Annotated in this window: 108 protein-coding genes, 5 tRNA genes, 2 rRNA genes and 1 pseudogene (2 of these 116 only partly in view); 30 read left to right on the forward strand and 86 right to left on the reverse strand. The window is 51.1% G+C overall.

The genetic code is table 11. From position 1 onward, the window contains the following. On the reverse strand, window positions 1-1,308 hold the 5' portion of the coding sequence (locus Kalk_RS05915) for a CHASE domain-containing protein (RefSeq protein ID WP_158643331.1). The gene continues 969 nt to the left of window position 1, outside the view; 1,308 of the gene's 2,277 nt are visible here — the first part of the coding sequence; it begins with the start codon at window positions 1,306-1,308; its stop codon lies off the left edge, out of view. 198 nt (window positions 1,309-1,506) lie between these two features. Here Kalk_RS05915 and Kalk_RS05920 point away from each other — a divergent pair, with 198 nt between their 5' ends. Next, window positions 1,507-2,220 carry an outer membrane protein OmpK gene (locus Kalk_RS05920; protein WP_101893322.1) on the forward strand — a complete coding sequence of 238 codons (714 nt, stop codon included), beginning with the start codon at window positions 1,507-1,509 and terminating at the stop codon, window positions 2,218-2,220. 10 nt (window positions 2,221-2,230) lie between these two features. On the opposite strand, the gene Kalk_RS05925 is transcribed toward Kalk_RS05920, so the two are convergent. The 5 genes from Kalk_RS05925 to Kalk_RS05945 all read right to left on the reverse strand — a co-directional run bounded on the left by Kalk_RS05925 (window position 2,231) and on the right by Kalk_RS05945 (window position 10,674). Next, window positions 2,231-5,134 carry a hybrid sensor histidine kinase/response regulator gene (locus Kalk_RS05925; protein WP_158643332.1) on the reverse strand — a complete coding sequence of 968 codons (2,904 nt, stop codon included), beginning with the start codon at window positions 5,132-5,134 and terminating at the stop codon, window positions 2,231-2,233. Window positions 5,135-5,301: 167 nt separating this feature from the next. Further along, window positions 5,302-6,615 (reverse strand): guanine deaminase, encoded by a 1,314-nt coding sequence (gene guaD, locus Kalk_RS05930; protein ID WP_101893324.1) that lies wholly within the window; start codon window positions 6,613-6,615, stop codon window positions 5,302-5,304. Between the two features lie 128 nt (window positions 6,616-6,743). Then, window positions 6,744-8,393 carry an electron transfer flavoprotein-ubiquinone oxidoreductase gene (locus Kalk_RS05935; protein WP_101893325.1) on the reverse strand — a complete coding sequence of 550 codons (1,650 nt, stop codon included), beginning with the start codon at window positions 8,391-8,393 and terminating at the stop codon, window positions 6,744-6,746. A gap of 162 nt (window positions 8,394-8,555) precedes the next feature. Further along, a complete protein-coding gene (locus Kalk_RS05940; RefSeq protein ID WP_158643333.1) occupies window positions 8,556-9,995 on the reverse strand; it encodes a helix-turn-helix transcriptional regulator in 1,440 nt (479 codons plus the stop codon). A 142-nt stretch (window positions 9,996-10,137) separates the two neighbouring features. Continuing rightward, window positions 10,138-10,674, reverse strand: a complete 537-nt coding sequence (locus Kalk_RS05945) for a hypothetical protein (RefSeq protein ID WP_158643334.1) — start codon at window positions 10,672-10,674, stop codon at window positions 10,138-10,140. A gap of 212 nt (window positions 10,675-10,886) precedes the next feature. Here Kalk_RS05945 and Kalk_RS05950 point away from each other — a divergent pair, with 212 nt between their 5' ends. Beyond that, entirely contained in the window at window positions 10,887-11,351 is a 465-nt protein-coding gene (locus Kalk_RS05950; RefSeq protein ID WP_101893328.1) for an EVE domain-containing protein, read from the forward strand. A gap of 20 nt (window positions 11,352-11,371) precedes the next feature. Here the strand turns inward: Kalk_RS05950 and def are convergent, their stop codons facing one another. The 3 genes from def to Kalk_RS05965 form a co-directional block, all read right to left on the reverse strand. Continuing rightward, complete coding sequence (gene def, locus Kalk_RS05955; protein ID WP_199768019.1) at window positions 11,372-11,911, reverse strand: peptide deformylase; 540 nt, start codon at window positions 11,909-11,911, stop codon at window positions 11,372-11,374. Then, window positions 11,908-13,137, reverse strand: a complete 1,230-nt coding sequence (locus tag Kalk_RS05960) for an NAD(P)/FAD-dependent oxidoreductase (protein WP_158643335.1) — start codon at window positions 13,135-13,137, stop codon at window positions 11,908-11,910. The genes def and Kalk_RS05960 overlap by 4 nt, the downstream gene beginning before the upstream one ends. 115 nt (window positions 13,138-13,252) lie before the next feature. Continuing rightward, window positions 13,253-14,587, reverse strand: coding sequence for a dihydroorotase (locus tag Kalk_RS05965; RefSeq protein WP_101893330.1), 1,335 nt, complete (start codon window positions 14,585-14,587; stop codon window positions 13,253-13,255). A gap of 106 nt (window positions 14,588-14,693) precedes the next feature. On the opposite strand from Kalk_RS05965, the gene Kalk_RS05970 reads away from it, so the two are divergent. The 5 genes from Kalk_RS05970 (at window position 14,694) to Kalk_RS05990 (ending at window position 20,887) form a co-directional block, all read left to right on the forward strand. Then, complete coding sequence (locus tag Kalk_RS05970) at window positions 14,694-15,545, forward strand: 6-pyruvoyl trahydropterin synthase family protein (protein WP_101893331.1); 852 nt, start codon at window positions 14,694-14,696, stop codon at window positions 15,543-15,545. Window positions 15,546-15,624: 79 nt separating this feature from the next. Further along, window positions 15,625-17,541, forward strand: coding sequence for a threonine--tRNA ligase (gene thrS, locus Kalk_RS05975; protein ID WP_101893332.1), 1,917 nt, complete (start codon window positions 15,625-15,627; stop codon window positions 17,539-17,541). Window positions 17,542-17,639: 98 nt separating this feature from the next. Continuing rightward, complete coding sequence (gene cysS, locus Kalk_RS05980; RefSeq protein ID WP_101893333.1) at window positions 17,640-19,037, forward strand: cysteine--tRNA ligase; 1,398 nt, start codon at window positions 17,640-17,642, stop codon at window positions 19,035-19,037. Between the two features lie 78 nt (window positions 19,038-19,115). Further along, window positions 19,116-19,946 carry a PhnD/SsuA/transferrin family substrate-binding protein gene (locus Kalk_RS05985; RefSeq protein ID WP_101893334.1) on the forward strand — a complete coding sequence of 277 codons (831 nt, stop codon included), beginning with the start codon at window positions 19,116-19,118 and terminating at the stop codon, window positions 19,944-19,946. Next, a complete protein-coding gene (locus Kalk_RS05990) occupies window positions 19,943-20,887 on the forward strand; it encodes an ABC transporter substrate-binding protein (RefSeq protein ID WP_158643336.1) in 945 nt (314 codons plus the stop codon). The genes Kalk_RS05985 and Kalk_RS05990 overlap by 4 nt, the downstream gene beginning before the upstream one ends. Window positions 20,888-21,007: 120 nt before the next feature. Here Kalk_RS05990 and Kalk_RS05995 read toward each other — a convergent pair whose 3' ends face one another. Both Kalk_RS05995 and Kalk_RS06000 read right to left on the reverse strand, forming a co-directional pair. Continuing rightward, complete coding sequence (locus Kalk_RS05995) at window positions 21,008-22,990, reverse strand: TonB-dependent receptor plug domain-containing protein (protein WP_101893336.1); 1,983 nt, start codon at window positions 22,988-22,990, stop codon at window positions 21,008-21,010. Between the two features lie 15 nt (window positions 22,991-23,005). Continuing rightward, a complete protein-coding gene (locus Kalk_RS06000) occupies window positions 23,006-24,133 on the reverse strand; it encodes a DUF917 domain-containing protein (RefSeq protein WP_101893337.1) in 1,128 nt (375 codons plus the stop codon). Between the two features lie 506 nt (window positions 24,134-24,639). Here Kalk_RS06000 and Kalk_RS06005 point away from each other — a divergent pair. From Kalk_RS06005 to Kalk_RS06020, 4 genes are all read left to right on the forward strand, one after another. Then, complete coding sequence (locus Kalk_RS06005; RefSeq protein WP_101893338.1) at window positions 24,640-26,568, forward strand: sensor histidine kinase; 1,929 nt, start codon at window positions 24,640-24,642, stop codon at window positions 26,566-26,568. Between the two features lie 103 nt (window positions 26,569-26,671). Further along, window positions 26,672-27,067, forward strand: coding sequence for a response regulator (locus Kalk_RS06010; protein WP_101893339.1), 396 nt, complete (start codon window positions 26,672-26,674; stop codon window positions 27,065-27,067). Further along, on the forward strand, window positions 27,064-28,539 hold the full coding sequence (locus tag Kalk_RS06015) for a GGDEF domain-containing response regulator (protein ID WP_101893340.1): 1,476 nt from the start codon (window positions 27,064-27,066) through the stop codon (window positions 28,537-28,539). The genes Kalk_RS06010 and Kalk_RS06015 overlap by 4 nt, the downstream gene beginning before the upstream one ends. Before the next feature lie 84 nt (window positions 28,540-28,623). Continuing rightward, window positions 28,624-30,351, forward strand: coding sequence for a carboxylesterase/lipase family protein (locus Kalk_RS06020; RefSeq protein ID WP_101893341.1), 1,728 nt, complete (start codon window positions 28,624-28,626; stop codon window positions 30,349-30,351). 73 nt (window positions 30,352-30,424) lie between these two features. Here the strand turns inward: Kalk_RS06020 and folE2 are convergent, their stop codons facing one another. After that, window positions 30,425-31,357, reverse strand: a complete 933-nt coding sequence (gene folE2, locus Kalk_RS06025; RefSeq protein ID WP_324774893.1) for a GTP cyclohydrolase FolE2 — start codon at window positions 31,355-31,357, stop codon at window positions 30,425-30,427. A 389-nt stretch (window positions 31,358-31,746) separates the two neighbouring features. Between folE2 and Kalk_RS06030 the strand changes: the two genes are divergently transcribed. The 5 genes from Kalk_RS06030 to dbpA all read left to right on the forward strand — a co-directional run bounded on the left by Kalk_RS06030 (window position 31,747) and on the right by dbpA (window position 37,386). Continuing rightward, entirely contained in the window at window positions 31,747-32,493 is a 747-nt protein-coding gene (locus Kalk_RS06030) for a BPSS1780 family membrane protein (RefSeq protein WP_101893342.1), read from the forward strand. Window positions 32,494-32,582: 89 nt separating this feature from the next. Further along, complete coding sequence (locus tag Kalk_RS06035; RefSeq protein ID WP_101893343.1) at window positions 32,583-33,224, forward strand: transglycosylase SLT domain-containing protein; 642 nt, start codon at window positions 32,583-32,585, stop codon at window positions 33,222-33,224. A gap of 179 nt (window positions 33,225-33,403) precedes the next feature. Next, window positions 33,404-33,994 carry a LemA family protein gene (locus Kalk_RS06040; protein WP_101893344.1) on the forward strand — a complete coding sequence of 197 codons (591 nt, stop codon included), beginning with the start codon at window positions 33,404-33,406 and terminating at the stop codon, window positions 33,992-33,994. 4 nt (window positions 33,995-33,998) lie between these two features. Continuing rightward, window positions 33,999-35,888 (forward strand): M48 family metallopeptidase, encoded by a 1,890-nt coding sequence (locus Kalk_RS06045; RefSeq protein ID WP_101893345.1) that lies wholly within the window; start codon window positions 33,999-34,001, stop codon window positions 35,886-35,888. A 112-nt stretch (window positions 35,889-36,000) separates the two neighbouring features. After that, window positions 36,001-37,386: an ATP-dependent RNA helicase DbpA gene (dbpA, locus tag Kalk_RS06050; protein WP_101893346.1), complete on the forward strand. Its 1,386-nt coding sequence runs from the start codon at window positions 36,001-36,003 to the stop codon at window positions 37,384-37,386. 7 nt (window positions 37,387-37,393) lie between these two features. Here the strand turns inward: dbpA and Kalk_RS06055 are convergent, their stop codons facing one another. Further along, entirely contained in the window at window positions 37,394-38,731 is a 1,338-nt protein-coding gene (locus Kalk_RS06055; protein ID WP_101893347.1) for a DEAD/DEAH box helicase, read from the reverse strand. Between the two features lie 186 nt (window positions 38,732-38,917). Here Kalk_RS06055 and Kalk_RS06060 point away from each other — a divergent pair, with 186 nt between their 5' ends. Next, entirely contained in the window at window positions 38,918-39,301 is a 384-nt protein-coding gene (locus Kalk_RS06060; protein ID WP_101893348.1) for a hypothetical protein, read from the forward strand. 50 nt (window positions 39,302-39,351) lie between these two features. Here the strand turns inward: Kalk_RS06060 and Kalk_RS06065 are convergent, their stop codons facing one another. After that, on the reverse strand, window positions 39,352-40,071 hold the full coding sequence (locus tag Kalk_RS06065) for a hypothetical protein (protein ID WP_101893349.1): 720 nt from the start codon (window positions 40,069-40,071) through the stop codon (window positions 39,352-39,354). 251 nt (window positions 40,072-40,322) lie between these two features. After that, window positions 40,323-41,450, reverse strand: a complete 1,128-nt coding sequence (locus tag Kalk_RS06070; protein ID WP_233716824.1) for a GNAT family N-acetyltransferase — start codon at window positions 41,448-41,450, stop codon at window positions 40,323-40,325. A gap of 205 nt (window positions 41,451-41,655) precedes the next feature. Here Kalk_RS06070 and Kalk_RS06075 point away from each other — a divergent pair, with 205 nt between their 5' ends. From Kalk_RS06075 to rhlB, 3 genes are all read left to right on the forward strand, one after another. Next, window positions 41,656-41,967: a hypothetical protein gene (locus Kalk_RS06075; protein ID WP_101893351.1), complete on the forward strand. Its 312-nt coding sequence runs from the start codon at window positions 41,656-41,658 to the stop codon at window positions 41,965-41,967. A gap of 59 nt (window positions 41,968-42,026) precedes the next feature. Next, a complete protein-coding gene (locus tag Kalk_RS06080; RefSeq protein ID WP_101893352.1) occupies window positions 42,027-42,629 on the forward strand; it encodes a DUF938 domain-containing protein in 603 nt (200 codons plus the stop codon). A gap of 122 nt (window positions 42,630-42,751) precedes the next feature. After that, window positions 42,752-44,050 (forward strand): ATP-dependent RNA helicase RhlB, encoded by a 1,299-nt coding sequence (gene rhlB, locus Kalk_RS06085; RefSeq protein ID WP_101893353.1) that lies wholly within the window; start codon window positions 42,752-42,754, stop codon window positions 44,048-44,050. Window positions 44,051-44,102: 52 nt separating this feature from the next. On the opposite strand, the gene Kalk_RS06090 is transcribed toward rhlB, so the two are convergent. The 4 genes from Kalk_RS06090 to Kalk_RS06105 form a co-directional block, all read right to left on the reverse strand. Beyond that, the gene (locus Kalk_RS06090; protein ID WP_101893354.1) at window positions 44,103-44,966 is read right to left on the reverse strand and encodes a methyltransferase domain-containing protein; all 864 of its coding nucleotides are present in this window, start codon (window positions 44,964-44,966) and stop codon (window positions 44,103-44,105) included. 72 nt (window positions 44,967-45,038) lie between these two features. Continuing rightward, window positions 45,039-45,374, reverse strand: coding sequence for an ArsR/SmtB family transcription factor (locus tag Kalk_RS06095; RefSeq protein ID WP_101893355.1), 336 nt, complete (start codon window positions 45,372-45,374; stop codon window positions 45,039-45,041). Window positions 45,375-45,519: 145 nt separating this feature from the next. After that, complete coding sequence (locus Kalk_RS06100; protein ID WP_101893356.1) at window positions 45,520-45,975, reverse strand: MarR family winged helix-turn-helix transcriptional regulator; 456 nt, start codon at window positions 45,973-45,975, stop codon at window positions 45,520-45,522. Between the two features lie 23 nt (window positions 45,976-45,998). Beyond that, complete coding sequence (locus Kalk_RS06105; protein ID WP_101896230.1) at window positions 45,999-46,907, reverse strand: acyltransferase; 909 nt, start codon at window positions 46,905-46,907, stop codon at window positions 45,999-46,001. A gap of 554 nt (window positions 46,908-47,461) precedes the next feature. On the opposite strand from Kalk_RS06105, the gene Kalk_RS06110 reads away from it, so the two are divergent. Then, complete coding sequence (locus Kalk_RS06110; protein WP_101893357.1) at window positions 47,462-48,892, forward strand: hypothetical protein; 1,431 nt, start codon at window positions 47,462-47,464, stop codon at window positions 48,890-48,892. A 199-nt stretch (window positions 48,893-49,091) separates the two neighbouring features. Here the strand turns inward: Kalk_RS06110 and Kalk_RS06115 are convergent, their stop codons facing one another. The 8 genes from Kalk_RS06115 to bioB all read right to left on the reverse strand — a co-directional run bounded on the left by Kalk_RS06115 (window position 49,092) and on the right by bioB (window position 57,297). After that, entirely contained in the window at window positions 49,092-50,894 is a 1,803-nt protein-coding gene (locus Kalk_RS06115) for an acyl-CoA dehydrogenase C-terminal domain-containing protein (RefSeq protein WP_101893358.1), read from the reverse strand. 401 nt (window positions 50,895-51,295) lie between these two features. Beyond that, window positions 51,296-52,273, reverse strand: a complete 978-nt coding sequence (locus tag Kalk_RS06120; RefSeq protein ID WP_101893359.1) for a putative metalloprotease CJM1_0395 family protein — start codon at window positions 52,271-52,273, stop codon at window positions 51,296-51,298. An 11-nt stretch (window positions 52,274-52,284) separates the two neighbouring features. Beyond that, window positions 52,285-52,524 carry a hypothetical protein gene (locus tag Kalk_RS06125; protein ID WP_101893360.1) on the reverse strand — a complete coding sequence of 80 codons (240 nt, stop codon included), beginning with the start codon at window positions 52,522-52,524 and terminating at the stop codon, window positions 52,285-52,287. 165 nt (window positions 52,525-52,689) lie between these two features. Then, window positions 52,690-53,400: a dethiobiotin synthase gene (gene bioD / locus Kalk_RS06130; protein ID WP_233716826.1), complete on the reverse strand. Its 711-nt coding sequence runs from the start codon at window positions 53,398-53,400 to the stop codon at window positions 52,690-52,692. Between the two features lie 12 nt (window positions 53,401-53,412). Beyond that, window positions 53,413-54,201 (reverse strand): malonyl-ACP O-methyltransferase BioC, encoded by a 789-nt coding sequence (bioC, locus tag Kalk_RS06135; protein ID WP_101893361.1) that lies wholly within the window; start codon window positions 54,199-54,201, stop codon window positions 53,413-53,415. Further along, the gene (bioH, locus tag Kalk_RS06140; protein WP_101893362.1) at window positions 54,198-55,001 is read right to left on the reverse strand and encodes a pimeloyl-ACP methyl ester esterase BioH; all 804 of its coding nucleotides are present in this window, start codon (window positions 54,999-55,001) and stop codon (window positions 54,198-54,200) included. The genes bioC and bioH overlap by 4 nt, the downstream gene beginning before the upstream one ends. Window positions 55,002-55,026: 25 nt before the next feature. Continuing rightward, window positions 55,027-56,175 (reverse strand): 8-amino-7-oxononanoate synthase, encoded by a 1,149-nt coding sequence (gene bioF, locus Kalk_RS06145; protein ID WP_101893363.1) that lies wholly within the window; start codon window positions 56,173-56,175, stop codon window positions 55,027-55,029. A 9-nt stretch (window positions 56,176-56,184) separates the two neighbouring features. Next, the gene (gene bioB / locus Kalk_RS06150) at window positions 56,185-57,297 is read right to left on the reverse strand and encodes a biotin synthase BioB (RefSeq protein WP_101893364.1); all 1,113 of its coding nucleotides are present in this window, start codon (window positions 57,295-57,297) and stop codon (window positions 56,185-56,187) included. Between the two features lie 171 nt (window positions 57,298-57,468). On the opposite strand from bioB, the gene Kalk_RS06155 reads away from it, so the two are divergent. Both Kalk_RS06155 and Kalk_RS06160 read left to right on the forward strand, forming a co-directional pair. Further along, window positions 57,469-58,167, forward strand: a complete 699-nt coding sequence (locus tag Kalk_RS06155) for a ComF family protein (protein ID WP_101893365.1) — start codon at window positions 57,469-57,471, stop codon at window positions 58,165-58,167. 49 nt (window positions 58,168-58,216) lie between these two features. Then, the gene (locus Kalk_RS06160; RefSeq protein ID WP_101893366.1) at window positions 58,217-59,209 is read left to right on the forward strand and encodes a serine/threonine protein kinase; all 993 of its coding nucleotides are present in this window, start codon (window positions 58,217-58,219) and stop codon (window positions 59,207-59,209) included. A 99-nt stretch (window positions 59,210-59,308) separates the two neighbouring features. Here Kalk_RS06160 and Kalk_RS06165 read toward each other — a convergent pair whose 3' ends face one another. Further along, window positions 59,309-60,304 carry a ketopantoate reductase family protein gene (locus Kalk_RS06165; RefSeq protein WP_158643337.1) on the reverse strand — a complete coding sequence of 332 codons (996 nt, stop codon included), beginning with the start codon at window positions 60,302-60,304 and terminating at the stop codon, window positions 59,309-59,311. A gap of 194 nt (window positions 60,305-60,498) precedes the next feature. Between Kalk_RS06165 and Kalk_RS06170 the strand changes: the two genes are divergently transcribed. Beyond that, window positions 60,499-60,939 (forward strand): YkgJ family cysteine cluster protein, encoded by a 441-nt coding sequence (locus Kalk_RS06170; protein WP_101893368.1) that lies wholly within the window; start codon window positions 60,499-60,501, stop codon window positions 60,937-60,939. Window positions 60,940-61,035: 96 nt separating this feature from the next. On the opposite strand, the gene gspD is transcribed toward Kalk_RS06170, so the two are convergent. The 5 genes from gspD to Kalk_RS06195 all read right to left on the reverse strand — a co-directional run bounded on the left by gspD (window position 61,036) and on the right by Kalk_RS06195 (window position 66,994). Further along, on the reverse strand, window positions 61,036-63,102 hold the full coding sequence (gene gspD / locus Kalk_RS06175) for a type II secretion system secretin GspD (protein ID WP_158643338.1): 2,067 nt from the start codon (window positions 63,100-63,102) through the stop codon (window positions 61,036-61,038). 28 nt (window positions 63,103-63,130) lie between these two features. Next, on the reverse strand, window positions 63,131-64,093 hold the full coding sequence (locus Kalk_RS06180; RefSeq protein ID WP_158643339.1) for a type II secretion system protein N: 963 nt from the start codon (window positions 64,091-64,093) through the stop codon (window positions 63,131-63,133). Window positions 64,094-64,218: 125 nt separating this feature from the next. Next, on the reverse strand, window positions 64,219-64,968 hold the full coding sequence (gene gspN / locus Kalk_RS06185; RefSeq protein ID WP_101893371.1) for a type II secretion system protein N: 750 nt from the start codon (window positions 64,966-64,968) through the stop codon (window positions 64,219-64,221). Window positions 64,969-65,090: 122 nt separating this feature from the next. Then, window positions 65,091-65,579, reverse strand: a complete 489-nt coding sequence (ssb, locus tag Kalk_RS06190) for a single-stranded DNA-binding protein (RefSeq protein ID WP_101893372.1) — start codon at window positions 65,577-65,579, stop codon at window positions 65,091-65,093. 35 nt (window positions 65,580-65,614) lie between these two features. Next, window positions 65,615-66,994, reverse strand: coding sequence for an MFS transporter (locus Kalk_RS06195; protein WP_101893373.1), 1,380 nt, complete (start codon window positions 66,992-66,994; stop codon window positions 65,615-65,617). 187 nt (window positions 66,995-67,181) lie between these two features. On the opposite strand from Kalk_RS06195, the gene uvrA reads away from it, so the two are divergent. Continuing rightward, window positions 67,182-70,010, forward strand: coding sequence for an excinuclease ABC subunit UvrA (gene uvrA, locus Kalk_RS06200; protein WP_101893374.1), 2,829 nt, complete (start codon window positions 67,182-67,184; stop codon window positions 70,008-70,010). A gap of 111 nt (window positions 70,011-70,121) precedes the next feature. Continuing rightward, window positions 70,122-71,540 carry a DUF4397 domain-containing protein gene (locus Kalk_RS06205; protein WP_101893375.1) on the forward strand — a complete coding sequence of 473 codons (1,419 nt, stop codon included), beginning with the start codon at window positions 70,122-70,124 and terminating at the stop codon, window positions 71,538-71,540. 374 nt (window positions 71,541-71,914) lie between these two features. Here the strand turns inward: Kalk_RS06205 and Kalk_RS06210 are convergent. From Kalk_RS06210 to Kalk_RS06460, 51 genes and pseudogenes are all read right to left on the reverse strand, one after another. Continuing rightward, window positions 71,915-72,058, reverse strand: a pseudogene (locus Kalk_RS06210) (IS3 family transposase); the annotation flags it as partial. Between the two features lie 149 nt (window positions 72,059-72,207). Continuing rightward, window positions 72,208-72,600, reverse strand: a complete 393-nt coding sequence (gene rplQ / locus Kalk_RS06215) for a 50S ribosomal protein L17 (protein ID WP_101893376.1) — start codon at window positions 72,598-72,600, stop codon at window positions 72,208-72,210. Between the two features lie 48 nt (window positions 72,601-72,648). Beyond that, a complete protein-coding gene (locus Kalk_RS06220) occupies window positions 72,649-73,653 on the reverse strand; it encodes a DNA-directed RNA polymerase subunit alpha (RefSeq protein WP_101893377.1) in 1,005 nt (334 codons plus the stop codon). A 32-nt stretch (window positions 73,654-73,685) separates the two neighbouring features. Continuing rightward, window positions 73,686-74,306, reverse strand: a complete 621-nt coding sequence (gene rpsD / locus Kalk_RS06225; protein ID WP_101893378.1) for a 30S ribosomal protein S4 — start codon at window positions 74,304-74,306, stop codon at window positions 73,686-73,688. A 14-nt stretch (window positions 74,307-74,320) separates the two neighbouring features. Beyond that, on the reverse strand, window positions 74,321-74,716 hold the full coding sequence (rpsK, locus tag Kalk_RS06230; protein ID WP_101893379.1) for a 30S ribosomal protein S11: 396 nt from the start codon (window positions 74,714-74,716) through the stop codon (window positions 74,321-74,323). Window positions 74,717-74,741: 25 nt separating this feature from the next. After that, the gene (gene rpsM / locus Kalk_RS06235; RefSeq protein ID WP_101893380.1) at window positions 74,742-75,098 is read right to left on the reverse strand and encodes a 30S ribosomal protein S13; all 357 of its coding nucleotides are present in this window, start codon (window positions 75,096-75,098) and stop codon (window positions 74,742-74,744) included. A 123-nt stretch (window positions 75,099-75,221) separates the two neighbouring features. Beyond that, complete coding sequence (gene rpmJ, locus Kalk_RS06240) at window positions 75,222-75,338, reverse strand: 50S ribosomal protein L36 (RefSeq protein ID WP_101893381.1); 117 nt, start codon at window positions 75,336-75,338, stop codon at window positions 75,222-75,224. Between the two features lie 30 nt (window positions 75,339-75,368). Then, complete coding sequence (gene secY / locus Kalk_RS06245) at window positions 75,369-76,682, reverse strand: preprotein translocase subunit SecY (RefSeq protein WP_324774898.1); 1,314 nt, start codon at window positions 76,680-76,682, stop codon at window positions 75,369-75,371. Window positions 76,683-76,710: 28 nt separating this feature from the next. Then, window positions 76,711-77,145 (reverse strand): 50S ribosomal protein L15, encoded by a 435-nt coding sequence (gene rplO, locus Kalk_RS06250; protein ID WP_101893383.1) that lies wholly within the window; start codon window positions 77,143-77,145, stop codon window positions 76,711-76,713. Between the two features lie 4 nt (window positions 77,146-77,149). Continuing rightward, the gene (gene rpmD, locus Kalk_RS06255; protein WP_101893384.1) at window positions 77,150-77,332 is read right to left on the reverse strand and encodes a 50S ribosomal protein L30; all 183 of its coding nucleotides are present in this window, start codon (window positions 77,330-77,332) and stop codon (window positions 77,150-77,152) included. A 5-nt stretch (window positions 77,333-77,337) separates the two neighbouring features. Further along, on the reverse strand, window positions 77,338-77,838 hold the full coding sequence (rpsE, locus tag Kalk_RS06260; protein ID WP_101893385.1) for a 30S ribosomal protein S5: 501 nt from the start codon (window positions 77,836-77,838) through the stop codon (window positions 77,338-77,340). A gap of 11 nt (window positions 77,839-77,849) precedes the next feature. Continuing rightward, window positions 77,850-78,197, reverse strand: coding sequence for a 50S ribosomal protein L18 (rplR, locus tag Kalk_RS06265; RefSeq protein WP_101896232.1), 348 nt, complete (start codon window positions 78,195-78,197; stop codon window positions 77,850-77,852). 20 nt (window positions 78,198-78,217) lie between these two features. Further along, on the reverse strand, window positions 78,218-78,751 hold the full coding sequence (gene rplF, locus Kalk_RS06270; protein WP_101893386.1) for a 50S ribosomal protein L6: 534 nt from the start codon (window positions 78,749-78,751) through the stop codon (window positions 78,218-78,220). A gap of 13 nt (window positions 78,752-78,764) precedes the next feature. Further along, on the reverse strand, window positions 78,765-79,157 hold the full coding sequence (rpsH, locus tag Kalk_RS06275) for a 30S ribosomal protein S8 (RefSeq protein WP_101893387.1): 393 nt from the start codon (window positions 79,155-79,157) through the stop codon (window positions 78,765-78,767). Between the two features lie 24 nt (window positions 79,158-79,181). Then, on the reverse strand, window positions 79,182-79,487 hold the full coding sequence (gene rpsN, locus Kalk_RS06280) for a 30S ribosomal protein S14 (protein WP_101893388.1): 306 nt from the start codon (window positions 79,485-79,487) through the stop codon (window positions 79,182-79,184). Between the two features lie 10 nt (window positions 79,488-79,497). Continuing rightward, window positions 79,498-80,037: a 50S ribosomal protein L5 gene (gene rplE, locus Kalk_RS06285; RefSeq protein WP_101893389.1), complete on the reverse strand. Its 540-nt coding sequence runs from the start codon at window positions 80,035-80,037 to the stop codon at window positions 79,498-79,500. A 26-nt stretch (window positions 80,038-80,063) separates the two neighbouring features. Next, on the reverse strand, window positions 80,064-80,384 hold the full coding sequence (gene rplX / locus Kalk_RS06290) for a 50S ribosomal protein L24 (RefSeq protein ID WP_101893390.1): 321 nt from the start codon (window positions 80,382-80,384) through the stop codon (window positions 80,064-80,066). Window positions 80,385-80,402: 18 nt separating this feature from the next. Beyond that, on the reverse strand, window positions 80,403-80,771 hold the full coding sequence (gene rplN / locus Kalk_RS06295) for a 50S ribosomal protein L14 (RefSeq protein WP_101893391.1): 369 nt from the start codon (window positions 80,769-80,771) through the stop codon (window positions 80,403-80,405). Window positions 80,772-80,813: 42 nt separating this feature from the next. Then, complete coding sequence (gene rpsQ, locus Kalk_RS06300) at window positions 80,814-81,083, reverse strand: 30S ribosomal protein S17 (protein ID WP_101893392.1); 270 nt, start codon at window positions 81,081-81,083, stop codon at window positions 80,814-80,816. 2 nt (window positions 81,084-81,085) lie between these two features. Continuing rightward, entirely contained in the window at window positions 81,086-81,280 is a 195-nt protein-coding gene (gene rpmC, locus Kalk_RS06305; RefSeq protein ID WP_101893393.1) for a 50S ribosomal protein L29, read from the reverse strand. Continuing rightward, a complete protein-coding gene (gene rplP, locus Kalk_RS06310) occupies window positions 81,280-81,693 on the reverse strand; it encodes a 50S ribosomal protein L16 (RefSeq protein ID WP_101893394.1) in 414 nt (137 codons plus the stop codon). The genes rpmC and rplP overlap by 1 nt, the downstream gene beginning before the upstream one ends. Window positions 81,694-81,704: 11 nt before the next feature. After that, window positions 81,705-82,394 (reverse strand): 30S ribosomal protein S3, encoded by a 690-nt coding sequence (rpsC, locus tag Kalk_RS06315; RefSeq protein WP_101893395.1) that lies wholly within the window; start codon window positions 82,392-82,394, stop codon window positions 81,705-81,707. A 12-nt stretch (window positions 82,395-82,406) separates the two neighbouring features. Continuing rightward, the gene (gene rplV, locus Kalk_RS06320) at window positions 82,407-82,739 is read right to left on the reverse strand and encodes a 50S ribosomal protein L22 (protein ID WP_101893396.1); all 333 of its coding nucleotides are present in this window, start codon (window positions 82,737-82,739) and stop codon (window positions 82,407-82,409) included. Between the two features lie 11 nt (window positions 82,740-82,750). Continuing rightward, window positions 82,751-83,026 (reverse strand): 30S ribosomal protein S19, encoded by a 276-nt coding sequence (gene rpsS, locus Kalk_RS06325; protein ID WP_101893397.1) that lies wholly within the window; start codon window positions 83,024-83,026, stop codon window positions 82,751-82,753. 22 nt (window positions 83,027-83,048) lie between these two features. Next, a complete protein-coding gene (gene rplB, locus Kalk_RS06330) occupies window positions 83,049-83,879 on the reverse strand; it encodes a 50S ribosomal protein L2 (protein WP_101893398.1) in 831 nt (276 codons plus the stop codon). A 16-nt stretch (window positions 83,880-83,895) separates the two neighbouring features. Beyond that, window positions 83,896-84,192, reverse strand: a complete 297-nt coding sequence (gene rplW, locus Kalk_RS06335; RefSeq protein ID WP_101893399.1) for a 50S ribosomal protein L23 — start codon at window positions 84,190-84,192, stop codon at window positions 83,896-83,898. Beyond that, window positions 84,189-84,791, reverse strand: a complete 603-nt coding sequence (rplD, locus tag Kalk_RS06340) for a 50S ribosomal protein L4 (RefSeq protein ID WP_101893400.1) — start codon at window positions 84,789-84,791, stop codon at window positions 84,189-84,191. The genes rplW and rplD overlap by 4 nt, the downstream gene beginning before the upstream one ends. A gap of 18 nt (window positions 84,792-84,809) precedes the next feature. Further along, entirely contained in the window at window positions 84,810-85,448 is a 639-nt protein-coding gene (gene rplC, locus Kalk_RS06345) for a 50S ribosomal protein L3 (protein ID WP_101893401.1), read from the reverse strand. 38 nt (window positions 85,449-85,486) lie between these two features. After that, entirely contained in the window at window positions 85,487-85,798 is a 312-nt protein-coding gene (gene rpsJ, locus Kalk_RS06350) for a 30S ribosomal protein S10 (RefSeq protein ID WP_101893402.1), read from the reverse strand. A 186-nt stretch (window positions 85,799-85,984) separates the two neighbouring features. Next, entirely contained in the window at window positions 85,985-87,175 is a 1,191-nt protein-coding gene (gene tuf, locus Kalk_RS06355) for an elongation factor Tu (RefSeq protein WP_101893403.1), read from the reverse strand. A 34-nt stretch (window positions 87,176-87,209) separates the two neighbouring features. Then, window positions 87,210-89,303, reverse strand: a complete 2,094-nt coding sequence (gene fusA, locus Kalk_RS06360; protein WP_101893404.1) for an elongation factor G — start codon at window positions 89,301-89,303, stop codon at window positions 87,210-87,212. Between the two features lie 44 nt (window positions 89,304-89,347). Further along, the gene (rpsG, locus tag Kalk_RS06365; RefSeq protein ID WP_101893405.1) at window positions 89,348-89,818 is read right to left on the reverse strand and encodes a 30S ribosomal protein S7; all 471 of its coding nucleotides are present in this window, start codon (window positions 89,816-89,818) and stop codon (window positions 89,348-89,350) included. A gap of 104 nt (window positions 89,819-89,922) precedes the next feature. After that, window positions 89,923-90,297: a 30S ribosomal protein S12 gene (gene rpsL / locus Kalk_RS06370; protein ID WP_101893406.1), complete on the reverse strand. Its 375-nt coding sequence runs from the start codon at window positions 90,295-90,297 to the stop codon at window positions 89,923-89,925. A gap of 177 nt (window positions 90,298-90,474) precedes the next feature. Further along, the gene (gene rpoC / locus Kalk_RS06375; RefSeq protein WP_101893407.1) at window positions 90,475-94,683 is read right to left on the reverse strand and encodes a DNA-directed RNA polymerase subunit beta'; all 4,209 of its coding nucleotides are present in this window, start codon (window positions 94,681-94,683) and stop codon (window positions 90,475-90,477) included. A gap of 61 nt (window positions 94,684-94,744) precedes the next feature. Further along, window positions 94,745-98,821 carry a DNA-directed RNA polymerase subunit beta gene (rpoB, locus tag Kalk_RS06380; RefSeq protein ID WP_101893408.1) on the reverse strand — a complete coding sequence of 1,359 codons (4,077 nt, stop codon included), beginning with the start codon at window positions 98,819-98,821 and terminating at the stop codon, window positions 94,745-94,747. A 269-nt stretch (window positions 98,822-99,090) separates the two neighbouring features. Next, window positions 99,091-99,462, reverse strand: coding sequence for a 50S ribosomal protein L7/L12 (gene rplL, locus Kalk_RS06385; protein WP_101893409.1), 372 nt, complete (start codon window positions 99,460-99,462; stop codon window positions 99,091-99,093). 44 nt (window positions 99,463-99,506) lie between these two features. Continuing rightward, on the reverse strand, window positions 99,507-100,031 hold the full coding sequence (gene rplJ, locus Kalk_RS06390; protein WP_101893410.1) for a 50S ribosomal protein L10: 525 nt from the start codon (window positions 100,029-100,031) through the stop codon (window positions 99,507-99,509). Between the two features lie 210 nt (window positions 100,032-100,241). Beyond that, window positions 100,242-100,937 (reverse strand): 50S ribosomal protein L1, encoded by a 696-nt coding sequence (gene rplA / locus Kalk_RS06395; protein ID WP_101893411.1) that lies wholly within the window; start codon window positions 100,935-100,937, stop codon window positions 100,242-100,244. Window position 100,938: 1 nt separating this feature from the next. Continuing rightward, window positions 100,939-101,376, reverse strand: a complete 438-nt coding sequence (gene rplK, locus Kalk_RS06400) for a 50S ribosomal protein L11 (RefSeq protein WP_101893412.1) — start codon at window positions 101,374-101,376, stop codon at window positions 100,939-100,941. 93 nt (window positions 101,377-101,469) lie between these two features. Continuing rightward, on the reverse strand, window positions 101,470-102,003 hold the full coding sequence (gene nusG, locus Kalk_RS06405; protein ID WP_101893413.1) for a transcription termination/antitermination protein NusG: 534 nt from the start codon (window positions 102,001-102,003) through the stop codon (window positions 101,470-101,472). Window positions 102,004-102,020: 17 nt separating this feature from the next. After that, window positions 102,021-102,392: a preprotein translocase subunit SecE gene (gene secE, locus Kalk_RS06410; RefSeq protein WP_101893414.1), complete on the reverse strand. Its 372-nt coding sequence runs from the start codon at window positions 102,390-102,392 to the stop codon at window positions 102,021-102,023. Between the two features lie 59 nt (window positions 102,393-102,451). Beyond that, a tRNA-Trp gene (locus Kalk_RS06415) sits at window positions 102,452-102,527 on the reverse strand. 68 nt (window positions 102,528-102,595) lie between these two features. Then, entirely contained in the window at window positions 102,596-103,786 is a 1,191-nt protein-coding gene (tuf, locus tag Kalk_RS06420) for an elongation factor Tu (protein ID WP_101893403.1), read from the reverse strand. 82 nt (window positions 103,787-103,868) lie between these two features. Beyond that, a tRNA-Thr gene (locus tag Kalk_RS06425) sits at window positions 103,869-103,944 on the reverse strand. Between the two features lie 16 nt (window positions 103,945-103,960). Then, window positions 103,961-104,034 (reverse strand) — tRNA-Gly (locus Kalk_RS06430). A gap of 64 nt (window positions 104,035-104,098) precedes the next feature. Beyond that, window positions 104,099-104,183: transfer RNA gene (locus tag Kalk_RS06435), tRNA-Tyr, on the reverse strand. Window positions 104,184-104,224: 41 nt separating this feature from the next. After that, window positions 104,225-104,300, reverse strand: a tRNA-Thr gene (locus Kalk_RS06440). A 36-nt stretch (window positions 104,301-104,336) separates the two neighbouring features. Then, window positions 104,337-104,855 (reverse strand): SPOR domain-containing protein, encoded by a 519-nt coding sequence (locus tag Kalk_RS06445; protein ID WP_158643340.1) that lies wholly within the window; start codon window positions 104,853-104,855, stop codon window positions 104,337-104,339. A 255-nt stretch (window positions 104,856-105,110) separates the two neighbouring features. Continuing rightward, the gene (locus Kalk_RS06450) at window positions 105,111-105,857 is read right to left on the reverse strand and encodes a type III pantothenate kinase (RefSeq protein ID WP_101893416.1); all 747 of its coding nucleotides are present in this window, start codon (window positions 105,855-105,857) and stop codon (window positions 105,111-105,113) included. Then, window positions 105,854-106,855: a bifunctional biotin--[acetyl-CoA-carboxylase] ligase/biotin operon repressor BirA gene (birA, locus tag Kalk_RS06455; RefSeq protein WP_233716830.1), complete on the reverse strand. Its 1,002-nt coding sequence runs from the start codon at window positions 106,853-106,855 to the stop codon at window positions 105,854-105,856. Before birA ends, Kalk_RS06450 begins: the two co-directional genes overlap by 4 nt. Next, window positions 106,827-107,159, reverse strand: coding sequence for an ArsR/SmtB family transcription factor (locus tag Kalk_RS06460; RefSeq protein ID WP_101893417.1), 333 nt, complete (start codon window positions 107,157-107,159; stop codon window positions 106,827-106,829). Before Kalk_RS06460 ends, birA begins: the two co-directional genes overlap by 29 nt. 129 nt (window positions 107,160-107,288) lie before the next feature. On the opposite strand from Kalk_RS06460, the gene Kalk_RS06465 reads away from it, so the two are divergent. From Kalk_RS06465 to Kalk_RS06480, 4 genes are read left to right on the forward strand one after another with little or no spacing between them, the layout of a single operon-like run. Beyond that, the gene (locus Kalk_RS06465) at window positions 107,289-109,835 is read left to right on the forward strand and encodes an efflux RND transporter permease subunit (protein WP_101893418.1); all 2,547 of its coding nucleotides are present in this window, start codon (window positions 107,289-107,291) and stop codon (window positions 109,833-109,835) included. Further along, the gene (locus Kalk_RS06470; protein ID WP_101893419.1) at window positions 109,832-110,638 is read left to right on the forward strand and encodes an outer membrane lipoprotein-sorting protein; all 807 of its coding nucleotides are present in this window, start codon (window positions 109,832-109,834) and stop codon (window positions 110,636-110,638) included. Before Kalk_RS06465 ends, Kalk_RS06470 begins: the two co-directional genes overlap by 4 nt. A gap of 3 nt (window positions 110,639-110,641) precedes the next feature. Continuing rightward, window positions 110,642-111,979, forward strand: a complete 1,338-nt coding sequence (locus Kalk_RS06475; protein ID WP_101893420.1) for a hypothetical protein — start codon at window positions 110,642-110,644, stop codon at window positions 111,977-111,979. Between the two features lie 8 nt (window positions 111,980-111,987). Continuing rightward, on the forward strand, window positions 111,988-112,188 hold the full coding sequence (locus tag Kalk_RS06480; protein ID WP_101893421.1) for a YgaP family membrane protein: 201 nt from the start codon (window positions 111,988-111,990) through the stop codon (window positions 112,186-112,188). A 76-nt stretch (window positions 112,189-112,264) separates the two neighbouring features. On the opposite strand, the gene rrf is transcribed toward Kalk_RS06480, so the two are convergent. Together rrf and Kalk_RS06490 are read right to left on the reverse strand one after the other, a co-directional pair. Then, window positions 112,265-112,379: ribosomal RNA gene (gene rrf / locus Kalk_RS06485) — 5S ribosomal RNA — on the reverse strand. Between the two features lie 179 nt (window positions 112,380-112,558). Continuing rightward, window positions 112,559-114,829, reverse strand: a 23S ribosomal RNA gene (locus Kalk_RS06490); it runs 611 nt beyond the window's last position.

Below are 114,829 nucleotides of genomic sequence, written 5' to 3' on the forward strand. Positions count from 1 at the left end.
ATGCAGCAATACTGGATTATCAGAATCGGTGACATCAACCAAGCGAAGTGACTCGGCCACCCCATCCCCGGATATAGCACGCTTTAACAAGTCATCCACCCTAAACAAAACCTGAATTACTCCGTCATATTTCTGGCTATCTGGCGCTTTCACTGGCGCCGACAGAATATAGGAAAGCTCGGACTTTTTATGCTGAACGAGTGACACAGGAACACTGGCTTGCACTGAACCGGTTCTCAGCAATCGGGATGCATCACCCCGGTGCGGCAACGCCAACACGTCCAACCCAAGCACTTGCTCATTACCCTCTAGGGGGTAGACATATGTGATAGGAAGATACTCTGCACGATCCCTGCTAACAACCAAGCGTCGGTCAATATCGGGCTCACGAATTTCAAACCCTGCGACACCCGTTTCTCTGACTGCGCTGACAAAGCTCGTTCGATCATCCCCCATGACTAAAGGCAGCCATTGCACAGCAAGAATCGCGGGATGCTGTTCTACAAGAGGGGAAAAGAATGTGTTGAACCCAGCTGAAGACACGTGATCACTGGCCGAAAAAAAGCTCGTCGCAGCGTTCAGAATGACACGCACCTCATTAATATTGAGAGCAAGAACCGCCTCGAATTGATGACCAATTTCTGCGATTTGAGTGCGCCTATTTGCTTGCTCAGCTGATCTCACAAAAATAAACGAGGCGATTACCAACATTAAAAATATGATTGGCAAGGCAACGGATTGCCATATCCGGCTGCTTGACGTTGGGCTCCAGGTCAACACCCTTACAACAAACGGAGCAATCACCAGCGCCCCGACAGAGTCACCTACCCACCAAACAATCCAGTTATTAAACCATCCAGCCCAAGGAACAATGCCGAACAGCCCAAGCATAACGGAGCCATTAATAGAGTTTATTAAACAACTGGCCGGGCCGACAATTAATAAGAATTGGAGAACTTGGACTCCGTTGGTTAACTGGCTGGGCAATAGATTCAAACGTAATAGCATATGGCTGGCGATAGCTGCCTGCGCCAACGCCCCACAAGAGACAACGGAAGCAAAAGCTATTTGTTGCAGATCGATGGGGATTCCCTGACTCAACGATACGTTAAGGTTAGCAATAAGCGCCCCAAGCCACACACCTGGATAGACCGCCCGCCCGAAGACCACCACAAACCCTAACGCAATACCAGCTGACGGCCACACTGGTGTTGCAAAATCTGGAGGAATTGCGAGCAGCTCAGTCCCTAGAGCAAATCCCCAATACAGAAGCACTAACAATATGTTTCGACTGATGTTTCTGCTCACTACCTGAAGCCGCTCTCTATTTGATCCAACCAAGACCCAACGCCTGATCCTACACTAAGAATAGCAGTGGAATTACTACTCAACCCCCAAAAAACCCGTAAAACCTGTTCACATACAAGACCAGCTATAACCGGTAGAACTTAGCAAACATAACCGTTATGAGCTATACAGGAAAGAATATTCATAAAGGAGCTACCCATGCCAGCCAGGACACAGATGATAGTAGCAGCCAGCGCCCTCCTACTATCCATTTCCGCAGAGGCCAAGCAACTCTGGAGTACGTTCAGTTTGACTTACCTCTATGGTGAACACTATGAGCTGGGAGCAGATACCAGGGAGGTGCTTACCGTAGAACACGCCAGCACCCACAACTGGGGAGACAATTTCTTTTTTCTTGACCATACAACGGCTGACGACAACACCATTAGCAATTATTTTGAACTGTCCCCCCGCTTGAGCCTGAGCTATCTAAGTGGCTCCAGCCTCTCCACTGGAGTTGCGAAAGATTTTTACCTGGCGAGCACTCTGGAAGGAGGCAACTTCAACAACTATCTTTTGGGTTTGGGAACCAAGCTAGACGTACCCGGCTTTCAGTTTGTGAATATCAACCTCTACCACGTCAATAACGATCTATGGGATGATGATCAACAGATCACTATCAACTGGGCAGCTCCATTCTCCATTGGCAGAGGCGTTTTCCTCTATGACGGTTTTATTGACTATTCGACTGCATCCGACACCAACGCTAAAGAAATGAACTTTACATCTCAACTAAAATGGGACATCGCCTCATTACTGAGTGCAGAATCCCCATTCTATCTAGGTATTGAATACGCGTACTGGATCAACAAATACGGCGTCGACGGTGTGGATGAGAACAATGCCAATCTGTTATTGAAATGGCATTTTTAGGTGTAACCCCTTAGCCATTGCTGGCTTTTAGCGATTCATAACCGAGATAGCCTGCTAATGCACGCTGCAATGTCTCATAACCCACCGGTTTGGATAGGTGTTCATTCATACCTGCGGCAATGGCTTTCTCTTTGTGCTCCCGCAGAACATGCGCGGTGAGTGCAATGATGGGGACAGGTGGTAAATTCTTGCGCTGTTCATAACGCCTGATTTGAGATGCCGCACTGTATCCATCCAGTACCGGCATTTCACAATCCATCAACACCAAATCAAAATGGCACTCTGCTTGAGTCATCATATCCACCGCCTGCTGGCCATTTTCAGCATATTGAAGGTTCAAACCCATTTTCCTCAACAAGCCTGACACGACCATCTGATTGACTTTGTTATCCTCTACAACCAGAACCGTTTTGTCGGTAAACAAACTGGCTTTGGCATCCATGCGCTCTATGTCCGGCAGATAGCTAACACTGGAAAGCTGTAATAGAACCTGATGCAACATTCGGGGAGCGAATGGCTTCTGTAGACACAGCACATGCTCGGTGCATGGCGGCATACTGTAACGCCGCACTGATTCCATTGTAGTGACCACAACAAATTTTGGAGAGTTTATCTCCTTGCATCGACTAATGTCGGCAACAGTCTGAAGCGCGTCTTGTTTATGATCCAGGATCACGTATTCCACTGGATGTCCCTGCCGTGTTTCATAGCGCAACATCTCCATTGCTTGCTTGCTGTTAGAAGCCAGCAGCGATGTCATGCCCCATTCCCGCATTTGCTCAGACATTATTTGTGATAGGGACGCCCCCGTATCAATCAACAAAACCTTCTTGTTGTGCAGCGTTGTCAATGACAGTTCATGCGCTTGTATATAGTCACGGCTGGCTGGCTGGCATTCGATATTGAACCAGAATCGGCTGCCCCTGCCTGGCGTACTCACAACACCGATGTCGCCCCCCATTAGCTCCGACAGTTTCTTAGATATACTGAGCCCCAACCCCGTACCACCAAACTGTCGTGTCACACTGAGATCAGCCTGGTTGAACGCTTTAAACAATCTTCTTTGTGCTTTGTGCTCTATACCGATCCCCGTATCAACTACGTCGAATCGAAGATGATACGCACTTTGATCTCGAATCGGCGCTGATGATGACACCCGCAAACTGACATGCCCCTGGTCAGTAAACTTGAAGGCATTAGCCATCAGGTTCAGCAGCACCTGTCGCAACCTGGTTGGATCCGCTTTTATATAGCGAGGTGTACCAGGAGCGAATGAACATAAAAGCTCAAGCCCCTTTGCTTCAGCATTAGCAGAGAAAAAAGCGATGCATTCCTGACAAAGCTGATCGAGATCAACGTCAGCATCTTTAAGCTCAAGATTGCCTTCTGCAATTTTTGCGTAATCCATGATATCGTCAATGATTCCCAACAAAGCCTTGCCAGATTGCGCGATTGTCGATACGTAGTGCGCTTGAATGTCATCCAGCCTGGTATCCCGCATCAGCTCTGACATACCCAAGACTCCATTCAACGGCGTTCGTATTTCATGGCTCATGGTTGCCAGGAATCGACTTTTAGCATCATTCTCTGCCTGAGCCTGCACCAAGTTTTGCCGAACCTTGAGATCATCTACCGCAGCGTGAAACTTAAGCTCTAGAAATCGTTTATGCTCTTCACGCGCCCGTTTTTCATTACTTACTGCGTTTTTTTGTGCCTCCAGTTTAGCGCGACGCTCTTCATTGATACGATCCGCCAGCGCAAACGAGAACAGTATCACCTCTACGGCTGAGGCGACTTGCACAGAGTATTTAATTAACGTCGTGCTTGGTAAAACCCCGAATTTACTCAAGCCTGTTACAAAAACGGATGACAGCAATACTGTCCATGCCAACACAAAAAAACGCGCCGCGCGAACACCAAGATGCATCAGATAAAATCCGCAACAAATAACGATTAAGGCCGTAGGCATGCCAACAACAGAAACCAGTATCGTGCTGGTTCGTGGGCCCAACACAAACGCCAATAAAAACACCAACGTAAAACACAACGCCAATACAGAGAACACGTTGTGGATATAAGGAGTGTTAACGCGGGTATTAAGTAACGAGATAGCAAACAAGGTACCCATCAAGCCAAACACAGATAAGCTGGCGGGAATGGCAATGGTATTAATCCAAGGGTAATCAGCCCAAAGAAACTGGAAGCCTATGCCTTGTACCGATGCCACATAAAAGGAGCACCCGAACGCAGCGCCAATGTAGTACAGATAACTTACATGGCGCACGCTCAAATAGATAAAAAGATTGTACAGCACCATCACTAAAATAATGCCATAGTAAAGCCCTTGCCCCACCATGATCGATTGCTGCTCATCGAAGTAATGGTCGTAATCCCGAAGCTTAATTGGTGCCCCCAATGAGCTAGTGGACTCAATGCGAATATACGCCGTTACAAACTCCCCCGGCTCCAGTAACAACGGCACCATAAAGTTGTTGGCATCGACTGGCCGCTGATTGAAAGGGTAGGCGTCACCCAAATGCCACTCCTGCGCAACCCCCTCATTTTTAATAATATGTATTTCAACCAGATCCAGCAGCGGGTACTGCACTTCTAACAATAATTTCTGTCGGACGCTGCCAACATTGCGAACCGGTAGACGCACCCAGAGGATATCCGAGCTGTATCCAAAGAAAGGGGATTCGCTCTGGCTTTGAAACCAGTCCTGGCGCGGCAACGCCCTAACATCAGACAGATTGAGAATGCCTTGCTTATCGAGATAATATTCGGCAATGGGGCTGGCACTGAGGGAGGTGAATTCATCGGCAACGTTGGCAACGGTGCGCGCAGACAGAACCTGAAACGGAAGGCAAAGAAGCAGCAGCAGGCCAACGCAAGTGCGCCCGCAACAAATCAACCAATTTATATCCCTATGAGTGCTTTCCCTACTTAAGCTGCCTGCCACGTAACGCAAGTGTGCCCTACCAGTCCGTCTGCTTTTTGATTCCATCTTCTTTTTAGAATAGACCAAGTCACTGCCAATATGTCCATATTTGAACTCGAGGGGCGATTTTTAAACACCTATCAGCCGACCTTGCCCCGAAAGTGCACGCAACGGCCAGCAGAAAATGTTTGCTCCACTACCCGATCATCAGCCAATACGTTGAGAACAAAGACTTTTTCCTGAATGGTACGACAGTGCTGCATACGAAAAGCCAGTAACGGCGTAGCCTCAAGATCCAGCACGACAAAATCTGCTTCGTTGCCGACTCGAAAGCTGCCAATGCGGTCCGCCAAGTCTAATGCGACCGCGCCCCCCAAGGTGGCCATATAAAGCGCCTGCATCGGCTCCAGCGTGCCGCCCTGCAACTGTTGGATCTTGTAGGCTTCATCCATGGTTCTGAACAACGAAAAGCTGGTGCCCGCTCCCACGTCGGTGCCCAAGGATACCGTCACTCCAAACTCGTGTAATCTCTTCAGATTTAACAAACCTGACCCCAAAAATAAATTTGAAGTGGGGCAATGAGCCACCGCCGCACCGGACTGAGCGAGCTTGTTACATTCTTCGTCACACAGATGAATACCATGGGCAAAGATGCTGCGCTTACCCACTAACCCTTCACGATAATAAACATCCAGGTAGTTTTGCGACGATGGAAACAATGCCTTAACCCAAGCTACCTCCTCCTCGCTCTCTGCAAGGTGAGTATGAAGGTACAGATCTGGATATTCCTTCAGGAGCTGCCCGGCTTTCTCCAACTGATGCCGAGTGCTGGTAGGCGCAAAACGCGGCGTCACCGCATATTGGAGCCGGTCAACGTTATGCCACCGCTCAATCAACCCAAGGGATTCCTGATAGCCGGTCTCCGCCGAATCACAGAGTTCATCAGGGGCATTTCGATCCATCATCACCTTGCCGGCAATCATTCTAAGCCCCCTATCCTGGGCCTCATGAAAAAACGCATCCACAGATGCGGGATGAACCGTGCCAAACACCAACGCGGTGGTCGTGCCATTGCGCAGTAGCTCTTCCAGAAAAAATGCCGCTACTTTCCGGCCATAGCGAGAATCGGAAAACCTGGCCTCAACCGGAAAGGTGTAATTATTGAGCCACGAAAGCAACTTCTCACCAAAAGCACCGATCATTTCTGTTTGAGGATAATGCACGTGCGTATCTATGAAGCCGGGGAGAATCAGGTGATGAGAATAGTGGTGGAGCGACACCCATGATGGCAAGCGGTGCAACAGCTGCTCAGCAGAACCGACCGCCTTGATGCAACCATTTTCAATCCACAACACGCCATCCTCAAAATACTGCCAAGCCGCATCGCCCACCTTGGCGGGATCATCGACAAAATACAGCAATTGAGCACGGTATGCCTGCGCTGACACCCCCATCCATAACTCCCCTTATACTGCCAACGATATTCCTGTGCGTGTGCAAACCGAATATTTCAACTCACCACTTCATTCATTGTTTGTCAGCGGTGCGTACTGCGTCAAGCATCATTCTTGTTAATTCAGGATCACATGGCTGAATAGTTCGGCCCACCCCCTGCCTCTGGAGGCACCCAAGTAATATTTTGCATGGGATCCTTAATATCACAGGTTTTACAATGAACGCAGTTTTGCGCATTGATTCGAAACACCTGACGTCCGTTTTCCTCCATCACCTCATAGACACCTGCAGGGCAATAGCGTTGGGCTGGCTCTCCATATAACGGTAGGTTATGTTCAAGCGGCAACTGTGCGTCGCTTAGCTTTAAGTGACAAGGTTGCTCTTCAGAGTGATGGGTGTTGGATAAATACACCGATGAAAGCTTATCAAAGGTGATCACCCCATCAGGTTTGGGATAGTGAATCCGCTTGGCTTGATTCAGTCGCTGTAAGCACTCATGGTCGGGCTGCTCGTCTTTTAACGTGAACAGAGACTTGCCTCGCAGAAGGCCATACTCAACAAAACTGAACGCAGCCCCCATCAACATTCCAAAACGATGCATGGCAGGCGCTACATTACGCGCCTGATACAACTCGCGATACAACCATGATGACTTGAATGCTGCCTGATACTCAACAAGGTCGGCCCCATGTTTTCCCTCTGCCAATGCTGCCAGCACCACATCCGCCGCCAACATTCCGCTTTTCATGGCCGTATGATTGCCTTTTATCTTAGGGTAGTTCATAAACCCCGCATCACATCCGATCAACAGCCCACCAGGAAAGCTGAGTTTCGGCACGGCTTGCAGCCCCCCCTTATTGATTGCCCGCGCACCGTAGGCTATGCGCTGGGCACCTTCAAGCAACGGTTTAATCGTTGGGTGTAACTTCCACTGCTGCAATTCATCAAAGGGGCTAAGCCACGGGTTGCTATAGTTGAGATCGGTTATCAAGCCCAACGCAACCTGATTGTTTTCATAGTGATAAAGAAAAGCGCCGCCGCCCGCGCCATGACGGGAAAGTGGCCAGCCGAAGCAGTGCATAACCTTGCCCGGCTGATGCAGCGCAGGATCGATTTGCCAGACCTCTTTGATGCCTATGGCATAGTGCTGAGTGCCGGCATCCTCACACAGATTAAACCGCTGCATTAATTGTTTGCCCAGATGCCCGCGACAGCCTTCGGCAAATAACGTGTACTTGGCAAGCAGATCTATCCCAGCCTGAAAGCCAGCCTTGGGGTTGCCGTCACGATCCAGCCCCATGTCGCCGGTACGAACACCACGCACCGCACCGGTGTCATTGAACAATAGCTCTGCCGCTGTAAAGCCTGCGTATACTTCGACCCCCAACTGCTCTGCCTGCTGCGCCAACCAACGACAGAAAACGCTTAAACTGATTACGTAATTCCCTTCGTTATGAATAACCCTGGACGCCAAAACAGACGGCAAGCGCACACCCCGACGGTCTGATAACAAGTAGTGAACCTCATCTTGCGCAACAGGTATGTGCAGAGGTGCGCCCCGCTCCTGCCAGTCGGGAAACAGCTCATTCAATGCGGTAGGCTGCAGTAATGCACCCGATAACGAGTGAGCCCCAATCTCTGCGGCTTTCTCCACGACACACACCGAAAGTTCCACACCCTGTCTGATGGCACCCTGTTTCAATCTACAAGCCGCAGACAGACCCGCAGGCCCTGCACCAACAATAACAACATCGTATTCGAGGGATTCCCGCTCCATAACGCGCTCCTTATTTATCAATCGCTTCGGTAACAGAAACCAGCGTATCGAATTTCATACTGCGCGCCTTCACCCTTAGGGGTGAAATCGGAGGGGTGATATGTGAAGGATGTACAGGGAAGTATTAAGTCACGCAGGGGAGCACAGCACTACTGAGCACAATCAGTTGGCGTTAATTTTAAGCAGAGCCTGAGTACGGTTTTCCACTCCCATCTTTCCATAAAGATTACGGATATGTACTTTTAGTGTATTCAACGAGATATGTAATTGCTCAGCGATTGCTTTATTCGACAAGCCCTCCCCAATCAGCTGAAGAACAACCTGTTCGCGCCGGGTTAGGGGTTCAATGCTGGGATGATCCTCTTTGGGTACGTTTAATACCCTGCTTTTTAGTGGTCTATGCTCAGGCGCGCCCTGCTCTGAATATTCAGGCGTATTTAGCAATACATCCTGTGGAATTTGTTCCAGCCAATGTAACCGCTTCTGCTGATATCCAGCTTCAAGCAGCATCCAATCACTGTTCAGCAGTCTCAACAACTGTGGCCATAGGCTTTGCTGCAAGCACAGCTCCACCGCGTCATCATAGTTTCCATTAGCCTCCAACCACGCCAGGGCACGAACGCAAAATGCTGTGCGCTGCTGCGCATCCCATTGCGCGACTTGCTGCAGAAGAAAGCGACGAAATAAATCATGGTAGCGATACCAAGTACGATGATTGTCGAGCGCCACTAAAAACAGGTCGCTGGATTCCAACTCAACGATGACTTGCAGGCCATCATTACGTTGACACACCGCATTGCTTAAACCGGCGCAAAACCGTGGCGCCAATGCCGTAAGCAACAGAAACTGTTTTAACGCTTCCGGCTGACTGCTGAACACCTCCTCAAGCAGATAATCCGAAATATGGCGGTCCAGTGCTTGGCTCTTCAATAACTGATCCGCTCGAACAGCATCCTGTTTAAGCGATAAAGCCACTAGCTGCATACCTGCCACCCAGCCTTCGGTTTTCTGCGCCAACGCCATTGCCACAACATTGTTCTGACTCAATGCAGGGTCGTGATCAAAAAACGCCACGGCCTCTTCGTCGTTGAAGCGCAACTCTTCCACGGCCACGTGCAATAACTGGCCGCTGGCTCTGCGCCGGGCCAAACACAGGTCGGGAAGATCTCGGGAGGTTACAACCACACGAATAGATGACGGCAAATGGTCCAGAAAAGTACTGAACAACGACAAAAGTTGAGGGTTTTTAATGAGGTGAAAATCGTCTAACACTAATGAAATTGGGTCATCAGACTGGTTTCGCTCTCCCAATGCATCAAGATCATTCAACAGAGAGATCACAACACTGGCGTAATTGCGACGGGGTGATTCCAGCCAGATGCTGTGAGCTTCATGGCCGATCTGTGGCTCTATCTGCTGAAGGGATTGGATTGCGTATTGCCAGAACACATCCAGCACATCATGCTCGCTGCCCAGGCTCAACCATGCAAAACGATGAGACCGACTGTGTAACCACTGACTAACCAGTGTGGTTTTACCATAGCCTGCCGGTGCCGATACCAGAACCAGCGACCCACCACTGCTTTCATTCAGTCGATTCAATAGCCTGCCCCGCACCACGTTGCCGGTACGTAAAGGGGGCAGATAAAATCGTGTTTTTAATAGCATAATGGGGCAACAGTGTTATTGTCGCCCCATTGTGACAAACTTGATCCGCAACTAGCAAAGGCTTTCGTGATTAAACCTAAGCCTCTTGGGCATGACTTTGTGGCACCTCGGCCTCCTGAGCAGGCTCATCACGATTGACCTTACGCTCCGGCGGATTGAGTTCATCTTCACGGGGAAACTTCAACTTTGCCCAGCTTTGGGCATAGATCACCCACATCAGGCGCAAACGGGAAATTTTCATCTCCTCATTGTTGCCGCTGACTTTCTCGGCACGCAACTGTTTGATTTTCTGTTCAAGCTCGATACGTACTACGTTCAACTTTTGGCGAATGTCTTCACCACCCATACCGGCAAACGTCATAAACGGAATACGGAAATCCTCAGGGAATTCCGACATAGGGGATTTGTTCCACTCCAATATGGCCTGCCAGGGATATTGCGTGTAACGGCCCTGATGACCACAAATTTCATCCAAACAACGCACCACATAGCGAAGCTTTCCTTTCTCCGACTCTGCACTGCGCTCTTTGATTAAGCGAGCTTCACAACCACAAGTACAGAAATTTATTTCTGGCTTGAGCTCATAGATTGGGTTTTCATTCGTGTCGTTCATATTTATTGCGAGTCTTATCAATACAACGATTAATGCTCCGATGTCATAATAACCATTCAAAGCATGCGAGATTTTCTTACGATCCCCAAAAAAGGGATAAAAGTATACAAAAATAGCACCACTGGCCACTCTACTGCCATTTGGCTCTTTTTTGAAGAGAAAGGTACAATCTACCCTGCTTTTCACCTAATTATATTTTGGAACTACAAACAATGTCCTATTGGCTATTTAAATCTGAACCAGACACTTTCGGTATCGATGATCTCAAAGCCCGCGGCAAGAAAGGTGAGCCCTGGGATGGTGTACGTAATTATCAAGCCCGTAACATGTTGAGAGATGACGTAAAAAAAGGCGATCTGATTTTTTTCTATCATTCCAATACTAAAGTGCCGGGCATTGTAGGCGTTGCCGAAGTGATAAAGGATGCCTTTCCTGATCCTACCCAGTTCGACCCCGAAGCCAAATACTATGATCCAAAATCATCACAAGACAATCCGCGCTGGTTTTGCCCGCAAGTGCGCTTCAAATCAAAATTCAAAAGCACCATCAGCCTGGATGAGCTGAAACAGATTCCAGCGCTTCAAGATATGGCGTTGGTACGCAAAGGCAACCGGCTTTCGGTTATGCCAGTGTCAGAAGATCAGTGGCACTTTATAATGGGAATGGTGCAGGAGTAAAGTGTAGAGCGGTAGGACAATCAAGCATTGGCGATTTGCTCGAAATAGACTTTGTCTGTTGTCAGATCTTGCACCGAGGCAACGCGATCAACGAATGTTTTACCAATAAGATGATCGTATTCGTGTAGAAAAATTCGCGCCGGAAAACCAGTGAGTACTTGCTCTTGAGTTACACCGGCACGATCCACAAAGCGTACGCAAACCGATTCCGGCCGAGTCACCTTGCCGCGAATCCCAGGCACACTCAAACACCCTTCCCAGAGCGTTACCTCATTATCGGAGAACGAAACCGGCTCAGGGTTTATCATAAGTAACGGCGCCATGTGTGGTGCGTTCGGATAACGGTTGTTGGGGCGCGACGCGATGATCATCAGTTGCAATGGCACACCGATCTGCGGCGCAGCAATACCTACCCCTCCCCGATGCTCCATCCAATGCTGCATAACCGCTGCTTGCTCCAACGCAGAGCTTAACTGCGTCAGCTCAACCGGCTTGGCGATGGCTCGTAAACGCGGATCGCCCAACTCAACTATCTGAAAGTCTTCCGGATTCAATATCACGAGAACACTTTGCTCTTGGGCAATTTGTTTATTAAGTTAAGCGGATTAAGCGTCGGCAAATAAACACGCCGAGCGCTGCGCTGCAACAGGTCGAGCGAATGCACTAGATCCTTGGCAGTCTTGGGGGGAGCCATTTGCAACAGACCTAACGTGTACACCGCTTCTTTGGCCGCCCCCAACACAGAAGACGACACTGCAAAATCCCTGAACAACATGAATGTGTCCATGTCGCCAAAGGTTACGACCTGCGGTTTATGTGAAGGCTGAAATTGCCGCAAGGCTTTATTCGCCAGCAAGCGCTCAACGTTTTGCGCAGCCGCTTTACCCATATCGATAGCATGGAAAGCCTGCTTGGCCAGTGGCCGCCCCTCCGGACTGGCCGCATCACCGATGATAAATACGTTCTCGCGGGCTTCGCTCTGAAAATACTGGTTTACACTGGCCCACTCATTGGCATCCTGCGTTAGATAACTGCGCTGCAAAAAGCTGTTAGGTGCCGCGCCGGTTGACCATATGGTGATGTCACTTTCAATCGCTCCACCATCCATGAAGCAGATACCTTCATGATCCACCGACTCGACCTTTTTCCCCAAATGGTAGTTCACCCGAAAGCCTTCCGTATGGCTGCGAATTTTACCATCCAGATGACCCGGAGCATTAGGCATCAGGTGGTCGGATGATTCGACAACGTTGAATTCAAACTGGGGGCGGTTGCGATAGGCGCGCATCACTTCGCCGAAGGCTTCCACGCCCTCTATACCACCGCCGACGACGGTGACACGAGTTGTACGATGCGACAGGGAAGCACGGTGCAGTTTACGGGCAATAACCTGACACTGATCCACGCTTTTCATCGGCAGAGCAAACTGATCCGCCCCTTCCACACCGAAAGTGTTGTTGACGCTGCCAGTGGCAACAATGCAGACATCGAAAGGCACCTTCATGCCATTATCGAGCAGCACGGTCGACGAGGTCATCTCCATGGCCCGGTTCATCAGGAAACGATGCCCCAAACGACGCACCAATATATTGCGCGATAGACGCAGTTCGTCCCCTTTCTTTTCACCGGAGATAATTTCATGAATGTTGGGTAGCCACTCAATATGAGGGCTGGGATCTATGACTGATACGTCATAACGGGACGATTTGAGCTGCTGGGCGGCATTCAACCCGGCGAATCCACCACCTACGATCACAATTTTTGGTTTGATGTGCTTTCCAAACATGTTTTTGCTCCGCTGACACCTGCACATTGTCGCGCACAGGTGCCCATCCATTGTTTGCGGTGCGCATTCTATAGCAAGAATGCTTCCTTATAATAGTAAGCACGTCACTGCTCGACTAACGGTTGAATGCAATCCGCTTGCCACGGATATGGGGGTTCACCTCTCCGTTTTCAAACGCTAGCTCTCCGTTTACCAGCGTGGCAAAAATCGAAGACTTGAAGAGATATCCGGCAAACGGTGACCAACCGCACTTGGAGTAGAGCTTCTGCTCATCTACGACGGTGGGTGTATTCAGGTCAACCAGCACCAGATCCGCCCAGTACCCTTCTCGAATGTAGCCCCGTTCGGCGATCTGAAACAGCTCGGCCACGTTGTGGCTGACCTTCTGCACCACCTGCTCCAGACTGAACCGGCCTGCATGATAATGCTCCAACATGGCAATCAAGGCATGCTGAACCAGAGGCAAGCCGGAGGGCGCTTTGAAGTAGGTGTTTTGTTTTTCTTCCCAGGTATGGGGGGCGTGATCGGTAGCCACCACATCGATCAGATCGTTCTTTACCGCATTCAGCAGCGCTTCACGATCTGATGCTTTTTTCACCGCCGGGTTACATTTAATCAGCGAGCCTTTGGTTTCGTAATCTTCTTCGCTGAAAAACAGGTGGTGAACACAGGCTTCTGCCGTGATCTGCTTGGCAGACAGTGGCCCTGCTTGCAGAAGGGACAATTCCTTTTCGGTAGTGAGATGCAGAATATGCAAGCGAGTACCAAAGCGCTTGGCCAGAGACACCGCCAGACTGGATGACTTGTAACACGCCGCTTCCGAACGAATCAGGGGATGGCAGGACATGGGCACATCCTCTCCATATTGTTCGCGATATTTGGCCTCATTTTCGGTGATCATGGGGGTATCTTCGCAATGGGTCACTACGATGACTGGAGCATTGGCAAAAATACCTTCCAATATTTCCGGCTTATCCACCAACATGTTACCGGTGGATGCCCCCATAAAAACCTTGATGCCACAAGCCGCCTGCGGATCGAGGTTTTTGATTTCTTCCAGGTTATCGTTGCTGGCACCCAGGTAGAAAGAAAAGTTAGCCAGGGATTTCTGGGTTGCGCGATCGTATTTATCTTCCAGCGCAGCCCGGTTGATGGTGAGCGGGTTCACATTAGGCATCTCGAAATAGCTGGTGATGCCCCCCGCCACGGCAGCGGCGGATTCGGTGGCGATCTCACCCTTGTGGGTCAAACCTGGCTCCCGAAAATGCACTTGATCATCAATCATCCCCGGCAGCAGATATTTGCCCGTAGCGTCGATCACTCGATCCGCAGCTTCAGCGGATAAGTCTGCGCCGATTTTAGCGATGCGCCCATCCTGTATCAGCACATCCAGCTGCTGAACCTGACCTTCATTGACGACGTGGGCATGGGTAATTAACAGACTGGTCATATGGCATTCCTATACTGTATGGCTTTCATTGCATGACGTTGGCAGCGTATTATAACGGATTCGCAACGCATCCGGTCTACACCACAGGAAAAAGGGGCTCAACTTCATGTCCGCACTGTTCGTCAAGCACCTCACCGTTCTCGATTTCTCCTATGTGCATTTAACCCGAGGCATTTTGGGGGAAAGCTGGATCGTTGATGTGGAACTCTACGGCGAACTGGATCACCAGGGTATGGTGTTCGATTTCGGCCACGTTAAAAAGAAGGTGCGAGATGCTGTGGAATCCCTGTTTGATCATAAACTGGTGCTGCCCAAAGGCTTACCAACACTGCAAACCCGCAGCGTTGATGACGGACTGGAAATCACCTGGCGGGATGCACAGAATCGTCACTATCGTCATTTATCCCCGCTGGAGGCCGTGGAGTGGGTGGACACCGACGAAATCACCGCTGATGCACTAATACCTCTACTGGAAGACGCCGCCATGGCAGCCGTGCCCGACAACGTAAGCCGGGTGGTGATCGAGCTGCGCAGCGAGGAGATCTCCGGCGCGTTCTATCATTACAGTCACGGCCTGAAGAAGCACGACGGCAACTGCCAGCGCATTGCCCATGGCCACCGCTCCCGCGTCAAGATCCTGCGCAACGGCAAGCGCGATCCGCTGCTGGAAAAAGCCTGGGCCTTGAAATGGAAAGACATTTACATCGGTACGGAGGAGGATCTCATGTCCCGCCTCACCGAAGATGGCGTGGATTATTGCCAGTTCGGTTACGATGCGCCCCAGGGCCGCTTTGAATTGACCTTGCCGGAGTCCCAGGTATACCTGATTCCCACCGATTCCACGGTGGAATATCTGGCGGATCACATGGCCGCCTGCCTGAAAAAAGACGACCCCGAGCACCAATTCGAGGTGAAAGCCTACGAAGGGGTGATGAAAGGCGCCATCGCGTTCAAATAACGCCATTTCTTCTATACAATGTGCGGTCCACACTACGTGATTCACGCACCGGTTCGATTTACAGGAAAACACGATCACCATGTCGATTGATATTACCTTGCCTGACGGCAGCGTCCGCAGCTATCCCCATGCGCTTACTGGCCTGGATGTGGCCAATGACATCGGCCCCGGCCTGGCCAAAGCCAGCGTTGCCATGTACCTCAACGACAAACTGGTGGATCTGTCTACCAACCTGACAGAGCCCTGCAATATCGCCTTTCTGACCCGCGACAAAGAGGCTGCTTTAGAGCTGTTGCGCCACGATGCCGCCCACGTCATGGCCCAGGCGGTGAAAGAACTGTTCCCGGAAACCCAGGTGACCATCGGCCCCGCCATCGAGAACGGCTACTACTACGACTTCTTCCGCGAGGAATCCTTCACTCAGGAAGACCTGCACAAGATCGAAACCCGCATGGCCCAGATCGTGGATCAGGATCTGCCCATTGTGCGCGAAGTCTGGGATCGCAACCAGGCCATCGCCTACTTCAAGAAAGAGGGCGAGGAGTTCAAAGCGGAGCTGATTCAGGATCTACCGGAAGACGAAGAGATCTCGGTGTATCGTCAGGGGGATTTCCTCGACCTGTGCCTGGGGCCTCACCTGCCTTCCACCGGCAAACTGGGCAAAGCCTTCAAGATCATGAAAGTGGCCGGTGCCTACTGGCGCGGTGATTCCACTCGCCCACAATTGCAACGGGTCTATGGCACTTGCTGGCGCGACCCGAAAGAACTGAAAAAATACCTGCACATGCTGGAGGAAGCGGAAAAGCGCGACCACCGCAAACTGGGTAAAGAGATGGGCCTGTTCCACCAGCAGGAAGAAGCCGTGGGCAGCATGTTCTGGCACCCCAAAGGCTGGCGCACCCGTAAAGCTCTGGAAAACTACATACGCAGTAAAATGGAGCGTAACGGCTATCAGGAGATCGCCACCCCCCAGATCATGGATCGCAAACTGTGGGAACAGTCCGGCCACTGGGATAAGTACGCCGAAGACATGTTCACCATCTGCACCCACGATCACCGGGACATGGCCATCAAGCCCATGAACTGCCCCGGCCACGTGCAGATTTTCAAACAGGGCCTGAAAAGCTACCGTGACCTGCCCATTCGTTTGGGCGAGTTCACCACCCTGTTCCGCAACGAAGCCCACGGCGCGTTGCACGGTTTGATGCGGGCCCGCTCCTTCAGCCAGGATGACGCCCACATCTTCTGCACCGAAGACCAGATAAACGAAGAAACCGCCGCCTTTATCACCATGCTCAATCAGGTGTACAAGGATTTCGGTTACGAAGACATTCGCATCAAGTTCTCCACCCGCCCGGACAACAAAGCCGGTACCGAGGAGACCTGGGATCGAGCCGAGGCCGCCCTGCAAAACGCCGTGGACAGCCTGGGCCTGACCTGCGAACTGAACCCCGGCGAAGGTGCCTTTTACGGCCCGAAACTGGAATTCGTATTGAAGGACGCCATTGGCCGTGACTGGCAGTGCGGCACCCTGCAGGTGGATTTTGTCTTACCGGAGCGCCTGGATGCCGAATACGTGGGCGAGGATGGTAATCGCCATCGCCCGGTGATGCTGCACCGCGCCATTCTGGGTTCGCTGGAGCGCTTTATGGGCATCCTGATCGAATCCACTGCGGGCCATCTGCCTATGTGGCTGTCACCCCTGCCGGTGGTCATCGCCACCATCACCGACGATGCCCGCGACTGGGCGCTCGAAGTGGCCGACAAGTTGAAAGCCGCAGGCGTGTACTGCGAACTGGATCTGCGCAACGAAAAGATCGGCTACAAAGTGCGTGAGCACAGTAAAGCCAAAGTGCCTCAGATCTGGGTGGTGGGTAAAAACGAAGCGGAAGCCCAACAGGTGGCTGTGCGCACATTAGGCAGCAACGGCAACGAGGTAATGGGCATCAACGAGGCGCTGGAAGCCATCGTAACGGCCACCCGCGCGCCCTTGTAGCACCGTGCAACCCCGATAGCCAACGGCAATCTCTAAGCTGAGCCTGTTTCCTCCGATTCAGGCTCAGTGTTTTTAACAGCAGGCATTAGAACAACATCATGACCATACAACTGTACAACACGCTGAAGCAGCAGAAAGAAACCTTCACCCCCATCAACCCTGATGAGGTGACCATGTACGTGTGTGGCCCCACTGTGTACAACTTTGTGCACATCGGCAATGCCCGACCAGTGGTGATCTTTGACACCCTGTTCCGCCTGCTGCAACGCCACTACCCCAGCGTAAAATACGCCCGCAACATCACCGACGTGGACGACAAAATCAACGCCGCCGCTAAAACCAACGGCGAAACCATCCGCGAACTGAGCGAGCGTTACACCCAGGCCTACCATGAAGATATGGGGCAGCTCAACAACCTGCCGCCCACCCTGGAACCCCGCGCCACCGACAACATCGACGCCATGATCGAACAGATTCAGGCCTTGATCGACCACGGCCACGCCTACGAGTCCGAAGGCCATGTGCTGTTTCAGGTGAGCACAGACAAGCACTACGGCCAGCTCTCTCATCGCAAACTGGATGAAATGATCGCCGGTGCCAGCGAACGGGTGGACGACGCCTCCTATAAAAAGGAAGCGGCGGACTTTGTCCTGTGGAAACCCTCCACCGACGACCTGCCCGGTTGGGACAGCCCCTGGGGCCGCGGCCGCCCCGGCTGGCACATTGAATGCTCTGCCATGATCAACAAGCATCTGGCCAAAACCATCGACATCCACGGCGGCGGCATGGACTTAATCTTTCCCCATCATGAAAACGAAATCGCCCAAGGCACCTGCTGCCACGCCGATGGCGAACAACAGTTCGTGCGCTACTGGATGCACAACGGTTACCTCAACATTGATGGTCAGAAGATGTCGAAATCCCTGGGCAACTTCTTTACCGTGCGGGAACTGCTGGATCTGTGGCCCGGCGAAGTGATTCGCTACGCCCTGTTCACCGCTCACTATCGCAAGCCGCTGGACTGGACCAAAGATCTGCTTTCCAGCGCCAAATCCAGCCTGGATCGGCTCTACGGTGCCCTACGCGATGCCCCGCTGGCGGTGGACACCAGCCTGAGCCACCCCCAACTGGAGGAATTGGAACGCCTCCTGATGGATGACCTTGCCACCCCCCAGGTGTTGGCGGTACTGCACGCCCTGGCCGGTGACATCAACAAGGCCAGCGGCCAAGAGAAGCTGCTGCTGCAACAGGTTCTGCGCAAAGCTGGCAGCTTCATCGGCCTGTTGGATAGGGATGCGGAGGCCTGGTTCAAATGGCAACCGGCCAGCCAGCAGGGAGGCCTCAGCGACGACGCCATTGAAACCCTGATCCAGGAGCGGGTGAACGCCAAGGCAAATAAGAACTTCGCCAGGGCAGATGAAATCCGCACCGAGCTTAAAGATCAGGGCATTACTCTGGAAGACTCAAAAGATGGCACGCGCTGGACCCGGGACTGACCGGCCCAGCCTAGTAGACCTCAGCAAATCCGCTATACTCATTAAAAATCGATCAGCTCAGGGACAGAGAGCAGTACTTTGCCAGCCACCCAGTCAACATCAAAGCCTATCCCCGGAGCAGTACTCATACTGATCCGGCTTAGCGCTGCCCTGCTGTTGTTCTGGGGCTTGGCAGCCCACGCCGACACCATCACGGTCTATCACTACAACCCGGAATCCCAAAGCGACCGCTCCTTGGTGCTGAAAAACACCTTCGACCGCTACTTCCAGGCACATCACAACGTCCAACTGCAACCGGTAGACGATCGCGACACCTTTCAGCAACAGATCAAGCAGGACACTCCAAGCTTATATATCATGTCTGACTGGCATTACCGTCAATTAGCCAGCAACTCACCCCGCCTTGTACCCTATCTGCGGGGGCTAAAAAACGGTCAGGATACCTTTTTCAAATTACTGGTGGGCAAAGGCCCGCTGACATCACAACGGGCCACCATCTCTGTTTCAGGCACCGACGACTACGTCACAACCTTATTGCAGGAAATGCGTTTTACCGGTGCGGGGCTTACCCGCCCGCCCAGGTTATTGACTGTGCCGAAGGACATCGACGCACTGCTGGCCGTAGGCTTTGGTCTGGCAGACGCGGCACTGACCACCGAAAGCAGTTTTGAAAAGCTCTCCCTTCTCTATCGGAACGAATATCAGCAACTGAAAATTCTCGGTCGCAGCACGCCACAAAAGCGGCTAGTGGTGGTATTAATTGATCACCACCAAACTGCAGTTCAACCGGCGCTGGATGCATTGGAACACATGAATCAAACCAAGGAAGGCAGGCTGGGTCTCAACCTGCTAGGGCTGGACGAATGGACTCGACTGACAACCACGCAGCTGAAAGGGGGGCAACCATGATCTCAGTAGTTCGGATATTACTGACTCTAACTGTGCTGCAATTGCTGCAAGGGTGTAACACAGCGCCCCAACCGCGACAGGATCAAGCCCTGCATCCACTGATACTGGTGGTAAACAGCAACAGATCTGTGCCTCGATATCATATTGCAGAAACCGCATTCAGCGAAGAACTGGCCAGTGAGCAAATAATGTCAGTCAATCTAGAGGGCGACGAGCAACCAACAGAAACCCTGCAGGATATTCTGAATCACCAAAAATTCGCTGCTATCTATTGCATTGGCGCTAAAGCGCTAGGCTCTATCGATTATCTGGCACCTGCGGTTCCTGTGATCTACAGCTCCGTACTGAGCTGGCGTCAGTTCCAGCACAAACCTGATTATTACGGCGTGACCAGTGAGGTGGCTCCCTCTGCTCAACTGGCCTGGTTCAAACATTTCTTTCCGGAAACAAAAAACATTGGCGTTCTTTACAGCACAGATAATAGCGCTCTGATTGAGGAAGCCAGTCAACATGCAAACGCCCTATCAATTACCTTGGTCGCTGAGAAAGTTCTCCACCAAACGCCATCCAAAGATCAAATCACCAACCTGCTAAACAGGGTTGATGCACTATGGATACTGCCTGATCCCGTTGTGCTGAACACCGAACGGGATACAGTACATCTGTTCGAAATCGCACACCAACAACGCAAGGCCGTATTCAGCTATAACAGTTTCTTTATGACCCTGGGTGCCACCCTAAGCATCAATGCAGACCTGGCGACCACAGGGCGCCAAGCCGCATTAATCGTGCAATCAGTTAAAGAACGGGGAACAGCAAGGAAAGCGATACAATTTCCAGCAGGTAGCAGCATATCGCTCAACCTCAAGAAAGTTAGCGACAACGGCCTTAGTTTAAACGCAGAAGCATTAAATTCAGTAAGTGAACTGCTTGAGCAATAAGCGCCCATTAAATCAGGAAATCAGCATTGTCGACTTTATGATAAGTTGCCAGATCACTGATCCAGCAACATACGCTAACTTCCTATCAGCCGAAAGTGTACAACCGACAACTCCTAATCACTAATCAAGCGTCAAATTGAACGCCAACATCAAGCTCCGCCCTGCCGAAGGAAAATCAGACATGCCATTGTCGGTCACATCACGGGATGGATTGACAAGATCTTCATCAAATAGATTATAAATAGAACCGGTTACCACCATATGTTGGCTGTCGCTAAACCAAGAAAGCGCCATATCTACCGCCGTCTGCTCAGGCACGGAACTTCGAATATCGCCTGACTCCCGCCCCAAGGAACTTTCATACAAGATCCCAGCGAAGGCTTTCCAGTTTCGAGAAAAACGATGATTCATCATGGCGTTCGCTCGATGCAAAGGCACCTCTGCAACGCGGGCATTTTCCGCTTTGTTTTCTGGATCCTGATAGGTGTAGTTCAGGTTTAAGCTGGAGCCATTCACAAAGCGCACGGCGTATTCCATTTCAACGCCCAGCACTTTTAATTCGCCGGAATTCTCGGAGTAATTAACTGCGCCTGCCCCAGCCGTAGGAATGATAGCGTCATCAATACTGTTGTAAAAACCTGTAATTCGCAGATGACTACGACGCCCAATGACTGAGTTCAGAGTTAACTCCAGGGTATCAATTTCTTCCGGGGTTAAGTCCGGGTTGCCCACTACAGAGTTGTTATTGGTGTTATACAGTTCTCCGAAGGTCGGTGCCCGAAACGCCGAGCCATAAGACGCTACAAGCTGATGCCGATCCATCGCCTGCCACATCACGCTGGCACGTGGATTAAACGTCCCCCCAAAATCGCTGTAGCGATCATAACGAGCACCGGCGATCACCCGTAAATTATCAGCAGGATCCCAGATATCTTGTACAAATGCCGCCACGATATCTCGACTGTGCTCACCGTTCCAATTCATGGTGTCCGACACATCTATCAGCGGACCCGACCCGCCGTTGCTCCACAACTCTACGTCGTACTGGTCCTGGTGTTCAAGCGCCACCCCCAGCAACAATTTATTAGCGTCTGAGAGCGTCTTGCTCCACTGCACCTCAGCACCGATCCGATCATGTTTTATTGGGCTGCGAAGAAAGAGACCGGGCGTATATTCCCAAGTATTATCAAATTCGAAGTGATCAAAATAGAGCTTGCTTATCAATGACGACTGGGGCGAAAGCTCGTAATCATGAGCCGCCTCAAGAAAGTATTCCTGATATAGCTGCTCAGAGCCGTCATTCAATACGCTGAATGCCCCCAAATAGTCTCCTGCTTTTCGTTTAAGGTAGCGCCCCTGAAGACTAAAATCCTGAAACCGCCCTTGGAAGCCAATTTCATAGCGTTGCTGCCAGTAGTCTGTGGTACCGCTACTGCCGAGCGAGTCGAGAGCCATGTCGGATTTCCAACCATCCGTATTGTAGGCATTCAGGTTCAGCGCGTAATCCCAGTTCTGCGACGTTGCGCCTTGCGCCAAGTTCAGCTCAGTGGTATCAAAACTACCAGTAGCCAAATGCACCTGTGAGCCAGCAAGGTCCTCTCCAGATTGGGTAACGATGTTAATTACGGCAACAAACGCATTGGCACCATAGAGTGCAGATCCGGGGCCCCGCACCACTTCAATGACCTGAATGTCTCTCACAGGCATATCGTGCCGACTCAATAACGCCCCACCATTCACCAAATTATTATTTATCGGGTGGCCATTGATCAGAAACAGCACTTTCTCAGAAAAGTCTGTTTTCACCCCTCTTACTTCCAGCGAGGTAACCCCAACATTGATCTGATTGACACCCAACCCAGGCACATGTTTAAGGGCGTCCATCAACGAGCGCGCGCCCATCTGCTGCAGTTGCTCACGGGTGATCACTGTAACGGTCGATCCACTTTTATCCACCCGCTCACGGGTCTTCGTGGCTGCCGTGACGTACTGCTCTGCTTGCAACCACTGAATCTCTTCCTGCAAGGCGGGCAGCTGAGCAGCATGGCCTAGCGGCGCCCCCATCACCAGGGCACCACCTATCATTCTTTTAATTGTGCTCATGTTTTGTCCTGTGCACTATTTGAACAGTGTTTTGGCATCCTCAATGAACCGATATCCACCCAGATTCGGCTGGCCAAACTTTTCCAACAACAACTCGAGATACTTGAAGAACATCAATGGTGTACGAATAGCATCCACTGCCTGCACCCACATCAATGATATCTGCACCGTCTCCCCACTGGCAAACTGACTGCATATCTCAGAGTTAGTCATGGGAGAACCATCTACCCCCATAGAGCAGATCATGTCCGGCCCCATCATAAAGGTGGCTGGCTGTCCGTCAATGTCCACCGTCGCCAACAAGCTCTCGTTAACAAAGTAGAGCGTGACACTCATGCCCGTGTCATCGTTCACCGTAATGGTCCCTACATCAAAACCATCTTCCACCTTGTTCGTCGCTGCCGATACTGTGCCCTTGGACATGATAATAAGATTATCTGAATAATACCCTTCGATGATCGCCTGCACCGCTGACAGAGGGTCAGCAGCAGTCATGGCTGTTCCAATCTCCTTGGCCAGACTCAAACTGCCCGGTACGAAAGCGTCCGGACTGTTGATCTGGGCCCCTGTCACTGGCCAAGTTCCTACCGTCCCAGCGTCCTGTAACTGGGTACTGACCACCTGCCGGACTTGTGCCTCCAGCTGTGTTGCATTGGCAGGATGCAAAGGAAACTGCTCATCCTCCTCACTGACAACCAAGGTTTCATTCACCGGAAACCCCTGTAGAGCATAGGTGCACATACTCATTTGGGGCACCGAACGGCCCGCACCATCACCATCCAGCATGGGAATACTGTATTGTGCACACGCCAACAACGGAATCATTGAGTTCATCGCACCAACTTCTATAGGCAGCACGTACTGAAACTGATCTCCAGTCATTGTCTGCAACCCCGTCAAAGCGTAACCCGGTGAGTTTTTGAAATCCAGATTCGGAGCATCTGGTGCACCTACTCCGCACACCACCAAAAGCTGATCCGAATCCTGCACCTCGCTACTCTCAACGACTTCAACCTCTGTGGCAAACGACATTATGTTATCAATGACCGCATTAGCTGAGGCCACACCGCCACCCCCACCACTGGCAAGAAAACTGGCCCCATTAACAATCACCTGCATGTCTGACTTATTAATTTTATACATACAAACCTCATTACCATTAGTGTCGTTGTTTAGATAGGTTCTAAAAGAGGTTGCTCACATCGCTTTCGTGAAGGATCAGGTTGCGCAGCACGCACGTTGATACGCCTTGATCTGTTAGATATCGGCATAATTGGATCGCTTCCCTGGATTAAAACTGACACGAGAGAGTCCCTTCCCCTCTAAGTGTAGCCAAACACAGCCATCCGTCACGGCCCCCAGGCACTTTCGGCATCGAACACCTACTCCTACAGGCAACAGCACGTTACACTAAAGCCACCGAGTTTGATTCTTCATAACAGGTACCCACACCTTCTGGTACGCAACATAGGCGTGTCAGGATTCTACGGCTATGCTTAGAGTGAGACCGTGACTCTTGAAACTGACTGATATGCGAAGGGATTTGCAATGAGGCTGTGCTTCCCCCTACGACTGCGGAAAGCAGCAACACGTACTGGACTGGTGATCAGATGCGACTACGGCCTGACTAACCCCGTTGAGCCGTGCGTATGACGCATCCGTTTAAAAGAAGCATCCGTAAAAAGCTGGTAACCGTCATGCTGTTGCTGGTGTTGTCCGTGCTGGCTTTGCTCACCTATTGGCAGATCAGTACACAGAAAGATCTGCTGCAGAGTGAACTGCAGAAACAGACTGATCTGATGCTGGAAAACCTCAACAACCGGGCCCTGTTCCAGGCGGACCAGCTAACTCGGCAGACTGAAGAGGAAATAGCGTCCTTTAACCTGTTTGACCTGAGCAGTTCTTTGCTGGAAGTAACCCGCCTCAACCGGGAATTGGACTTTATTATTCTCACAGACGACACGGGGAGGATTGTCATCCATACCGCCGATGCGTCGTTGCAGCAGACCGTATACTCAGACACCCTCTACCAAAATGAGCTTGTGATCTCGATTACGGATGAGCCCCCCATGTTATCTCAGTGGTCCGGGGCGGCGCTGTCCAGGGCTGTGCAGAACGCCAACTCCATTATCTACAGATTACCGGTGGAAGTGGGTAATCGCCAGTGGGGGGAACTGATTATCTCTTACTCCCTGACCAATCTGAAAGCTCAGATCAAAGAATCAGAAGCCGAAAACACGGCGATCATTAACGGTCATACCCTACGCTCTCTGCTGACCGCCACCACCATCCTGCTGATTACCTTTGTCATTATTTCCCGCCTGTCTGAGCGCTTGTCTGCACCCATAGTGAGGCTCACCAGCCTGGCAGAGCGTCTATCCAAGGGGGACTTCTCCGTTGCCAACCAGGTGCAGGTTCAAACCAACGATGAGGTGGGGGTGCTGTCTGCACAGTTTTCAGAGATGGCCGTCAACCTGGAAAAGGCCTACCACGAGCTGGAAGAATACAACCTACTGCTGGAACGCAAGGTCAATGAGCGCACCCAGCAGCTGAATCTGCGCAACGAGGAATTGATCCAGGCGATCAATGAACTGGAAGACAGCCAGCAGCAATTAGTGCATTCAGAAAAGATGGCGGCTTTGGGCCAACTGGTGGCCAGCATAGCCCACGAGGTCAATACGCCACTGGGTGCCATTCAGGCCTCGGCGGGCAACGCCACCAAGTTCTATACGGCGTACGCCAATGATCTGAACAATCTATTTGAGCTGAACAGCCCCCAGGATCAACAGCTCTTTCTATGGGCGCTTCGCAATGCGCGCCCGATGGAATCCCTGACCACCAGGGAAGAACGGGCCGCCAAACGGGCTGCTATTCAGATACTGGACGAAAACGGCATCAAACGGGCCGAGGACATAGCCGAAATGCTGATCGATATGGGTCTGGCGGGGCAAACTGAGGAGTTGTTGCCGCAATTATCCGCCCCTCATCATTTTGAGGTGATCCAGAGCGCCTATCATTTAACCGGTATTATGCGCAGCAATCAGACCATATACAGTGCCACCGCCAGAGCATCCAAAATCGTATTCGCCCTGAAGAGCTTTGCCCGCCAGGACCAGTTTGGCGAGAAGGTTGAGAGCGACCTGAACGAAGGCATCAACACGGTGCTGGTGCTGTATAGCGGGCTGCTCAAACAGGGCTGCGAAGTGGTCAAGGAGTTTGAGCGCCTGCCTTTACTCAGTTGCCACGCCGATGAACTGAATCAGGTCTGGACGAACCTGATCCACAATGCTCTGCAGGCCATGAATTACAAGGGGGTGCTGACCATTAAGACGCGCCTGGATGAGTCCGCCTCCCGCCCCCAGATCATGGTACAGGTTACAGATACCGGCCAGGGTATTCCCCCCGAGTTAAAGAACCGTATTTGGGAATCCTTTTTTACCACCAAGGAATCAGGAGAAGGCAGCGGCCTCGGTTTGGGCATCTGCAAGCGAATTATCGAGAAGCATAATGGCAGAATATTCTTTGAAAGCAGGCAAGGCGAAACCACCTTCACTGTTGTATTGCCATTACAAGCCTAAGTCATTTTTGAATAAATGAAGTTAGGCGTTTACCAAAACAGCTTAAAATGTTTGCTATAGTTAGCAAACGCTTTATTTACCTAAACCTGCAGGAACTTTGGCGTTGAATAAGCCCTACATAATATGTGTTGACGATGATCGCACCATATTGATGAGCCTGAGAGCCCAACTGCGTCACTGGTATCAGGACAAATATGCCATCGAAATCGCCGAAAGCGCCGAAGAGGGCCTGGAGCTGATTCAAGAATTGGTAAAGGATGGTGAAACCATCCGCGCCGTAATCTCTGATTGGCTGATGCCGGGCATGAAAGGCGATGAATTTCTAATCAAAGTTCACCAAGAGTTTCCAGAATTGACCAAAATCATGCTGACAGGCCATGCCGACCCCGAAGCCATTGAACGGACTCAGCAGCAAGCTCATCTGGATTGCTGCATTAATAAACCATGGACACAGGAAGACTTTTTTAAAGCGCTACCGCCCAGCGAGGCCGCCGCATGAAGAAGCCCGTAATAATCTGTGTAGACGATGAAAAAATAGTACTGACGAGCCTGAAGAGTCAGCTATCCCACCAATTTTCCTCAAAGTATCAAGTCGAATTAGCCGAAAGCGCTGAAGAAACCCTTGAACTGATTGATGAACTCATCGAAAGCGGCACCGACATTCCTCTTATTATTGCCGACTACGTTATGCCCGGCATGTACGGCGATGAACTGCTGGTAAGAATCAAAGAGAAGCTACCGGAAACCCTGAGCATCATGCTCACAGGCCAAGCCACTGCCGAAGCGGTGGGTGAGGCGGTCAACCGGGCCGGGCTGTTTCGCTATATCGCCAAACCCTGGCATGAGAGCGATTTTCTCCTCACGGTAAGCACCGCCCTGGACAGCTATACCCAAAAGCGGGAAATACAACGCCGGGATCGCTTTCGCCATGTATTGGCCAAAGTAATATCGTTGGCCCTGAAGCCGGAAACCCTCGATCAACAGCTAGAAACGGCTCTCACCTCATTGCTGTCGATGCCTGAGTTGGCCAGTGGTTGTGCTGCCATTTATCTGCTGGATCAAAACCAAGAGCAACTCGAGCTGCGCACTCAATGGGGACAGGAGTCTGACTTTGCCGCCAGCCAGCCGTTTTCGACCGAGTGCGAACAGCGAGTGGTGCCCAACGGGAGCAAAAGGCCCTGCCGCTTTTATCTGCCCCTGCTCTACCAAGGCACGCCCATGGGTGCGCTGGAAGTAAAAGCACAGTCCAGTGCCAACTGTTGCCAGGAACTGCCCGAGCTATTGGCCTCCTACGCAGAAGCCTTGGCCGGTATCATTCAGCTCAAGCAGTATCATCATGCCCTCGAAAAGCACAACGCTGAACTGGAACACACTGTTCAAAAGCGCACCAAGGATCTGCAGGATGCCTTCGAACAGCAATCCAAGCTCAACAACATCCTGTTGGAGGCCAATCGCAAACTCGATTTTTATGCTTCCATGGACGGCCTCACCTCACTCTACAATCGCCGCTTCTTTCTAAAGCTGGCCAATTCCGAGCTGGAACGAGCACGCCGCTACGCTCATCCCACCACCTTCCTGATGTTGGATCTGGATTATTTCAAAGAGGTTAACGATGAGTTCGGCCATCTGGCTGGCGATCATGTGTTGGAACAGGTCGCCCGCATGCTGGTGGCAGAATCAAGAGAGGCTGATTTGATTGGCCGCCTCGGTGGGGAGGAATTTGCCATACTGTCACCGGAAAGCACCTTACAACAGGCGACACGGCTGGCAGAAAGGATTCGCACCCGTCTTAACAAAGAGATCATCAACTTCGATGGCCACAGCATCAAGCTCACCGTCAGCATTGGCATCGCCGAAGTAGGATCGGAGGAGCCCGATATCCAAGGCGCTATGAGCCGGGCAGACAAAGCACTCTATAAGTCGAAAGGGACCGGTCGTAACACGGTTTCAATCGCAGAAGCTGAAAGCTAAATTACTTTGTTTTTGTCGCAGATAGAGGTAATGTAATTAGGCAACAAGCCTAACAACTACATTATAGCGGCAAGGACAACTCACATGGAACGTATCACTTCTTTTGTGCCCTCAAGGGGCAAAGGGGTCACTCTCAGCGCAATATTTCTCACCTGCCTGCTGGCAGGCTGCAAAGCACCGCAGATCGCTGAAACCGAGTATGGCAAGGTCAAAGGCGCCATCAATACAGAACAACGCACGATCGAATGGCGAGGCATTCCCTACGCTGAACCGCCTGTAGGTGAACTGCGTTGGCAGGCACCACAACCGCCACAGCCTTGGGATAAAACCCAGAACGCGACGCAATTCAGCAAAGCCTGCCCTCAGCTGGGTAGCATGTATGGCCCGGCAGATGATGGCTTCAGCCAGGATCTTTCATTGCAGGACACCTTCGACCTGCCCATCGGCCAGGAGGACTGTCTCTACCTCAACATTCAACGCCCGCTCAACTTGCGCAAGCAGCTGCCGGTGGTGGTGTATCTTCACGGCGGCAGCCATGTGTACGGGGCCGGGGCCCTATACGATGGCAGCCAACTGACGCAACAGGGTGTGGTGTTTGTCACTATTAACTATCGGTTGGGGCTGATCGGCTGGCTTAACCATCCTGCACTGAAAACCGGTGAGAACGATCCGTCAGAATCCGCTAATTTTGGCACCTTGGATATTCTGCAGGCGCTCACCTTCATCAAAAGCAACATTGCAGCATTCGGCGGCAACCCGGACAACATCACGCTGATGGGCCAATCTGCAGGGGCGTCTCATGTTTTCAGCATGATGACATCTCCGCTGGCACATGACCTGTTCCAGCGCGCCGTGATGCTGAGCCCAGGCCTGCTGAACCAAACACCTGACACCGGCCTCGCCTACGCCAACGGACTGCTGGTGGCTTTAGTGATCATGCACAACCTGGCGGAGGATGAGCCAAGTGCCGCCGCGTTCTTGGCTGAACAAGATGCGCAGTGGATCAAAACCTTCCTCTACAGCATGAGTTCAGACACGCTCATTACCGCCACATCGCTGGTGCCTAGCTTACGTATCGCCCCCGCCATATTCCTCGACGGACAGGTGCAACCGGCAGATCCCTATGCTGCCGTGGCCAGCGGACAGTTTAATAACGTTCCGGTGTTGATGGGCATCACCAGTGAAGAAGGCAAACTGTTCACCCAGAACGGCATGCTGGTAGACAGCAAGCAACTGTGGAACCTGATGCAGAGCTTTAACCCCGATGAACCAGCCAGCTCTGCGCAAACGCTGGAAGACATTATCGCGCCCGAACTGCTGCCTGCGGACCGCCCGCAACAAGGTACCTGCGGTGCAGAGGATTATGTCAGCGGCGGCTACGACGATTTCGCCAATCTGTGCGGCGCTCTGGCCCCTACCGCTGTATTCCAGTATCTACAAAACGATGTGTTGCTACCCCTGCTGTCCACCCAGCAGTCGCAGCTTTACGCCTATGAATGGAGCTGGAACCAGCAGCCGTTCCCCTGGAATGTTATTCATGGCTCAGTTCACGCTGGCGACATCGGTTTTATGCTGGGGCTATTTGACACACCCATTTTCAATAATGGCTACAGCATTGCCAACGAACCAGGCCGCCTCGACCTGTCTCAAGCGATGCAGACTGCGTTAGTGAATTTCGCCAAAAACGCAGATCCCAACCACGCAGCACTGACGGACACCTGGCTCCCATGGTCACCTTTGCCAGCAAGCCCAAAACGGCTGCTGTTCGATGCTGATGATCAGGAAAAGCAGGTCATGATGCAGTTCGAATAAGCTCAACCTGAATTGCAGGCACAAAAAACCCCGACGCATCGGGGTTTTTTGTTATTCGTTATTACCTGTTTGATCAAGGCTGAGGCAAGTAACCGCCTTTCAGCCCCTTGGTTACAATCGCTACCGCATTATGGGCGTGCAAACTTTCCAAGTGATTCACGCGTACCCAGAAATCCTGATACGAAACCTGATCATTCATCGCTGCCTGAATCTTGCGGGCCGCATCCTCACAGAACATAAGGTTCTGTCCGTTCAACAACGCGAACTCCTGCTCATCCTCACGCTTGACCGCAGTCTGCACCGGGGTCTTCAAGGCACCTTCCACCACGTCAATCAAGTCTTCCAGTGGGAAATCATCGGTATCATCCGATAAACGCACCTTGATCTCAGCAATACTGCGCTGACTGTGTGGCGTTGCCACAATCCCCTGCTCAGTTCCCAACCAACCGTAGACATCATCGGCCGACACTTGCTGGTCAGCACCAAAATCTTCCCGGAATTGCTTCTGAATCAACTGACGCGCCAAAGCCGCAGAACAGGGGCAAGTCGAAGAATAAGGAATTTCGACCCGCAGCTCGAAATGAAAGCCTTCCGGATCTTCTGTCGCGATGATCCGCGCGGGGTAAGCTTTCCAGCCACTGAATTCACTCTTCAGCGCAGGTCGGCGGGCGAGAAAATCGAAACGGAAATCCACAAACGCCTGATCGCTCAGCCCCTCGTGGGATTCCAGAAACCGCGCCAGCACATCCCGCAGGCTGTGAGCGGTCAGCGTCTGACTGCATAACTCATCCAGCAACAGATACAGCCGGGACATATGAATGCCCTTGGCCTCTGGATTGATCAGGTTTACGTACGCCTGCGCTTTTGCCACAGCATGAGCCACTGAACCATTCCGGGTAGGAATGGACAAAGGTACTTCGATTTCGCTCATGCCCACCCAATCCAGCAAACCCGGTGCTTTGGGCTGGGAAACGGTGGCAATGTCAGGCATTGATTTACTGCCCATTACTGATAAATCCAAAAATTTCATAGTGAAAGAGGGCTCCTCCAAGCATAGCCACTGCCGCGCTTGTTGTAACAGTTCGCTGCACTTGGATAATTAACCCATACGGTTAAGCTCATGACAAGCGGCTAAAATGACGCAGGATTTTATAACAAACTGATCATATTCTGAAATTTACCTTTAATAGACCCTGTAAAACAAAAGGTTATGCTTTATAAATTACTTAAAAATCAATATATTGCATCCAACAGCAAAATCAGGTGATGATAGTCAAATCGATACAACCCAATAGACAATTTTGATCAAAAAAATGCGAAAAACGCCATAATAGTTGACCTAGCTTGTCTAGATTAGGACGAAGAACAACAATAATCCGACCGGAGTAACCCAAAATGCAGAATGATCCACACAGCAGCCCCTACGATGAGCCCACTGCGGCCGTTAATCTTCCCCAAGGGCCGGTCAAACCGGTGTCCGTCACTGCAGGCAGCGGCCTGAACTGGGTCAGCGACGCCTGGGCCCTGTTCAAATCCTCCCCCTGGATGCTCATCGCCCTGTGGCTGGTGCTTCTGGTCGCTGTTACTGCAGCCAATATAATCCCCCTGGTAGGACAACTGCTAACCCCAGTACTGATGGCTGGTTTTATCATGGGGGTTGCCCAATTGGATCGGGGCGAAAAGCTCAGCATTGAATCGATTTTTGCCGGGTTCAAAAACCACGCGGCTCCACTACTGGTGCTGGGTGGTATTTTTATCGTGACGATCATTCTGCTGATATTGGTGTGCTGGCTGTTCGTAGCCCTTGCCATCAACGCCATGAACAGCGGCTCTGGCGTTGCAGTGGTGCTGGGTGCTTTCCTGCTGATCGCCGTCGGTGCCTTTGCAATTCTGATGGTGGTATTCGCCATGTGGTGGTCTCCGTCGCTGATCGTGTTCAATCAGCAACGGCCCTGGCAAGCAATGAAAAACGCCATCATTGCGATCTTTCGTAACTTTATACCCTGCTTGGTTTATGGCCTGATTCTACTGCTTTTATACCTGGTTGTTGTCGTTACCGCAGGGCTTGGTGTAATAGTGGTAGGGCCATTAGTGATAGTAAGCGCATACACCAGCTACAAGGACATCTTCCGCCCCGTGTAACCTTGCATTACATAACCCCTACAAAATTGCCCCGGTGTTTGTGGTTCCATTGTCTACCTTAAATGTGAACCACTTAACACTTTGAGATTATGTTCCGAACCATAGTTTTTCTCACTCTGATATGGGCCCCGGCTACCCTGCTGGCAGACACCCTGTTCGCTCAGGCTGCCAGCCAATACCAACTTAAGCCTGCCCTGCTGAAATCCATTGCCGAGATGGAATCACAACTGCACCCGTGGGCAGTCAACCTGAACTGGGAGGGATTCAAGCCCCGCACCAAAGCCGATGCCGTTGCTCTGGTGAAGGCAACGCAGAACAAGCCCTGGTTGTTACGCCTGGATTACCCGGATACCTCACAGCGCCTGTTTTTCCGTAACAGGCAGGATGCAGCCGCCGCACTGGAGCAAACCAAAAACAACGCAACGCTGTTGGGCATTAACCGCCCCTCAGACTGGGAGATTCGCAAACTGGACACCCGCAGCGTAGACATCGGCCTGATGCAGATAAACTGGAAGTTCCATGGCCGCCACTTTGACTCACTAGAGCAACTGTTTGAGCCTAAAACCAATGTCATGTACGCCGCCAAATACTTGCACAAACTGCTGCGGCGGCACGGATCAACCGAGCGGGCCGTTGCCTTCTACCACAGTAACACCCAGCAATATCAGGCCAAATACCTCTCCTTGTTTCGCCCCATTTATCAAAAGCAGCTGATTCTGGCTCGCCGCTAACCTTACCACCCCATACATCTCACGCTGCGCCTTTAAAAAGCCCCTTAATTTGTGCCTGTTTAAGGTCTATATTGATAACGTGACTTGAAATCGGATATGCCCCCTTGGAAATGTCTCAAGTTACGTGGAATATTAAAGGCCTAACCTAAGCCCCCATTAGATAGACTCGAGGATCAAGCATGTCTGCAGGCTCAATCATTACACTGGTCGTGATCGCATTGGTGGTGGTGTACGCCATCTCCATTTACAACAAACTGGTGGCACTGAAGAACCGCTTCAAGAATGCATTTTCGCAGATCGACGTTCAGCTACAACGCCGCTACGACCTGATCCCAAACCTGGTAGAGACCGCCAAAAAATACATGGCTCACGAGCGTGACACCCTCACCGCCGTGATTGAGGCTCGCAACGAAGCCGCCGCCGCCGCCAAAGCCGCCGCCAACCACCCGGACGATGGCAAAGCCATGCGCACCCTGGGAGGGGCCGAATCCCTGTTGGGGGGCGCGCTGGGCAAATTTTTTGCCTTGTCGGAAAACTATCCCGACCTGAAGGCCAACACCACCATGAACCAGCTCATGGAAGAACTCTCCTCCACTGAAAACCGGGTTGCCTTCGCACGCCAGGCCTTCAACGATGCGGTGATGGAATTCAACACCTACCGAGAACAGTTTCCGAACAGCATCATCGCCGGTGGCCGTTTCCAAGCCGCAGAATTATTGGAAATTGAAGACCAAGCCGCCCGCAAAGGGGTGAAAGTGTCCTTCGACTGAGCCCATGAGTTTTTATCAAAATCAGGACAACGCGCGGCGTAAAACCTGGCTATTGGTGTTTTACTTCTGCACTGCAGTGGTATTGATTATCGCTGCGGTCAATTCCGCCATCTATTTCACCCTGATCCTGGCCAGCGATCTGAACATGCCGCCGCTGCAATGGGTGCAGAACCCCATATGCTGGGGAATAGCCGGCCTGACCTTGCTGGCCATTGTCACTGGCAGCCTGATGCGACTGGCGCAACTTAGTAAAGGTGGACTGTCTGTTGCCATGATGGCTGGCGGCACCCCCCTTGACCCAGCCACCACCGAGCCCAAAGAAAAAATGCTGCTAAACGTGGTGGAGGAAATGGCCATCGCCTCCGGCACCTCCGTGCCACGGGTCTTCATTTTGCGGGAAGAATCCGCCATAAATGCCTTTGTAGCGGGCACAGAGCCACGCAACACCGTCTTGGCCGTCACCAAAGGCACCCTGGAAAAGCTCAACAGAGAAGAGCTGCAGGGCGTAGTTGGCCACGAGTTTTCGCACATTCTGAATGGCGACATGAAGCTTAACGTCAGGCTAATCGGCATTCTTGCAGGCATACTGTTTATTGGTCAGATCGGCGAGTTTCTGCTGCGCGGCCAAAGTCGACGCCGCTACTACGGCAGTCGCTCCAGCAAAGAAGGCAATCAATTAATACCCATTGGATTAGCGCTGATGGCCATTGGCTACGTCGGGCTGTTCTTTGGGCGATTAATTAAAGCCGCCATTTCCCGCCAGCGAGAATTTCTGGCAGATGCGTCGTCGGTGCAGTTCACCCGCAACCCGGATGGCATCGCCAGCGCGCTCTACGCAATCCAACACTATTCAGGTCACAGTTTGCTGATGAGCGCCCACGCCGAGGACATGAATCACATGTGTTTTGGCGAAACCGTAAAAATGCAATTAAGCGGCCTGTTAGCAACACACCCCCCCATCGAAGACCGCATCCGCAGCATCGATAACACCCTGTTGCCACGACTGAAAGCCCGCTTTCGCAAACGGGAACCTGCAGGCACCGAACACGTGCCTAAAGTGTCAACTCCGCCCCAGGCCGCCGCCTCTTTTGCGGCCCAGCCAACAGCGCAGCAACTAAAAGCATCCATTGGCCAGCCGACGCAAGAGCACTATGAATACGCCCAACAGCTGCATCTGAACATTCCCGCCGCCATTAACACCCTGGCCCATCAAACAGATTCTGCAGAAACCATCCTGTACGCGTTACTGCTGCTTGAATCATCCGAGCAGCAGCCACTTCCGGCCGCCATTCCGTTGCAGACCCAACCGCTTAGCCAAACCCTAAGGCAATGCAGCCCGCAAATCAGGCTACCATTACTGGACATTTGTCTGGGCACACTGAAAGCAGCCACCCAAGAGCATCGTCAAAGTATCATCCGCAGCTCAATTGAGCTGATTAAAGTGGACATGAAAATCACTCTATCGGAGTTTGTATACTGCTACCTGATTCAACAAGCACTGGGTGAGATCAAACGCCCGCCCCGCGTAATCAAAAGCTACCAAAAGCTGGAATCGGATCTGGCCAGCCTGTTCAGCACGTTGGTACAAGTCAGCGGCGACACACCGGACAAACAGTCAGATAATTTCCGCCAGATCATGCAGTACTACAGCAACAAAGATTACTCATCTTGGCTGCAACAGCCACCCACACCCAAGATGCTGAACCGCGCACTGCAGCAACTGAACCGATTGGCACCGTTACTCAAGCAGCCTGTGGTAGACGCCTGTGTGGATTGCATCCTGCACGACAACAAAGCCACCGTGAAAGAAATGGAGTTGCTGCGTGCAATCTGTGAGGCGCTGGAATGCCCCTTGCCACCGATTCTCATATGCGATGGCGATCGGCCACAATAACCGCCACTACCCTACCGATCACACCCTCTGACACCCGTTTTGGCACCGACTCTAGGGTGACGGCCCATTCAGTGGTAAAGTGTCGCCCGTCATTTAGTAAGAGATTGCCCCCTTGAAACCGAATTCCTTTGCCTCCCTGTCCCTGCATCCCGATCTGCTCAAAAACCTAAGTACCCTTGGTTATGAGGAGATGACCGCCATTCAGGCACAAAGTCTGCCGCCCATTCTGACGGGTAAAGACATCATTGGTCAGGGCAAAACCGGATCAGGCAAAACGGCCGCCTTCAGCCTTGGCCTGTTACAGAACCTGCAGGTAAAAAGGTTCCGCGTGCAATCGCTGGTGCTGTGCCCCACTCGAGAGCTGGCTGACCAGGTGGCCAAGGAGATTCGTCGACTGGCTCGCACCATTCACAACATCAAGGTACTGACCCTGTGTGGAGGCATGCCCATGGGCCCTCAGATTGGATCGCTGGAGCACGGCGCGCACATCATTGTCGGCACGCCAGGGCGAGTGGAAGAACACCTGCGCAAAGGCACCCTGAACCTGGAGGAGCTGAACACCTTCGTTCTGGATGAAGCGGATCGCATGCTGGACATGGGCTTTCAACCGGCTCTGGATGCTATCGTGGAATACATCCCGAAGCAGCGCCAAACCCTGCTGTTCAGCGCCACCTTCCCGCCCCAGATCCAATCCATTGCCAAGCAAATCATGCAAAGCCCGGTGATGGTAAAAGTAGAATCAACCCACGACGACACCAGTATCCAGCAGCACTTTTTCAAGGTGGGCAGCGAAACCCAGCGCATGACTGCACTGCGCCTGATACTGATGCAACAGCAACCTGAATCCGCCGTGGTGTTCTGCAACACCAAGCGGGACACCCAGGATGTCGCCGATGAACTTAGCTCCTATGGGTTCAGTGCCGTCGCCCTGCACGGAGATCTGGAGCAACGAGATCGCGATCAAACCTTGGTACGATTTGCTAACAAAAGCGCCTGCGTTCTTGTGGCTACCGATGTAGCCGCCCGCGGCCTGGACATCGAAGATCTGGATGCAGTGATCAACTACAACCTGGCGCGGGAAACCGACGTGCATGTACATCGCATTGGTCGCACAGGCCGCGCAGGCAGCAAGGGTTTGGCCTGCACGCTGTATAACGACAAAGAGCAATACAAAGTAGATAAACTGGGGCATGTTTTAGGCATAGAGATCACCCCGGATCCATTGCCTCCTGAGCATCTGCTGGATCAACCGATTCCCACCGCCACCATGGCCACCATACAAATCGATGGTGGTAAAAAACAGAAAGTCCGCCCAGGAGACATCCTCGGAGCCTTAACCGGTGATCATGGCATCGACGGACGCGACGTGGGGAAAATACAAATATTCGACAATGCTGCCTATGTCGCCGTGGATCGTGGCGCAGTAAAGGCAGCACTGAAAAAACTAACCGAGGGGAAACTCAAGGGGCGCAACTTTAAAGTGCGCCACTTGCGCTAACGGCCAATTACTTTTTAAAGTTGGCGTAGGGTTTATTACCACCTGCCGCAGGCTTGCGCACCGGCTTTCGACCCGGCTTTTTCGCAGGCGGCTGATGTCCGGTAGCGTTATCGGCAGAACGCTGGCCATCCTTGTGCTCTGGGCGCGGCGGCCTCGGCTTTTTGGGTTTCTTGTTGCGGGAAGGCTGACGTACAGGCCGGGACTCCAAGGCATGAACCGGCTCAAAGCCAGGCACAATCTCTCGATCCAGTTCACGTTGAATCAACCGCTCAATATCAAACAACAGCTTGGCTTCGTCTGCACACACCAACGAAACCGCTTTGCCGCTGGCTCCCGCACGCCCGGTGCGACCTATACGGTGTACATAATCCTCCGGGACATTCGGTAATTCGAAGTTAACCACCTGTGGCAATTGATCAATATCCAAACCCCGCGCCGCAATATCCGTGGCCACAAGAACACGCACTTCACCCTTTTTGAAATCCGCCAACGCCCTCGTGCGGGCCGACTGGGTTTTATTGCCGTGGATCGCCGATGACGTGATGCCCTCCACCTCCAGATGACGACTTAACTGGTTAGCACCCCGTTTGGTTTTAGTAAACACCAGCACCTGTCCCCACTGATTCTTACGAATCAATTCCACCAACAGATTAGGTTTTTGTTTCTTGTCCACCGGGCACACCAACTGCTCAACCAAACTGGTGGTGGTATTGGGGGGCGACACCGAAATCTCCACAGGGTTATTCACCAAGGTTTTGGCCAGCGTTCGGATTTCGTTGGAAAAGGTGGCAGAGAACATCATGGTCTGACGTTGTTTGGGCAACAGCGAAATGATTCTGCGAATGTCATGAATGAACCCCATGTCCAGCATGCGGTCCGCTTCATCCAGCACCAGTATTTCCAACTGCTTGAATTTCACCGCATTCTGATTATACAGATCCATTAACCGGCCGGGCGTGGCCACTAAAATATCCACCCCCTTACGCAACCGCATCATTTGCGGATTGATCTTTACCCCTCCAAATACCACCGCTGAACTTAAAGGCAAATTGGCACCATAAAGGGCAACGCTTTCGGCCACCTGGGCCGCCAATTCGCGAGTGGGGGTTAAGATCAGGCATCTGACCTGATTGGGCTGGGCTCGCTGCCCCTTCGACAAACGCTCTAAAATTGGCAACGTGAAACCGGCGGTTTTACCGGTTCCTGTCTGAGCCGCCGCCATTACATCTTTACCTTCCAAAACCACCGGTATGGCTTTGGCCTGGATTGGGGATGGGGTGTCATAACCCTGTTCGGCCACAGCTTTCAGGATGGGGGCAGAAAGGCCCAAAGAGGAAAAACTCATAAAATGATCCAAATGTTGAAACGGCCCCAACTATTTGGTCGGCCGCCATTGCGGTGCTGAAGAGTACAGGATAACCCCTCTATTCACCATAGCAGCATGGTCATTTAAACCCCACATCGTTGAGTCAGGCTAGAGGCTGTGAGAGGATCGAACCAGCATCACCCTTAATAAAGTTAGGAGACAATCATGAACAACAAAACCACCCTCGGCCTGTTCGCTCTGATACTTGGCACATTTTTCATGCAAGGCTGCACCATTTACTGGAGTGGATCGATAGATAACAAAAGCGGTATGAACATTTCGGTAAGCGGCGATGACGCCAAAAAGACCACCTGGAAAATCAGCACCGATGAAACGGTAGAAATCACCTGGAAGTTCAAGTGCCTGGAAATATCAGAAAGCGGTGACGCCTATTTCTTCGACGCGCAGAATGCGCCCAAAGGTGCGTTACGAATGGAAGGCATCACCTATACGGTTTATACCCTTTATAGAGAACACCAACTCTACTATCAGCTGGAAGATGGCACAGTACAGGCCCTACCCAAGCTGGAAAGTTGTCCCGCCGCGTAAGCAAAAACAGGTGCGCCAGATGGTTTCAACATCTGGCGCATATCTGCCCTTTATCTGACCTTGCCCAGCTGGCGTGCATCCACCATAAATCGTGTCTTCACAGAAGGCATTTCCGCATGAAGAAAACTGCTCACATCATCGAGCGTTACAAAACCGTTGTCCACGCCACCCAGGTAGGCAAAGATAAGTTTTGTTTCTGTACGCCCTGCCGTGGTGATACCAACGCCTTCCCCGTCGCAGGTTTCCAGCTTAACCTGTAGGATGTCATCGTAAACCAAATGGCCCTGCTCGTCCGCCAATTCACCCAATCTAGTAATAGTAGCGTCCCGCCTGTCATCACTTACTTGCGTACCACCATATTCAAAAGTCAAACCACAGTCATGTGCAATACCGGCTGCTTCATGCAAACGCTCGATGTCAACACCACTACCACCTGGCTGGCCTACTGCAGCAGTAGCCGCTACGGTTCCACACTCAAGCACGGCACAACCAAATTCCTGTGCTGCACTGGTAAGCTCAGAGGTTGATATATCAAGGTCACCCTGATTTGCAAAGGTTTCATCAAACAAGCCTGAGCGCTCCAACATACGCACAAACGGACACATAATTTCAATGTTCTCTTGCCTTGTACTGCCCTGCTCTACGCTGGGATATTCGGCCACCAACTGCTCACGTGAAGGGCCTGGAGCATCAGAACACCCGGCGACAAAAATGTTCGTAGCGACAAGCAGAAGAGCAGCAGACCATGTGGATTTTTTTATGATTATCATTATTTAACTCCCATGAATTTATAGTATGGCCAATTAATTACGCACGCTTTAGACATCGCCCCTCGGGCAGGAAAACAAGAAAATCGGAGCACGACGTGCGCCACCATTGAAACAGCTACAAGGACAAACGCAAACTTAAGCTAGACAGTTTGTGATTAACTTGAAAGTTGGTGCAAAAAGCAGCAAACGACTGATAAGTGCAGAAGATAAATGGCCGGAAGTCACAATTAAATCCACTACTGATACATTTGCTACTTATAAGGAAGATACTCTGCTGCGTGCTCCCGATAGCGTTCTGTCTGCTGAATCTCTGCCCGCAAAAACTCGGCAATCGCATCACGAAACCCGGAATGATCAATCCAATGCCACGACTGTGTGGGCACCGGCTCAAAGCCTCGCAACAGTTTATGTTCACCTTGGGTGCCCGGATCAAATCGCTGCAGACCACGCTCAATACAAAACTCTATTCCCTGATAAAAACAAGCCTCGAAGTGCAAACAATCCACCGCTTGTAACGCCCCCCAATGACGCCCATACAATGTGGTTTCATCAAAAAAGCAGATAGCCGCCGCGATAAGATGATCATCCCGAAACGCCTGCACCATCATGATCTGATCCGCCAGAGCTTTGCCAACGTTTAAGAAAAACTCCAAGCTTAGATAAGGGTTCATACCTCGCTCGTGGTAGGTATTGCAGTAACACCCATAAAACTCTATCCAGTTTTTTTCATCAAGCTCAGTCCCCAGCTTGCGCATCAAGGTAACGCCTTGCTCACCCACTTTATTGCGCTCACGCCGCATAGACTTGCGTTTTCGCGACTTCATCTGGCCTAGAAAATCGTCAAAACATTCATAGCCCTGATTGAACCAATGAAACTGCGTATCCCTTCGCACCAACACCTCATCATCAGACACCGGTAAGCGGTCTCCTTGGGCAAACAAAAGATGCCAACTGGAGCTTTCTCCGTCCTTCAGCATCTGTTTGATGCAGTGAACGGCTTCGCGCCAAAGCGTTACTTCATCTGCACCTGGCTTGGTCCACCAGCGCGGCCCCAAACTGGGGGTAAACGGAATCGCCGTTAGCAATTTAGGGTAATAACGCAGCCCATGGCGCTCATAGGCATTGGCCCAGCTCTGATCAAACACAAACTCGCCCCAGGAGTGTGATTTGCGATATAGGGGCAAAAAGAACACCGGCTCACCCTCGGCTTCGATCCACAGATGCAGCGGTTGCCACCCTTGCTGCGCAGACACGCAACCGGACGCCTCTAACGCCGTCAGGAACGGGGTGGAAAAAAAGGGGTTACCGCCCGATGAAGTGAGCGCTGCCTGAATAGCCTCAGGCACATCTACAAACCTATTTTCGAGGTGAATCATCATCCTGAACGCCCAGCAGACCAATAAACGACCAACAAATGATCAACACCTATTCCCACATAACAAACTAGTTGATCTTTTCGCCAAACATGGTACTAAATTACACAAGGAAAAGAACAATCCAATAACAAGAACGCAATAAGCACAGTAGAGCTAACAAGGATGGTTAGAGCAGTCATGATAACGGCAGAACACAAAGGGCAGCGTTATGAGCTTATTTCAAAACAAATCGGATTACTTCCTGAAAGGTGAGGATCAACTGGATGTTTTTCACCTGGGCCCCCACGGTTGCGATGTCATGTTCAGTCGCTACGAGGCCGACACCGCGGTCAACACCGCCATCAACGCCGTCAACTGCAAATGCCTGGTTGTACAAGGCACCCTCTCGCTGACCATCGACCAGCACCGCACCCACTACCAAACCGGTGACTGGTTTGAAATTCCCCGCCATACCGAATACGACCTGCATTACAACAGCGATTGTTCCATTATTGAATTCTGGTTCGACCCGCCTCGCTAGAGCAGTGGTTTGCCTCAAACAGGGCGGCTGCGTTATGCTGCCGCAGCGAGGATTACGCCATGAATAAACCCTTTTCACAAGCCTGCGAAAACAACAAGCACCCCATACTCGAAGTGCTCAGCCAATACCTGACCCAGCCTGGCAGCTTATTGGAAATAGGCAGCGGCACCGGCCAGCACGCGGCCTACTTTTCTGAAGCTTTGCCCCATATACACTGGCAACCCAGCGATGTGCCAGAGCACCTTCCGGGGATCAATCAGTGGCGCCATGGAGCATCCAACACCAACCTGGCTGCGCCCATCGCTTTTGATGTAACGGTTGCAGCAGACAAACCTGCTCCCCATGATCACCTGTTTTCAGCCAACACTTTGCATATTATGAGCTGGCAAGCCGTTGAAGCGCTGTTTCAATTGCTGCCTGATCTGATCGCCCCCTCCGGTTACGTGTTCCTCTACGGCCCTTTCAAATACCAAGGCCAATACACCAGTGACAGCAACAGGGATTTCGATGCGTGGTTAAAGCAGCGCGCCCCTCATCAAGGGATTCGTGATTTCGAGGCCATCAGCGAGCTGGCCCATGGTGCGGGTATAAAGTTGGTTGAGGATGTCAGGATGCCTGCCAATAACCAAACTCTGGTATGGCAAAAAGCCCCCAAAGCCTGACAATGCCGGCGTCAGGGCCAGTAAACTATATACGGCTCTGACTATTACCGGTATCCTACCTTGACTATTCATCAGCACAAAAACCATTCAGAGTTAATCATTTGACAGAACCGAATACGACCATGACGGACACCGTTAGCAAAGAAGAACAGCCCACTCTGCGCTTTAAAGATCTTAAACTGGAACCCTCCCTGCAACAGGGTATCGACGATCTGGGATTTGAATTCGCCACACCGATACAGGCGCTCTCACTGCCGCTGAGCTTGCAAGGCAAGGATGTGATCGGTAAGGCCCAAACCGGCACCGGCAAAACGGCCGCGTTTCTGATTACAGTCATCAACCGCCTGCTGAAAGAGCCCGAGCAGGAGGAACGCTTCAACGGCGAACCCCGCGCACTGATCCTGGCCCCCACTCGGGAGCTGGCCATGCAAATAGAAAAAGATGCCCAAACCCTGGTTAAACACACCAAGCTGGGCCTGTTGAGCATTGTTGGCGGCATGGATTATCAGAAGCAGCAACGACGCCTGCAAAATGAAATCATCGACATCGTAGTAGGCACCCCAGGGCGCTTGATCGACTTTGTCCGCAGCAAAGACCTGTTTCTCAGCGAAACCGAAATCCTCGTGATCGACGAAGCCGATCGCATGCTGGACATGGGTTTTATTCCTGACGTGAAACGACTGATACGAGAAACACCGTTTAAGGAATACCGCCAGACATTGATGTTCAGCGCTACCTTTACCCAAGACATCATGAACCTTTCGTCCAGCTGGACCATTAACGCTCAACAACTGGAAGTGGAATCCGACACCGTTGCCGCCGATACCGTCGACCAGAAAGTGTATATCGTCACCACCGATGAAAAGTTCACCCTGCTGTACAACCTGATCACACAAAATCAGCTGGAGCGGGTCATGATCTTTGCCAACCGGCGTGATGAAACCAGGGACTTGACCCACAAGCTCAGGGATTATGGCATCAAATGCGCCACCCTCTCGGGCGACGTTCCCCAGCACAAACGCATTAAAGTGCTGGAGGGCTTTCGTGAGGGCAGCATCCGCGTCATGGTGGCCACTGATGTGGCAGGCAGAGGTATACACATTGAAGGCATCAGTCATGTAGTGAACTATTCACTGCCGGAAGATCCTGAAGATTATGTACATCGAATTGGCCGCACCGGCCGCGCAGGCAAAACCGGCACCAGTGTTAGTTTCGCGTGCGAAGAAGACGCTTTCCAATTGCCCGCCATCGAACAGCTGTTGGGTTTAAAACTCGATTGCTCACAGCCCGAAGCCGAACTGTTGCAAGAGATTCCAAAGCCGGAAATTTCACCGGAACGTGAAGCCGAACGCAAAAGCCATCAACATGAACAGCGACGGCGCCGCACCCGACGCCCACAGCGTCGTTCCAGCAGTAATTAGACTATCTCAGGGTGCCGGTAAAATATTCCCCGGCACCCATCCGCTACCTTCCTCACTGCGGTTTCTCTGCGTATACCTTAATACTGGAAACCTTGTTTTCAGCAAAGCTGGAAGCCGGGCCGATCATTGGCTTCAACAAATTACTGATTAGCTGACCCGAATCCAACGTCAACAACGCTTGCCCGAACCCTTTGTGCAGGTTCAATTCAGCCTCAACCAATCCGCGCAGCATAGCGGCGTCATAATCCAATTGCGAGCGTAGCGTCACCTCGACCAACCCCGCATTGCGAATCGTATCTAGGTATCGGCCCCGATCCAGAGCCTTTGCCGATGCAGGGCTCTTTAACGCCACCAGTGCCCGCAACCAACCCGGAATCGGGGCCATCACCAGATCGGTAAGCAACATCCGCCCTCCGGGCTTAAGCACCCGGAACACTTCGGCAAACACCAAATCCTTTTCCGGAGAAAGGCTTACAACACAATTAGAAATCACCCAATCCACTGAGTTGCTTTCCACCGGCAGGGATTCAATCAAACCGCGCCTGATCTCTGCTACCCCTTGCAAGCCAGCTGCCTCAATGTTCTGGCGAGCCCTGCCCACCATGGCACCGGTCATGTCTACACCGATTACGCGACCCTGATCGCCCACCAGCTTTGCCGCCAACATGACATCCATACCTGCACCACAGCCTAAATCCAACACCACATCACCAGGCTGGATTCGCCCCAGAGCCATAGGATTAGCACAGCCAAAGCTGCTGCCCTTGGCCTCCTCCGGCACCGATTGCAACTCAGCCTCGCTATAACCAAACTCTGTCTCTAACTGGTGGGCACAAAAGCCTCCACTCTGATTTAACTTGTCCTCGTACTCTTTCGCCACGCCTGCCCGCAGGCCTAAAGCATCCGTATGACTCATGATCTGTTTCTCCTTGTGTTTTAATAATTATTGCTTTATTGCACAATTATGCAAACGTGTTGTAAAGCCTGATCAACAACATCCGCTTTTTACTGGTTGTTCAGGCGGACAACAACGCTCCAGTGCATCAGCACACTGGCGTAAAGCATCCACCACGTTCTGAGTATCAAGCTTGTAATACACTTCCCTACCCTGCTTGTCAGCAGACACAATTCCCGCCCGCTTTAATTGGCTAAGGTGGCGAGACACCACCGACAGATCCACGGTGCAGGCTTCAGCTACCCTGGATACAGTGCAGCTTTCGCTGGCAGCCGCCAACGTCAACAAAACCTGTAAACGAGAGGGATCTGACAACGCCTTAAAAAAGTCAGGGCCCAACGCTTCCAACACTTTTTGTAATTCCAGCACGGTCTACCTTCGCCTTAACAACCAGCCATAGAGTCGCACAAACTTGCATATCCATGCAACCTTTTTCATCTATCTTGAAGAGCGCGTGCAATCAACACAAAAACGCCCGGACAATGCCGGGCGCTTAGGTACAGGTGTCACGTCATTATGAAGCAGGCTGGAAGGGGTCGCCCCACTCCTGAGCCAGCGCTTCACGCAGAGCACTAACACGCTCATTTCCGATCCGGTTTGATAAAGAGCTTTCGATATCCTGCAGCGCAGCAACGGCAGCACCACCAACCTGTTGACCTTTTTCAGTGTAAACCACCACTTTGGCGCGACGATCTGTTGGATCGGCCTGCAAAGTCAGATACCCCAATTCAACCATTTCATTAATGGTTTGATGAATCGCCTGACGCGTTACGCCCACTCGTGCTGCGATCTCCGATGGGCGAGTTACTCCTTCGCCAATGTTCACAAACACCAGAGACTGTGCGCGGGTGATCGCTGGCCAACCTTGTTTTTTCAAGGCATTTTGCAAGCCTTCATCAGCCCAGTAAAAGGCTCGCATAAACAGTTGAGCCAAATTTGTTTCGATGGAGCTTCGTCCAAGTTCAGACATACTTCAAACCCTTTTATTGCTACCTAATTACTCGTTACAGATTCCTGCTTGATCGTTGTGATCAAAGCATCCTTCTCTTGCCAAAGCTGGTTCACCCACTTCTGAAACTCGGCACGAAAAACGGGATCATTCTCATAATCGCCGCTGCCAAAACTTTCAGGAATAGGACGCTCTACTATGTGCACCGTCAATCGACGTACCCGCCCACATAACAGATCCCAAAACCCAATGGTCTTATCGTGATACACAATGGTTACGTCCAACATCGAACGCAACTGCCCCCCCATAGCGGATAATACGAACGCAATCCCACCTGATTTGGGTTTTAGTAGGTGCTGGTAGGGAGAACCTTGCGCATCGTGTTTCGCCTTAGTAAATCGTGTGCCTTCGAGAAAGTTCATCACAGAAACCGGCAGCTCTTTGAATTTTTCACAAGCTTTTTGCGTGGTTTCCAGATCCTTGCCTTTCAGCTCAGGGTGTTTCTCTAAAAATTCTTTGCTGTGGCGCTTCATGAATGGAAAGTCCAGCGCCCACCAAGCCACCCCCATCAACGGCACCCAAATGAGTTCCTGCTTTAGAAAGAACTTAAGCATGGGCACCTTTCTATTGAACACCTGCTGCAAAATCAGAATATCGCTCCAGCTTTGGTGATTGCAGCTCACCAGGTACCAGCCTTGATAATGCAGATCATCTGCCCCTTGCAAGTCAATCTGAGCTTTGCCAGACAGGGACAGAGCAACCCCGTTCACAAATATCCAGCTTTCAGCAATCTTGATCAGTAGCCAGGCACAGAGCTTACCCCAGGCTTTCACTGGGATAGCCAACCTGAACAGCGTGATTATTAACAGCGGCACCATTGCTATTATGGTATTGAGTGCCATTACCAGAAACGCCAGCAAACCTCTTAACGGGGCCGGCAAAAAAGACAGCATGCCCTTTCTTTCTCCCAAACAAATCAGATCGCGAACGGCTATACAGAAACCTAAGCCCGCCATGGCAGCAGTGCGATAAACAGCGAAGCCCCCTTAGTAAAGAGGCCGCACATTATGCCACAACAGACCGAAAACTGAACTGCGAATTTAGCTTGATTTGTGTCGCTTTTAACACCAATGATGCTTGAACCGCCACCCATTTACCAAAGTGATTTGGGTATAGAAACGATGCCTGACCAGTCACTCAGCAATAGCTCAACACTGGCCGCAAACCCTCCCCTGCACTGCGCTCGCAAGCCAGCTTAAAAATCTCTGTTCTAGCCTAATTAGGCCAGTTAGGCCTGATCAGAAACATAATTAAACTCAACTACCTATAACTGAAAGCAATCTTCGTCTATATTTAATAGAGAACTGAGTCAAACTTTAGTTAATTCATTGGTTTATAACGACATCGTCAGGCTCTTAATGCGTAAGTGCAGATAAGGCCTCGTTGTTATGTTCAAATTACATCGAAAGCACACCGCAGGTACCTGCATGATGAAGGTTGATTTCAAATGAAGGTAGGATTCAAGAACATCTCTCCCGCCCTGATGACCTGTTTGGTACTCATTCCCGGTATCGCCGCCGCCGACACCTTTGATGACGCGGTGAATGAGTACATTAAAGGGTATAAAGAATGTACCGAGGCCAACACCCTGCGCACCACCAATCTTCAGGGTGCCAAACGCAAGTTCGACATTTATCTAAAACAGCTGAACCGCGCCAAATCCATTGATCCCTCGATTCTCAACACCACACAACGCGACATGGATTCCAATCTGCGCTATTGCGAGCGAGTCGAGATCAACATCAAGCGGGCCGAAGCCACCCCCATTCTGGAGAAAGGCTTCACCTACTGTGATACTGCCAAGGAATCACTGAAGAACGGCGACGTACCCACAGCTCAGACCAATATGACGGAGTATAAGCGCTACCGTGATGATGCCATGATCATCACTGACAGCATCATGGAAGTGTTCGCGCTGGCCTCGAAAGTTCGTGCCTGCTCCCGCGTTGAAGAAAAGCTCGCGGAATCCATGAAGGAAGAGAACGCGCTGGTGGAGAAGATGAACGCAGCCATCCAGGGCTATCAGGTGGTTAATACTCAGTGTGAACAAGCCAAAACCACGATCTCGTCACCCAAGTTCAGCCTGGATAAACTGGATGACGTAAACGACATGATGAACGAAGCCGCCAAAGCGAAGAAGAGTGCGCGGCAAAATACGGAAGCGTTCGCCGTCCTGACCGAGCAACCGAATCGACCTCAAAGCCAGGAACTGCAAAAGCTGGTGGATTCCGCTGCGCAATGTGAAGGGCAAACATCCGAGTACATCCGCACCGCCACTAAAAACAAGCGCGCCCTGGAGAAAGATATCAATGATGGGATCGCCAGCCTGAGCGCTGCACAGGACGCCTGTGAAAATGCACGCAAGTTAAGTGGCCGCTTTGTTGCTGAAGCCGACATCACTAAAGCTGAAGCGGACTACAACCAATCCGCTGCGCTGAAGCGCAAAGTGACCGGTGATGCGAAACTGATTGCGACGGTGCAACAATATCCCAGCTGGAGCTCAAGCCAAAAGTTCTCCAAGCTGATGAACAGCACGGAAAGCTGTCAGAAAACCACCTCGGCCAGTATTAAGCAGCAAAAAGCCGTGTTCACGTCACAGCAGCAGAAAGTCAAACAGGATGCCGCCCGCCAGGCTCAATTGGAACAGGAACGACAGCGCTTGGCAGAAGAGAAAGCACGCAAGGAAGCAGAGGAAGCAAAACTCCTGGCAGAGAAGAAGAAAGCCGAAGAGTTAGCCCGTAAAAAGGCCGATGAAGAGGCCCGCAAAGCGGCGGCGCTGACTGACGTGCCCGATGACGTGGAAGTGGATGACGACGAATTCGGCGACTTCGGTGACAGCAATAATGATTCAAATGACTGGACCAAGCTGGTGAAATAACCTTCGCCGACCGGAAAGCCTGAAAAGCGCAGCAACCCGCTGCGCTTTTTTATGCCTGCACCACACTCTGCTTTCCTACGCCAAGCCTAAACCTCGGCAAAAAAAAGCCCGCGTATTCGCGGGCAAAGGACTACAGAGGGAAACTGTACATTTTATCGAAATCGTTTTTATCGGCAGGATCTTTGATCAATAACGACGATCAATAAAAACCAAAGTTCTCTTCTTCCATTTCCATCAGGCTATCCAAACCACCATTAATGGTCGCAACCAAAGAATGGGTTCGGGGCAGAATGCGCTTGAAGTAGAAACGGGCAGTCTGAACCTTAGCGGTGTAGAAACCCTGTTCTGTCGTACCACCGGCCAATTGCTCTTGTGCAGCTTTAGCCATCAGTGCCCAGAAGTAAGCCAAAGTGATATAACCACTGTACATCAGGTAATCCACCGCAGCGGCACCAATCTCTTCCTGATTAGCCATCGCACGCATACCGATTTGAGTGGTCAGATCGCCCCACTCTTTGTTCATCGCCGCCAAAGGCTCGATAAACTCAGCAATGCCTTCGTTGTCGGCGTTATCTTTACAGAACTTGTGTACGATCTTGGTGAAGTTTTTCAACAAGCCGCCCTGAGTCAGCATTACCTTACGGCCCAGCAAATCCAGCGCCTGGATACCGGTGGTGCCTTCATACAAGGTTGCGATACGGGTATCACGAACGATCTGCTCCATGCCCCACTCACGAATGAAACCATGGCCACCAAACACTTGAACGCCGTGGTTAGCCGCTTCCAGACCGGTTTCGGTACAGAACGCTTTGGCAATTGGAGTAAGGAACGCCATCAAATCATCAGCCAGTTTCTTGGCTTCGTCATCGGTACCGTACTCAACGATGTCACCCTGCATGGACAGGTAATACAACAACGCGCGACCACCTTCAGCAAAGGCTTTCTGGGTCAGCAGCATGCGGCGTACGTCAGGGTGCACAATGATCGGATCGGCTTCTTTCTCAGGCGCCTTAGGGCCGCTCAATGCACGCATGGCCAGACGCTCTTTAGCGTAGGTCAAAGCACCTTGATACGAACCTTCTGCAGCAGCAACGCCCTGCAACGCAGTACCGATACGAGCCGTGTTCATGAAGGTGAACATGCAGTTCAGTCCACGGTTCGGTGGCCCGATCAGGTAACCTTTGGCGGCTTCAAAATTCAGTACGCAAGTAGCCGATGCCTTGATACCCATTTTGTGTTCAATAGAGCCACAGGTTACGCCATTAGGCTCACCCAGCGTGCCATCTGCACCCACGTTGACTTTAGGAACAATAAACAGGGAAATACCTTTGGTGCCTTTGGGCGCATCCGGCAGGCGGGCCAAAACGATGTGGATGATGTTATCCACCATGTCGTGGTCACCCGCAGAGATGAATATTTTGGTACCGCTAATGGCGTAAGAGCCATCGGCATTAGGCTCAGCCTTGGTACGCAGAATACCCAGATCGGTACCGCAATGAGGTTCGGTCAGACACATGGTGCCCGTCCACTCACCACTGATCAAACGCGTCAGATACTGTTCTTTCTGTTCTGGTGTGCCGTGGGATTCCAGCGTTTTGATAGCACCGTGGCTGAGGCCAGGATACATACCCCAGGACCAGTTAGAGGTACCCACCATTTCGCTCATGATGATACCCAAGGAGTTGGGCAGGCCCTGACCGCCTTCTTCAACCGGTGCGCTCAAGGAAGGCCAACCGCCTTCTACGTACTTCTGGTAGGCTTCTTTGAAACCTTTGGGAGTGGTAACAATGCCGTTTTCAAAACCACAGCCTTCTTCATCGCCGCTGCGATTGATGGGGGCCAATTCGTTTTCGCAGAACTTGGCGCCTTCTTCTACGATGGCATCGATGAGTTCACGGTTAACGTCTTCGTCACCACGTAGCGCCTTGTAATGCTCTTCCAAGTTCAGAACTTCGTGCATTACAAACTGAATATCACGTCTGGGAGCTTTATAGTCTGGCATTGCTTTACCCTCTCCGCCCACCTACTAAATGGGCTCAATTGTCGACAACGTTCGGCCTGGCCACAGTGGGCAAGGCATAAAATTGCAGTGAAAAAAACAGCGAGACTGCGCTGGAATCAGCGCCAAGTCGGGTTCATGATGGTACCTGAACAATTCAAACAAGCGTTAGAATTTTTCGCGACTAACTGGTCACAGCATTCATCACTTTAAAACCTGACGACCAAACAGCTTTCACCGCTTGATCTACTGTATTTTTCCTAAACACAAGTTTCAAACATATGTTTGATTCCGTCAATGTGGAATTACATAATTCATACGCAGAATGTCCGGTATGGGTGAATTAATGGCCATATATCAGTGATTTAGGGAATAAGGCAAAGCTAGACTGAACGCTGACAGCGTTATGCTATAACGTCAAGGAAGCCGCTTTTACCATAGGGGTTTTGTGGATCAACCAGGCCCTGTTGGTTGGCCTGCTGCAATAAGCCGGTGGACCCGAGCAGGATTTTCTCTAACTCTTGCCGTGCGTTAAGGCGTGGCTCCCGGGCTGCCTCACCGGCCTCCTTGTCTTCAGAGGCTTTGGGGTCGTCGGCGCTTTCCGTTGCCACCACTACCGGCGCAGCCACTGGTTCTTGTGTTTCTTCCGGCTTGGGTTCTTCTACATCATCGGCCTTCGCTTTTTGTTCTCGCTCGGCTCTGGCTTCCTCTTCTTTTTGCGCCTCTTCAGCCTGGAGCGCCTGCAAATCAGCACGTGCGCTCAGCTCAAGCTGAGAAGCTTCTGCCGCCACTCTGCGATCCTGCGTGGAAGGTTCCGCCGGCGCCAGGGCCGCAGCCCGGATCACGCGGGCCTTTTCTATGGTGGCTTGAGGATCACCCGGAACAGCGCCGGTGCTGATACTGACTTCGCCACCTGTGGCATAGTTTTTACCATCAGGGCCACGGGTATACTCGAGTTTGGCACTACCGGCATAGCGACCTCCGACGCTGGCGTGAGCGGCTTCGTGCACCCGCACTTCTCGATCACGCGCACGCAGCTGCTCGATCAACGCCAGATCTTCTTCTGCCAAACCTTGTTCTGCAACACTTTGAGTTGTGTTGCGGTCGGCACTGGAATCTGTAGCAGGTTTCGCGCTTGCTTCGGCCTGACTGCCATCAGAGGCACCGGCTGCCGGAGCATCGCTTGGCGCACCCGAGGGTTTGGTTAACGGGGTGGGAAGGGCCTGTGAGAAGAACTGATTTTGTCCGCCTGCGGATTTTTCGGCCTCTTCAACCGGCGGAATATCGGCACGAGCCAGCTCTCTCTCAACACCACTGGGGGTGACTGATTGAGTGTAGGCTGCCACGTTGGTGGCGTTTTGTTGTGCCGCTGGTATCAACATACTGCTGCTTTTCAGACCTCAATGTCGATGATGCTGCCGATGGTTTTACTGCCCACCTCCAACACTTTGGCGGAGGCTTCTACTTGTATCTTGCTTTGCAGCAAACTCACGGCAGATTCGGTTAAATCTGCTGCAGGATCCTCGGAAGTGGCAACCTGTGCGATATTGGCACTGGCTTTGTTCATATCTGACAGGCCCTTTTGGATTCCTGCCACGCCATTGTTCAATATGGATCCTGATCCAATCACCATAACTGCTTTCCTCTTAGAGGCTATTGTATCACCCGAGTTCCGGACGGTTCTCCGGCACATGTACAAGTATAGTGGGAAAACTCAAATTGCGCACAAATCAACCAATACGCACATTTGTTAAGCCTTTGAATTAGCAGGAAATGACGGTTTTTTAATGCGAAAGATCTATAAAGACGCCCCGCCTAATAGCAAATCAATATCAAGATGCTGTACTAACTCAGCCGAAGTTGCGTCCGGCGCATGAGGAATTACCCCCAAACAAGGGGCAGGAAGCATGGATCTCAGGGTTTGGATATTTTCTTCCACCATGGCAGCCGCAGGGTCTATGCAGTTGGCCACCCAACCCGCCAGGGGCAACCCGGCAGCGGCGACCGCCTGGGCCGTCAACAGGGCGTGATTCAAACAACCCAGGCGCACCCCCACCACCAAAATTACGGGCAAATTTAGCTCTTTCACCAGGTTTGCCAAGGTCTCACGCTCATTTAATGGCACCAGCCAGCCGCCAGCACCTTCTATCAAGGTGACCTCGGCGGGCGTCATCAGGGCTCCGCGAATCAACCCGGCCAGCCTGTCTACGGATAGGCGCCGTCCTTCCTGCGCAGCCGCCAGATGCGGCGCTATGGCAGACTGCAATGCAATGGGGTTCACTTGTTGATAGGGCAATGGCTGGGTCATGGCTTGACGTAAGCGGTTGGCATCATCATTTCGCCATTCACCCTCTTCCATCTCACAACCGGCCGCCACCGGTTTCAGCGCCAGTGTGCGTAAGCCTTTCTGTTTGAGGGCTTCGAGCAGCAACACCGTCACGAAGGTTTTACCCGCATCGGTATCGGTTCCGGTTACGAAAAAGCGCTTTCTCATCTCTGGTTGATTCATCGGTAATACCCATTAGTCCTTTTGCAGACTGATCACCAGGTAGTGCCAACTGGCAGGTAACAAACCCTGATGATTACGAAAATGTTCATAGTTGCTCATCATCTGGAACACGGTTTTCTTACCCGTGAGCGAGTGCGTGCGATTATTGATAACCTGATGGGCGCCGAGGGTTTTCAGCTCACGGGTTAACTCTCTAACGGTATCGTAATAGACCATGTTGAGCTTTTCCTGCAGCTCCATCAGCGTGAACGGTGACGCATCCAGGCTGCGTTTCACTGCATCGACGGTCATAAATTCATTCACATGCTGATAGCGGCTATCGGCCTTGCGCCAACTGAGCTTGAGTTCACGCAGAGTGTTTTCCACGGGGACAGAAAACACAAAACGGCCTCCGGGGCGCAGTAATGTAAAAACATCTGAGAGAACCTTATCCAGATCCTCACACCACTGCAGGGCGAAACTACTGAATATCAGATCAAATTGCTCTGCCTCAAAAGGCAGCTGCTCTGCATCACCGCACACAAACCGGTTTATGACGCCGCGCTGATCATTGTGACGGGCCACTTCCAACATACCGGGGGCCAGATCCAGTGCCGTGATGTGTTGCGCGTAGCACTCCAATGCCACCGTGAGTGCACCGGTTCCACAGCCAATATCCAAAGCGGTATCAACTTTGAGTGCCGAGGCTTTCAACAGGTCCAGCATGGCTTCGCCCACCTGGCGCTGCACATGAGCAACGCTGTCGTAGTGGGGTGCAGCACGGCTGAACGAATGGGCAATGGCTTTTTTGTCGATGGTCATGTCAGACCACGCTCCTGGAAGAAGTCATGACAGGCTGCCATAAACAGATCCGGTGCCGACAAAAAGGGAATGTGTGCAACGCCTTTGATGATGGCGGTTTGAGCCTGTGGCTGCAGCCGAGCAACGGCCTCACTCACCCCCACCGGCACCAAATGATCCCGCTCACCGAACACATGCAGGGTAGGACACTGGATGCTGGGCAAGTCGTCGCGCAAATCAACTTGTTGCAATATCCGCAATCCACCCACCAAGGCATTGCGGGAGGGAATGCCATGAAAATACACCAGATCCTTCAATGCCCGTATGTCACGTTTGATGGTGTCGCTGCCCTTGCACTGCAATGACAGAAAGCGAATCAACGTGCCTTCTGCGTCTTCTTGCAGGAGTGTAAAAAACGCGTCCAGCACTTCTGCTTTCATGGCCACAGGCCAATGCTCATCTGCTATAAATTTGGGTGTGGATGCCACGGTAATTAAAGCTAATACCCGCTGCGGGAAGCGAGCGGCGGCGCGCATGGCTACCATGCCGCCAAGGGACCAGCCCATCCACAAGGCTTGCGGTGGTGCCACCGCCAATACGTGATCCACCAGATAGTCGAGTGTGTACTCGCCGCCGGGAATCGGGCTGCGGCCCAGCCCCGGCAGATCAATCACCGTTACCTGAAATCGTTCCAGTAACACAGGCATCACATCATCCCACACCAGGCTGTGCATACCCCAGCCATGCAACACCACCAGTTCTGGAGGGTGTTCCACATTACCGGTGCAACGATAGCGATCGTGGTATAGGGTCAAAGCCATACTGCGGCAAACTCCTTAGATTGTATTAGTTAGAGGCCAGCGCGTTCAGCAAGTCATCAATGTCCTGTTCGCTGTGAGCGGCGCTCAGGGTTATGCGCAGCCGAGCAGCATTGGCTGGCACCGTTGGCGGTCGAATGGCGCCCACTAAAAACCCTCGCTCCAGCAGTGTCGCGCTGAGCTGTAACGCTTGTTCCGAATCATGCACCAGCAATGGCTGGATCGCGGTAGTGGAGGGCATCATGGGCAGGCCCATTGCCAAAGCGCCTCGGGTAAATCGACCGATCAAATCCTGTAAGCGCTCTACACGCCAACGCTCCGCCGCCAGAACTTCCAGGCTGGCCAGGCTGGCAGCAGCAACCGACGGCGGCATAGCGGTGGTGTAAATATAGGAACGTGCTGACTGAATCAGAAACTCGATCAGATCCTCACTACCGGCAACAAACGCTCCGTAACTGCCCAGCGCTTTCCCCAAAGTACCCATATAAACCGGCACCTGTTCCAGGCCCAGATCATATTCACGTAAACACCCGTGCCCCTGCCCTAACACACCCAGGCCGTGGGCATCATCCACCATCAGCCAGGCATTCTGCTGCTGGCACAGATGGGCCATGTCCTGCAGTGGCGCTATATCGCCGTCCATACTGAACACAGAATCCGTGGCCACCAGAACGCGGCCACCTGCCTGTTGCAGTCGCTGCTGCAAACTGCCCAGATCATTGTGGTGATAACGTTGCAGCTGGCCGCGGCTCAATTGCGCGCCATCCAGCAGCGAGGCGTGATTGAGCTTGTCCTGTACTACCGTGTCACCGCGTTCCAACAGGGCGCTGATCACCCCCAAGTTGGCCATATAACCGGTAGAAAACAACAACGCCCGTGGCCGCCCCACCCACTCGGCAAGACGCTCCTCCAACTCATGATGCACACGACTGTGGCCAATCACTAAATGGGAGGCACCGCTGCCGAAACCGTATTCCGCTGCAGCCTTTTGACTGGCAGCAACCACAGCAGGATGGTTCGCCAACCCCAGGTAATCGTTACTGCTGAAATTCCGCAGCGTTTTACCATCGCATTGGATGTGCGCCTGCTGCGGAGATTCCAGCACCCGGCGCTGGCGATACAGATGCTGGTCACGTCGCGCCTGTAATCGCTGCGCCAACTGAAATGGATCGCTCATGATCCGATGTTAGTGGCTCATTTTAGGGCAATCTTTGTGAGGCTGAGGCGCGCCTGTGTTGCGGCTGGCGTCCACAAACAGGTGTGCATTTTTTTGATGTTCAACCGCACCCAGAATGGCTGCTTCGTTCGCTTCGTCGCTGGCGGCCGCCTGCAGCTGCAGTGGCTTGATGCCCAGTTTATTGAACAACTGCATATCGGATGACGCCTCTGGGTTGCTGGTGGTCAGCAAACGTTCGCCGTAAAAAATCGAGTTGGCACCCGCCATAAAACACATGGCCTGCATTTGCTCATTCATGGTCTGGCGGCCGGCGGACAAACGCACAGAAGACTCAGGCATCAGAATACGGGCAACGGCGATGTTACGAATAAAATCGAATGGATCCAGATCGTCGACATTCTCCAGCGGAGTGCCTTCGATTTTTACCAGCATGTTAATAGGTACACTTTCAGGATGGTCCGGCAAATTGGCCAACTGCATCAATAGGCCAGCACGGTCACGGGCGGTCTCACCCATACCCAGAATGCCACCGCAACAAACCTTCATCCCGGCCTCACGTACGTTCGACAGTGTATCGAGGCGATCCTGATAGGTGCGGGTGGTAATAATGGAATTGTAATGCTCGGGGGAGGTATCCAGGTTGTGGTTATAGTAGTCCAGCCCAGCATCCGCCAAACGAGTCGCTTGATCCTGATCCAGCATGCCCAACGTCATGCAGGTTTCCATGCCTAAGGATTTCACTTGCTTGACCATATCCAGCACATAGGGCATGTCTTTTTCACGGGGGGAGCGCCAGGCCGCCCCCATGCAGAAACGGCTGGCCCCGGAGGCCTTGGCTTCTCGAGCCTGCTCCAACACCCGCTGAATCTCCATCAGCTTTTCCTTCTCAAGCCCGGTGTTGTAATGACCACTCTGAGAGCAATATTTGCAGTCTTCAGGGCAGGCACCGGTTTTGATGCTGAGCAAGGTGCTGATCTGCACCGCATTAGGGTCGTGATACTGGCGGTGCACCGTCTGAGCCTTAAACAGCAGATCATTGAAAGGCAGATCAAACAGATCCTGAATTTCTTTAAGAGTCCAATCGTGGCGTACGGCTTCTACCGGGTTCTGCTGCGCGGTCATGTGTCAGGCCTCATGTGTGCAAATTCTTTAAGGGGTGGCTGTCTTTCTTACTATGGGCAAACCTTTATAGGTAAACCCCGCCTAATAACCGAGCAGTTTAAAGGCCTTCATACCTTTGTCAACTTGCACTTTAATTCAAAAGTTTACATGTGATCAATAATCAACCTAACTATGTTTTTCTGCCTACTGTGCCACGGCATCAACCGACCTGATCAGGATCTGTGTGCTGCCTGCACTCGAGAACTGCCCTGGAACCAGCACCACTGTGAGCGCTGCGCTGAACCCTGGCCGGATCCATTTGAAGGGCTCTGCCAACATTGCGTATCGGATGAGCCGTACTTCGACCAGTGCTACACGCCGTTTGTCTACCAATTTCCGCTGGATCAACTGATTCTACAAGGCAAAGGCAGCAAACGGGCTGAGCTGCTGTTCGTGTTGGCCAGACTGTTTGCAGACCAGGTAAAAACTGGGGGCTTAACCCTGCCGGATCTGATTGTGCCAGTGCCTCTGCACCCAAATAAACAGCACATTCGAGGTTATAACCAAGCCGGTGTGCTTGCCCAACTGGTGGGGCGTAAACTTGGGGTTCCTGTGCGCCACGACTTAATCACCAAAGTGCGAGAGCCCAAACAACAGAAAACCCTGTCCCGCTCCGGCCGCCAGCAAAACATTCAAAGGGCTTTTCGTATCGAACGAGCGGCACTGAGGTCACTCACACCCCCTGCTCACCATATCGTGCTGATGGACGATGTCATCACAACAGGAAGCACACTGAACCAACTGGCCAGGCAACTGCGCAGCAGCGGCGTGGAGCGGGTAGACGGCTGGGCCATCGCTCGCACGGCCAAAATTCAGCCCCAACTGTCATGATCCGGTTGTGGTAGGATGCGGACTTCGATTTGAGGATATCCCGCTCTCCATGACCGACATTGAATTACACCCGAATTACGATCACCTGTCCCCCGATGTGGTGATCAGCGCTGTAGAGTCCCTTGGCCTCCTGTCGGACGCCCGCATCTTTCCCCTCAACAGCTATGAAAACCGGGTTTATCAGGTGGGCATCGAGGAGGCAGAGCCGGTCATTGTAAAGTTCTACCGCCCCCTGCGGTGGAGCGACGAAGCTATTCTAGAGGAACACCGCTACTCCCAGGATCTGGCTGATTTGGAGATACCTGCGGTGGCCCCCATGCAATTCAACGGCACCACCCTGCACAGATTTCAGGGCTACCGGTTTGCGGCCTTCCGTCGACAAGGCGGCCAGGCCCCGGAACAAGATGACTTCGATCAGTTGTTATGGCTGGGGCGACTGCTGGGCCGCATACACAATGTAGGTGGCACGACGCTGTTCCAGGCTCGCCCTACACTCTCGATTCAGCGCCTGATCACAGAGCCTGCGGAATTCCTGCTGGACAACCCATTTTTACCCCAGTACCTGAAGCCACGTTATCAGGAGCTGATCAACGACTTTTCCAGCCGATTCCAAAGCGCTTTCGAAGTAGCCGACCCGCAATGGATTCGCTGCCATGGCGATTGCCATATCGGCAATATCCTGTGGCATCGTGAAACCGGGCCTTGGTTTGTGGATTTCGACGATTGCCAGAACGCACCGGCAGTTCAGGATCTCTGGATGCTGCTGGCAGGCAGTCGCCATGAGCAGATTGCCCAGTTCAGCGAACTCCTGGATGGCTACGAGGAATTTAACGATTTCAATCGACGGGAGCTGCAACTGATTGAGCCCCTGCGCACCATGCGTATGATCTATTACGCAGGTTGGCTGGCTCGCCGCTGGGATGATCCCGCCTTCACCAGTAACTTCACCTGGTTCAACACCGAAAGCTATTGGCAGCATCATGTGGGCAGCCTGGAAGAACAGCGCATGCTGCTGGATGGCGAGCCCTTCAGCCTTTTTTAACTCCCCCGCCAAACACAACGCAAAAGCCCGACAGTGTTTGCCGGGCTTTCTGATTGAGCGCTACTACAGAGAAACCAACTTAAATATCCGCCTGGACACCTAAGCGGCCTTTTTCAGCTGAGGCTCATCTGGCAAGCGGTCAAACAGCTCCTTAAGAGACTGTACCGGCTGCCCCAGCTTCTCACCATCATCAATAAAATGTTTCAGCATCATCCGAGTTTGCGGAGCCGTTTTAACAAACTGGAATTTCACATAAGATTCCGCATCCATCGGCGACAGAAAGCGCATGACTGGCAACGCCATTTTCACCCAAAACAGACTGAACAACCGCTCAGTCCAGTTCAAACGACGGCCAAATTTTGCGGCCACAATAGCCAGCGCCTCTCGGGCAGCTCCCACCGCCAAATCCAGCGAATTACTGATGCGAAGTTTATTGAAAGACCAATTCTCCATTTCCAGCAATGCCACCAATGGAATCATCATTGCAGAACGATCCGCATAGATCCGGGAGGCATCTTGCTCTACTTTGACATTGAAACGGCCAGAGGACATCGCACTCATGACGCCGGGCAAACGATGCTCGTTACCTGAAAATTCCGCAGGCATCATCGGTAACACCAGATAGGCGACGCCGTTTTTAGTTGCGTCAGGGTGGTAATCAGGCAGATCCGGCAACGGGGTCTGATAGCTGATAAAATTCACAATGCCACAGACCACCTGCTCCTTGGGGAAGATACTGTAAACGTAATCGCGGTCATCCAGATCCGGTTGCAACATCACCACGGTGGCATCACCGATAACATCTCGCAATTGCGCCAGCCATTCACCACGCAGATCTGCAGACGACACCGTCAGCCAAACCTGATCCCAGCGCGTCTGTTTGAGGCCATCAAATTGAGTATACACACCATCGGCACTAAACTGTTCCGCAGCACCCAAGCCACTGCGTCGACACCGGTAAAGCGTAAATCCTTTTTCGCATTCTTCTTTGTATTTTTCTTTTACGAAGTAAGAGACGGAAGCGCCACCACGCTGCAGGAAGTGACCATAAACCTGGCCTACGGCACCCGCGCCTACTATTAATGCTGTTACCACGTTATATATCCCTCCGTTAGTCACAGACCATTCGATATAAACACAGGGAATGTAGGGTCACAAGGTATTGATTTGGGTTAATGCTGTAATTTTTATATCATGTTGTTCTAATAGGTTATTGTTGAAAACTGAAACTTATATCCATTCGCTATGCGCCCGCGCAAAGCCAACCCTAAGAGCATTAACTTACTGTTATGGCAAAGAAAATCAAATTGAAAGAGCTATCAGAGGCAGTCAACAAGTGTGATCGTTGCCATAAGTCGAAATGCTGCCAGTATGTCACCCAGAACATAGACAAACCCACCACCATGAAGGACTTTGATCTGCTGCTGTGGCAGATCTCCCACAAAAACATCCATATTTTCAAGGATGATGACGGCTGGTTCCTATTGGTATTAAGCCAATGCACCCATTTACAGAGTGATGGGCGCTGCGGCATTTACGAAGTTCGACCACTGATTTGCCGTGATCACAGCAACGATTACTGCGAATACGATGTCAGCATCAAGGACGGTAGCGATTTGTATTTCTCCGGCTACGATGACCTGAACACCTATTGCCGCAAACGCTTCAAAAGCTGGGATAAACGCTTCCAGAAGAAAAGCTGGAAAAAGAACGCCGCACCGATGGTGTAACAGAACCGGGGCATACACCGGGCATATCAATGACAGACAAACAAAAAAGGGCCTCAAAGGCCCTTTTTGTTTGTTGCTGAACTCCGCACCTGCGCTTTACTCTTCTGCAGCCGCCGCAGATTCCTCTCCATTAACACCGAAACGAAGGCCGTTTTTAAGAACATCACGCCCATCTTCAGGGAACGCAGATCGAGGCGTCTCCCGCTCGATGTTCCCATATTGATCAATACGCAAACTCAGGTTACGCATCTGATTGTATTTCTCCTGACTCGCTTCATTAGCTGCTTGGTCATTCCGAATGATGGTCGGCTGCAGGAACAGCAGCAAATTACGCTTCACGATTTTCTGGCCTGTCGCTCTGAACAACGCCCCCAACAAGGGAATATCACCCAACAGTGGCACCTTGTTGACGACCTCTTCCATATCATCGCGCACCAAACCACCCGTCACAATGATTTCACCGTCGTTGGCCAAAATCACGGATTTCACAGAGCGCTTCTGAGTTGAGATGTCGGCAGCACCGGTGATAGTTTCATTACTGACATTGGAAACCTCCTGCACCAACTGCAAACGCACGACATTACCGTCATTAATCTGCGGGGTGACCCGCAATGTCAAACCAACATCCTGACGCTCGATGGTTTGGAACGGGTTATCGTTATTACTGCTCAGGCTGGTGCCGGTAATAAAGGGCACGTTCTCACCCACAATGATTTCCGCTTCCTCGTTATCGAGGGTCATAATACTTGGGGTAGACAGCAGGTTGGTGTTGGAATTGGATTCCACCGCCTGAATCACAATGCCCATTTTTGTGCTGCCATTCTGATTGGCACCACCGGCCAGCAAACCTGAAAACGAAGTACTGGTATCAGAACTGTCACCACTACCACCATCAATCAACCCAGCGATAGAGGAGAGAGACAATTGGCCAGGCACCGCAAGGCTGGTTCCGCCGACACCTTTTTCCGGGTTGCCATACCCCCACTGCACACCCAGCGCCTCGCTGGCAGTGCCCGCCACTTCAACAAAAGCAGCCTCGATCAATACCTGCGCTCTGCGCACATCCAATTGATCCACGATATTGCGAATCTCAGCCAGATCGGCTGGCGCTGCACGAACAATCAGGGCGTTCAAAGTCTCATCGGCCTGAATCGTAATATCACTGGCGTTTGCAACAGGAGCAGAAGACGCCAATGTGGCTGCAGCCTTGCCCGAAGATCGACCAGAAGACTTACCACCCCCTGTAGCCGACTGCCCCGACACCAAAGCACTCAATATCTCCGCTACCTTTTCTGCCTCAGCATGGCGCAGATAAATCACCTGAGTCGAACCGCTGTTTTCAACGGGTCGATCCAAGTCCACCAACAAGGCTTTCACCCTGGCACGAGCAGACTTTTCACCACGCAGAATCAAGCGATTGGTGCGCTCCTCGGCCACAACACGGACTCGAACATTGCCGCTGCTGCGAGACGATTTTTTGCTGCTACCGGTTTCAACGGGCGTAAGCTGCTCGAGGGTTTTAACCACATCACCCACCCACGCATATTTCAGTTGAACCACTTCGACTTCTTCACTTTCAGCGCTGTCGATACGCTTTATGATCTCGATAATACGGGCAATATTATTAGCATGATCGCTGATGATCAGCGCGTTGGCAGAACTCACCGCCGCCAGGTGGCCATACTGTGGCACCATCGGACGCAAAATCGGCACCAGCTCTGTGGCATTGGTATTTTCAACCGGAATCACGCGGGTCACCATCTTCTCGTTACCAAGGCCGGAGCCGCCCAATGGCAGATCTTCCTGCTTGGCACCTTGTGTTGGCACAATTTTAACCACACTACCGGTTTTTACCGACGCGTAACCATGAATCCTCAGCACACTCTGGAACATGTCAAAGATGTCGCTGGAAGACATTTCAGTATTGGATACAACCGTGACCTCACCCTTAACCCGCGGGTCAACGATAAAGCTGTAGCCGGTAATATCCGACACCTGCTCAATGAAGGTGCGGATGTCCGCTTTCTTCATATTGATCTTCCATGCGCCCTCTTTGTCTGTTGCTGCCCACGCAACAAGAGGCATCATCAATACCAAGCTCAACGCTACCATTGCCCGCGTCATTTTCATCTTGATCTCGCTTCCGACCCACCGCTTATTCATATTCGATTGTCCAAACACTTCGTGTTGCTTACAGCCCCGGAAGGGCGTACTCAGAATCAAATTGACGACCATTGCGTTCCATGGAAACACGCACAGTCCCATCCTGCATCACTTGTTCTATGAGCGTTACATCCTGGGAAGGGTCACCAACGTTTCGACCATTCACCGCCAAGATAATATCACCAGGCTTTGCACCCACCGCAGCCAGCATCGGGTTGGGGTTCTCCGCAACGCGATAACCGCGCCCGTTATTGGATGCCAAGCCGAATTGGCTGAGCAGCTCACCCGGATCCTGCGCAATCTGATCGCGAAGTGTGCTGACCATCTGTTCTGCCATGGCAGACTGAGCCTGCTTGGTTATACCTGCACGATCGCCACCAAAACCGGGGCGCGAATTGGGCGCACGACCACTGGTGGACGACGTTCTGGAGCTGCGACTGGTGCGACTGCGGCTGCTACTGGAATCGCCGCTTGACCTAGTCAGCCCGCCTTTACTGTTCTCGGGGAAATACAATGCTTCCAACTGACCATTTCGATTCAACAGCACTCGATCCTGAAACACGGCGGCCAACGTCACATTACCGGGCACCTTGTCACCGACGTGGTACAGCTCGCTGTCTTTGCGGGATTCGGCGATCATAGCCGTAGATCGCTCTTCAACCGGCGCAACAAACACCGCTTGCAGTTCCAGGCTCAAACGCGTTTTAGGGGCATCCACATCTTTAGGTTGATCGTTCTTAACGACTTTCTGGCCTTCACGACCAAACAACGACCACATGGAAATAGCTGAGGTATCGACTTTATCCTGACGCCCCATTGGCTGACCGATCTGGCTCTGCTGGCCATACAGCAATGGTGGTGCGCCGACGGAAGTGTCCACAAAGAGATAGGCGAGCTTCACCAGCACGAAGGCTGTTGCAATCACCAGGATCACACAGGCAGTGCTGTTGGCTCTTTTCACCCAAGGATTTAATTGGGTATCCGCTGTCAAAATCGTCTCCTGACGTTCAGGGTGCTTATTCTTGTTATATGAACCTCACTTTACCTTAAGGTTCAACGCTTGCGAATAAGACCGTACTCTTTAATAACAGATTAGCATTCAATACTTACAATGCCTTAAAAGGGTAAAGGCTGCTGCATATTGGCCAGCACTTTATTATCATCCCCACCAGGGCTCATGCCTGCCAAACTCAAGACCCTCTGCAATACTTTTAAGCTGCCCAGGCCCTTTTCTGGCAAAAGGCCCAGCTCACCCAGCAGCTGATTACCACGAGCTTCTGTTACGGTCAGATAAAGGTTGCCCTCTTCTTCACGAACTTGCCCGTTTACTGGAGGAAAATCAATAGGATTGCGGGAACCGCGCCCCGGAGCAGTCACCGAACCACCACTCCAGCTAATCATACCTTCTGCGGTCGTGATGGTGGTTCCGGACAGGTTTATATTGACCTCATCGACCTTGAGCACGCCGGAGGCTGAAATACCGAATTCCCTGAGGGACTGATCCAGCATGGAAGCCTGTACGTCACCATTTAGGTGCGTGATGCCTTTGCCCCACAAACCCCAATGGCCACCACCGGTGATCTGAAAAGCATTACCTTCAAGGTGCAATCCAACCGCCAATTCTCCCAACAGCAGGCGATAGCCTTTGAGCCGCCAATCCAACACCACAGGCCCTTGCAACACGGGGGTTCGCACATTGGCCAACGCATATCCGTTCCAAACCGTGCCGCCAACCCGTTCCACCTGCAACGGAGAACCTTGGAGCGATCCGGATACGGCATTCCACAGAAGACTGGCGGGCAACAGTGCGATAGCAAAAACAATGCAGGAAAGCACGCCTACAAGAATCAGATTGCGTATTTTCATGGCTCGGGACGGAAGGGAGTCCCTCTCCTTAACTTCTAGCTTATTCTTATTAGTTTACGCCAAGAGGCCAGCTTAACATACTTTGTTAACCCGGCCCCATTGCCAGAGAGGACATAATTTACTTAGAACGGGATATCGTCTTCAAAATCTGAACCCGCAGGTGACGGGCTGGGAGCACTGCTGCTGGCCGCAGGTGCAGGGGCTGAGCCCCGCGCTTCAGGCATCTGGTCATAACCGGAAAATCCATCATCCGAGCCACCGCCAGCACCACCACGAGAATCCAGCATTTGCATTTCAGACGCCACGATTTCCGTGGTGTAACGATCCGAGCCGCTCTGATCCTGCCATTTACGGGTGCGCAGGGCACCTTCGATATACACTTTGGTGCCCTTTTTTAGATATTCGCCAGCAATCTCAGCCAAGCGATTGAAAAACACCACCCGATGCCATTCCGTGCGCTCCTGCATCTGGCCTGAATTCTTGTCTTTCCAGGTTTCACTGGTGGCAATTGAAATGTTAGTCACAGCACCGCCACTGGGCAGATACCGAGTTTCAGGCTCCTGCCCCAGATTGCCCACCAAAATTACCTTGTTCACTCCGCGTTGTGCCATGAGAATCTCCCGTTATAGCAATGCTTATTCTGTATTCAGGCCGGTTCGGCCTGACTTTGTAATGTCGGTTGAGACAATCGCATCAATTGTTCTCTATCCAGACGCGCGTTGTCCACCTTTAAATAGGCGGCCCGATCTTCCTCAATCACCACGGCCTCCTCAACCCCAACGACCGTCATCAAGCGTGATGCCCAAACACCAGAGTCCAGATCGCCTTCCCCGGACAATGGCAAAGTCACACTTTGCAGGTAGGGTGGCTGCTTCATACCCAGCGCAAACAACAGCCAAACCGCTGCCATGCCACTGGCCATCAGATAGACAGCGCCATCGCCATAATGACCCATCAACCATCCGCCACCGGCCCCTCCTACAAACGCGCCCAGGAACTGACAGGAAGAGTACACCCCCATCGACGTGCCCTTAAAGCCAGGAGCCGCCAGTTTGCTGACCAGAGAAGGCAATAACGCCTCCAGCAGATTAAACCCCCAGAAAAACACAAACAAACCCGCCGCAATGGACCAGACACTGTCATGCCACTGACTGAGAGAAAACAGCGATAACACCAGCAACACGATGGCCACCAGAAAGACCTGCTTAATTTTGCGGGCTTTCTCTGCCACGATCATCATCGGTAACATTAAGACAAACGACAGGAAAAGAATGGGCAAATAAACCACCCAATGCTGCTCCTTCGCAATGGCAGCATTATTGAGCAACCAACCCGGCAGCACCACAAAAGACGCCGTCAACATCATGTGCAGCACGAATACGCCCAGATCCAGGCGCAACAAATCAGCATCCTTCAATACATCCGAGAACTGCGCCATCACAGGCCGCGTATCCCGATACACCCGCCGCATATCCGGTGAAGGCACAACCCACAACGTCAAGGCTATCCCCAGCCCCGCCAACACGGCAGTAAAGATAAACAGGCCTTCCAGCTGGAACCAACCCGACAGGACAGGCCCCACCACCAGCGCCAGCGCAAACGACATACCGATACTGGCACCCACCATGGCCATGGCCTTGGCTCGTTGATCATCCCTGGTTAAATCCGTCAGCAGGGCCATGATGGCACTGGCTATGGCACCGGCACCCTGCAAGGCACGCCCGGCAATAACCCCATATATAGAATCTGCCTCGGCCGCCACCAGGCTGCCGACCAAAAACACCAGCAAGCCCATGACAATCACAGGCTTACGCCCAATGCGATCGGACAACAAGCCAAACGGGACCTGCAACATGGCCTGGGTCAGCCCATAGGCTCCGATGGCCAAGCCGATCAAGCCAGGTGTAGCGCCAACCAAACTTTCGCCATAGAGCGCAAATACCGGCAAGATCATGAACAATCCCAGCATTCTCATTGCAAACAGGCTAGCGAGGGACCAAGTGGCCCTAATTTCAAAGGAATTCATAACAGCTTTATACAACCAAACAGGGCGATGATTCTATCACCTATGGCCCAGCTCTCGTAGAGCCATGAACGACTATCCGTCCACTTATTCCTCATATTCAAACTTCAAGCTGAACAAGGCCCAATGCCGCTAGTGTGACCAACCCAATATCTCTATACTTGCGGGTTTATTTTGCAGGGGGTTACTGATGGACACCATTCAAGTTCGCGGAGCACGTACGCACAACCTGAAAAACATCAACCTGGACATTCCCAGGGACAAGTTCATCGTAATTACCGGGCTGTCCGGTTCTGGCAAATCATCCCTGGCCTTCGACACCCTCTACGCCGAAGGCCAGCGCCGTTATGTGGAATCTCTATCCACCTATGCCCGCCAGTTCCTGTCTCTGATGGAGAAGCCCGATGTAGACCACATCGAAGGCCTCTCTCCTGCCATCTCCATCGAGCAAAAAAGCACGTCACACAACCCGCGATCCACCGTGGGCACCATCACCGAGATCTACGATTACCTGCGTCTGCTCTACGCTCGGGTAGGCACACCCCGCTGCCCGGATCACGATCTACCGCTGGAAGCCCAGACCATCAGTGAGATGGTCGACGAGGTCATGGCGCTGCCCGGCGACAAACGCTACATGCTGTTGGCACCCGTGATCCAGGATAAGAAAGGTGAACACCTGCACCTGTTTGAAGAATTAAGAGCAGACGGCTTCATCCGCGCCCGCATCGACGGCATCGTGGTAGACCTGGATCAGCTGCCCAAAATCGACAAGAAAAAGAAACACACCATTGAAGTGGTAGTGGATCGATTTAAAGTTAAAGAAGACATGGGGTTACGTCTGGCAGAATCGTTTGAAACCGCCATCAACCTCGCCGGCGGTACCGCCGTCGTCACCAATATGGATGACGAAAAAGAATCCCTGCTGTTTTCCTCCAAATTTGCCTGCCCGGTCTGTAACTACAACCTGAGCGAACTGGAACCGCGGCTGTTCTCATTCAATAACCCGGCCGGAGCCTGCAGCACCTGTGACGGGCTCGGCGTCAACCAATTCTTCGACGAAGACGCCATCGTGGTATCCGCAGACCTCAGCCTGGCGGAAGGCGCTATCAAAGGCTGGGATCGCCGCAGCGTCTATTACTTCCAAATGCTCAAATCCCTGGCGGAGCACATCGGCTTCGACATCGACAAACCGTTCGGAAAACTGACCAAAAAAGCCCGCAGCATCATATTACAAGGCACCGGAAACGATCCTGTTCCATTCCGCTACCTGAACGATAGGGGCGATGTCATTACCCGCAACCACCCTTTCGAAGGCATCATTCCCAATATGGAGCGCCGCTACCGGGAAACAGAATCCGATGCCGTACGGGAAGAGCTGGCCAAATACCTCAGCATAGCGGACTGCCAAAGCTGTCACGGCTCCCGCCTGAACCGTGCCGCTCGCAACGTCTACATCGAATCCGTGCCGCTGCCTGAGGTGGTGAAATTGCCAGTAGGAGACGCCCTCACCCACTTCAAAGCGCTCAAACTAACAGGCAAAAAAGGCGAAATTGCCGAGAAAATACTCAAAGAAATCCGCGAGCGCCTGCAGTTTCTGGTAAATGTCGGCCTCGAATACCTCTCCCTCAACCGCAAAGCAGAAACCTTATCCGGTGGCGAAGCCCAACGAATTCGACTGGCTAGCCAAATCGGTGCCGGACTGGTAGGGGTTCTCTATATCCTCGACGAACCCTCCATAGGCCTGCACCAACGCGACAATGAGCGCTTACTGGCCACCCTCACGCGCCTGCGGGACATGGGTAATACCGTTATCGTGGTAGAGCACGACGAAGACGCCATCCGCGCTGCAGACTTCATCATCGACATCGGCCCAGGTGCAGGCGTACACGGCGGCGAAGTGCTCCGCGCCGGCAGCCTCGAGCAAATCATGTCATGCCGCAAATCCATCACTGGCCAGTATCTGAAAGGCACCAAGGCCATCGAGATTCCTGCCCAGCGCACCAGCAATGACCCAGATCGCCAACTACAAATTCACGGCGCCCACGGCAACAACTTGCAGAACGTAAACCTAAGCCTGCCCGTGGGCCTGATGACCTGCGTAACCGGTGTATCCGGCTCAGGCAAATCCACACTGATTAACGGCACTTTATTCCCACTGGCGGCCACACTACTGAATGGCGCAACCACTCTGAAACCGGCCCCTTACGGAGAATTCCACGGTATCGACCACTTCGACAAAGTAGTCGACATAGACCAAAGCCCAATCGGCCGAACCCCCCGATCAAACCCCGCAACCTATACAGGCCTGTTTACACCCATTCGCGAACTGTTTGCAGGCACTCAGGAAGCGCGCTCACGAGGCTATACGCCGGGCCGTTTCAGTTTTAACGTCAAGGGTGGTCGCTGCGAAGCCTGTCAGGGCGATGGCGTCATTAAAGTAGAGATGCACTTTTTGCCTGACATGTACGTACCCTGCGATATCTGCAAGAGCAAACGCTACAACCGAGAGACCCTCGAGATTCGCTATAAAGGCAAAAACATAAGCGAGCTACTGGATATGACAGTAGAAGACGGCCTGGAGTTCTTTGAAAACGTCCCGGTTATCGCGCGCAAACTGCAAACCCTGGTGGACGTCGGCCTGTCCTATATCCGCCTCGGACAATCAGCAACCACCCTTTCCGGTGGCGAAGCCCAGCGCATCAAACTGTCCAAGGAGCTTTCCAAACGGGACACGGGCAAAACACTTTATATACTTGACGAACCCACTACCGGCCTTCATTTCCACGACATACAACAATTGCTGACCGTACTGCATCGTCTGCGCGACAAAGGCAACACCGTCGTCATCATCGAACACAACCTCGATGTGATTAAAACAGCAGATTGGATAGTGGATTTAGGGCCAGAGGGAGGCAGCGGTGGTGGTCAGATAATCGCCGAAGGAACACCGGAACAGGTAGCAAAACTAAAAAAATCCCACACCGGTCGCTTCCTCAAGCCGCTCCTGGAAAAAAAATAGCTGCGTTCACAACTCGTTCACGCCAGACTCACGCAACGTTGACGCGCACCAGCGCATAGTCACTGCAAGCCTCGGAGCAATGGTTGCTCCGAGACCAACAGGAGAACGACTATGCATAAGATAACCACACTCAGTGCCGCCATCGCATCCACCCTCGTACTCACCGGTTGTGATGACGAAAAATACGACAAATTCTTCCCCAAAGGCGAACTACGCGTTATCCACGCATCGGTAGATGCGCCACCGGTCAATGTTATCCTCAACGGCAAGACAAGTATCGAAAACCTGGATTACGCAGAAAGCTCTGGTTTCCAAACCGTGCGCGCCGGTAGCTACCGGGTACAAGTTGAAGGCATCATTCCAGGAGGCAACGCCACCGTTATCGACGTGGATGGCTTTGCCATCAACAAAAATGCCTCCCCCACTGTTATAGCTCTTAACACCGTAAGCAGCATCGAGCCTATCGTAGTGCAAGAATCGACAGCAGCCCCCGCAGATGGAGAGGTGGCTACAGTAGTGGTTCATGGTGCATCAGCCGCAGGCGCTGTTGATATCTATTTGACCGCACCAGGTGACAGCATCAGCGGTTATACGCCTGCGTTTAATTTCGACTTCAAAGACAGCATCGATGCAGGCGCGCTGCCCACTGGAACCGTTGAAATCCAGGCAGCGATCGGCAGCACAGTTGTCTACAACTCCGGAGCGGTAGACCTAAGCCCCTTCTCTGGACAAAAAATTATGCTGGTAGCCGTTAACTCAGAAAACGACACCGAGAATAGCGCCTCACCGATCAAAATACTCGCCGTTACAGACACTGCCACCATTGAACTGAGGGATGCAGACACCCAGTTTGGCGCCAAAGTGGTACACGCGTCACCCGATGCATCCGCTGCAGCTGGCGGACCGGTTGAAGTCTTCGCAACCAGCAGCGCACTTGGAATAGCACCACTCGAGTTAATCGATGCATTCGACTACACCGACATAACCCCATCTGCCGCTAGCTATATCAATGCTCCAGCAGGAGACTACCTGTTCGATGTCGCGCCAGACACCGACTCCATCGGTGATAGCATATATACTTCTGCGAATCTCACCCTGACTTCAGGCAGCGAGTACACCGTAATCGCCGCGGGCAGGGTGACAACGTCTCCAGCGTTCTCACTACTTGCCACCCAAGATAACAACCGTTCAATCGCTACCCAAGCAAGCCTTAAGCTGACCCATGCGGCACCTGCAGCAGGAACCGTCGACGTATTCATCACAGCGGCAGGAAGCTACACCACTGCAGAAGTAGAAGCAGGCTTCGCTGGGACACCTCTGCTAGATGAATTCGCTTTCGGGGACATTACGGATTACGTCGCCGTTGCACCAGGAGCGTATGACATCAGAGTGTTGGCAGGCGGGGTAACTGCAATAAATCTAGAGGGAGTCGCGGTGAGTGGTGGCGATGTTTTGCACGCCATTGCAAGAGGCCCAAGCGAACCGTCCGGCACACCTAGCGACTTTGGAGTGATTTTACTGAGCAACTAAGGCCATTATTTATAGGCCCCGTCCAAAATACGTTGACGGTTTTTGATTGAAGCGGCTGCATTAGTCAGCCGCTTTTTCGTGCACGTCGTTTGACGTTTTCATGCCGAGGCTCAAGTACGGCCTTATTTCGTTGCAAGTGGACACAGATCGTTCAATCAGCCATACCCATCTGTCATCAAAGGCCTGATGCCATTCCGACGCAACTCATCCTAGTACCGCGATGAGTAGTATTAAAGCCCTCTGCCTGAGTGATGGATGACCACATGAGCAACAGATTCTTGAGGGGGCTCGTCTTCTAGCGACTTCCGAAGACGTTTGCAATTGTTAGGCTGGCGTTTCCGGGAATTTTTTTAAGAAGTCGTGGTTCGTCATGCTGGCTGAGACCAGTCCAGCTTACCGTGTTTTCGCAGCAATGCCAAAACGGTAGAACGGCCTTGAATACCACACTTGTTTTGAGCCTGCTTGAAGGTCGGTTCGCCTTTTTAAACAGACTCAACGACACTTAATTCAAAGCCCAGACTGCAAACGCGCTGAGTTAGCGCATTCCAGGTTTGTGGAAAGTGTTTTCCATAAAATAGGCCCCATGTGCGTGAACCTATTTCAGGATGGGACAAGGATATAAAAAAAGCCCGGTCATGACCGGGCTTTTTTTTGGCAACAGCTCGACCTATTCGTCGTCCAACTCAACCGCTTCTGCAGCAATTGGGCGATCAACCAGCTCAACATAAGCCATAGGTGCTTTATCACCGGCACGGAATCCGCATTTTAGAATGCGAATATAGCCACCGGGTCGCTCCTTGTAGCGGGGACCAAGATCAGTAAACAGCTTTCCAACCGCTTCTTTGCTACGAGTACGAGCAAAGGCCAAACGGCGGTTAGCTACACTGTCACTCTTTGCCAAAGTAATCAGAGGCTCTGCATGACGACGCAACTCTTTAGCTTTTGGCAACGTAGTTTTGATCAACTCGTGCTCTACCAGAGAAACTGCCATGTTGCGAAACATCGCTTTACGATGGCTGCTGTTTCTGTTTAATTTACGACCACTTTTACGGTGACGCATCGCTCTTTTCCTTTACAACTTGCGGCCCCGAATGCTCGGAGCAATGGTTTAACGTTTCTTCAGTACGCGCTCATCATCACGCAGACTGCCAGGAGGCCAATTTTCGAGGCGCATACCCAGAGAAAGGCCCTTAGACGCCAATACGTCTTTGATCTCAGTCAATGACTTCTTACCCAAGTTTGGGGTTTTCAGCAACTCAACTTCTGTACGCTGAACCAAGTCACCGATATAGTAAACGTTCTCTGCTTTCAAGCAATTCGCGGAGCGAACGGTAAGCTCAAGATCATCTACTGGACGCAACAAAATCGGATCAATCTCATCGCGTTCTTCAACCTTCTGCGGCTCTGACTCTTTCTCAAGATCCACAAACACGGCCAATTGCTGCTGCAGAATAGTGGCCGCTCGGCGAATAGCGTCTTCCGCATCGATAGTGCCGTTAGTCTCAAGATCGATAACCAGCTTATCCAGATCGGTACGCTGCTCTACCCGCGCACTCTCAACAACATAGGCTACTCGACGAATTGGCGAATATGTCGCATCCAGTTGCAGGCGACCAACGCCACGCGTCTCTTCTTCACTATCACGTCCGTCGGCTGGCTCATAACCGCGACCCTTCTGAATACGAAGCTTCATATTCAGCTTGGTGCCAGCACTCAAGTTGGCGATAACCAACTCTTTGTTCATGATCTCAACATCGTGGTCCAACAGAATATCGCCAGCGGTAACAATGCCGGGACCTTCCTTGTTGATACTCAATAATGCTTCACTTTTTTCATTCAAACGAACAGCGAGATTCTTGAGGTTCAACAGGATGTCAATAACGTCCTCTTGAACACCTTCAAGCGTACTGTACTCATGAACTACGCCATCAATCTCAACTTCTGTTACTGCTGCCCCAGGCATGCTGGACAATAAAATACGACGCAGCGCATTGCCCAGAGTGTGTCCGAAGCCCCTTTCCAAAGGTTCTAACGTGACCTTTGCATGGGTTTCGTTAATTTCCTGAACACCGATAGTCCTTGGTGTTAAAAACTCATTAACAGAGCGTTGCATATAGAGTACCACCTCAACCTTTTGCTTATTTATTACTTAGAATAAAGCTCTACGATTAGGTTTTCGTTGAGTTCTGAGGGAAGATCAGTACGCTCTGGTACAGCCTTGAAAACACCTTCTTTCTTCTTGGTATCCACTTCTACCCAGGACGCAAACCCACGCTGTTCCGCCAATTCCATTGCCGCGCTAACGCGCAGTTGGTTTTTGGCTTTTTCACGCACGGCTACCACATCACCAGGTGAAACCTGGAAAGAAGCCACGTTAACAGTTTGACCATTAACCATAATCGCTTTGTGGCTGACCAACTGACGGGCTTCAGAACGCGTTGAGCCGAAGCCCATACGGTAAACCACGTTATCCAGACGACCTTCCAGCAACTGAAGCAAATTCTCACCTGTGGCGCCTTTCTGACGCGCTGCTTCAGTGTAATAATTTCGGAACTGACGCTCTAGCACGCCGTATATACGACGAACTTTTTGCTTCTCACGCAACTGTGTACCGTAGTCAGACAAACGACCACGACGCTCACCGTGCATACCGGGAGCTTTCTCAGAGCGGCACTTGTTCTCATACGCACGAACACCACTCTTCAAACCAAGATCGGTGCCTTCGCGACGAGACAACTTACATTTAGGGCCTAAGTACCTAGCCATTTATAGGACTCCCATTAAACTCGACGTTTCTTAGGTGGACGACAACCATTGTGTGGAATGGGAGTCACGTCAGTAATACTGTTAATTTTATAGCCACAAGAATGCAGAGCACGTACCGCGGACTCGCGACCAGGGCCTGGGCCCTTAACCATCACTTCAAGATTCTTCAAACCATACTCTTGCGCAGCCAAGCCAGCTTTTTCAGCTGCTACCTGTGCGGCGAAAGGCGTGCTCTTACGAGACCCCCTAAAACCGCAACCACCAGCAGTAGCCCAAGAGAGGGCGTTGCCTTGACGGTCTGACAGAGTAATGATGGTGTTGTTGAAGGAAGCGTGAATGTGCGCCACACCATCAACAACTGACTTCTTAACTTTCTTACGCGTACGCGCTGTTGCTTTAGCCTTAGCCATTTAACTGATTCCTGAACGTTACGCTTTACTTACGAATTGCTTTACGTGGCCCTTTACGGGTACGCGCATTGGTCTTAGTGCGCTGTCCACGAACGGGCAAGCTGCGACGGTGACGCAGACCACGGTAGCAACCCAGATCCATCAGACGCTTGATGTTCATCGACACTTCACGACGCAAATCACCTTCTGTAGGGTGACCGGCTACTTCGTTACGTACCGCGTCAAGTTGCTCATCCGTCAACTCTCTAATCTTGGTAGCTGGGTTTATACCAACTGCTGCACAAATGGCTTGTGCCTTTGTGTTCCCGATACCAAAGATATAGGTCAGAGATATAACCGCATGTTTGTTATCAGGAATATTGACGCCTGCTATACGGGCCATCCAACTTACTCCATTTACTCGAGCTTAAAAACTGTTTATCAGCCGCGAAAGGGCGCAAAGAATATCTTCACAGCCCACAAAAATCAACTAAATAGATCTTTGTCTTATCACGAAGGTTAAATATTAGCCCTGACGCTGCTTGTGACGGGGCTCAGAACTACAAATTACCCGTACGGAGCCCTTGCGGCGTACGATTTTGCAGTTACGACAAATCTTCTTAACTGATGCCTGAACTTTCATGTCAAACTCCAAACAAGCTTAGGTTAAACCTTAACGAACTAGGCCGGTTCCGCCATAGCCTTTCAGGTTTGCTTTCTTCATCAAGGACTCGTATTGCTTGGACATCAGGTGACTTTGCACCTGCGCCATAAAGTCCATTACCACAACCACCACGATCAACAGGGAGGTCCCGCCCAAATAGAATGGTACGTTACCGAAAGCCTGCAGCCCTTGGGGCAATAAACACACTAACGTTATATAGATCGCGCCAACCAGCGTTAAGCGCCCCAACACCCCGTCAATGTACTTGGCCGTTTGCTCGCCTGGTCGAATCCCGGGAACAAATGCACCAGATTTTTTCAAATTATCCGCAACATCTCGGGGATTAAACATAATCGCCGTGTAGAAGTAGCAGAAAAACACAATCAAAAGAGCAAAAAGCAATAGATACAGCGGCTGACCCGGCCCCAAAGCCAGAGACACTTCCTGCAACCAGGCCATATTTTCATTTTCGCCAAACCACTGACCAATACTTGCTGGGAACAACAGAATACTGGTTGCAAAAATAGGTGGTATCACGCCTGCCATATTAATTTTCAAAGGCAGATGAGAACGCTGGGCTGCAAATACCTTCCTACCCTGCTGACGACGCGCGTATTCTATAGTAATTCTGCGTTGAGCGCGCTCCATAAACACCACAAAAAACACAGTAATTACGGCGACAATACCCAAAATCAGCAGAACTGCTACATTTAACTCGCCCTGTCGAGTCGCTTCCAGGGCCTGACCGATAGCCTGTGGTAAGCCTGCGACGATACCGGCAAAGATGATCATCGATATACCGTTACCGATTCCGCGCTCGGTAACTTGCTCACCCAACCACATCAGAAACATCGTACCGGTGGTCAACGTTACTACAGCAGGAAACAACCACGAGAATCCGACCGTTAAGGTGATCCCTTGCGTTTGTAGCGCCATTGCCATGCCAAGCGACTGCAAGGTGGCCAATCCCAATGTTCCGTAACGGGTGTACTGAGATATCTTGCGGCGACCAGCTTCACCTTCTTTTTTTAACTGCTCAAGCTGAGGACTCACTGCAGATAAAAGCTGCATGATAATAGACGCCGAGATGTAGGGCATGATACCCAGCGCCAATATAGACATGCGCTCCAAAGCCCCACCAGAGAACATGTTAAACAAACTCAGGATTGTGTCCTGTTGTTGCTTGAATAAATTCTGTAACTGGATTGGGTCGATGCCTGGTACCGGAATATGAGCGCCAATTCGATAAACTAGAATCGCGAAAAACAAGAATTTTAGGCGAGCCCAAAGCTCGCCCATTCCCGCTCCTTTCATATTCGGCATACCGGCCTGTTGGGGCTTGGCTGCCATATTATTCCTCTATTTTTCCGCCAGCAGCTTCGATTGCTGCTTTAGCGCCCTTAGTAGCAGGAACGCCTTTCAAGGTTACTGCCTTGGTGATATCACCGGACAGTACAACTTTTACATATTTAGTGCTGCGACGAATTACACCTGCCGCCTTCAGTGCATCAATATCGACAACGTCGCTGGTTACTTTTGCCAACTCGGACAATCGAACTTCTTCTCGAATCAACGATTTCTGAGAAGTGAAACCGAATTTAGGCAATCGACGCTGAATAGGCATCTGGCCGCCCTCAAAACCGGGCTTTATACCGCCACCAGATCTAGAAGTTTGCCCTTTAACGCCACGACCACCAGTTTTTCCCAGACCACTGCCTATGCCACGACCACGTCGTTTTGCCGCAGGCTTAGATCCGGCCGCAGGACCAATACTGTTCAATCTCATGTTATTAACCCTCAACACGAACCATGTAGTAAACTTTATTCACCATACCGCGAACAGCTGGCGTGTCTTCTACTTCAACGGTGTGACCTATGCGACGTAAGCCGAGGCCTCGTACACATGCCTTATGGCTTTCGATGCGACCAATTGTGCTTTTGGTCAGAGTCACTTTTATAGTGCTTTTGCTCATGACGATTACCCTAGAATTTCTTCTACGCTTTTACCACGCTTGGCAGCAACATCTTCCGGAGACTTCATGGATGCCAAACCTTTAACGGTTGCTCGTACAACATTCATTGGATTGGTTGAGCCGTAGCACTTCGCCAACACGTTATGAACACCCGCAACCTCTAATACGGCGCGCATCGCACCGCCAGCAATGATACCGGTACCGTCGGAAGCAGGCTGAAGATAAACCTTGGACGAACCATGCTGAGCTTTAATCTGATGCTGAAGCGTAGTTCCGTTCAGTTCAACTGAAACCATGTTACGTCGAGCGGCTTCCAACGCTTTCTGAATTGCCACTGGAACTTCACGGGCCTTTCCGCTACCAAAGCCTACTTTGCCGTTACCATCGCCAACAACTGTCAAAGCTGTAAAACCGAAAATACGTCCGCCTTTAACAACTTTTGCTACGCGGTTTACTTGAACTAACTTTTCTTGTAAACCTTCGTTTTTATCTTCAACTTTAGCCATCTTAATACCCTTTAAAACTCAAGGCCGCCTTCACGAGCAGCTTCTGCCAACGCTTGCACCCGACCGTGATATTTGAATCCGGAGCGATCAAAGGCTACCTTACCAACGCCTTTTTCTTTAGCGCGTTCTGCAATCAGTTTACCAACAGCAGCTGCAGCGTCTTTATTGCTGGTGCCGCCTTGGAAACCTTTCTCGTTAGTGGAGGCACTTGCAATTACACTACTGCCATCAGTGCTGATGACTTGAGCGTATATGTGTTGGCTAGTGCGGTTAACTGTCAGTCGGGTTTCACCCAACTCACGAATCTTCATTCTGGTGCGCTTCGCCCGGCGCAGTCGCGCGAATTTTTTATCGTTCATGGCTACTGTCATCTCACCGATTATTTTTTCTTGGCTTCTTTACGAAGCACATGCTCGTCAGAATACCTTACGCCTTTGCCTTTATAGGGCTCTGGCGGACGGAAACTACGTACGTTTGCTGCAACTTGTCCTAGCAGCTGTTTATCAGCGCTTTTCAGAACAACCTCAGTCTGGCTTGGCGTTTCAGCAGTTACACCGGCTGGCAATTCATACTCAACAGGGTGAGAAAAACCCAGAGTCAAACTTAAGGTATTACCCTTAGCTTGCGCTCTGTAACCAACACCAATCAGTTCAAGTTTCCGCTCAAAGCCATTACTAACACCAAGCACCATGTTATTTACCAACGACCGGAATGTTCCAGCCATTGCCCAGGACTGCTGACTTTCCTGAACTGGTTTAACAATCGCCTGACTGCCATCTAATTCAACCGCAACTAGCGGATTCAGGTCGAGCTTAAGCTCGCCTTTCGAGCCTTTAACTACAAGCTCCTGCCCATTTACTTTGATATCAACCCCTGATGGGATATCTACCGGGCTCTTAGCTACTCGAGACATTGCCGACCACCTATTAAGATACGTAACACAGCACTTCGCCACCAACGCCTGCAGCGCGAGCAGCTCGATCAGTCATAACGCCTTTATCGGTGGACACAATCGCCACACCAAGGCCACCCATAACTTTGGGTATGCTGTCATTGGATTTATATATTCGCAGACCAGGGCGACTAACACGCTTGATCTCATCAATTACTGGCTTGCCTTCAAAATATTTCAATTGCACTGTGAGCTCTGGAAGCTTCTCACCATCAACAGAAAAACCAGCGATATAACCTTCGTCCTGCAACACTTTGGCTACGGCCACTTTGGTTTTTGAAGAAGGCATAACCACGTTCGCTTTCTTAGCCATCTGGCCATTGCGAATCCGGGTCAACATATCCGATAAAGGATCTTGCATACTCATTTCAAAATTCTCCGTTAACCGTAATTACCAGCTGGATTTTACCAAACCTGGCACATCACCGCGCATAGCTGCTTCACGCAACTTGTTACGCGACAAACCAAACTTGCGGTAAAAACCGTGTGGGCGACCAGTCAAGCCGCAACGATTGCGCAAACGAGCCTTGGAAGCGTTACGCGGCTGACGCTGCAACTTAATCTGTGCTTCCCATCGCTCTTCTTCAGTGCTGTCTGGGTTGCTGATAATAGCTTTAAGCTCGGCACGCTTTTTGGCGAACTTAGCGACTGCGATCTGGCGCTTCTTTTCGCGCTCCATCATAGATACTTTTGCCATTATAAATCACCTATTTCTTGAGCGGGAATTTGAAGGCTTCAAGCAATGCACGACCTTCTTCATCATTCTTTGCAGTTGTAGTAATGGTGATATCCATACCACGGATCTTATCGATCTTGTCGTAGTCGATTTCAGGAAACACAATCTGTTCCTTCACACCCATACTATAGTTACCCTGACCATCGAACGATCTGGGATTCAAACCACGGAAATCGCGAATTCGGGGGATTGCCATAGAGACAAGACGATCAAGAAACTCGTACATACGCTCGCCGCGCAAAGTAACCTTGGCACCAATGGGCCAACCTTCACGAATCTTAAAGCCTGCAACCGATTTGCGAGCCTTAGTTACCAAAGGCTTCTGACCTGTAATCAGTGACAAATCTGCTACGGCACCGTCGATGGCCTTTTTATCTTGAGAGGCTTCACCTACACCCATATTGAGGGTGATCTTGGTGATCTTAGGCACTTCCATAACGCTTTTGTATCCGAATTGCTGCTGCAGCTGGGACACGACTTCGTTTTTGTAGACTTCTTTCAATCTGCTCATTGCTATAACCCGATACCTTTTAAGGCTTACGCCTTATCCTCAATGACTTCGTTCGTAGACTTAAAGCAACGAACCTTTTTGCCATCTTCCAGGAATTTGAAACCAACGCGATCCGCTTTCTGGGTTTGCGGGTTAAAAATTGCGACGTTAGAAGCCTGAATCGGTGCTTCTTTCTCGACAATACCACCGGGTGCACCCTTCTGAGGGTTCGGCTTCTGATGCTTCTTAACGATATTCACACCGCCAATCAACAACTTGCCTTCCAGTACTTTTAACACTTTACCACGCTTGCCTTTATCGCGACCGGCAATTACCACTACTTCATCGTTTCTTTTGATCTTCAGCATCTCTAATACCTCTTAGCCTTACAGCACTTCGGGGGCCAAGGATATGATCTTCATGAACTGATCGCCACGAAGTTCCCGAGTCACTGGCCCAAAGATACGAGTACCGATAGGCTGACGGTTATTGTTCAACAACACTGCAGCGTTCTCGTCGAAGCGGATCAAAGAACCATCTTGGCGACGAACGCCTTGACAAGTCCGAACAACAACGGCGTTCATCACGTCGCCTTTTTTAACTTTACCGCGAGGAATCGCTTCTTTCACAGACACCTTGATGACGTCTCCGATTCTCGCGTAACGGCGATGAGAACCACCTAGTACTTTTATACACTGTACCCGGCGAGCACCGCTGTTATCAGCAACCTGCAATACGGTTTGGGTCTGAATCATTGCCAGTCTCCAAATTAAATAGTAAAGAGCAGCTAAGTAACCTTAGCTCTTTGCCCTTTCGTCAATGCTCACCAAGCGCCAGCACTTGGTTTTAGACAATGGACGACATTCTTCAATAGTAACGATGTCGCCGGTGTTGCACTCGTTGGTTTCATCATGAGCATGAAACTTAGTAGAACGCTTCACGAACTTGCCATAAACAGGGTGCTTTACTTTGCGCTCCACCATCACGGTAACAGACTTGTCACCTTTGTCACTGACAACCAGGCCAGTATGAGTGCGCTTCTTAGTCGCAGTAGCTTGCTCTGTCATTCTCAATTACCCTGCTTAATCTCAGCCAAAATTGTCTTTGTACGAGCAATTTCGCGACGAGTTTTTTTCATGACGTGGGACTGGCCCAACTGACCTGTGGCCAGCTTCATGCGGTTTTCAAACTGCTCGCGCAGAAGCCCCAACAAATGCTCGTTGAGCTCAGACTCGTTTTTCTGCCTTAAATCATTCGCGCTCATCACATCACCGTCCGCGTAACAACTGTGGTTTTGATGGGCAGCTTAGCCGCCGCCAGCGTGAAGGCCTCACGAGCGATGTCTTCGCTTACACCTTCCATCTCGTACAACATTTTTCCTGGGCGAATCTCTGCAACCCAGTATTCAACGTTACCTTTACCTTTACCTTGACGTACTTCCAACGGCTTCTCAGTGATTGGCTTGTCGGGAAATACGCGAATCCAGATCTTACCACCACGCTTCACATGACGAGTCATAGCTCGACGAGCGGCTTCGATCTGACGAGCTGTAAGGCGACCACGACTGACGGCTTTCAAACCGATAGTCCCGAATGAAACCTTGTTGCCGGCTTGCGCCAGACCTCGGTTGCGGCCCTTATGCTGCTTTCTAAATTTAGTGCGTTTAGGCTGTAACATGTCTCTGACCCTTAGCTAGCACGTGTTCGTTTTGGTGCGCTGGCTTTCTGCTCTTCAGGCTGCTCCAGATCACCATCCAGTATCTCGCCTTTGAAGATCCATACCTTGACGCCGATAGTACCGTAAGTAGTCTCAGCTCGCGCAGTTGAATAATCGATATCCGCACGCAACGTATGCAGAGGAACACGACCTTCGCGATACCACTCTGTACGAGCGATCTCAGCACCACCCAAGCGGCCAGAAACCTGCACCTTGATACCTTTGGCTCCGAGGCGAATAGCGTTTTGTACAGCACGCTTCATCGCTCGACGGAACATCACCCGGCGCTCCAGCTGAGAAGCGATACTTTCCGCAACCAAGCGAGCGTCAAGCTCAGGCTTTCGAACTTCTTCGATGTTCACGTGGACAGGCACGCCCATCATCTGAGAAAGCTCGCGACGCAACTTTTCTACGTCTTCGCCTTTCTTGCCGATCACGATACCAGGACGCGCAGTCTTGATTGTGATTCGCGCATTCTCTGCGGGTCGCTCAATTTCAATTCGACTTACAGAAGCAGACTTCAGCTTATCGAACAAATATTCGCGTACTTTAAGATCTGTTAGCAAATAACCTGAGTACTGTTTAGGCGATGCATACCAAGTAGAGGTGTGCTTTTTAACGATGCCCAAACGTATCCCGGTCGGATGTACTTTCTGACCCATCTGGCCTGTCTCCTAGTTGTCAGATACCTTGACCGTGATATGGCAAGTTCGCTTCATGATGCGATCTGCACGGCCTTTGGCACGTGGCTTGATGCGCTTCATGGTCATACCTTCGTCAACATAAATTTCAGAAACCTTCAATTCGTCAACGTCAGCACCGTCATTGTGCTCAGCGTTCGCTATTGCCGATTCCAAAACCTTCTTCACAAGGTGCGCTGCTTTCTTCGGACTGAAGGTCAGGGTATTCAAGGCCTGATCGACACTTTGTCCGCGAACCTGATCGGCGACCAACCGTGCTTTTTGGGCAGACACCATAGCGCCGCGCAATTTAGCTGCTGTTTCCATCACCGCACCTCTTAGCGTTTAGCTTTCTTGTCTGCAGCGTGACCACGATAAGTTCGGGTAGCTGCAAACTCGCCTAACTTGTGACCCACCATATGCTCCGAAACCATTACTGGAACATGTTGGCGACCATTGTGAACCGCTATTGTCAAGCCCACCATATCTGGAAGAATAATGGAGCGTCGCGACCAGGTCTTGATTGGTTTACGACTGTTAGTCTCGACAGCTTCTTCCACTTTTCTCAAAAGATGTTCGTCGATGAACGGACCTTTCTTTAATGAACGTGGCACAATTAATACCTCTTAATCCGTATTACGATTTCGCACCGCGACGTCGAACAATCAACTTGTTCGTGCGCTTATTCTTGCGTGTCTTGTGACCCTTAGTAGAGACACCCCAGGGAGTTACCGGATGACGACCACCTGAAGTCCTACCTTCACCACCACCGTGCGGGTGATCAACAGGGTTCATAGCCACACCACGTACAGTAGGTCTTACACCACGCCATCTTTTTGCACCAGCCTTACCAAGAGAGGCCAAGCTGTGCTCAGAATTTCCTACTTCGCCGATAGTTGCTCTGCAATCCGCAAGAACCTTGCGCATCTCTCCTGAACGAAGGCGCAAAGTCACATACGCACCGTCACGAGCCAGCAGCTGCGCTGATCCACCTGCACTTCGTACCATTTGCGCGCCCTTACCAGGCTTTAGCTCGATACAATGAACAACACTACCAACGGGGATGTTGCGCAATGGCAGACAATTACCAACTTTTATTGGCGCATCCTGACCAGAGAACACAGCAGTTCCAGCAGCAACACCTTTGGCAGCAATAATATATCTACGCTCACCATCAGCATACTTCACCAGCGCCAAGTTTGCGGAACGGTTTGGATCATACTCCAATCGCTCAACAACACCAGGGACACCGTCTTTATTTCTTTTAAAATCAACAATACGGTAATGCTGCTTGTGACCACCACCCTTGTGACGAGTAGTAATTCGACCAGTATTGTTACGACCGCCTTTTTTGGAGTTCTTATCCAGTAGCGGGCCGTGAGGAGCACCCTTGTGCAAATCCGGATTAACTACTTTTACAACAAAGCGGCGACCGGGAGATGTAGGTTTAGCTTTAACCAATGCCATTAGCTTTACTCCTCACTCACTCTGCGCCAAGGAAATCAATATCAAAGCCGTCTTGCAGGGAGACATAGGCTTTTTTCCAATCAGCACGTTTACCCATGCCACGACCGAAGCGCTTGGTTTTACCTTTCATGACCAGAGTCCGAACAGATTTAACCTTCACTTCCCACAACTGTTCCACAGCAGCTTTGATTTCTGCTTTGGTAGCGTCCTTGGCGACCTTGAACACGATCTGGTTGTGCTTATCAGAAACAACCGTCGCCTTCTCAGATATATGAGGCGCGCTCAACACTTTAAAAATTCGTTCTTGGTTCATGCCAACAGCTCCTCAAGTTTCTTAAGCGCATCAACAGTCACCACAACCTTTTCGTGAGCAATCAAGCTAACGGGATCAACCGCCTGCGCGTCGCACACATTGACTTTTGGCAAGTTACGAGCAGCCAGATAAACGTTCTCGCTTACCTCGCCAGCAATAACCAACGCACCTTCAGCACTTAACTCTTTCAACCGCGCAGCCATAAGCTTAGTTTTTGGTGCGTCCAGCTCGAACGCATCAACCACTACCAATCGATCCTGACGAACCAGCTCAGAAAGTATGCAGCGCATAGCACCACGATACATTTTTCGATTCACTTTCTGACTGTAGTCTCTTGGTGAAGCAGCAAATGTAACACCACCACTACGCCATATCGGGCTTCGGATAGTACCAGCACGCGCACGGCCAGTACCCTTTTGGCGCCAAGGCTTCTTGCCGCCACCACTCACTTCGGAACGACTTTTCTGTGCTTTAGAGCCTTGACGACCACCAGCCATGAACGCAGTCACAACCTGATGAACGAGGGGCTCATTAAACTCTTTGGCAAACGCCACTTCTGACACAGTCACAGTTCCGCCAGAGGCAATATTCAGATTCATCCGCTAATCCTCTTTGGCTTAACCTTTAACCGCCGGGCTAACGATAACATCGTTGCCAGCAGCTCCTGGGACCGCGCCTTTCACTAAAAGAAGATTTCTTTCAGCATCTACGCGCACAATCTCCAGAGATTGGACGGTTGTTTTACGGCTACCCATGTGCCCTGCCATCTTTTTACCTTTAAAAACACGACCGGGAGTCTGGTTCTGACCGATAGATCCAGGAACGCGGTGCGACAATGAATTACCATGCGTCGCGTCCTGACCCTTAAAATTCCAACGCTTGATGGTTCCAGCGAATCCTTTACCCTTGGAAGTGCCAGTAACATCAACCATAGCGCCGGCTTCAAACAAGCCAACTTCGATTGCGTCACCCACTTTGTAGCCTGCCAGCTCTTCCTCCGACAGACGGAACTCCCACAAACCACGACCAGCCTCCGCCTCTGCTTTCGCAAAGTGACCAGCTGCTGATTTGGAAACTCGTGAAGCCTTGCGAGCACCAGTGGTAATCTGCACTGCAGAATAACCATCGGTATCAACGGCCTTAACCTGGGTAACCCGGTTAGGCTCAACTTCAATCACGGTAACTGGAATGGACACGCCGTCTTCAGTGAAGATACGGGTCATGCCACATTTTCGTCCGACTAGACCGATTGCCATATCATTAACCTCTTATGCCATGCTGCTTATGAGCACGATCAACCCAGTGAGATTTGAACATCAACGCCTGCAGCCAAATCCAGCTTCATCAGGGCATCAACGGTTTTATCAGTGGGCTCTACAATATCGACCATTCGCTTGTGAGTACGAATCTCGTACTGATCACGCGCATCTTTATTTACGTGCGGTGAAACCAACACGGTAAAATGCTCTTTGCGAGTAGGCAGAGGGATGGGGCCGCGCACTTGCGCCCCTGTACGTTTCGCCGTCTCCACGATCTCAAGCGCCGACTGATCAATCAATTTATGATCAAACGCTTTTAAGCGAATACGAATCTTCTGGTTTTGCATCGCCTGGGAACTCCAGAAATCTCAACAAATAAACAGCAAAAAATCCCTGCCTCCTTTACCTATATAGGTTAAGGAAACGGATCTTTTTGGCTTCGTGCCTAGAACAATGCCTAGGCTGTGAATCTCGCGCCCCACACTAGCGGGGCGCGATAATATAACCCAGCTTAACGCCGAATTACAACATCTTTATTCAACAATTTTGGCAACAACGCCAGCGCCAACAGTACGACCGCCTTCACGGATCGCAAAGCGCAGGCCTTCTTCCATCGCGATAGGCGCAATCAATGTTACGTCCATCTTGATGTTGTCGCCAGGCATAACCATCTCCACACCCTCTGGCAGCTCACACGCGCCAGTGATGTCGGTTGTACGGAAGTAGAACTGGGGACGATAGCCTTTGAAGAACGGCGTGTGACGGCCACCTTCGTCTTTGCTCAGCACGTACACTTCTGCTTCGAAGCGAGTGTGCGGCTTGATCGCGCCGGGCTTACACAACACCTGGCCACGCTCAACTTCGTCACGCTTGGTTCCACGCAGCAGAACACCAACATTCTCACCAGCACGACCTTCGTCCAGCAGCTTGCGGAACATCTCTACACCAGTACAGGTGGTCTTGGTGGTATCTTTAACACCAACGATTTCGATCTCTTCACCTACTTTGATGATGCCGCGCTCAACACGACCAGTCACCACGGTACCACGACCGGAGATGGAGAATACGTCTTCGATAGGCATCAGGAAGGGCTGATCAATAGCACGCACTGGCTCTGGGATGTATTCATCCAGAGTTTCAACCAGTTTCTGCACAGACGGCATGCCGATGTCGGAAGTATCACCTTCCAGCGCTTTCAAAGCAGAACCTTTGATGATGGGCGTGTCGTCACCTGGGAAGTCGTATTGATCCAGAAGTTCGCGAACTTCCATCTCAACCAGCTCCAGAAGCTCTTCATCGTCAACCATGTCGGCTTTGTTCAGGAACACAACAATATAAGGTACGCCTACCTGACGAGACAACAGGATATGCTCACGAGTCTGAGGCATCGGGCCGTCAGCAGCGGAACATACCAGGATTGCGCCGTCCATCTGCGCAGCACCGGTGATCATGTTCTTAACATAGTCAGCGTGCCCAGGGCAGTCTACGTGTGCGTAGTGGCGAGTCGGGGACTCATACTCTACGTGTGAAGTAGAGATGGTGATACCACGCGCTTTTTCTTCTGGCGCTTTATCGATACCGTCAAATGCAACCGCAGCACCACCCCAGATTTCGGAACACACACGGGTCAAGGCAGCCGTCAAAGTGGTTTTACCATGATCTACGTGACCAATGGTGCCTACGTTTACGTGCGGTTTGCTTCGTTCAAATTTTTCCTTTGACACTTTAATTTACCTCAATAAATGATCTTAAAACCAATTAACCTTTTTTGATGATGGCTTCTGCTATGTTGTTAGGCGCTTCTGCATACTTAACGAATTCCATGGTAAAGGTCGCACGACCTTGAGACATACCACGCAAATCAGTTGCATAACCAAACATCTCGGACAGAGGCACTTCAGCATTAACCAGTCGAACGCCATTTGCTTCATCCATGCCTTGCAGGATACCGCGACGACGGTTCAAGTCACCCATTACATCACCCATGTAATCTTCTGGGGTGACAACTTCCACCTTCATGATCGGCTCAAGAAGAACGGGGCTTGCTTCCATACAACCTTTCTTGACAGCCATAGCGCCAGCCATGCGGAAAGCATTTTCGTTCGAGTCAACTTCATGATAAGAACCATCGTATAGATTGACCTTTACGCCCAACATCGGATAGCCAGCAATTACACCTGACTCCAACTGTTGACGACAGCCTTTCTCGATAGCAGCAAAGTATTCTTTGGGTACGCTACCGCCATGAATGGTTTCCTCGAAAATGAAGTCCTCTTCCATATCTGGAATAGGCTCAATCTTCACTTTTACGTGACCATACTGACCACGACCACCAGACTGCTTGACATACTTACCTTCGATGTCCACCGCTTTACGGATGGTTTCACGATAGGCCACCTGAGGCTTACCGATATTCGCTTCCACCTTGAATTCGCGACGCATACGGTCAACGATAATATCAAGGTGCAGCTCACCCATGCCGGAAATAATAGTCTGACCGCTTTCTTCGTCAGTTTTAACCCGGAAAGAAGGATCTTCCTGTGCCAAACGACCAAGCGCCAACCCCATTTTTTCCTGATCAGCTTTAGACTTCGGCTCTACAGCAACAGAGATTACCGGATCCGGGAACTCCATTCGCTCAAGCACGATCACGCTCTTGAGGTCACACAGAGTATCACCAGTAGTAATATCTTTAAGACCAACAGCAGCAGCTATGTCGCCTGCGCGCACTTCTTTGAGCTCTTCACGAGAGTTGGCATGCATCTGCAAGATACGACCAACACGCTCTTTTCGCTCTTTAACAGAGTTCATCACTGAGTCACCGGAGTTCAAAACACCGGAATAAACGCGGAAGAACGTCAAGTTACCAACAAACGGATCAGTGGCAATTTTAAATGCCAGCGCCGAGAAAGGAGCCTCATCCGAAGACGGACGGTCTTCCTCTTCACCCTTATCAGTAATACCTTTGATGTTAGGCACTTCGTTAGGAGCAGGCAGGAACTCAATCACCGCATCCAGCATGGCCTGCACGCCTTTGTTTTTAAAGGCTGAACCACACAGAGCAAGAACGATTTCGTTGTTCAACACCTGGGTACGCAAGCCAAGCTTGATATCTTCCAAGCTCAGGTCACCTTCTTCCAGGTATTTTTCCATCAGCTCTTCGGAAGCTTCAGCGGCAGACTCAACCATTTGCTCACGCAGATCATTACACGTATCGACCAGATCAGCTGGTATATCAGCCAGATCATACGTCATGCCTTGATCGCTTTCGTTCCAGTAGATTGCCTTCATGCGAAGCAGGTCGACAATACCTTTGAATTCGTCTTCCGCGCCGATATTCATATGAATCGGCACTGGACGCGCATTCAAGCGAGTCTTGATTTGCTTAACAACTTTAAGGAAGTCAGCACCGGCGCGATCCATTTTATTAACAAACACTATGCGGGGAACACCATAGCGATCAGCCTGACGCCATACCGTTTCAGACTGCGGCTGCACACCTGATGAACCACAGAATACAACAACTGCGCCGTCCAGAACGCGCAGAGATCGCTCTACTTCAATAGTGAAGTCAACGTGCCCAGGGGTATCAATGATATTGATGCGGTATTTATCGAACTGACGATCCATACCTTCCCAAAAACAGGTGGTCGCTGCAGACGTGATGGTTATACCACGCTCCTGCTCTTGCTCCATCCAGTCCATGGTCGCCGCGCCGTCATGTACCTCACCAATTTTGTGAGAAACACCTGTGTAGAACAGTACGCGCTCAGTAGTGGTGGTTTTACCAGCATCTACGTGAGCACAGATACCGATATTACGGTATCGAGAGATAGGGGTTTGACGTGCCACTGTCTTATCCTCAGATTATCCAGTTTATAAAAGGGTTACGTATCTTAGAAACGATAGTGAGAGAACGCTTTGTTGGCTTCCGCCATACGGTGAACGTCTTCACGCTTCTTAACAGCTGAACCCTTACCTTCAATTGCGTCGAGGATTTCGCCAGCGAGACGCAGCGGCATGGACTTTTCACCACGCTTACGAGCTGCATCTACCATCCAGCGCATAGCCAGCGCAGTACGACGATTCGGGCGCACTTCAACAGGCACCTGGTAAGTAGCACCGCCTACTCGGCGGGATTTAACCTCAACCATGGGACGCAAAGCGTCTAACGCTTTTTCGAACGCCTCAACGGGATCTTGATTGGTCTTTTCGGCAACCTTGGCCAGAGCACCATACACGATGCGCTCTGCTACAGATTTCTTACCGCTTTCCATCACATGGTTAATGAACTTAGCCAGGATCTGGCTTTGGAACTTAGGATCAGGAAGAATTTCGCGTTTTGCGACGACTCGTCTTCTTGGCATGATTTCTTTTCCTATTTCAGGTTATTCCAAGACATTGGCTTGGCCTTACTCCCGCCACTAGGTTAGGCGGGTTAAGTGACAGCCGAATGAACACTCGGCTGCTATTAAGCTTTAGGTCGCTTGGCTCCGTATTTGGAACGACCCTGTTTACGATCCGAAACACCAGCTGTATCCAGGGTACCGCGAACAGTGTGGTAACGCACACCAGGCAGGTCTTTTACACGACCGCCGCGAATTAGGATTACGCTGTGTTCTTGCAGGTTGTGACCTTCACCACCGATATACGAAGTTACTTCGTAACCGTTGGTCAAACGCACACGAGCCACCTTACGCAAAGCCGAGTTAGGCTTCTTAGGGGTGGTTGTGTAAACGCGAGTACATACACCACGACGTTGAGGGCAGGCTTGCAACGCGGGAACGTCGCTTTTTGCTACCTTACGCTGACGTGGCTTACGCACCAATTGGTTAATGGTTGCCATGTAGCTGTTTCTCCAATGATTTTTCGAGGTTTCTCATAGAGCCACCTCATTCTTTTAAAGCAAAAAATCCCGTCAACCCTTTTTCAGGGATGCGAGATTCTAAGAGCGCTTTGCCTACAAGTCAAGTAACTGGTACTGCAAGGGACTTTTCCTTACAGTACCAGCACCCTGATTTGACTACTCCTCCGGCGAGTTTAATGCTTCGCTCAGCGCCTGTTCAGCATCATCTGCTGTGAATTCAGGCACTTGCAACACATCAGCTTGCTCGCGCTGACGACGTCGCTCGGCGTGGTACGCAAAACCGGTACCGGCCGGTATCAGACGACCCACCACAACGTTTTCCTTCAGACCGCGCAGATCGTCGATCTTTCCGGTCACTGCGGCTTCGGTCAAGACACGAGTTGTCTCCTGGAAAGAGGCTGCTGAAATGAACGATTCCGTCGACAGAGACGCCTTGGTGATACCCAGCAATTCTCTATCGTACTTGGCACCGAACTTACTTTCTTTATCCAGCACTTCATTTTCATCCAGCACCCGGGCCAACTCCGCCTGCTCCCCCTTAATGAACGAGGAATCGTTGGAATCGGTAATGATGACCTTACGCAGCATCTGACGCACGATAACTTCAATATGCTTGTCGTTGATGCCTACGCCCTGGAGTCGATAAACGTCCTGAACTTCATTTACGATGTAACTTGCAACAGCGTTAACACCCTTCAAACGCAATATATCGTGCGGATTGGATGGGCCATCGGAAATTACTTCGCCTTGCTCAACACGCTCGCCTTCGAAGATGTTCAGCTGACGCCACTTGGGAATCAACTCTTCGTAGACGTCTCCGCTGTCGTCAGGGGTAATCATCAGTCGGACTTTACCCTTGGTTTCCTTACCGAATGAAACTACACCGGTCTTTTCTGCCAAGATGGAAGACTCTTTCGGCTTTCTGGCTTCGAACAGGTCGGCAACACGAGGCAAACCACCGGTGATGTCGCGAGTTTTCGAGCTTTCCTGCGGGATACGGGCAACAACGTCACCGACACCCACCTTAGAGCCATTCTCTAACTGAACTATAGAACCTGCAGGCAGGTAATATTGAACAGGAATGTCACTGCCAGGCATAGTGACCAGCTCATTGTCTTCACCTACCAGGCGAACAACAGGTCGCTTGTCTTTGCCAGATGCAGGACGGTCTTTCGCGTCCAAAATCTCGTAATTGGTCAGACCTGTGAGATCGTCCGTTGTTTGCTTAACGGAGAGACCTTCGTCGAAATCAGCAAAGCTCACTCGACCAGCCGACTCGGTAATAACCGGGTGAGTGTGAGGATCCCACTGCGCGATAACCTGGCCCGCATCAACGGATGCACCATCCTTAACTGACACTACAGACCCGTATGGGATTTTGTAGCGCTCACGCTCACGCCCCTTCGCATCGGCAATAGCCAGTTCCGCTGAACGGGATACCGTTACGAGGTTTCCATTCTCCTGCTCTACATACTTGATGTTGTGCAGTCGAACAGTACCCTGGTTTTTAACCTGCACGTTGCTCACCGCAGAGCTTCGCGATGCCGCACCACCGATGTGGAAGGTACGCATGGTGAGCTGAGTACCAGGCTCACCGATCGACTGAGCGGCAATAACACCTACCGCTTCACCGATGTTAACCAAATGGCCTCGAGCCAGATCGCGACCATAACAGGCTCGACACACACCGTAACGGGTGTCACATGCGATTGGAGAGCGACAGATAACCTCGTCAACCGCCTCGGCTTCCAGCATCTCAACCCATTTCTCATCAATCAGCGTACCGGCTGGAGCCAATAGCTCTTCGGTGCCGGGCTTATACAAGTCCTGCGCAACAACACGACCCAATACGCGCTCACCCAAGGGCTCAACTACATCGCCGCCTTCAATCAGAGGCGTCATGATAATGCCTTGGTCGGTTCCGCAATCGTCTTCAGTTACTACCAGATCCTGGGCCACATCAACCAAGCGACGAGTTAGGTATCCTGAGTTCGCTGTTTTGAGTGCTGTATCGGCAAGACCTTTACGAGCACCGTGAGTCGAAATAAAGTACTGAAGTACGTTCAAACCCTCACGGAAGTTAGCGGTAATAGGCGTCTCGATGATAGAGCCGTCCGGCTTCGCCATCAGACCACGCATACCCGCCAACTGACGAATCTGGGCTTGCGAGCCCCTCGCGCCGGAATCGGCCATGATAAAGATAGAGTTGAAGGACTTCTGTGGAACTTCATTGCCATCACGGTCGATAACCGTATCAACTGAGAGGCGCTCCATCATGGCTTTGGCTACCATATCGTTGGTACGAGACCAAATATCGATAACCTTGTTGTACCGCTCGCCCTGGGTAACCAGACCGGAGGCAAACTGGTCTTCGATCTCACGCACTTCGTCTTCAGCTTCAGATATGATGCGAGCTTTTTCCTCAGGAATCATCATGTCGTTGATGCCAACAGATGAGCCAGACAAGGTCGCCTGATGGAAACCTAGGTACATCAATTTATCTGCAAAAATTACTGTAGACTTGATCCCCAAGCGGCGGTAGCAGGCATTAATCAGCCGCGATACCGTTTTCTTGGTCATGTTCTGGTTGATCAACTCAAACGGCAATCCTGAAGGAAGCACATCCCACAACATACAACGACCCGCTGTGGTATCAGCTATAAAGGTGCGCGTTTCAAGGCTGCCATCTTCTTGCTTAACGGTCTCGGTAACACGCACTTTAATGCGGGTGTGGACGGTGACAGCGCTGTTAACCAAGGCGCGAGACACTTCTTTGGTATCCGCAAACACCATGCCTTCGCCTTTGGCGTTAATACGCTCACGGCTGATGTAATAGAGCCCCAATACAACGTCCTGGGTAGGAACGATGATTGGCTCACCATTCGCTGGAGACAGGATGTTATTGGTGGACATCATCAGCGCACGTGCTTCCAGCTGAGCTTCCAAAGTAAGCGGTACGTGTACCGCCATCTGGTCACCGTCGAAGTCGGCGTTATAAGCCACACACACCAGCGGATGAAGCTGGATAGCCTTACCCTCAATCAGTTGAGGTTCAAATGCCTGAATGCCCAAACGGTGCAGAGTTGGTGCACGGTTCAGCATAACGGGATGCTCGCGAATAACTTCAGCAAGGATATCCCATACTTCTGCGGTTTCGCGCTCAACCATTTTCTTGGCCGCTTTTATGGTTGTCGCAAGGCCGCGAGCTTCCAATTTGGCAAAGATAAAAGGCTTAAATAGCTCAAGAGCCATTTTCTTGGGTAGACCGCACTCATGCAGTTTTAGGGTAGGTCCTACCACGATTACCGATCGACCGGAATAATCAACACGCTTACCCAGCAGGTTCTGACGGAAACGACCCTGCTTACCTTTGATCATATCAGCCAAAGACTTCAAAGGACGCTTGTTGGAACCAGTGATCGCACGACCACGACGACCGTTATCAAGCAGAGCATCAACTGCTTCCTGCAGCATGCGCTTCTCGTTGCGCACGATAATGTCAGGCGCATTCAAGTCCAGCAGACGCTTGAGACGGTTATTACGGTTAATTACCCGACGATACAAATCATTCAGGTCGGAGGTCGCAAAACGACCGCCATCCAGAGGCACCAGAGGACGAAGATCTGGCGGCAACACTGGCAGCACACTCAGAATCATCCAAGTAGGATCATTGCCGGACTCTTGGAATGCTTCCATCAACTTCAGACGCTTGGTGATCTTTTTGATCTTGGTCTCGGAGTTAACGTTGGGCAGCTCTTCACGCAATTCACGGATTTCCTGCTGCAGATCCATGTCCAACAGCAACTTCTGAACTGCTTCAGCACCCATGCTGGCATCAAATTCGTCTCCGAACTCTTCCAGCGCTTCGTAATATTGCTCATCCGTCAGCATCTGACCACGCTCAAGAGTGGTAGTACCAGGATCAGTTACTACAAATGACTCAAAATACAGTACGCGCTCGATGTCGCGCAGAGTCATATCCAGCAACAAACCAATACGGGACGGCAGCGATTTCAAAAACCATATATGAGCAACCGGGCTAGCCAGCTCAATGTGCCCCATACGATCACGACGCACTTTAGACAGCGTCACTTCGACGCCACACTTCTCACATATCACACCACGGTGCTTTAAACGCTTGTACTTACCACACAAGCATTCGTAATCCTTGATAGGACCAAAGATTCGCGCGCAAAACAAACCATCGCGCTCAGGCTTGAACGTACGGTAGTTGATGGTCTCAGGCTTTTTAACTTCACCAAAAGACCAAGCGCGAATCATTTCTGGGGACGCCAATGCGATACGAATACGATCGAATTCTGCGTCTTGTCCCTGTGCTTTTAGCAGGTTCAGTAAATCTTTCACTGAAATTCCTCCACTCGGAGCCAGTAGGGTGGGCTAAATAGCCCACCATGTCTTAGTCGTGTTACTCGTTTTCAAGCTCAATATCGATACCGAGCGAGCGAATCTCTTTCACCAGTACGTTAAACGATTCGGGCATCCCCGGATCCATACGGTGATCGCCATCTACAATGTTTTTGTAGATGCGAGTACGCCCGTTTACATCGTCCGATTTGACAGTCAACATCTCTTGCAGGGTGTAAGCTGCACCGTATGCTTCCAGCGCCCACACCTCCATCTCTCCGAAACGCTGACCACCAAACTGGGCTTTACCACCCAGCGGCTGCTGAGTAACGAGACTGTAAGAACCCGTTGAACGTGCGTGCATTTTGTCGTCAACCAAATGGTTCAACTTCAGCATGTACATATAACCAACGGTAACAGATCCATCAAACTGCAGACCTGTACGGCCATCGTGAAGCTTCATCTGCCCGCTTTCAGAGATGCCAGCCAGCTCAAGCATGCCTTTGATCTCATGCTCTTTTGCACCATCGAACACTCGGGTTGCCATTGGCACACCGCGAGTCAAATTGCTGCTCAACTCAACGATTTCTTCATCAGTGAAGCTATCCAGCTCTTCTGACTTTTCTCCGATTTCGTTATAGACCTTGCCGAGGAAGTCACGCAATTTTGCAGTTTCTTCTTTGGCCTTCAGCATTGCCTCAATACGCTTACCGAGACCGTGTGCCGCCATTCCCAAGTGAGTCTCAAGAATCTGGCCCACGTTCATTCGGGAAGGTACACCCAGCGGGTTCAACACCACATCGACCGGCTCACCGTTGGCGTCGTATGGCATATCTTCTACCGGCATAATCACGGAGATAACACCCTTGTTACCGTGACGCCCAGCCATCTTATCACCAGGCTGAATACGGCGCTTAACGGCCAGATGCACCTTAACTATTTTCAGCACGCCATGAGCAAGGTCGTCACCACTGGAGATTTTGCGTTTTTTCTCAGCAAGTTTTTTCTCTTGCTCAGAACGAACATCTTCCAAATAACCTTTACTGCTTTCCAGCTGCTCCGCCAATTGATCAGAAGTAGGACGAAGATCGAACCACTGCGCAGGCTCCAGAGAATCAAGCACTTCGGCAGTGATAGTGTCGCCTTTCTTCAGGCCAGCGCCTGCAGCCACGGCTTTTTCGCCCTCGAGCAGTTTACGCAAACGGCCCAGTGTTGCGCCTTGAATGATTCGGAACTCATCATTCAGATCCTTACGGAATTTATCGATCTCTGCATTCTCGATATCGATAGCCCGTTGATCTTTTTCGACGCCATCACGCGTAAACACCTGAACATCTATAACGGTGCCTTTGGTGCTTGAGGGCACGCGCAGTGAGGTATCTTTGACGTCTGAGGCTTTCTCACCGAAGATGGCACGCAGAAGCTTTTCTTCCGGCGTTAGTTGGGTTTCACCCTTCGGAGTGACCTTACCCACCAGAATGTCGCCAGGACCTACTTCTGCACCGATATGAACGATGCCGGACTCATCCAGCTTGCCCAGCGCTGCTTCACCAACATTTGGAATATCAGAAGTAATCTCTTCCGGCCCAAGTTTGGTATCACGAGCAACACAGGTCAGCTCCTGAATGTGAATAGTGGTGAATCGATCTTCCTGAACAACCCGCTCGGATATAAGAATAGAATCCTCGAAGTTGTAACCATTCCAAGGCATGAAGGCGACGCGCATGTTCTGACCTAGCGCTAACTCACCCATGTCCACAGAAGGGCCATCCGCAAGAATATCACCGCGGGCAATCACATCACCCACTTTCACCAAAGGACGCTGGTTGATGCAGGTATTCTGGTTAGAACGGGTGTACTTGGTGAGATTGTAGATATCTACACCTGCATCCCCCTCTTCGGCAATCTCTTCTTCATGTGCTCGAACCACGATACGAGCAGCATCGACGCGATCAACCAAGCCACCGCGACGGGCGACCTGACATACACCAGAATCACGAGCAACAATGCTCTCCATGCCGGTACCAACCAGTGGCTTTTCAGCCCGCAGCGTCGGCACCGCCTGACGTTGCATGTTCGACCCCATCAATGCACGGTTAGCATCATCGTGCTCAAGGAACGGTATCAAAGACGCCGCAATTGACACTACTTGGCGCGGAGATACGTCCATCAGGGTGACATTTTCAGCGGTAGTTACCGTGAATTCATTACGGTGACGAACCGGTACCAGGTCTTCAACCAGGTTACCGCCTTCGTCTACCTCGGCATTCGCCTGAGCAATGACGTACTCGCCTTCCTCGATAGCCGACAGATAGATAACCTCATCGGTTACCTTACCGTTGGTAACACGTCGATAGGGGCTCTCCAGGAACCCATAGTCGTTCGCACGAGCAAAGGTAGCTAACGAGTTAATCAAGCCGATGTTTGGACCTTCAGGCGTTTCGATAGGACACACGCGCCCATAATGCGTCGGATGTACGTCACGAACCTCAAAGCCCGCACGCTCTCGGGTCAGACCGCCTGGCCCTAACGCAGATACGCGGCGCTTATGGGTGATTTCCGACAGCGGGTTGTTCTGATCCATAAACTGGGAAAGCTGGCTGGAACCAAAGAATTCTTTGATCGCAGCAGCAACCGGCTTGGCATTAATCAAGTCCTGCGGCATCAAGCCTTCGCTCTCTGCCAAGGACAGACGCTCTTTAACGGCACGCTCAACACGAACCAGACCAACGCGGAACTGGTTTTCAGCCATCTCGCCAACACAACGAACACGACGGTTACCCAGGTGATCGATATCATCAACCACGCCGTTACCATTGCGAATCTCAACCAGACATTTCAATACATCAACGATGTCTTCACGGGACAGAGTACCCTCACCCAGAATCTCTTCGCGACCCAGGCGACGATTGAACTTCATACGACCCACGGCTGAAAGATCGTAGCGCTCGGCAGCGAAGAACAAATTCTTGAACAAGCTTTCCGCTGCATCTTTTGTTGGTGGCTCACCAGGGCGCATCATTCGATAGATTTCAACCAAGGCTTCCAACTGGTTGGTTGTTGAATCTGAACGCAAGGTATCCGAAACGAAAGGTCCGCGATCGAGTTCGTTTATGTACAGAGTCTCGAACTCGGTTACACCGGCCTCGGCCAATGAATCCAGCAAACCGACTGTAATCTCAGCATTACAGTCACAAATCAGCTCACCTGTGGACTTGTCTATAATATTGCGTGCGATAACACGACCTTCCAAATATTCCTTTGGAACCGCCATCCACTCGATATTTGCTTTTTCCAGCTGACGAATATGGCGTGCGGTAATACGACGCCCTTCCTCAACAACAACTTCATCACCGGCTTTGATGTCAAACATGGCTGTCTCGCCACGCAGACGCTCAGGTATTAGGCGGAGCTTAAACTCGCCGCCTTCCAATATAACGGTGTTGGTGTCGAAGAACATCTCCAGCATTTCTTCGTTTTCATAACCCAACGCACGCAGCAAAATAGTTGCTGGCAGCTTGCGGCGACGATCGATTCGCACAAAGACAAGGTCTTTCGGGTCAAATTCAAAATCCAACCAAGAACCGCGATAAGGAATGATTCGCGCAGAGTAAAGCAGCTTTCCTGAGGAGTGGGTTTTACCACGATCGTGATCAAAGAATACACCAGGAGAGCGGTGCAACTGGGATACGATAACTCGCTCGGTACCGTTGATTACAAACGTACCGTTTTCCGTCATCAACGGAATCTCACCCATGTAGACTTCTTGCTCTTTGATGTCTTTGATGGCTTTGTTGGACGATTCCTTGTCATAAATGATCAGACGGATCTTCACGCGCAATGGCGCTGAATAAGTTGCGCCGCGCATTTGACATTCTTGCACATCAAACACTGGAGTACCCAGCGCGTAATCTACGTACTCAAGCGCTGCATTTCCGGAATAGCTTGCTATTGGAAATACGGATTTAAAGGCCGCTTGCAGGCCTTCGTCGATACGCTCATCTGACTTGTTATCGAGTTGTAAAAATTTTCGATAAGAATCCAATTGGATGGCCAGTAGATACGGCACTTCCATCGCGTCAGTGAGTTTACCGAAGTCCTTACGGATTCTTTTCTTTTCGGTGAAAGAATATGCCATCTGAGTTCCTCAGCTTGTCACTCTGCAAAATTAAAAAATTTCGCTTTATCGAAGTTTAAACTTCGCGTTATATCCCGTGCGGGGTCATATCCGAAAAACTGCCTCTTACATAGCTGGACAGCCTTTCAATTTCGGCCTTGCTGTACTGCAGTCAACACGACCTGAAATCACGTTCTGCGAACGATTGTATAAAAACGTCAAAAGGCCGGTGGCACACAGCCACCAGCCCGACAGCAAATTGCGTAGATCTACGCAGATTTGCCAAGCTGTTACTTAAGTTCGACTTTAGCGCCAGCTTCTTCCAGATCTTTCTTGATTTTCTCTGCTTCGTCTTTGGATGCGCCTTCCTTAACTGCTTTAGGTGCGCCTTCAACCAATTCCTTAGCTTCTTTCAAGCCCAGACCGGTGATACCACGGATAGCTTTGATAACGCCAACCTTGTTTTCACCGAAAGAGGCCAGGATTACGTCAAATTCAGTTTGCTCTTCAGCAGCGGCAGCAGGAGCTGCAGCGGCAGCAACTGCAACAGGTGCAGCAGCAGATACGCCGAATTTTTCTTCAATAGCTGAAACCAGTTCAACCAGATCCATAACGCTCATTTCAGCAATAGCGTTCAAAATTTCTTCGTTGGACAGAGCCATGGTTCAATACTCCAGAGTGTATTAATTCAATGTTAATTTCAAAATTAAGCTGCTTTTTGGTCTTTGACCGCTGCGACCACACGGGCGATTTTGCCTGGAACATCGTTGAGTGTACGAGCAAACTTCGTAACAGGAGCTTGCAGTACCCCAGCGAGCATACCAAGGGCTTGATCGCGAGTTGGGAGCTTGGCCAGACGGTCGATTTCATTGGCGCCATAAAGAACACCACCAACCGCTAACGCTTTTACTTCCAACTTGTCGTTGTCCTTGGCGTAATCTTTGATCATGCGTGCTGCAGCACCCGGATCTTCGATTGACAACGCAAGGATAGTCGGGCCGACCAGGGTTTCCTTCAGGCACTCAAACTCAGTACCTTCAACCGCGATACGCGCAAGTGTGTTTCTGACTACTTTCAGATACACACCCTGCTCTCGGGCCTGTTTACGCAATTCAGTCATTTGCGAAACAGTCAAACCACGATAGTCAGCAATAACAGCGGACAGAGCACCAGAAGCGGCTTCGTTGACTTCGGCAACAATTGCCTTTTTGTCTTCTAGCTTAAGTGCCACTAAACACCTCTCTTTCGCTAAGTTACGTTTCCCCCTCCAATTTCTTTTCGGGGGTCGCGGTGCCCGACTCAGAGCAACTGAATCTTGAACCACCGCGTCTGCGCAGGCAGGTTTAAGCGATTAATTAACTACTTATATAATGAACCGCGCCTGCGGTCTTTGACGCGCCTCTTACGCAAGGCAAGAGGGCTCAAAGCTTGTATGGCAGCCTTAGATTTCCAGGCTAGCCTGATCAATCGACACACCTGGCCCCATGGTAGAGGACAGAGTAATGCGCTTGATGTATACACCTTTTGCACTGGATGGCTTGGCTTTTTTAAGATCACCCATCAATGCTTCTATGTTTTGCTTGATCGCGCTTGGCTCAAAGCCTACCTGACCAACTGAGCAGTGAATGATACCTGCTTTGTCAGTACGGTATCGAACCTGACCAGCTTTAGCATTTTTCACTGCCGTCGCAACATCAGGCGTGACTGTTCCGGTCTTAGGGTTCGGCATCAAGCCGCGAGGGCCGAGAATCTGACCCAGCTTACCAACAACACGCATCGCGTCCGGAGATGCAATGACCACGTCAAAATCGAGATTACCTTTCTGAATCTGTTCAGCCAGGTCATCCATTCCAACCAAATCTGCACCAGCAGCAGTTGCTGCCTCGGCGGCCGCGCCCTGAGTGAAAACAGCAACACGCACAGTTTTACCTGTGCCGTTAGGCAGCACGCTTGCACCACGCACAACCTGGTCAGACTTACGAGGGTCAACACCCAAGTTCACTGCCACATCAATGCTTTCTTTGAATTTAACGGTAGACAGCTCAGACAGCAGAGAAACCGCTTCAAGAACATCATACTGTTTTGCGCCATCGACTTTTTCTCGAATGGCTTTTTGTCTCTTGGTCAGCTTTGCCATATTACACACCCTCCACTTCTAGACCCATGCTGCGAGCAGAACCAGCAATGGTACGCACCGCAGCATCCATATCAGCAGCTGTCAGATCAGGCATCTTAATAGTTGCGATCTCTTCGAGCTGTGCACGGGTGACCTTGCCCACTTTATCTTTGTTGGGCACACCGCTGCCTTTTTTAACGCCTGCTTTCTTAAGCAGCAAAATAGCGGCAGGTGGAGTCTTGGTAATAAAAGTGAAAGAGCGATCACTGTAAACTGTGATCACTACTGGAATCGGCATACCTGGCTCAAACGCTGGCGCTTGAGTCTGGGCATTAAACGCCTTACAGAATTCCATGATGTTTACACCGTGCTGACCCAGCGCTGGACCAACCGGTGGACTTGGGTTTGCTTGACCCGCTTTAACTTGAAGCTTGATGTAAGCTTGTATTTTCTTTGCCATTTCACCTACTCCTCGGGTTCAAACGCCGCAGGGCTCCCCGTAAAAAGTAAAAATCCCCGCTCTAACCACGCCAGAACAGGGGTCGAAAAAATTTTAGCCTTTTTCTACTTGGCCGAATTCTAACTCCACTGGCGTAGACCGGCCAAAAATCAGAACAGCCACGTGCAAACGGCTCTTCTCATAATTCACTTCTTCTACCACACCATTAAAGTCGGCAAAAGGACCATCTACGACGCGAACCACTTCGCCAGGCTCGAACAACGTCTTGGGTTTTGGCTTCTCTACGCCGTCTTCGACACGCTGCAGGATAGCCTCAGCCTCTCGGTCACTAATGGGAGCAGGCTTGTCCGCCGTACCACCAATAAACCCCATAACCTTGGGACAATCTTTAACCAAGTGCCAAGATGCATCGTTCATCTCCATCTGAACCAACACATAGCCGGGAAAGAACTTACGCTCACTCTTGCGCTTTTGACCACCCCTCATTTCCACCACTTCTTCAGTGGGCACGAGAATCTCACCAAACTGATCTTCCATTTCAGCCAGTTTGACACGCTCCGTGAGAGATCGCTTAACATGCTTTTCAAAGCCTGAGTAGGCGTGTACCACGTACCAACGCTTTGCCATCTGCAACCTCTTGCTTTTTAACCAATTACACTGGAAATGACAGTGCCCAGCAACGCATCAAGCCCCCACAACAGGAGAGCCATAAACGCCACCACGAGCACAACAACACCAGTCGTCTGGCCTGTCTCCTGCTTGGTAGGCCACACAACACGCCGCACTTCAGCACGCGCATCCTGCAGCAGCGCTATAAAGGCGCGCCCCTTAACAGTAAAAGATGCCACCAACGCAGCAAAAATACCCATAACAACAACACCAGCCACCCTGTATAACAGGGGCTGATCATCATAATAGGCATTACCAATTACTGCAGCAGCAATAATCGCCGCCACAACCAACCATTTAAAGGCTTCCGCCGGAGATGACTGGGTTTGCTCTGTGCTTGTTGTCATATGGGCTAACCGCACCACCCTGACCACATTCACTGCGCTCAGGGAAAATTGCTCGAATTTGGCAGGCCAGGAGGGACTCGAACCCCCAACACCCGGTTTTGGAGACCGGTGCTCTACCAATTGAACTACTGGCCTAATTCTGTTTTCTTACAAATACAACTGGGCCGAGGATAATACTCGGCCCAACTCTGTTTGACTAGGGGTTATTCAACAATTTTGGCAACAACGCCAGCGCCAACAGTACGACCGCCTTCACGGATCGCAAAGCGCAGGCCTTCTTCCATCGCGATAGGCGCAATCAATGTTACGTCCATCTTGATGTTGTCGCCAGGCATAACCATCTCCACACCCTCTGGCAGCTCACACGCGCCAGTGATGTCGGTTGTACGGAAGTAGAACTGGGGACGATAGCCTTTGAAGAACGGCGTATGACGGCCACCCTCGTCTTTGCTCAGCACGTACACTTCTGCTTCGAAGCGAGTGTGCGGCTTGATCGCGCCTGGCTTACACAACACCTGGCCACGCTCAACTTCGTCACGCTTGGTTCCACGCAGCAGAACACCAACGTTCTCACCAGCACGACCTTCGTCCAGCAGCTTGCGGAACATCTCTACGCCAGTACAGGTGGTCTTGGTGGTATCTTTAACACCAACGATTTCGATCTCTTCACCTACTTTGATGATGCCGCGCTCAACACGACCAGTCACCACGGTACCACGACCGGAGATGGAGAATACGTCTTCGATAGGCATCAGGAAGGGCTGATCAATAGCACGCACTGGCTCTGGGATGTATTCATCCAGAGTTTCAACCAGCTTCTGCACAGACGGCATGCCGATGTCGGAAGTATCACCTTCCAGTGCTTTCAAAGCAGAACCTTTGATGATTGGCGTGTCGTCACCTGGGAAGTCGTATTGGTCCAGAAGTTCGCGAACTTCCATCTCAACCAGCTCCAGAAGCTCTTCATCGTCAACCATGTCGGCTTTGTTCAGGAACACAACAATATAAGGCACGCCTACCTGACGAGACAACAGGATGTGCTCACGAGTCTGAGGCATCGGGCCGTCAGCAGCGGAACATACCAGGATTGCGCCGTCCATCTGTGCAGCACCGGTGATCATGTTCTTAACATAGTCAGCGTGCCCAGGGCAGTCTACGTGCGCGTAGTGGCGAGTCGGGGACTCATACTCTACGTGTGAAGTAGAGATGGTGATACCACGCGCTTTTTCTTCTGGCGCTTTATCGATACCGTCAAATGCAACCGCAGCACCACCCCAGATTTCGGAACACACACGGGTCAAGGCAGCCGTCAAAGTGGTTTTACCATGATCTACGTGACCAATGGTGCCTACGTTTACGTGCGGTTTGCTTCGTTCAAATTTTTCCTTTGACATTGACCCTTCTCCTGGCCTGTACCTTTGAGGTTTCTTTATTACACACAAAAAACGGGAAGGCACAACACCAACCCGCAAATTCTGGAGCTCATAACCGGATTTGAACCGGTGACCTCTTCCTTACCAAGGAAGTGCTCTACCGACTGAGCTATATGAGCTAAAAACTTCACCAGATGGAGCGGGCAGCGGGGATCGAACCCGCATCATCAGCTTGGAAGGCTGAGGTTCTACCATTGAACTATGCCCGCCGGACCCTGCTTAACAGCGCCTGGCTTGCGGCGTACTGCACTCGGTATTACTGCCGCTTGAAAATGGTGGAGGGGGCAGGATTTGAACCTGCGAAGGCTGAGCCGTCAGATTTACAGTCTGATCCCTTTGACCACTCGGGAACCCCTCCAGAACTTCCAACTAGTGGAAGCCGACAAACACATACTAAATTGGAGCTGGCGAGAGGAGTCGAACCCCCGACCGGCTGATTACAAGTCAGCTGCTCTACCAACTGAGCTACGCCAGCGCTGCTCATCAATTTAGGCCGCGAATTCTACGCAAATTATTGGGTTAGTGCAAACATTTCACACGATGCATTTGAAATTTTTACACTGCCCCCAGACACCACAAGGGTTTCCAAGGTTTTCTGAAGATTTTCAAGGGGTTGTTCGGGAGGGATCCGCACCCAATATTCGTTCTGAATGCGTTCTTTTTGGCGCAACTCTGCCGCAAAACCGGCCTCCCTGACACTGGCGAGAACACCTTTAGCAGATTGTTCTTTATTGAATAGCCCAAGCGAAATAGCATTTTTTAGCTCTCCAGTGGATACGAGGTAGCTATCTATACGCTTTGCCTGCAAATTCCGAAGCACCGCCATTGCCTCCTTGCGGCTCTGCGCTGGCGGCATCAACACCCAATACTGGACATCTCTGGATAGTTCAAGCGCCTCAACTTTAGAAGTAAAGCCTTCAACTTTCAGATTCTTAACCAGAATTTCACCATCAGATTCAGCCTCATAGGGGCCGACCGACACACACATTGCTTCTTTCTTGGCCTTAACGCTGTCCACTTCGCGATGCACAGGGGTGGGAGGCACCACCACAACCGGTGCTGGCGGCGGCGCACTGCTGGCCGTGTCGGGTAATCGCTCAGTGAGTAATACGAGCGCCTTCCCTTTCAGTGGCGGCAAAACACTCGCACTTGCTTCTGCTGGAGCATAATCAGACCCACGCACAAGCTCCCACGCAAAGTAAGCAACATTCGAAATCAATAGGGTAAGTACAATCCAGCGCATTATCTTGTCGTTATCCTTGTAATATGACGTTGCTATATTTAGCTACGCATCCACCAAAAGCTCAGCCTGCTCCAGCAACCTCATGCCATCAAACACCAAACCCTGAGCCAGCTCATAAGTGCTACTCAGATGAGAGCCTACAAGGGGGGCATCACCGCCTGCAAGAATAAGTTTAGCTTCTGGGGAAGATTTTAGGAGGTTTTGATAACTGGACTCAATCAGCGCCACCAAGGCATGCAACGCCCCATTATAAACCGCTTCTGCCGTGTTGATACCGGGCTTAAGGCTTGCCATCTCAAACCCAGAAGGGCTCGGTTTAATGTTATCGGTGCCGGACAACAACCCCCGCAAAGATAACTCAAGCCCACTCACAATAAAGCCCCCCGCGTGGACACCTGCACTATCCACAAAATCCAGAGTTGCTGCTGTACCAAGATCGGCCACCACACAGGCACTCTTTTCTCTACTCCAGGCGGCAACGACCGCCAGCCAGCGATCTATACCAAGACGGGACACATCTGCGTATGCACACCTGACCCCTAACGCCTCACCAGTCACCACACAACGCTTAACCGGCACAGCAAGACAGCGCTGAACAACCTCCGTGAGCACTGCCTGTCGCGCCTGACCAAGCACGCTCGCAACCACCGCACTGGTAATCTGTGATTGCCCCGCCAAGCCTTGCAGCCATGCTTCGAATTCATGGTATTCCTGGACAACTACATCCTTTTTCTGCCCTAATCGCCACTTAACCCGAGTATTGCCGAAATCCAAATACAACGTGGTCATAGAGCTAACCTCAAGCTCAACTCCCCACCCTTGATGACCTGCGTTCTGCCATTGGATTCCAAGATCAGGCCCCCACTGGAATCCACGCCTCTGGCCACACCCAAGATATCCGCCGCACCCGTTTTTATTACCACATCCTTGTCCGCATAAACATCCAGCGCCAGCCATTCCTGCTGAAAAGCCGCAAACCCCTCCCTAGAGAACAGATCCAGCATTTTAACCAACTCAGACAACACCGTAGAAGCAAGCAAGTTGCGGCCGATGCCAGGGCGCACATCCTCCAGCCGGGCCCAAGCCTGATCAATAGCGATTGCGGCATTAGCCGGCAAACGATGATTGACCCCAACCCCTAACACAACTTGGCAACGGCCGGAGGGGTCTCCGGTCATTTCAAGCAGGATTCCACTCAACTTAGCGCCATTCACCAACAGATCGTTGGGCCACTTCAACCCCACATGCTCAACACCGAGCAAACGTAGCGCGTTAGCAACAGCCACCCCGGTTGCAAGACTCAGCCCCTCCAACTGCGCTGCCCCCTGATGAAACTCCCACACCAAAGATACATAGAGGTTACTGGCAAAGGGCGAGACCCAGTTGCGACCGCGTCGGCCTCGGCCTGCGGTTTGCTGCTCTGCCATGCAGACATAACCAGACCCAACACCCTGAGCAGCTTTTGCCATGGCAATGTCGTTAGTGGAGACCACCAACGTCTCCACCTCCAGTTGCGTTACCAATGACCGGGCATCACTGCTTAACTGACCCAATATTTGCGTAGAGTCCAACCACTCCATAGGGTACGGAAGCCGGTATCCCTTACCCCTTACCGACTGAACATCCAACCCAGACTCCTGTAACTTCTGGACCTGCTTCCACACTGCCGCTCGCGAGACACCCAATGCCACCCCAAGCTCATCACCACCGTGGAACTGGCCATCAGCGAGCAGCTTGATTAGATCCTGCAGACGCTCATCAGAGGAATGTTGACTGCTTTTGCTCAAATTCTTTCCTTATTCCTTCACACACTATGTCGCATAACTGAAAAACAAATGGGGCACCAATAGAGAAATAGGCCAAATTGCCATCTTGGCGGCGATTTACCAGCCCCGCCCCCCTTAATATGGAGAGATGCTTGGAAACATTGGGCTGCGAAGCACCGGTTCGCTCAACCAGGCTCCCCACCGTCAATTCACCACCCCTGAGATTATGCAGTATTTTCAGCCGCATAGGATCACTTAGCACTCGAAATCGCTGAGATATCACATCCAGCTGCTCATCCGACATTATCTGGTCCGGCACATCCATCTCACTACACCCAAACTCAACAAATCATTCCAGAAAGAATACCACAGCAATCCAATTTGACCATATAGCCATATAGTTATATTATGAGTTACTAATTAATGCTTCCGACGGAACAATAAGGCGCACCCAATGAGAGACCAACTAATCCACTTCGCCATCACACACCCCAAGCGCATATTATGGATTACCTTGATCGTCACCCTGATTGCCGCTGCGCAGATTCCTCGAATCCACATCGACACCGACCCAGAAAACATGCTGCCGAGTGATCAGATTGATCGCGTTATTCATGATCGTATTAAGCAAGAATTTAACCTTTACGATCTGATTGTGGTGGGTATTGTTAACAACGAAAGTTCAAATGGTATTTTCAACACAGCATCTTTGAGCAACCTTAAAATGCTGAGTGATGACATCGAGAACATTGAGGGCGTAATCGGTCACGAGCTGATGAGCCTTGCTTCGGTAGACAATATTACTCAAGAAGGGCCTGGCACCATTCGTTTTCAGTGGATGATACCCAAGGACATTGCTTCCCGCATGACACCGGAGCAGACCCAGCAAGCGGTTGAGCGCCTGCCGATGTTCAAAAACACATTAGTCTCAGAAGATGGTAAAGCCGCCGCTATTTACGTACCAATTGAGAAGAAGGAATACAGCAACGAAATATCCAAGAAAATCCAAACCCTTATAGAACAACTACCAAAGGGAGATGAATATTACATAACTGGGCTTCCAGTTGCAGAAGACACCTTCGGTATTGATATGTTTATTCAAATGGCCATCTCTGCCCCTATGGCAGCCATGGCCATATTTCTATTGATGTGGTTATTCTTTCGAAGTTTTGTCCTGATCAGCGCGCCGATGTTAGTGGCTATGGCCACAGTCATTACCACAATGGGCGTGCTGATCGGCATGGGCTACACGGTTCATATAATGAGTTCAATGATACCCATTTTTCTGATGCCTATCGCGGTGGTGGACTCCGTTCATATTCTGTCGGAGTTTGCGGAACTCCACAAACCCGGGCACAACGTTCGCAACACTATCGAGCAAGTGCTCAGGAACCTATTCAGGCCCATGCTGTTCACATCCATCACCTCAGCGGTGGGCTTTGCATCACTTGCATTCACTCCCATACCTCCGGTTCAAGTGTTCGGGCTATTTGTGGCGTTCGGTATAGCGTTGGCATTCTTGCTTACCATCATTTTTGTACCTGCCTATATCGCCTCACTGTCAGAACAACGCATCCAAGCGTTGGCAGAAAAACACCATGCTAATACTGGGTTTGCTCTCAGCGGCGTACTAAACGGGGTTAGAAAACTGTCCAGCAGCAGCGCAAAGCTGGTTATATCCGCTGCGATCGGCTTATCTATCGTGAGCTACTACGGAATAACCCAAATCGAAATCAACGACAATCCAGTACGCTGGTTCAAAGAAAGCCACCCCATTCGCGTAGCCGATCGGGTACTCAACCAGCACTTCGCCGGCACCTATGACGCTTACCTGGTACTGAGTAAAGATACAACACCAACTCAAAATCAGTTCCTGCAGCAACTCGACGACATCAGCAAGGATAGCGAGTTGATTAAGAGCGTTATCGAACAGAACCTAAAGCCCGACACCCCTTTTACCGAACAGCTTAGCGCCATTATTCAAAATGCAGACAATGCTTCTTTTGACGCAGACGTGAGCGACGTCGAATCACTGGAACGACTCATTTCCATGTCAGAAAACACACAGCAAGCCATAAAGTATTTCACACAACCGGATGCGCTAACCTACATACAAGAGTTACAGAACTACCTGGCAGGCGGAGAGCTGGTAGGTAAATCCAATAGCTTTTCCGATGTAGTTAAAACAGTGTACCGAGAACTGCAAAGCGGTGACTCATCCTTCTATCGAATACCGGACAACGCAAACCAGACCGCGCAAACAGTGCTGAGCTATCAGTCATCCCATCGTCCTTACGACCTTTGGCATTTCGTGACCCCTGATTTCCAGAAATCAGCGATATGGTTACAGCTTAGCAGTGGTGACAACAAGGACATGTCAGCCGTAATCGAACAGGTTGAACAGTTCATTCTACTGAACCCACTTCCTGAAGGCGTCACACTCGAATGGGGTGGCTTGGCGTACATCAATGTTGTGTGGCAAGAAGCCATGGTAGAAGGCATGTTAAATAGCTTATTAGGTGCTTTCGTTATGGTCTTCGTGGTTATGATTATTCTGTTTCGATCATTCACATTCGGATTGCTGGCAATGATTCCATTAACCCTAACCATCGCATTAATCTATGGCTTGATTGGTTGGATTGGAAAGGATTACGACATGCCGGTAGCTGTCCTATCCTCCCTCACGCTTGGTTTATCGGTTGATTTTGCGATCCACTTTCTTGACCGGGCTAGAGACATCCACCAGAAAACCGGCAACTGGTCAGAAACATTAATCCAGATGTACGGAGAACCCGGCGTTGCAATATTGCGCAACGCAATTGTCATCGCGATAGGTTTTCTACCTCTACTGGCTGCTCCACTCGTTCCATACAACACCGTTGGGATATTCCTGGCATCAATCATGGCCGCAAGCTGTGTCGTGACACTCATACTACTACCAGCAATTATGACATTATCGAATCGCTTTATATTTCCTCAAGATAGAAGGAACCCTGCATGACACTCTTACAAAAAGCCTCATTAGCCTACACACTGATTGCATTGGCTGGCAGCGCCTATGCAGAACCAGAACTGACAGTGAATGACATTATCACCAAAGCGAACAACGTCGCCTTTTATCAGGGTAACGATGGCCGTGCGGAAACTCGAATGAAGATTGTGGATAGCAGCGGCAGAGAACAGATAAGGCAGTTCACTATTCTACGCAAAGACAACGAAGATGGCGGGAACCAACAGTTCTACGTTCTGTTTCAGCGCCCGTCTGATGTAAAGCGCACAGCGTTTTTGGTAAAAAAGAACGTCGGTGGTGACGACGACCGCTGGCTTTACCTACCCAGTCTAGACCTGGTTAAACGAATATCCGCAGGAGACAAGCGTACCAGCTTCGTAGGAAGCGATTTCTATTATGAAGACGTATCCGGTCGTGCATTATCCGAAGACAGACATGAGCTACTGGAAACTACTGACACGCATTATGTAATCGACAATCATCCCAAGGATCCAGCCTCAGTAGAGTTTAAACATTATAAGGTCTGGGTAAACAAGAGCACCTTTCTGCCTGAGCGGACTGAGTACTTTGATGAGCAGGAGAAGCTATTCAGATCAGTGGAATCGCTAGAGCACAACATCATCGATGGCTATGCCACCGTCACAAAGATGAAGGTCTCCGATTTCCGCACCGGTGGCTTTACGCTAAGTGAGATTCGCTTCATCAAATACGATATTGGCTTACCTGACAGTGTATTTTCAGAGCGCTCTCTGCGATCTCCACCCCAGGAATGGCTTAAGCGGCCTGAGAAGTAGCATATGACCCGAACAACTCTATCAACACATCTGACATTATCGTCTCTAATGACTATGCTCTTGATGATTAGCGCACCTCCATTAAAGGCTCAGGATGCCACCGATGATTCGGGTGAAGAGTGGAGCGACGAATGGTCGGATGACGCGCATGACTCTACACCCCTATTTCCAATATCCGGTTATTTTGAATCTACTGCCAGTTATCGAACTAAGCACAACAATGTCATAGATAATGAGTGGGTCGCACAAGACGTGCGAGGGCGAATTCAGACCTATTATAGCCAGCACGACATAGTCGCAAGTTACAAGGGTGAGATTTACTTCGACGGCATAACATCCGAGTGGCATAGCCTGAATCGAGAGGCTTATATTGGCTTTACGCCTACGTCATCAATAGACATAAGGGCCGGCAGACAGGTATTAACCTGGGGGACAGGAGATCTACTCTTCTTAAATGACTTTTTTCCCAAGAACTGGGTAGCGCTTTTCAGCGGGTATGATCAGCAGTACCTTAAAGCACCTTCAGATGCAGTTAAAATCAGCGGATACAGTGATTTCGTCAACATAGACTTAATACTATCTCCCCAGTTTGACTCAGACGAATTCATTACTGGTGAAAAACTTTCCTATTACTCCGCGGCCGACAAAAGCATCGTCGCAGCACCACCCACCTTACGCGCAAAAAAGCCCGGCACCTCATCAGAGGATTCTGAAGTGGCTTTGCGCATCTACAAGAATACTGACGGCATTGAATACGCGGCCTACCTATACCAAGGTTTTTACAAAACCCCTGAAGGCTACAATATAGAAATGCAAACGCCCTATTTTCCAGAATTACGAAGCATAGGGGCCAGCGCCAGAACCGGTGCATTTAACGGCATAGCCAACATAGAATACGCTTATTGGAACTCCGCTGAGAGCAATGGGGGGCGCAACCCTTACGTTCCTAACGATCAGTCCCGTTTTCTAATGGGGTATGAAACTGAGATTGTTCGTAATATTACAGCTAGCTTTCAATATTACGCTGAGTACACTCACGATTATGAAGCGTTAGTGCGCTCATATCCATCACCAGAAGACCGCCCTCAACAAATACGCCAAGTTCTGACAACCCGTTGGACCCTCAACACCCAGCAGTCAAACCTCGTGTACTCAGCTTTTTTGTTTTATTCAACATCGGATGAAGATTACTACTTTATACCCAATGTAATGTATCGGGTGAATGACAGTTGGCAATTCAACTCAGGCGCGAATCTACTCGGAGGCAAAAGACAGAGCACACTATTTGGGCAGATGGAGGCCAATTCAAATATATATCTCAGAGCGAAATTCATATTCTAGGAGGCAACATGACAATTAACGAAGGTTTACGATTTGCCGCAGGCATATTCACATTGCTAAGCTTACTGCTTGGTGTATATATTCACGAGTACTGGTTCTTTTTCACCGGTTTTGTGGCTTTAAACCAAATACAGTCAGCATTCACACACTGGTGCCCAATGATGTGGATGCTAGGAAAAGCAGGCTTAAAGCGAGAACAAGTGCTGTAAATAAATATAATGCGCCTTACCGCAGGGCATAAAAAAACCCCGATCAGGTTACTGATCGGGTTTTTTGGTAATAAGAGCCTGACGATGACCTACTCTCACATGGCGAATGCCACACTACCATCGGCGATGCTGCGTTTCACTTCTGAGTTCGGCAAGGGATCAGGTGGTTCCACAGCTCTATTGTCGTCAGGCAAAGGGGATCGATGACCCGTTTGCTGTTTGCAATCGATTCATCAAATTCGTTAACGAGGTATTGAGTCGCCAGCCGATTGGCATGGCTTACTCGATTAGCGGCTACGCTACATTTTAAGACTGTCGTCTATAGTTGCTGCCTTATAACATCGGTGAAGTTGTCTTCACTTAGGGTTATATGGTCAAGCCTCACGGACAATTAGTACTGGTTAGCTTAACGCCTCACAACGCTTCCACACCCAGCCTATCAACGTCGTAGTCTTCGACGGTCCTTTAGGAGGATCAAGTCCTCAGGGAGATCTAATCTTGAAGGGGGCTTCCCGCTTAGATGCTTTCAGCGGTTATCCTGTCCGAACATAGCTACCGGGCAATGCCACTGGCGTGACAACCCGAACACCAGAGGTTCGTTCATTCCGGTCCTCTCGTACTAGGAACAACTCTCCTCAAATCTCCAACGCCCACGGCAGATAGGGACCGAACTGTCTCACGACGTTCTAAACCCAGCTCGCGTACCACTTTAAATGGCGAACAGCCATACCCTTGGGACCGGCTTCAGCCCCAGGATGTGATGAGCCGACATCGAGGTGCCAAACACCGCCGTCGATATGAACTCTTGGGCGGTATCAGCCTGTTATCCCCGGAGTACCTTTTATCCGTTGAGCGATGGCCCTTCCATACAGAACCACCGGATCACTATGACCTGCTTTCGCACCTGCTCGAGTTGTGACTCTCACAGTCAAGCGCCCTTTTGCCATTATACTCAATGCGCGATGTCCGACCGCGCTGAGGGCACCTTCGCACTCCTCCGTTACTCTTTGGGAGGAGACCGCCCCAGTCAAACTACCCACCACACGCTGTCCTCAATCCAGATAATGGATCTAAGTTAGAACCCCAACATTACCAGGCTGGTATTTCAAGGTTGACTCCACGATGACTGGCGTCACCGCTTCAAAGTCTCCCAGCTATCCTACACAAGTAAGGTCAGAGTCCAGCGTGAAGCTATAGTAAAGGTTCACGGGGTCTTTCCGTCTAGCCGCGGGTACACTGCATCTTCACAGCGATTTCAATTTCACTGAGTCTCGGGTGGAGACAGCGTCCCCATCATTACGCCATTCGTGCAGGTCGGAACTTACCCGACAAGGAATTTCGCTACCTTAGGACCGTTATAGTTACGGCCGCCGTTTACCGGGGCTTCGATCAAGAGCTTCTCCGAAGATAACCCCATCAATTAACCTTCCGGCACCGGGCAGGCGTCACACCGTATACGTCCACTTTCGTGTTTGCACAGTGCTGTGTTTTTAATAAACAGTTGCAGGGACCTAGTATCTGCGACTGCCGTCCGCTTACGGAGCAAGTCCTTCACGGTCAGCAGCGTGCCTTCTCCCGAAGTTACGGCACCATTTTGCCTAGTTCCTTCACCCGAGTTCTCTCAAGCGCCTTGGTATTCTCTACCCGACCACCTGTGTCGGTTTGGGGTACGATTCACAATAACCTGAAGCTTAGAAGGTATTTCCTGGAAGCTTGGCATCGACGACTTCCCGCCACATGGGCAGTGGTCTCGTGTCTCAGCTTTAAGGACCCGGATTTTCCTAAGTCCTCGGCCTACGCACTTTCCCCGGGACAACCAACGCCCGGTACGCCTAGCCTTCTCCGTCTCTCCATCGCAGTTATTGCAAGTACGGGAATATTAACCCGTTTCCCATCGACTACGCTTCTCAGCCTCGCCTTAGGGGTCGACTCACCCTGCCCCGATTAGCGTTGGACAGGAACCCTTGGTCTTTCGGCGGGGAAGTTTTTCACTCCCCTTATCGTTACTCATGTCAGCATTCGCACTTCTGATACCTCCAGCAAACCTCTCGATTCACCTTCAACGGCTTACAGAACGCTCCTCTACCGCGTGCACAAGTGCACACCCGCAGCTTCGGTGACTAGTTTAGCCCCGTTACATCTTCCGCGCAGGCCGACTCGACTAGTGAGCTATTACGCTTTCTTTAAAGGATGGCTGCTTCTAAGCCAACCTCCTAGCTGTCTATGCCTTCCCACATCGTTTCCCACTTAACTAGTACTTGGGGACCTTAGCTGGCGGTCTGGGTTGTTTCCCTTTTCACGACGAACGTTAGCACCCGCCGTGTGTCTCCCGGATAGTACTCACAGGTATTCGGAGTTTGCATGGGGTTGGTAAGTCGGGATGACCCCCTAGCCCAAACAGTGCTCTACCCCCTGTGGTATAAGTCCGAGGCGCTACCTAAATAGCTTTCGAGGAGAACCAGCTATCTCCCGGCTTGATTAGCCTTTCACTCCGACCCACAAGTCATCCGAATCTTTTTCAACAGATTACGGTTCGGTCCTCCAGTGCCTGTTACGGCACCTTCAACCTGCCCATGGGTAGATCGCCGGGTTTCGGGTCTACACCCAGCAACTGAACGCCCTATTAAGACTCGGTTTCCCT

The organism is Ketobacter alkanivorans (genome assembly GCF_002863865.1).
Classification (GTDB): Bacteria; Pseudomonadota; Gammaproteobacteria; order Pseudomonadales; family Ketobacteraceae; genus Ketobacter; species Ketobacter alkanivorans.

Bases quoted from the DNA above. Each gene is read 5' to 3' on its own strand.
- Kalk_RS05920 (WP_101893322.1), top strand. From the start codon at position 1,507: ATGCCAGCCAGGACACAGATGATAGTAGCAGCCAGCGCCCTCCTACTA.
- guaD (WP_101893324.1), bottom strand. From the start codon at position 6,615: ATGGGGGTGTCAGCGCAGGCATACCGTGCTCAATTGCTGTATTTTGTC.
- Kalk_RS05935 (WP_101893325.1), bottom strand. From the start codon at position 8,393: ATGGAGCGGGAATCCCTCGAATACGATGTTGTTATTGTTGGTGCAGGG.
- Kalk_RS05945 (WP_158643334.1), bottom strand. From the start codon at position 10,674: ATGAACGACACGAATGAAAACCCAATCTATGAGCTCAAGCCAGAAATA.
- Kalk_RS05950 (WP_101893328.1), top strand. From the start codon at position 10,887: ATGTCCTATTGGCTATTTAAATCTGAACCAGACACTTTCGGTATCGAT.
- Kalk_RS05960 (WP_158643335.1), bottom strand. From the start codon at position 13,137: ATGTTTGGAAAGCACATCAAACCAAAAATTGTGATCGTAGGTGGTGGA.
- Kalk_RS05965 (WP_101893330.1), bottom strand. From the start codon at position 14,587: ATGACCAGTCTGTTAATTACCCATGCCCACGTCGTCAATGAAGGTCAG.
- Kalk_RS05970 (WP_101893331.1), top strand. From the start codon at position 14,694: ATGTCCGCACTGTTCGTCAAGCACCTCACCGTTCTCGATTTCTCCTAT.
- thrS (WP_101893332.1), top strand. From the start codon at position 15,625: ATGTCGATTGATATTACCTTGCCTGACGGCAGCGTCCGCAGCTATCCC.
- cysS (WP_101893333.1), top strand. From the start codon at position 17,640: ATGACCATACAACTGTACAACACGCTGAAGCAGCAGAAAGAAACCTTC.
- Kalk_RS05990 (WP_158643336.1), top strand. From the start codon at position 19,943: ATGATCTCAGTAGTTCGGATATTACTGACTCTAACTGTGCTGCAATTG.
- Kalk_RS05995 (WP_101893336.1), bottom strand. From the start codon at position 22,990: ATGAGCACAATTAAAAGAATGATAGGTGGTGCCCTGGTGATGGGGGCG.
- Kalk_RS06000 (WP_101893337.1), bottom strand. From the start codon at position 24,133: ATGTATAAAATTAATAAGTCAGACATGCAGGTGATTGTTAATGGGGCC.
- Kalk_RS06005 (WP_101893338.1), top strand. From the start codon at position 24,640: ATGACGCATCCGTTTAAAAGAAGCATCCGTAAAAAGCTGGTAACCGTC.
- Kalk_RS06015 (WP_101893340.1), top strand. From the start codon at position 27,064: ATGAAGAAGCCCGTAATAATCTGTGTAGACGATGAAAAAATAGTACTG.
- Kalk_RS06020 (WP_101893341.1), top strand. From the start codon at position 28,624: ATGGAACGTATCACTTCTTTTGTGCCCTCAAGGGGCAAAGGGGTCACT.
- folE2 (WP_324774893.1), bottom strand. From the start codon at position 31,357: ATGGGCAGTAAATCAATGCCTGACATTGCCACCGTTTCCCAGCCCAAA.
- Kalk_RS06030 (WP_101893342.1), top strand. From the start codon at position 31,747: ATGCAGAATGATCCACACAGCAGCCCCTACGATGAGCCCACTGCGGCC.
- Kalk_RS06035 (WP_101893343.1), top strand. From the start codon at position 32,583: ATGTTCCGAACCATAGTTTTTCTCACTCTGATATGGGCCCCGGCTACC.
- Kalk_RS06040 (WP_101893344.1), top strand. From the start codon at position 33,404: ATGTCTGCAGGCTCAATCATTACACTGGTCGTGATCGCATTGGTGGTG.
- Kalk_RS06045 (WP_101893345.1), top strand. From the start codon at position 33,999: ATGAGTTTTTATCAAAATCAGGACAACGCGCGGCGTAAAACCTGGCTA.
- Kalk_RS06055 (WP_101893347.1), bottom strand. From the start codon at position 38,731: ATGAGTTTTTCCTCTTTGGGCCTTTCTGCCCCCATCCTGAAAGCTGTG.
- Kalk_RS06060 (WP_101893348.1), top strand. From the start codon at position 38,918: ATGAACAACAAAACCACCCTCGGCCTGTTCGCTCTGATACTTGGCACA.
- Kalk_RS06065 (WP_101893349.1), bottom strand. From the start codon at position 40,071: ATGATAATCATAAAAAAATCCACATGGTCTGCTGCTCTTCTGCTTGTC.
- Kalk_RS06070 (WP_233716824.1), bottom strand. From the start codon at position 41,450: ATGATGATTCACCTCGAAAATAGGTTTGTAGATGTGCCTGAGGCTATT.
- Kalk_RS06075 (WP_101893351.1), top strand. From the start codon at position 41,656: ATGAGCTTATTTCAAAACAAATCGGATTACTTCCTGAAAGGTGAGGAT.
- Kalk_RS06080 (WP_101893352.1), top strand. From the start codon at position 42,027: ATGAATAAACCCTTTTCACAAGCCTGCGAAAACAACAAGCACCCCATA.
- rhlB (WP_101893353.1), top strand. From the start codon at position 42,752: ATGACGGACACCGTTAGCAAAGAAGAACAGCCCACTCTGCGCTTTAAA.
- Kalk_RS06090 (WP_101893354.1), bottom strand. From the start codon at position 44,966: ATGAGTCATACGGATGCTTTAGGCCTGCGGGCAGGCGTGGCGAAAGAG.
- Kalk_RS06100 (WP_101893356.1), bottom strand. From the start codon at position 45,975: ATGTCTGAACTTGGACGAAGCTCCATCGAAACAAATTTGGCTCAACTG.
- Kalk_RS06105 (WP_101896230.1), bottom strand. From the start codon at position 46,907: ATGCTGTCTTTTTTGCCGGCCCCGTTAAGAGGTTTGCTGGCGTTTCTG.
- Kalk_RS06110 (WP_101893357.1), top strand. From the start codon at position 47,462: ATGAAGGTAGGATTCAAGAACATCTCTCCCGCCCTGATGACCTGTTTG.
- Kalk_RS06115 (WP_101893358.1), bottom strand. From the start codon at position 50,894: ATGCCAGACTATAAAGCTCCCAGACGTGATATTCAGTTTGTAATGCAC.
- Kalk_RS06120 (WP_101893359.1), bottom strand. From the start codon at position 52,273: ATGTTGATACCAGCGGCACAACAAAACGCCACCAACGTGGCAGCCTAC.
- Kalk_RS06125 (WP_101893360.1), bottom strand. From the start codon at position 52,524: ATGGTGATTGGATCAGGATCCATATTGAACAATGGCGTGGCAGGAATC.
- bioD (WP_233716826.1), bottom strand. From the start codon at position 53,400: ATGAATCAACCAGAGATGAGAAAGCGCTTTTTCGTAACCGGAACCGAT.
- bioC (WP_101893361.1), bottom strand. From the start codon at position 54,201: ATGACCATCGACAAAAAAGCCATTGCCCATTCGTTCAGCCGTGCTGCA.
- bioH (WP_101893362.1), bottom strand. From the start codon at position 55,001: ATGGCTTTGACCCTATACCACGATCGCTATCGTTGCACCGGTAATGTG.
- bioF (WP_101893363.1), bottom strand. From the start codon at position 56,175: ATGAGCGATCCATTTCAGTTGGCGCAGCGATTACAGGCGCGACGTGAC.
- bioB (WP_101893364.1), bottom strand. From the start codon at position 57,297: ATGACCGCGCAGCAGAACCCGGTAGAAGCCGTACGCCACGATTGGACT.
- Kalk_RS06155 (WP_101893365.1), top strand. From the start codon at position 57,469: ATGTTTTTCTGCCTACTGTGCCACGGCATCAACCGACCTGATCAGGAT.
- Kalk_RS06160 (WP_101893366.1), top strand. From the start codon at position 58,217: ATGACCGACATTGAATTACACCCGAATTACGATCACCTGTCCCCCGAT.
- Kalk_RS06170 (WP_101893368.1), top strand. From the start codon at position 60,499: ATGGCAAAGAAAATCAAATTGAAAGAGCTATCAGAGGCAGTCAACAAG.
- gspD (WP_158643338.1), bottom strand. From the start codon at position 63,102: ATGAATAAGCGGTGGGTCGGAAGCGAGATCAAGATGAAAATGACGCGG.
- gspN (WP_101893371.1), bottom strand. From the start codon at position 64,968: ATGAAAATACGCAATCTGATTCTTGTAGGCGTGCTTTCCTGCATTGTT.
- ssb (WP_101893372.1), bottom strand. From the start codon at position 65,579: ATGGCACAACGCGGAGTGAACAAGGTAATTTTGGTGGGCAATCTGGGG.
- Kalk_RS06195 (WP_101893373.1), bottom strand. From the start codon at position 66,994: ATGAATTCCTTTGAAATTAGGGCCACTTGGTCCCTCGCTAGCCTGTTT.
- uvrA (WP_101893374.1), top strand. From the start codon at position 67,182: ATGGACACCATTCAAGTTCGCGGAGCACGTACGCACAACCTGAAAAAC.
- Kalk_RS06205 (WP_101893375.1), top strand. From the start codon at position 70,122: ATGCATAAGATAACCACACTCAGTGCCGCCATCGCATCCACCCTCGTA.
- rplQ (WP_101893376.1), bottom strand. From the start codon at position 72,600: ATGCGTCACCGTAAAAGTGGTCGTAAATTAAACAGAAACAGCAGCCAT.
- Kalk_RS06220 (WP_101893377.1), bottom strand. From the start codon at position 73,653: ATGCAACGCTCTGTTAATGAGTTTTTAACACCAAGGACTATCGGTGTT.
- rpsD (WP_101893378.1), bottom strand. From the start codon at position 74,306: ATGGCTAGGTACTTAGGCCCTAAATGTAAGTTGTCTCGTCGCGAAGGC.
- rpsK (WP_101893379.1), bottom strand. From the start codon at position 74,716: ATGGCTAAGGCTAAAGCAACAGCGCGTACGCGTAAGAAAGTTAAGAAG.
- rpsM (WP_101893380.1), bottom strand. From the start codon at position 75,098: ATGGCCCGTATAGCAGGCGTCAATATTCCTGATAACAAACATGCGGTT.
- rpmJ (WP_101893381.1), bottom strand. From the start codon at position 75,338: ATGAAAGTTCAGGCATCAGTTAAGAAGATTTGTCGTAACTGCAAAATC.
- secY (WP_324774898.1), bottom strand. From the start codon at position 76,682: ATGCCGAATATGAAAGGAGCGGGAATGGGCGAGCTTTGGGCTCGCCTA.
- rplO (WP_101893383.1), bottom strand. From the start codon at position 77,145: ATGAGATTGAACAGTATTGGTCCTGCGGCCGGATCTAAGCCTGCGGCA.
- rpmD (WP_101893384.1), bottom strand. From the start codon at position 77,332: ATGAGCAAAAGCACTATAAAAGTGACTCTGACCAAAAGCACAATTGGT.
- rpsE (WP_101893385.1), bottom strand. From the start codon at position 77,838: ATGGCTAAAGTTGAAGATAAAAACGAAGGTTTACAAGAAAAGTTAGTT.
- rplR (WP_101896232.1), bottom strand. From the start codon at position 78,197: ATGAACGATAAAAAATTCGCGCGACTGCGCCGGGCGAAGCGCACCAGA.
- rplF (WP_101893386.1), bottom strand. From the start codon at position 78,751: ATGTCTCGAGTAGCTAAGAGCCCGGTAGATATCCCATCAGGGGTTGAT.
- rpsH (WP_101893387.1), bottom strand. From the start codon at position 79,157: ATGAGTATGCAAGATCCTTTATCGGATATGTTGACCCGGATTCGCAAT.
- rpsN (WP_101893388.1), bottom strand. From the start codon at position 79,487: ATGGCAAAAGTATCTATGATGGAGCGCGAAAAGAAGCGCCAGATCGCA.
- rplE (WP_101893389.1), bottom strand. From the start codon at position 80,037: ATGAGCAGATTGAAAGAAGTCTACAAAAACGAAGTCGTGTCCCAGCTG.
- rplX (WP_101893390.1), bottom strand. From the start codon at position 80,384: ATGCTGAAGATCAAAAGAAACGATGAAGTAGTGGTAATTGCCGGTCGC.
- rplN (WP_101893391.1), bottom strand. From the start codon at position 80,771: ATGATTCAGACCCAAACCGTATTGCAGGTTGCTGATAACAGCGGTGCT.
- rpsQ (WP_101893392.1), bottom strand. From the start codon at position 81,083: ATGACAGAGCAAGCTACTGCGACTAAGAAGCGCACTCATACTGGCCTG.
- rpmC (WP_101893393.1), bottom strand. From the start codon at position 81,280: ATGAGCGCGAATGATTTAAGGCAGAAAAACGAGTCTGAGCTCAACGAG.
- rplP (WP_101893394.1), bottom strand. From the start codon at position 81,693: ATGTTACAGCCTAAACGCACTAAATTTAGAAAGCAGCATAAGGGCCGC.
- rpsC (WP_101893395.1), bottom strand. From the start codon at position 82,394: ATGGGTCAGAAAGTACATCCGACCGGGATACGTTTGGGCATCGTTAAA.
- rplV (WP_101893396.1), bottom strand. From the start codon at position 82,739: ATGGAAACAGCAGCTAAATTGCGCGGCGCTATGGTGTCTGCCCAAAAA.
- rplB (WP_101893398.1), bottom strand. From the start codon at position 83,879: ATGGCATTGGTTAAAGCTAAACCTACATCTCCCGGTCGCCGCTTTGTT.
- rplW (WP_101893399.1), bottom strand. From the start codon at position 84,192: ATGAACCAAGAACGAATTTTTAAAGTGTTGAGCGCGCCTCATATATCT.
- rplD (WP_101893400.1), bottom strand. From the start codon at position 84,791: ATGAATCTGAATATTGCCTCTGGCGGAACTGTGACTGTGTCAGAAGTG.
- rplC (WP_101893401.1), bottom strand. From the start codon at position 85,448: ATGGCAATCGGTCTAGTCGGACGAAAATGTGGCATGACCCGTATCTTC.
- rpsJ (WP_101893402.1), bottom strand. From the start codon at position 85,798: ATGCAAAACCAGAAGATTCGTATTCGCTTAAAAGCGTTTGATCATAAA.
- rpsG (WP_101893405.1), bottom strand. From the start codon at position 89,818: ATGCCAAGAAGACGAGTCGTCGCAAAACGCGAAATTCTTCCTGATCCT.
- rpsL (WP_101893406.1), bottom strand. From the start codon at position 90,297: ATGGCAACCATTAACCAATTGGTGCGTAAGCCACGTCAGCGTAAGGTA.
- rpoB (WP_101893408.1), bottom strand. From the start codon at position 98,821: ATGGCATATTCTTTCACCGAAAAGAAAAGAATCCGTAAGGACTTCGGT.
- rplL (WP_101893409.1), bottom strand. From the start codon at position 99,462: ATGGCTCTGTCCAACGAAGAAATTTTGAACGCTATTGCTGAAATGAGC.
- rplA (WP_101893411.1), bottom strand. From the start codon at position 100,937: ATGGCAAAGCTGACCAAGAGACAAAAAGCCATTCGAGAAAAAGTCGAT.
- rplK (WP_101893412.1), bottom strand. From the start codon at position 101,376: ATGGCAAAGAAAATACAAGCTTACATCAAGCTTCAAGTTAAAGCGGGT.
- nusG (WP_101893413.1), bottom strand. From the start codon at position 102,003: ATGGCAAAGCGTTGGTACGTGGTACACGCCTACTCAGGCTTTGAAAAG.
- secE (WP_101893414.1), bottom strand. From the start codon at position 102,392: ATGACAACAAGCACAGAGCAAACCCAGTCATCTCCGGCGGAAGCCTTT.
- tuf (WP_101893403.1), bottom strand. From the start codon at position 103,786: ATGTCAAAGGAAAAATTTGAACGAAGCAAACCGCACGTAAACGTAGGC.
- Kalk_RS06450 (WP_101893416.1), bottom strand. From the start codon at position 105,857: ATGACCACGTTGTATTTGGATTTCGGCAATACTCGGGTTAAGTGGCGA.
- Kalk_RS06460 (WP_101893417.1), bottom strand. From the start codon at position 107,159: ATGGATGTGCCGGACCAGATAATGTCGGATGAGCAGCTGGATGTGATA.
- Kalk_RS06465 (WP_101893418.1), top strand. From the start codon at position 107,289: ATGAGAGACCAACTAATCCACTTCGCCATCACACACCCCAAGCGCATA.
- Kalk_RS06470 (WP_101893419.1), top strand. From the start codon at position 109,832: ATGACACTCTTACAAAAAGCCTCATTAGCCTACACACTGATTGCATTG.
- Kalk_RS06475 (WP_101893420.1), top strand. From the start codon at position 110,642: ATGACCCGAACAACTCTATCAACACATCTGACATTATCGTCTCTAATG.
- Kalk_RS06480 (WP_101893421.1), top strand. From the start codon at position 111,988: ATGACAATTAACGAAGGTTTACGATTTGCCGCAGGCATATTCACATTG.